Origin of the sequence: Hymenobacter citatus, assembly GCF_014333615.1 — a bacterium.
In the GTDB taxonomy this organism is placed as follows: Bacteria; Bacteroidota; Bacteroidia; order Cytophagales; family Hymenobacteraceae; genus Hymenobacter; species Hymenobacter citatus.
In genome coordinates this window covers 115,343-228,968 of record NZ_JACSCY010000005.1, presented here as the reverse complement: position 1 = coordinate 228,968, position 113,626 = coordinate 115,343, and the positions used below count along the sequence as shown (strand labels likewise).

The window sequence follows — 113,626 nt, the reverse complement described above, 5'->3', positions numbered from 1 at the left end:
TACATGGCAACTCGGTATACTGCTGCTAATCTGGGTTCTATCCTTAAGTGCACGGCCAGTAATTTTATTGAAAACAACTCTCTCCGTCTGGCCGGGGCGCTGGCTTACAACGCCATTTTCTCGCTGCCGCCGCTGTTACTTATTGTTATTACAGCGGCCGGCACATTTATGGAACAGGATGCCGTGACGGGTAAGCTGTTCACGCAAATTGATGGCTTGGTAGGGGCCAAGGCCGCTGCTACCATTCAAGAGTCCATTCTCACTTTCAACCAGCAGAAGCAAGGCGGCATTTCAGCCATTATCGGTATCGGTACGCTGATTTTTGCCGCGACTACGTTTTTCGTGACGTTGCAGGAAAGCATCAACAGTATCTGGAATGTGAAGGCCAAGCCCGATACCACCGCCGGCAGCGCCTGGAATTTCGTGCGCGACCGGCTTCTGTCGTTTGGCCTGATTCTGAGCGTAGCGCTGCTCTTGTTGATGTCATTCGTTATCAGTGCCTTGCTTACCTTTTTCACAGATTATTTGTCCCGTATTCTACCCGGCATTACCGTGGTTTTGATTAGGGTAATTGACTTTGTGGTGTCGTTGGGCGTAACCAGCTTACTGTTCGCCATGATCTACCGCTACCTGCCCGATGCCATCATCCGCTGGCGCGACGTGCGCATTGGTGCCCTGATTACGGGTACTCTATTTCTGCTAGGCAAGTATCTGATATCCTTTTATATATCCAATTTTGACCCAGGCTCGGCCTATGGGGCAGCTGGTTCCATCATCGTGCTGCTGGTTTGGATCTACTACTCTTCCCTTATTATTTTCTTCGGGGCCGAATTCACACAGGAATACGCCGCTGCCTACGGACAAGCCGTGCAACCCAAGCGCCACGCCGTGCGCGTCGAAACCCGCGAAGTGCCCTTCCACAAAACCGAAGCCAGCGTAGACAATGGCCGTCCGGAACCCGAGGGAAGCTGGCGGGAGAAGAAATAAATAGTAAAAGTCCGATTCTTAAGCTATAGTATTCGTGCAAATGTTTTGTTATAAGATAGTTAAGTAGATAAAAACAGGCTGGTGCCGGCTGTAGCTGAAGTCTGATTCAGTAGATGAAATTTGGTGGGCAAGAGGGTAAATAGAAAGCGAAACTGCTACGTTTGAGCACTGTCTTTTTCTATCCCTACCCTTATGTATGTACGTCTACTAACGGCCTGCCTGGCTGTTGCTGCCAGTTGGTGTTTTGCTGCTGTTGCCCATGCCCAACAACCAGCCGGAAGCGGGCGCGCTTACGTGCTTAGCCCGGTGGTAGGAGAGGTAATTGACTTGCAGGAAAAGGTGCGATTTGGGCTCTTTCCCTACTACTCAGCCGATTCCTTTCAGGAAGCGCGATTTCTGCAATACTTCAGCGCCGACAGCGCCAGTAGCTCCATTGTGCTACAGACCCTGATGCGGGATGGTACTACCAAAGTCCGTCGCTTCACGGATGCGGAGCTGGCCGAAAGTCGTCGTCAGATTGAAGGTCGCAGCCAGGAGTTGCGCGCGTACAGTCCGCGCGCAAGCAACGCAGTAGCAGGCGATTCTATCGGCGGAACCTATTCTGTGGAGCTGCGCTCGGGGACCAGCTTTGTGGGGGTGCTCCTATCCCGCAACGACATCGAGTTGGAATTCTCGACACCGGATATTGGTCGCGTTGCCATTCAGAAAGACAATATCCGCAGTATGCAGCTGCTTTCTGGACCGCAGCTGCGTAAAGGCTGGGAGCCGGTAGGCAATGGCACCCGTATGTTCTTTGCTCCCACGGCCCGCAACCTGCGCCGGGGCGAAGGCTACGTGCAGGATATCGACATTATTCTACTGGGCGTCAACTATGGCATCACCGATAATATCTCGGTGGGGGCGTTGGTGCCCGCCATTCCGGGGGTAGGGCTCAATGTGTTTGCTGTTACGCCGAAGGTGTCGGTGCCGGTCAGCGAGCGGTTTCATGTGGGCGGCGGGCTGCTCTATGCCTTCGCATTCGGGTCGGGCGGCGGTATTGCCTATGGTCTAGGTACCTACGGCACCGCCGATAACAATGCCACGCTCGGGCTGGGCTACCTGGTTGGTAGCGGAGATGTGGATGCATCGCCGGTGGTATTAGTGGGTGGCGCCACGCGTATTTCGCGCCGCTTCTCACTGCTAACCGAAACCTATATTGCCGACGGAGGGCTGGCTGGGCTGCTCGGCGCGCGGGTTTCGGCGGCGCGCGTGAGTGGTAGCCTGGGCTTTATATACGGTACCGGGCTGCCCGCTATCTACCCGGCCTACCTGGAGGTGGCCTACCGCTTTGGCCGGTGGCAGTAGGCCATTAGGTAACGCCAGGCTGGGCCATAACGGGTAGCGTGCGAGAAAGTGCGGCGGAGCATGCATATCTATGAGCAGAATTTTCTGAACTTCCGGCGCTGGCTGCTACGGCGTCTGTCTCAGATAAAGGCCAGCTAATTAATCCCTGTCACTATATTCATGAAAAAACGACTACTGCTATTGACGCTCTGGCTTGGCTTGGGAGCTGCCGCCCATGCGCAAAAGAAAACCACTGCCCCACTTACCGATCAAGATATTATAGCCTATTTGAGCGTCGACCTCTGCTAGCAGATGGAGCAGGAAAACGCCAAAAAGCCACTGGCGCAACTCACAAAAGAAGATGCGCAGCAATTGTTTGTGCGTCTGTTCACATCGAGCGTTACCAATAACCCTACCCTGCTCAACAAACTTGAGGGCATGGGTAGCGACGCCCGGGACTACGGAGAAAAACTAGGCAAACAGGTAGCCATAGTGCTCATACGCGACTGCCCGGCGGGCCAGGCCTTGCTAATGAAGCTGGGTGGGGACGAGGTAAGCCGGCAGCAGGCTGTGAGCGACAAAGAGGTGCAGGTGCTCCGGCCAATAGCAGCTGTAATGTGCCAGGACATGCAGCCTCGGATAGCAGAGATGAAAAAAATGTCTGCTGCTCAACGATTAGAGGTGTTAAGTCAGTTGTTCGAGAAGAACCTCAAGCCTCACGCTGCCGAGCTGAGTGAGCTTTACGGAGCAGATGTGTTCCTGGACTCGCAACGAATGAAGACCGTAGGAATCAAAATAGCGGCCCAGATGTCCTCGCAGTGCTCCGATGCGCTGATGCTTTTTGTGGACTTAGAGAAGATTGGGCAATAACGCTCCCTTGAAATACAACCGGCCCGCCCCTCGTGAGAAAGGCGGGCCGGTTTGCTACATGCCGGGGCTCCAATCAGGCAACCTCGGCCTTCTCCTTCACCGCCAGCTGTCCGCAGGCCGCGTCGATGTCTTTACCGCGTGAGCGGCGCACGTTGGTTTGCACGCCCCGGTCGGCCAGGTACTTGTGGAAAGCCACCAGCTTATCGTCGGCGGTGTTGATGTAGTCGGCGTTTTCGATAGGGTTATACTCAATCAGGTTCACCTTGCAGGGTAGCCACTTCGAAATCTGGAACAGCTCCTCAGCATCCTGCAGCGTGTCGTTGAAGCTCTCGAATACGATGTACTCGTAGGTGACTTTGCGGCCGGTTTTCTGGTGGTAGTACTGCAAGGCGTCCTTCAGCGCGGCCAGGGAGTTGGCCTCGTTGATGGGCATGATTTCGTTGCGCTTGGTGTCGTTGGGCGCGTGCAGCGAGAGGGCCAAGTTGGCCTTCACGTCGTCGTCGGCCAGCTTCTTAATCATCTTGGCAATGCCGGCCGTGCTGATGGTGATGCGGCGCGGGGCCATGTTCAGGCCGTCGGGGGCGGTGATGCGGCGCACGCTTTCCACCACGTTGGCGTAGTTCAGCAGCGGCTCGCCCATACCCATGTATACAATGTTGGTGAGCGGCGTGCCGTACTGCGCCTCGCACTGCTCGCGGATGCGCACTACCTGGTCGTAGATTTCGGCGGCATCTAAGTTGCGCTTGCGGTCCATGTAGCCGGTAGCGCAAAACTTGCACGTGAGCGAGCAGCCTACCTGCGAGGAAATGCAGGCCGTCATGCGTGTGTCGTGGGGGATGAGCACGCCTTCTACCACGTTGCCATCATACAGCCGGAACGCCGACTTGATGGTGCCGTCGTTGGAGAGCTGCTTGTTCTGCACCTGCACGCCATTAATGACGAAGTGCCGGGCCAGTAACTCACGGGTAGCCAGCGAGATATTGTTCATCTCTTCGAAGGAGCCGGCCGTGTTTTTCCACAACCACTCCGTCACCTGCTTGGCACGGAAGGGCTTTTCGCCGTGCTCGACCATGAAGGTTTTCAGGTCGTCGGCGGAGACTTTGCGAATGTCGCGCTTGGAAACTACGGGCAGCTCTATCATAACCGCAAAGATACAACATGCGCGGCGGTTGGGTTCCCGAAAATCTTCGACTTCTGTTAGGTTTTAGTTGTGTACGGGGTAGAGACACAACATTTTGTGTCTCGTCGTTGAACGACTCGCGGCCGCTCCATCCAAACAACCTCAGCAACGACGAGACACAAAATGTTGTGTCTCTACCCGGTGCGTACGTGCGTTCTGGCAACAGCTAGCCCGAATTTTATAACCACCTGCCTTGGCGTATTCCTCAAAATAACGCCTACCTTACCGACCTAAACTTTAGGGGTGTTCTGCTACGTGCGGGACTGAGAAATACCCTTGGAACCTGATCCAGGTAATGCTGGCGAAGGGAAAAGTGCAAGAAGCGGGTGCCCATTGGCTCCGCATGGGCGTGCGCCACCTAGAGTTTATTGTGTCTGATAGCCAACCAACTACCCGTTGCTTGTATGCTTCTCTATGTCAACAATAAGCCGCACGAAGCCCGCCTCCCTACCCCCACGCTGGCCGATACCCTCCTCGACTTGCAGCTCACGGAGCAGCGCGGCATTGCCGTGGCCGTGAACGACGCCGTAGTGCCCCGCACCGAGTGGATGCGCCACCAATTGCGTGCGCAAGACCGCATCACCGTTATCCGCGCCACGCAGGGCGGGTAACCCCACCCCCCCGACCCCCTCCCCTCCGGGAGAGGGGGAGCCAGGCGTCAGCGACAATTCAGTAATCCAAAAAACTCAATAAAAACTAGCTGCTCTAGTCGCCTGGCTCCCCCTCTCCCGGAGGGGAGGGGGCCGGGGGGTGGGGTCAATCAACGCCTATGAAAAAACAAGACCAAGCACCCCAGCAAACACTGGTGGAGCGTCAGCCGCTCACCGGCTCGCGCAAACTCTACGTTCCCGGCCAGCTCTACCCCAACATTCGGGTGGCCATGCGCGAAATCATTCTATCAGACACCAAGCGCCAGTTTGATTTCGTGCATCCTACGGAGCAGAACCCGCCCGTGACGGTGTACGACACCAGTGGCCCCTACACCGACCCCAACATCGAAATCGACCTGAAAAAGGGGCTGCCGCGCCTGCGCGAAGAGTGGGTTTTGGGTAGGGAAGACGTGGAAGCGCTGCCCGGCACCTCATCAGACTACGGGCAGCAGCGCGCCGCCGACCCCACGCTGGACCACCTGCGCTTTGAGCACATTCGGCCGCCATTGCGGGCCAAGGCGGGCCGCAACGTGTCGCAGATGCACTATGCCAAGCAGGGCATCATTACGCCCGAGATGGAGTACATCGCCATTCGGGAAAACCAGCGCATCGACCAGCTCGCCGCCGATGATGCGCTCCGGGTGCAGCACCCCGGCCACAGCTTTGGCGCTAACACGCCGCAGGGCCACATCACCCCGGAGTTTGTGCGCCAGGAGGTAGCGGCGGGTAGGGCCGTTATTCCGTGTAACATCAACCACCCGGAAAGCGAGCCGATGATTATCGGGCGCAACTTCCTGGTGAAAATCAACACGAATATTGGCAACTCAGCCGTAACGTCGAGCATTGAGGAAGAGGTGGATAAGGCCGTGTGGAGCTGCCGTTGGGGCGGCGATACGCTAATGGACCTGAGCACGGGCAAGAACATCCACGAAACGCGCGAGTGGATTATTCGCAACTGCCCGGTGCCGGTGGGTACGGTGCCTATTTACCAGGCCCTAGAAAAGGTGAACGGCAAGGCCGAGGACCTGACCTGGGAGCTGTTCCGCGATACGCTCATCGAGCAGGCCGAGCAAGGCGTGGACTACTTTACCATTCACGCCGGCGTGCGCCTACCATACATTCCAATGACGGCCAAACGCGTGACCGGCATTGTGTCGCGAGGTGGCTCCATTATGGCGAAGTGGTGCCTGGCCCATCACAAAGAGAGCTTCCTCTACACACACTTCGAGGAAATCTGCGAAATCATGAAGGCCTACGACGTGGCGTTTTCGCTGGGCGACGGTCTGCGTCCCGGCTCCATTGCCGATGCCAACGACGCGGCGCAGTTTGCCGAGCTGGAAACCCTGGGCGAGCTGACTAAAATTGCCTGGAAGCACGATGTGCAGGTGATGATAGAAGGTCCCGGCCACGTGCCCATGCACCTCATTAAGGAGAACATGGACAAGCAGTTGAAGGAGTGCCACGAGGCGCCATTCTACACGCTCGGCCCGCTCACGACGGACATTGCGCCCGGCTACGACCACATCACCTCGGCCATCGGGGCGGCCATGATTGGCTGGTTTGGTACGGCGATGCTCTGCTACGTGACGCCCAAAGAGCACCTGGGCCTACCCAACAAGCAGGACGTGAAAGACGGCGTGATTGCCTACAAGATTGCCGCCCACGCCGCCGACCTTGCCAAAGGCCACCCAGGAGCCCAATACCGCGACAATGCCCTGAGCAAAGCCCGCTTCGAGTTTCGCTGGGAAGACCAGTTTAACCTGAGCCTCGACCCCGACACCGCCCGCGCCTACCACGACGAAACCCTACCCGCCGACGGGGCCAAGGTAGCGCACTTCTGCTCGATGTGCGGCCCGCATTTCTGCTCCATGAAAATCACCCAGGAAGTGCGCGACTTTGCCGCCGCGCAGGATCTCACCGCTGCCGAAGCCCTAACCAAAGGGCTGATAGAGAAGTCGCGAGAGTTTGTGGAGAAGGGCAGCGAGATTTATCTGTAAAGAAGTTGAAAGAACGTCATGCTGAGCTTGTCGAAGCATCTCGCGTGCTGATGTTGGATACTATCTTTCATCAGCACGCGAGATGCTTCGACAAGCTCAGCATGACGTTCTAGAAAAAAGAAATGCCCTACCCGCCCCGCCCCTACGTCCTCAGCCTTGCCGGTTTCGACCCGAGCGCCGGCGCCGGCTTGCTGGCCGACTGCAAGACCTTTGAGCAGCGCGGCGTGTACGGCTTTGGCGTGTGCACGGCCCTCACGGTGCAGAGCGACGTGCAGTTTGAGCGCGTGCAATGGGTGCCGCTGGCCGACATTCGGGCGCAAGCCAAGCCGCTATTAGAACGCTTCGGGGTAGGGTGGGCGAAGATTGGACTGGTGGAGAACCTGACGAAGTTGCCGGAGCTGCTTGATTGGCTGCGGGCGCAAAGCCCAACTATTGGTGTGGTGTGGGACCCGGTGCTGAAGGCCAGCGCCGGCTATGACTTTCACACCGGTCCGGCGCCAGAACTGGTTCGACAGCTATGCACCGGCCTAGCCCTACTTACCCCCAACCAGCCCGAAATGCGGCGCCTGTGGCCGGCTGCGGCCACTGCCGAAGCTGCGGCCGCCACGGTGAGTGCCTATTGCCCAGTGCTGCTGAAAGGCGGCCACGCCGAGGGCTCTGAAGCGACCGATGTGCTGTATCAGAACGGGCAGGAGGTAGCACGCTTTACTACGCCGCGCCTACCCCACGGCGAGAAGCACGGCAGCGGCTGTGTGTTGTCGGCGGCTATTGTGGCGGGACTGGCGCGGGGCGAGTCGTTGGTGGAGGCCTGCCGGTCGGGCAAGGCGTACACGGCGCGGGTGCTGGCCAGCAATGAGTCGTTGCTGGGATATCATTTTCATAATCAAAACGATGCAAATCAGTAGCCTTCACTATATCATTACCACCCCCGAGCAAGCCGAGCGAGCCTGTCTTGGTGGCGTGCGCTGGGTGCAACTGCGCGTGAAGAACACGCCCTACCCTGCGTGGAAGCAACTGGCGCTGGATACGCAGGCCGTTTGCCGCCGCCACGGTGCCACGTTCATCCTCAACGACAACCCGCAACTGGCGCTAGAAATTGGCGCCGATGGTGTGCACCTGGGCAAGGAGGACACGCCGCCCGCCGAAGCCCGCGCCCTGCTTGGTCCGGAGTTCATCATCGGCGGCACGGCCAACACGTTTGCCGATATCGAAGGCTTGGTGACGGCTGGAGTCGACTACATTGGGTTGGGGCCGTTTCGGTTCACGACGACCAAGGAGAAGCTAAGCCCGATTTTGGGACTGGAAGGCTACGAAACGCTGCTGTCCCAGCACCGTGCTGCTGGCTTTACTACCCCCGTCATCGGCATTGGTGGCATTACGCTGGCCGATGTAGCGCCGCTGCTGGCGGTTGGGTTGCATGGCGTGGCCGTATCGGGGGCTATTACGGCGGCAGCTGATCCGGTAGCGGCGGCAGCGCAATTTGTTGAGCGTCTGCCGGTCTTGGCTTTGTGAAAGCCCATACACGCAACGACGGGCGCCTGCAAGGCGCCCCTACCTTATCTACCTTATGAAAACGCAACCCCTCCTCATAGCTGGGCGCACCTTCACTTCGCGCCTGTTCACCGGCACGGGCAAATTTAGCTCAACTGAATTGATGGAAGAGGCCCTGCTCGCCTCCGGCTCGGAGCTGGTGACGGTGGCGCTGAAGCGCGTAAACGTGGCCGACACGAACGACGACATCCTGCGTCACTTGGCGCACCCACAGTTCAATCTGCTGCCCAATACCTCGGGCGTGCGCACGGCCAAAGAGGCCGTCTTTGCCGCCCAGCTTGCCCGCGAAGCGCTGGAAACCGACTGGCTCAAGCTCGAAATTCACCCCGACCCCAAGTACCTGCTGCCCGACCCAGTGGAAACCCTACGTGCCGCCGAGGAACTGGTGAAGCTGGGCTTCGTGGTGCTACCCTACATCCACGCCGACCCCGTGCTGTGCAAGCGCTTGGAGGAGGTAGGCGTGGCGGCCGTGATGCCACTTGGCTCGCCCATTGGTTCCAATAAAGGATTGCTGACCAAGGAGTTCCTGGAAATCATCATCGGTCAGAGCAAGGTGCCAGTGGTGGTGGATGCCGGCATTGGGACGCCCTCGCATGCGGCGGCGGCGCTGGAAATGGGGGCTGATGCGGTGCTGGTAAATACCGCCATTGCCGTGGCCGGCCAGCCAGTGCAAATGGCCCATGCGTTCCGGATGGCCGTGGAAGCCGGCCGCCTAGCCTACGAAGCGCGACTGGCCCAGCCAGTGGCACACGCGGAGGCGAGTAGCCCGCTGACGGCGTTTTTGGATTAGTACTGTCTTATAAAGAACGTCATGCTGAGCTTGTCGAAGCATCTCGCGTGCTGATGTGAGATAGTAACCACCCTATGCAAAGGGAAATACTATCGGATTAAACACGCGAGATGCTTCGACAAGCTCAGCATGACGTTCTAAAAACCAACCGCTATGAGCTTCCGCTCCATCTTCGACGCCCACCACTGGGACAACGTCAAAGCTAGCATCTACGCCAAAACTGCCGCCGATGTAGAGCACGCCCTGGCCACGCCGCGCCGCACGCTGGAGGACTTTAAGGCGCTGATTTCGCCGGCCGCCGCGCCCTACCTGGAGCAGATGGCGGGGCTCAGTCAACAGCTCACGCGCAAGCGATTCGGCAACACGGTGCAGCTTTACGTGCCGCTGTATTTGAGCAACGAGTGCCAAAACATCTGTACTTACTGCGGCTTCAGCCTCGATAATAACATCCGGCGCCGCACGCTCAGCAGTGTGGAGATGGTGCAGGAAGCGCAGGTGCTGAAGGCGTGGGGCTACGAGCACGTGCTGCTGGTAACGGGCGAGGCCAACCAGACCGTGGGCGTCGATTACCTCGAAAAGGCCTTGCACACGCTGCGGCCGCACTTTGCCCATCTCTCCATGGAAGTGCAGCCGCTGGACCAGGAGGACTACGAGCGACTGATTCCGGCGGGGTTGAACACGGTGTTGGTGTACCAGGAAACCTACCATCAGCAGGACTACAAAAAGCATCATCCCAAGGGCAAGAAGTCGAATTTTTACTATCGTCTCGATACACCCGACCGCCTGGGTAGGGCCGGTATCCACAAGATGGGCTTGGGCGTGCTGTTTGGCCTGGAAGACTGGCGCACCGACAGCTTCTACACGGCCTTGCACCTCGACTACCTCGAACGCATATACTGGCAGACCAAGTACAGCCTTTCCTTCCCTCGGCTGCGCCCAGCCGAGGGACTATTGCAGCCGAAAGTGGAGATGAGCGACCGGGAATTGGTGCAACTTATCTGCGCCTACCGCCTGCTGAACGAGGAAGTGGAGCTGTCCATCTCGACCCGCGAAACGCCTACCTTCCGCGACAACATCATTCGCTTAGGCATCACCAGCATCAGCGCCGGCTCCAAGACCAACCCCGGCGGCTACGCGGTAGCGCCAGAGTCGTTGGAGCAGTTTGAAATCAGCGACGAGCGCACGCCCGAGGAAATTGCGGCTATGATTCGGCGACAGGGCTACGAGCCGGTGTGGAAAGATTGGGACGCGGCGCTGATGGCGTCTACCTCAGCTTTGTCATCCTGAGCCTGCGAAGGATCTTATCACGCTAGGACGAGTGGCGTACCAACGAATCGTTCAACTGGCATAAGGTCCTTCGCCGCCGCTTGATGCGCGGAATGCGCAGGATGATAGAAAAAGCTAACCCTGCCCCCCCCCAAACAAACCTTACCCCTCCGCGCTTACTACGCCATGCTCACCCCCGCCGAAACCCGCCGCTACGACCGTCACCTGCGCCTACCCGAAATTGGTCCTGAGGGCCAGCAGAAGCTGAAAGCTGCCCGCGTGCTGGTGGTAGGCTGCGGCGGCCTGGGCTGCCCGGTGTTGCAATACCTGGCCGCGGCCGGGGTAGGCACCCTCGGCCTGCTCGACCACGACACCGTAGACGAAACCAACCTGCAACGCCAGGTGCTCTACGCCACCGCCGACGTGGGTCGGCCCAAAGCCGAAGCCGCCGCCGAAAAGCTGCGGGCACAGAATCCGCTTGTGGCAATGCAGCCGTTGCGGGTGCGCCTGTCGGCCGCTAATGCGCTGGAAATCATGGCCGACTACGATGTGGTAGTCGATTGCACCGATAATTTCGCTACCCGCTATTTGGTGAATGATGCGTGCGTATTGCTGGGCAAACCATTGGTGTTTGGGGCCATCTTCAAATTCGAGGGGCAGGTATCGGTGTTTAACTACCAGGGCGGGCCTACCTACCGCTGCCTGTTTGCGCAGCCGCCCGGCCCCGGCGAGGCGCCGAGCTGCAACGAAATCGGGGTGCTGGGCGTGTTGCCAGGCATTATCGGCACGTTGCAGGCATCTGAGGCATTGAAAATTATTTTAGGGGTAGGGGAGGTGCTAAGCGGACGGCTGTTGGTGTTTGATGCGCTGTATATGCAGTTTCGCACCCTGCGCTTTCAGGCTGTGCCAGGCAACCAACAACTCACCGGCTTAGTCGATTACGATGTTTTCTGCGGCGACGCCCCCACCGACGCCGTTCCCGAAATCAGCGCCGACGAGCTGCGCGAAAAGCTACAGGCCCAAGAGCCACTACAGCTCCTGGACGTGCGCGAGCCGCACGAACACGCCGCCCGCCACATAGGAGGCCGCTTGATTCCGCTGGGCCAACTCGCTGCCGCCCTCCCTACCCTCGACCCTGCGGTACCCGTGGTGGTGCATTGCGCCAGCGGCAGACGCAGCCGCCAGGCCGCTGAGCTGCTGTTGGCTAATGGTTTTCAGCAGGTAGCCTCGCTGCATAACGGGTTGCAGGACTGGTAAATGGCTGCGTAGGCTCATCTACAGCAGGCGCCAGCCATGGCGCGGGGCTGTGCCCCGTGCCGACTATGCGCAGGCCTCCGGCCTGCTGTCGTCCGCGCCGTTAGGATTGCTCAAGCAAATTGTTCTAGTGGTGCAGGCCAGAGGCCTGCGCATAGTCGGCACGGGGCACAGCCCCGCGCCATCGTTGTGCATTAAAGTTCACGCCATAGCTGCCGAAACGCCGCCACCGGATCAGCGGCTTGCCACACGCTGCCCAGCACGGCGGCCCCGGCAAAACCCGCTGCTCGCACCTGCGCTACGTTGCCGGGCGTGATACCGCCCAGTGCTACTACTTGCGGCACATAATGCCGGCGCTGTTGCAGCCGCTGTAGCTGCTGCTGCACCTCCGTCAGCGCAAATGCCTGCCCGTAGCCCTGCTTGCTGATGCTGTCGAAAATCGGGCTCAGAAATACGTAATCGTAGCAGCGACGGTGTTGGCGCAACTCGATCAGGCTGTGCAGCGAGGTAGAAAGGGTGTGGCCTGGCTGCCGCAGGTGTGCCCGCGCCGCCCAGGTAGTTCGCGCCGCGGCTGGTAAGTGCAGCCCGCCTACTCGGTAATGCTGCGCCAACTCGTAGTGCCCGTGTAGCACCACCCGGCCATGATACTGGCGTGGCACGGCTTTTAAGTAGGCTTCTATTTTCGCGCTGGTAGCACCGGGTTTGCGCAGATGAAAGATCTGCAAACCAGCCTCAAACAAACGCTGTAGTGTGGGTAGCTCCGTGGCGGTAGTAGCGGGGGGCGAAACGAGCAGGAGCCGAAACGGGCGGTTGTTTTCTACCCCGCTCATTCGGCCAGACTAGCAAGACGCGTGACCACAGTTTCGGGCAGCGACCGGAGCTTGCGGGTGGTGTAGTCGAAGCAAAGCATACCGGTTTTGGCGCGGGCTATTTCGTTGCCGTCTTGGTTTTTCACCCAGTACACCACGTCGAAGCCGTATTTGTGCTGGTCGGTGGCGGCGAGTTGAATGTGCAGCGTGTCGCCATGAAATCCTTCGCCTTTATACTCCACGGCCACATCGGCCATAATGAAGCCCTGGCGCGTGGCGGGGTCGAACTCCGGCTGTCCCAGAAACTGCAAGAACTGCACCCGCGCTTCGTGCAGGAGGCTCAGCAGGGCGTCGTTGCCGAGGTGGGCGCCGTAGTTCAGGTCGGTGATGCGGATGGGTAGGGCAACCGTGAGCAGGTAGGTGTCGGGTAGGGCGACTTTGATACGGGGCATGCGCGTTGGTTTTTGATTACTTACGGATGGTTTTTGGTTATTTGTTCCGTTGAACCTGTCTAACTCGACCAGCGAGGGAATAACGTTCAGCCAAAAACCATCCGTAAGTAACCAAAACCCGATGCAAGTAGAAGTTCGCCCCACCGCCGACGGCTCCAGCACGCTCTACGTGCCGGCGCTGGACGAGCACTACCATTCCACCCACGGCGCCGTGCAGGAAGCCCAGCACGTGTACCTACAAGCAGCCCTGGAGCCCGCCCTGGCCGCCGCCACCGATACCGTGCGGGTGCTGGAAATCGGCTTCGGCACCGGTCTCAACGCCATCCTGACCCTGCAACGTAGCCTCACCGCCCCCGTGGCCCTGGCCTACGACACCATAGAAAAGCATCCCCTACCCCCCGCCGTAGTAGCCGACCTGCACCCCGAGCGCTACCTCCTGAATCCGGAACTGCTGGATAATTTCAATCAGCTACACGCGGCGGCCTGGGATGAAGCCGTGCCGTTACTTCCACACTTTCTGCTGCACAAACTCACCGGCGAGCTACAGCACACCGCCCTACCTGCCAACTACTACCAGGTCATCTACTTCGATGCTTTCGCGCCTGAAAAGCAGCCCGACATGTGGACCGACGCGGTATTTGCCCAGCTCTACGAAGCCGCCGCGCCGGGCGCCCTACTCACCAGCTACTGCGCCAAGGGCAGCTTTCGCCGCAGCCTGAAAGCAGCCGGGTGGCTGGTAGAAAAACTGCCAGGGCCAATAGGCAAGCGCGAGATGACGCGGGCGCGGAAGGAGTAAGTTGTTGGATTCAACATATAAGTAGTATCCTCAGATACCTAATCATCCCTACCCTATTTATCAACTTCAACAAACAGATTATGACTAAGATGATGCTTACTTTTCTCGTCCCGCTGTTGCTTCTTCAAAACGCTGAAATGATGCAGCCGATGACGCCGACAGAGCCGGTGCCGCAGGAATATATTGCCTTCGAGCAGGTGAAAATTAACGGTCGTCTTCCTCTAAAAAGCAAACGGACACAGCTTTTCAAGGAGTTGGGTCAGCCCGACAGCCTGGCTAAGCCCAATATAGATGATGTTTGTGTCTCTTTCTACGATAAGCCCTTCTCGTATGCTTACTTCAAAGGAAGTCAGGTTGAGCTATACGGCGATTTAGCTATGGTAGGAAATCTTGAGTTTGCGGGCAACTCTCGCCTCACGCTTACTACGCCTACTATCACACTTAGTAACAAAACGACGCTTGCGGAACTGGCCAAGCGCTTTCCCAAAGCAGTAGCCGCCAAAAGCGAAATGAACGTGCACCGGAAAGGCAAATACATGACCGTACACATTGCAACCGACAAAGCGACTGCCGAAGACTATTGGATCCTGTTTTTTAGAAATGGTAGGTTAGCGCGTATAGATTACTGGATGCCGTGCTGAGTGAGGTCTAGGATAGATAAGGTCCGTTCATTCTGCCCATATTGCAGAAGCTATGAGTCGTAAGTTTATTGAAGTCGAAGGCCCGAAATGGGTCGAGCAAGGTATTATTACCACAGAGCAGGAACAGCGGTTGCTGGCGTTGTATCCCGTTGATGATAAAGCCATTGGGTTGCTGCCGCTGCTGGGAAGCCTGCTGGTGCTGTTGAGCGCCTTGAGCCTGATTGCGGCCAACTGGCAGGAGCTGCCGCTGCTGGTGCGCTTCGGGATTTTGCTGGGGTCGGTGGCGGGGAGCTACGCGGCGGGCGAGTATTTCCGGCGGCGCGGCAACACGCAGCTGGGCATGGGCCTGGTGGGGCTGGGGCTGATTTTGTTTGGCACCAGCATCATCCTCACCAGCCAAATGTTCCAGCTCATCGGCTACGACGTGACGGGCCTGGTGGCCTGGGGCGTGGCCGGGGTAGGACTCACCTACCTCTACCGCTCGCGCCTGCTGTTTGTGATGACGGTGGCCATTGGTGGCATTGTGCAGGGCTACAACACCGAGGCGCTGGGCGCGTTCAGCTATGCCACGGCTGTTTTCATGGCCCTTGCGCTGGGCTATTACTGGTGGCGCTACCCCGATGCGCTGCTGGGTGCTGTGCTGGCTACCGGCCTGCTCTGGCAAGTGGGCTTGCTCATCGGCGTGCTGCACGTAAAAATTACCTGGTTTTTCGTGGCGACTATGCTGATTTACGCCTTTGGCGACTGGCAGGCCGACCGCCCAGCGGGACGGGCGTTGCAGGGGCCGCCGCTGGTAGCGGCGTTCCTGTTTATGCTGGGGCTGGCCATTTTCGGGGAGGCTGGCAGCTATACCGACCGCCTGAGGCCGCCCCTGCTGGCCTACCTGGCGGCGCTGGGGGTAGTGCTGGTCCTCTCACTGGTGGGCAAAAAAGCGCGGGGCCGCCTGGGCAGCGCTACCGACTGGCTGCTGCTGCTACCCGGTTTCTACCTGCCCGCCGGCCTGCCGTTGGCCGTGGCGGCGTTGGTGGTCCTTTACGCCTACACCGGCACGCTGCTCTGGCGCGCCCACCAGGAGCAAAACCCCGACCGCGTAACGCTGGGCACCGTCCTGTTCATCCTGACCACCGCCGTGGCCTACTTCAAGCTCACCTGGGGGTTCATGAACAAGTCGTTGTTTTTCCTGCTCGGGGGCATCTTGCTGCTGAGTCTGAGCTGGTATTTGCGCCGCCGGGCCGTGCAAACCGCCGCGCCGGACGCTTCCACCTCTAATCCGTAACTGTATGGCTGTTCTTCCTACCCCCGTCAATCGTCGGGTGTGGCTGGTGCTGCTGGTGGGCGCGCAGCTGCTGTTTATCGTGGCGGTGGCGGCGGCAGGCTACGCCACCACCGCCTACGGCCGCACGGTGCAGCTGCGCACGGCCCCCGTCAACCCCCGCGACCTGCTGGAGCGCGACCACCTGCGCCTCACCTACGGTATCACCTACCTGCCTCTCACGCTATGGCAGGAAACCAGCGAGCCGCGCCGCCGTCAGCCGGTATACGTGGCCCTGCGCGCCCAAGGAAGCTCCTACGCCGCCGTGCGCGTGTACGAGCAAGAGCCCAGCGCCCTACCCCCCGAGCAGGTGATCCTGCGCGGGTGGGTGGTAGGCAGCAGCCGACGCACCCTGCACCTGCGCTACGGTCTGGAGCGGTACTATGCGCCGGAAAATCAGGCCAAAGCCCTGAACAAAAAAGGACCGCACGCACTGCTGGTGCACGTGAGCATTGCCCCCTGGGGCCAGGCCCGCATTACGAAGGCGGAGGTGTTGTAGAGCTGTCAGCTACAGCCCATTCTGCTGCAACAGCGCCCGGTCGTTGCGGTCGAGGTCTACCAGAGCGTATTTCTTCTGACTGGTGATGTTCATCTCATCCAGCGCATCCACCAAGTTGCCGTAGGTCGATTCTTGCTCCGATTTGATGAGGACTACGGTGCCGGTTTGCCGATGCTGGAGGTCTAATAACACCTGCCGGAGGCCGTGGGCACTGTAGTCGGTGGTGTGGAGGATAGGGGCGGCGCTGGCTTCGTTCACGCCGTAGAAGTAGTGCACCTGGTTGTGCTTACACAAAATCAGCGTAAGCGCCTTGCTGGCAGGAGTATCCGTCTTCGGGCCTTCAACTGGCATCGCCAATTCCATCACAGTAGGTTTGCTGAACGTGCTGGTCAGCATGAAGAAGGTAAGCAGTAGAAACGCCAGGTCCACCATCGGCGTCATATCGAGGCGGAAGGCCATTTTCTTGGCGCGGGGCTTACCATGTTGAGCGGGGGCGGCTGGTTGGATGTCGGCCATGGATTAGAATAGTTGAGTGAGTAGATATTCAGCCAACGCTATGAATACATGCCGTATTGCCACTTATATAAATGATTTCATACAGTAATTTCATACTTGATTTTTCTATATCACCTTCTACTCAACTAATCATAGCTTCATGATTTCTCTATTCTACCGCGTTGGTATTGCGTTGCTTCTATCGACTATATTATTCAGCATTATATTCAGTTTTGAGGCACTATGGCAGAAGACACTCGATATTCAATTACACAACACTTACTTTGTTGTATCCACTTATCTTGGGCAAATTAGTTTTTTCGTTGTCTGTCTCTTAATAGTTTGTCTACTAGATATGATACGTCGGCGAGCCACTGGTAGCCGCTGGCTTCTTTTAGCAGTTGGAGTGTGTGCAGCCTTATTGGTGTTATTCACTACCGACGCTGCAATTCTAGTGGCCTCCATACAAAATGTCGGTTGGACTATCTATCCACCTTTGGAAGCATCTGCGCAGGGTATTGTGAGACCTCCTCTACCAGAGCCCTCACAAACTTGGGATTATCTAGTGCGCGCAGCACAAACCATCTTTCTGCTTATTACTATTTGGGCCAGCGTCGCTTTCGGCAAACTGCAAACAAGGCAGAAAGCATAGTTCGTTATTTAATTAAAACCACCACACCCGCTCCGGCGTGAGGCAGGCGTGCAGGGGCATGTCGCCGGGCCACACATCCGCAATCTGCGGCACCGGTGGCTCCAGACTCAGACCAATGCGCAGCGCATTGGGCCGGCACTCGGCCAGGAACCGGTCGTAGAAGCCTTTGCCGTAGCCTACCCGGTGCCCTTTCTGATCGAAGGCGAGAAGGGGTAGCAACACCGCATCGAAGGCATCCGGTGCTACCTCGGCAGCGCCTACCGGTTCGGGAATGCCCCAGCGGCTTTCTACCAGCTCCGTTTCGGGTGTAAGGTGGTAGTGGCGCAGCGTAATGCCATCGGCCTGCATGACCGGCACGGCTATTTGCATAGCTGGGTGCTCGGCCCACAGCCAGCGAATGATGGGCCACGTATCCGGCTCGTGCTGCCGGACGGCGGGCAGAAACGTGTGTACCCAGCGCCACTGCGCTACCTTAAAGTGCTGCTGTAGCTGCCCCAGTAGCGCCGCGCTACGGTGTGCTAGTTCGGCGGCAGGTAGGGCGCGGCGGGCAGCCAGGGCAGTACGGCGAAGTTCGGCCTTTGTCATTCTTACGAAGCTGTTTTTGAGTTCTATATGAACAGTAGAGACGCATACTTGCGTCTCATCGGCCGCGCCGGTGCACGAAATCATTCAACGATAAGGCGCAAGTATGCGTCTTTACCCCGTTCATATAGAACTCGGACAGCTTCTTACTCCTCCTCCAGCACCGTAAACTCCAGCGCCAGTGGTTCGAAGGCTTCCAACAGTTGGTCCAGAAACGCTGGGTTATTGATGTAGACACTCAGCACATTATCGGTGCGCTCCTGCATGCCACCGTCGGGGAAGAGCTTGTCTTTGAGGCCGCTGAGTTGCGAGTAGGACGTTTCGTGCCTGGCTTCGGCGGCTTTCGAGAGGCGCTTTTCCAGGCCCGCCACGCTGCCGGCTACTTTGCTGCCCTCGGCGGCTACGGCTTTCACCAGGGTGGGGTCGAGGCGCTCGGCCAGCGCTTTTATCTGCTCAAACGTCTCCTGTAGCGCCTGCTGCTGCTCGGCCAGGCTCACTTCTTCCTGCCCCAGGGCAGTGCCTACCTGCTTTTTTAGCTCGGGTAGGGGCTGAAAGATATCCGTAGCCGTGAGGCCCAGCTTGCGCAGCTTGCCCGCATTGGCCTTACTGATGTATAGCCCCGAGTTGCGCAGCAGCACAATCGGGTAGGGTACCTGGTACTCGGCAAATACCTGCTTCAGCTGAAACCAATACGCCACCTCCGCACCGCCGCCAATGTAGCACAGGTTGGGCAGCAGGATTTCCTGGTACAGCGGCCGCAGCACCACGTTGGGGCTGAACCGCTCAGGCTGCTGGCGGGCCAGGTTGAGTAGCTCTTCCTCACCGAAACAATCGTCAGTATTCAATACGGCCACGCAGCCGCGGGCTTCGTCGGCTTCCAGCCGCTCGCGTTTGCCCTTATCTGTTATATAAAAGAGGTTGAGCGGGCGCGAGTACACCTGCGGCGAGTAGCCAGTAGCTTCCAGATCGGCATCGGTGGACTGCACAGCGCGGTGCGAGGCTTGCGCCTGTATTTCCTTTTCTATCACCGGCACTAGCGCCTGCTTCAGCGCGGGCGTGTCGGCGTCCATACTGATTAGGCCTAACTCCCCAAATAGCGCGTGCGTGAGGCGGCGGGTGGCATCGGTGAGGGTAGTGGCCTGCTGGTAGGCCTCCCGGAAAAGCGCGGGCACGTCGGCGGGCAGCTGGTCGAGTAGCTGCTCCGACAGCCCTTCCAGGCCCAGGCGACCTACCGGACCACCGGTTTCAACAGCTTCCCACGCGTACCTTTTGCCAAACAGCTGAAAATGGTTGATTTCGGCGAAATCGTGGTCCTCTGTAGCCATCCAGTACACCGGCACGAAGTCGTATTGTGGGTACTGCTCCTTCAGCTGTCGGCTCAGCTTAACGGCCGTAATAATCTTGTAGATGAAATACAGTGGCCCAGTCATCAGGTTAAGCTGGTGGCCGGTGGTGATGGTGAAGGTGGTGTCTTTGGCCAGTAGGTCGATGTTGGCCTGCACCGCTGGGTGTATCGGCAGGCCCGTATATTGTGCCCGCAACGCCTCCACCAGCCGTTGCCGGGCTTCGGAAGGGTAGGCGGCTTGCTTTTCTTCTATCTGCGCCGCAAAATTCTCCATGGTTGGGAAGCGGTGGTAGAAAGGCGTTAGCGCTTCATGCTGGGCGAGATAATCCGTAATCAGCTTTGAGAAAGCGCCGGTATCGGCGTACGATAGAGTCGTGACGGGCATACAGAGAGGGGTCATTCGGCTATAACCAGCCAACCGCTATAAAGTAACTGGCAATTTTTTAGGCGCCGGCAACCAACCGCGCTCCAAGCAACCCTGAGTACCATCAGACGGCGCTAGTTAAACCGCCCAAAACCGCATTTCCAACGAAATACGCGTGGCATCGGCATTCAGATTCAACGCCCCACCGTGCAGGAGGTAGGGCGAAAATAGCAATACTTCGTCGGGGCCTGGGTTGGGCCGCACCAGCTCCAACGGCTCGTTGGCACCGTTTAGGGCGGGCACGCTGTAGGTAGTGCCGTTGTAAATGGCCCCACCCGACGTGCGCTCGGTGCGGCTCTCGGGCGCCAAGGTTAGGGAAGAATCCGTTGTACTACTCCCTACCAGGAAGTATTTTCGGCAGCTATCAGAAAGAACGCTACTATCTACCCGCCCGGCGGTGAGGTCGGTGTCGGTGGCAAGGAGTACCCGGTCGTCGGCTGGCTGACTGGCGCCCTCAATCTGGTACTCTACTTTCTGTTGCTGAATCCGGATATGCATACGTACTATTATAAACTGCCTTTTAGCTGGCTGAGTGGGCTGGTAAAAGTACTGAACTGCGTTGTACGGAATGGTTTTTACTGCCCAGCAAGAAAGCCCTGCTCCGGCAGACCGGAACAGGGCTTTCAGCATACTGTAGAGACGCATATTTGCGTCTCGTCGTTGAAGGCGTCAAAAATCGACCACACGGTGCGGACGACGAGACGCAAGTATGCGTCTCTACATCGACCCAACGAAATCTACACTAGCTCGCCGTACAGATCGAAGTCAGATGCCTCGTTGATTTTCACGGTAGCAAAGTCGCCTAGGCGCACGTGCGTGTCTTTGGTGGCGGGCACCAGCACCTCGTTATCTACCTCGGGCGAGTCGTACTGGGTGCGGCCCACGAAGTAGCCGCTCTCCTTACGGTCGAACAGCACCTTGTAGGTTTGCCCTACCTTCTGCTCGTTCAGCTCCAACGAAATGCCCTGTTGCAGCTCCATAATCTGGTCGGCGCGGTCCTGCTTCGTTTCGGCGGGCACGTTGTCATCCAAGGTATAGGCGTGGGTGCTTTCCTCGTGCGAGTACGTGAAGATGCCCAGGCGGTCGAACTTCGTATCGGCCACCCATTGGTACAGTTCCTCGAAATCCTGCTGCGTCTCGCCGGGGTGGCCGGCAATGAGGGTAGTGCGCAGGGCAATATCCGGCACGCGCTGGCGCATAGTATCTACCAGCTCTATAGTGCGGCGCTTGCTGATGCCGCGGCGCATGGTTTTCAGCATATTATCCGAAATATGCTGCAAGGGCATATCCAGGTATTTGCAAATGTTCTCGCGCTCGGCCATTACCGTCAGGGCCTCCATCGGGAACTGCGAGGGGTAGGCGTACTGCATCCGAATCCACTCGATGCCCTCCACGTCGGAGAGGTGGCGGAGCAGGTCGGGCAGCTTCCGCTCGCCGTAGGCTTGCAGACCGTAGTAGGTGAGGTCCTGCGCAATGAGAATCAGCTCTTTAGTGCCCATGCTAGCCAGGCGCTTAGCCTCGCGCACCAAGTCCTCAATAGAGCGGTCGGTGTGCTTGCCGCGCATTAGCGGGATGGCGCAAAACGAGCACGGCCGGTTGCAGCCCTCGGCAATCTTGAAGTAGGCGTAGTGCGAAGGCGTCGTAATCAGCCGCTCGCCTACCAGCTCGTGCTGGTAGTTGGCCTCCAGCTTTTTCATCAGCTGGGGCATTTCCAGGGTGCCGAAGTACGCGTCTACCTGCGGAATCTCGGTTTCCAGCTCGTCTTTGTAGCGCTGCGAGAGGCAGCCCATCACGTAGAGCTTATCCAGGCGGCCGGCTTCCTTCTCGTCGGCGTAGCGCAGAATCGTGTCAATGCTCTCCTGCTTGGCGTTATCGATAAAGCCGCAGGTGTTCACAATCACGATGTTGGCGTCGTTGGTCTCCGCCTCGTGCGTCACGTCGAACTGGTTGGCGCGCAGCTGCCCCATCAGCACCTCCGAATCCACTAGGTTCTTGGAGCAACCTAGGGTAATCACGTTGACCTTATTGGCTTTCTGGCCTCTTACTTTCATGCTTACTTATTATTGCGCTTTGTCATCCTGAGCGGAGCGAAGGACCTTTTCACGTTGCACAACTGGCGTAGCAACGACAATCGTTCAACGTGAGAAGGTCCTTCGCTCCGCTCAGGATGACAAATCGACTTTATTTCTTGCTAAACAGCGAGTTGACGTAAGTGTGCTTGTCAAAAAGCTGCAAATCCGTCATCTTCTCGCCTACCCCGATATAGCGCACCGGCACGTTCAGCTGGTCCGAAATACCAATGACCACCCCGCCCTTGGCCGTGCCGTCGAGCTTGGTGATGGCCAGGGCCGATACCTCAGTGGCTTTGGTGAACTCCTTGGCTTGCAGGAAGGCGTTCTGGCCGGTGCTGCCGTCGAGCACAAGCAGGACCTCGTGGGGCGCGTCGGGAATTACTTTCTGCATTACGCGCTTGATCTTGCTCAGCTCGTTCATTAGGTTCACCTTGTTGTGCAGGCGCCCGGCCGTGTCGATAATTACTACGTCGGCCTGCATATCCACGCCCTTCTTCACGGCGTCGTAGGCTACGGAGGCGGGGTCGGTGTTCATGCCGTGCGAAATCACCGGCACGCCTACCCGTTCCCCCCAGATGATAAGCTGGTCCACAGCCGCTGCCCGGAACGTATCGGCAGCGCCGAGTACTACCTTCTTGCCGGCGCTATGGAAACGGTGCGCCAGCTTGCCGATGGTTGTGGTTTTGCCTACCCCGTTCACGCCGACTACCATAATCACGTAGGGTTGGCCGGTGTTGTCGGGGCGGTCAAGGAGGGCCAGGGAGCCGGACTTGTTGTTGATTAGCAACCCGGCAATTTCCTCGCGCAGAATGCGGTCCAGGTCGCCGGTGCTCACATACTTGTCGCGGGCCACGCGCTTCTCGATGCGGTCAATCACCTTCACCGTCGTGTCGATGCCTACATCTGCGTGCACCAGCAGCGTTTCCAGGTCGTCGAGCACGGCTTCGTCCACGGTGCTTTTGCCCACCACGGCCTTGCTGAGCTGGTCGAAGAAGTTGGTCTTGGTCTTCTGCAACCCTTCATCCAGCGCCTGCTGTTGCTCTTTGCTCTCTTTATCCTTCTTGAAAAAGTCGAAAAGTCCCATGGGGGGTCTTGGGGTCTTAGGGTCTTGGGGTCTTGGAATAGGGTAGGGCTGACTGATGTACTGCGTTGCAGTCATGCGGTATGACGCGCAATACGCTTATCAGCAGAGAACCTAAGACCCCAAGATCCTAAGTCCCCAAGACCCTAACACGCAAAAAAGTCCCACGGTTGGCGGGACTTCTTCACGTTGGTTGGGTAGCCACGAATGGCGCCAAATTACTTGGTGCCCGAAGCCAGATACTCCTGCACTTTGTCCACCAGCACCATCTCTTCGCGGAAGGTATAGGCACCAGTTTTGGGGGATTTTACGGCGCGAATCACTTTCGCCCAGTCTTTACCGCCCGATACTTTCAGGGTTGCTACTACTTTCTTAGCCATTGCTCAGGTTATTTGATTTCCTTGTGAACGGTCATCTTCTTGAGCACGGGGTTGAACTTCTTCAGCTCGATGCGCTCAGGGGTATTCTTACGATTCTTCGTGGTAATGTAGCGCGAGGTGCCCGGCTGACCCGAGGTCTTGTGCTCGGTGCACTCCAGGATTACCTGCACCCGGTTTCCTTTTTTAGCCATCTCGACTGTTGTTTTTGGATTAAGGACTGCAAAGGTACTGGCTTTTCCGGAATTGTCAAACCCTCAGGCTATAAGAAATATAGCCTTTGTTTAATTCCGAGGTGGCCTACCCATTACAAGTCCCGCAGTCGGGCACCCGCAACAGGTACGTAGCAGCCGCTGATAAAGCTAGTAAACGATGAAGCCTTGCTCCTTGGCCTTCTTCAGCACCGACATGATGCCGTTCTTGTTGATCGTGCGGATAGTAGAAGCTGCTACTTTCAGCGTAACCCAGGCGTCCTGCTCCGGAATGTAGAAGCGCTTCTTTTGCAGGTTGGGGTAGAACTTACGCTTGGTCTTATTGTTGGCGTGCGAAACGTTGTTACCCACACGGGTACGCTTGCCGGTCAGATCACAAACTCGGGCCATGATATTGAGGAACTTAGAGGTTTCTATGTCAGAAAAAGGGACGCAAAGATCGGTATTTATCCGAGAAAAGCAAACCGGAGCGCTGAAAAATAGATGGTTAGCTATCAGAAGGTTCTGCTGAGTGAGACTTTTTCTCACGCCCGTAGCCCCAGGGGCAGTGCCGGCAGCGGCTTTTACAGCAAGTGCCACGCCGCCGGTGGTACTGTTCCGTAAACACCATCAGCCCTTCGGGCGTAAAATAGTAGTCGCCGGGCTGTAGGGGTAGGGGCGTAGTAGACATTGCGAAGACAAAGGTACGTTAGCTTACCGGCCCGAGGCCACATCTGCCCGCATTCGGCGTATCCTTGCTAGTTTGGGTGCCTACTTTAGGGCGACGTGGTCCGAGAGTAACCCGTTGTTTATTATACATGACTGCAACCGTACTATTTCGTGTGTCGCTGCTGCTTGGTTTGCTGACTGGCGTTGCTCCGGTAGCGCAGGCACAACAAAAGCCTGCCAACAATGCGCCATTGGCGGCCCACGCGCCTACCGACCAGCCGCTGGCCTTTGCCACTACCGACGCGGCCCGGCGCCTGCGTGAACTGGATATGCAGATTGCCAGCGCCGTGAAGCAAGCCCGTACTACCCTGCCCAGTGTAAAAAAACGCTTCCAAACCGGCCTACCTGAGGAGCAAGTACTTTTCCTGACTACGCGCCTCTATGACGCCGACGGCACCTTTGAACAAGTTTTCGTGCGGGTACGGACATGGTCGGGCACTACGGTGCAGGGTATCATCGCCAACGAGCTGCTCACCGTGCAGAGCTTCACCCAAGGCCAGCAAATTACTTTCCCCGAAAAAGCTGTGCTGGACTGGACCATCTCCCTGCCCGACGGCAGCGAGGAAGGAAACTTTGTGGGCAAGCTCTTGGACTCCCTACCCCGATAATGGACCAGGGCAAAGCCATTGCATTCCAAACTGCGTATGTTACTACCCACCTGATTGCTACCCATGACCACTACCTCCACTACCCGCAGCCAGGAGCTGATGCAGCTCGAAGATCAGTATGGTGCTCACAACTACCACCCGCTACCGGTGGTGCTCACGCGGGGCGAGGGTGCCCGGCTGTGGGACGTGGAGGGCAAGGAATACTACGATTTCCTCTCAGCCTACTCGGCGGTGAACCAGGGGCACTGTCACCCCCGCATCATCGGGGCCCTCACGGCGCAGGCCAAGCGCCTCACCCTCACGTCGCGGGCCTTCTTCAACGACCAGCTAGGCGAAGCAGAGCGGCAGCTATGCGAGCTGTTTGGGTACGACAAAGCGCTGCTGATGAATTCTGGTGCAGAGGCTGTAGAAACGGCCCTGAAACTAGCGCGCAAGTGGGGCTATGAGCAAAAAGGTATTGCTCCTAACGAGGCCGTTATCCTAGTAGCTGAGCACAACTTCCATGGCCGCACCACCGGCATCATCTCCTTCTCCACCGACCCCGACAGCACGGGTGGCTTCGGCCCCTACGTGCCCGGCTACCAGGTAGTGCCGTATGACGACTTGGATGCCCTGGCCGAAGCCGTGCAGAACCGCCACGTGTGTGCGTTTCTGGTCGAGCCTATTCAGGGGGAGGCCGGGGTAGTAGTGCCATCAGAAGGGTACCTGAAGAAAGCGTACGAGCTGTGTCACAAGCACAACGTGCTGTTCATTGCCGATGAAATCCAGACCGGACTGGGCCGTACGGGCAAGCTTTTGGCTACTTATTATGAAGACGTGCGCGCCGATGTGCTGGTGTTGGGCAAGGCGTTGAGCGGAGGCGTGCTACCCGTGTCGGCGGTGCTGGCCGATGATGCGGTGATGCTCACCATTCAGCCCGGCCAGCACGGCTCTACCTTTGGCGGCAACCCGCTGGCCTCGGTGGTGATGCGGGCAGCACTGGACGTGCTGCTCGACGAAAAACTCACTGAAAAAGCGGCTCAGTTGGGCGAAATATTTCGGGAACGGATGCGCCAGGTACAACAACAGCGTCCCAGGGTAGTAACGGAAGTACGAGGCAAAGGCCTGCTCAACGCCCTCGTGATACGGCCCGCTGCCGACGGCCGCACGGCCTGGGACGTGTGCGTGTCCTTGATGGAGCGCGGCGTGCTGGCCAAACCTACCCACGGCGACATCATCCGGTTTGCGCCGCCACTGGTGATTTCGGAGGCGCAGCTGCACGCTGCCTGCGATGTAATAGAAAGGGTGATTTTGGCGTTCTAATCAGGGGTTCTTTCGAGTGGCGCAGCCTGCGTATCTTTGCGCCGCCGTTGACGGTTTACTTACTTTATGATGAAGGCATTTCTATGGGGTTGCGGGTTGGTACCGGCGCTGCTGTTGGCGGGTTGCCAGAGCGAGCACAAAGTGCTGCTGCCGGAAACGACTGCCTACTCCCCACCGTGCCCATCTACCACCGATTCGGCTTTTGTTGCGCTATCTACTACCCCCGATAGTACAGCGCTGTTGAGTGTTGCGCTACCCTTTGTGGGCACGCGCAGCCGGCAGAAGCCTGCTGCTGCAAGAGCGCAGTTTCTGACCATAAGCCGCGCCTCGCGGGCTTTGCAATTGCCCCGACCGGCCGCCAAGTCAGAAGAAATCAGCCAAATCAGGCGGGCACACCGACAGCCGTTTCGCTTTCGGCAGCCGCAGGACGAGACCGAGGGCAATGCCTGGCTGGTGGCGCTGGGTGTAGTGCTGGTGGCTGCGGGCATTGTAGGTGGCCTGCTGATTGGCGGCGGCTTGGGTATTTTTGCAGGTATTGTGGTTGGCTTGTTGGGCTACTACTTCTTCATGCGCGGGTTGTTGGGGCCGCACGCCTGGCTGGAAACCATCCAGGAGCTGTTTCAGCTATAGGTATCTGGGTTTTGCGGAAGATAGCCTGAACTTTACAGGCAACGCGCTGTTATTTTGCCGTTGAATCATCCTCGCTTTCGCATGTCTATTATCCCCACGCACCGCCCGCGTCGCAACCGTAAGTCTCAGGTAATCCGCGATTTGGTGCAGGAAACCTCCCTGTCGGTACATGATTTTATTTACCCGCTGTTCATGATTGATGGGCAGAACAAGGAGGTAGAAGTGAAGTCGATGCCGGGTATTCACCGTTACTCACCCGACCGGATTATCGACGAAATTGGGCGCTGCGTGGAGCTGGGTATCAAGAGCTTTGCGCCGTTTCCGGGGCTGGAAGATTCCGTGAAGGACCGCCTGGCGCGTGAGTCGGCCAATCCCAACGGCCTGTACCTGCGCACCGTGGCCGACATCAAGCGGCAGTTTCCGGAGGTGGTCTTGATGACCGACGTGGCCATGGACCCCTACTCCTCGGACGGCCACGACGGCGTGGTAGACCCCGAGTCGGGCGAGATTCTCAACGATGCTACCCTGGAGGTGCTCGGCCAAATGGCCCTGGCCCAGGCCCGCGCCGGCGCCGACGTGATTGCGCCCTCCGACATGATGGACGGCCGCGTGGCCTGGATTCGGGACGTGCTGGACAAAAACGGGTTCAGCCACGTGAGCATCATGAGCTACACGGCTAAGTACGCTTCGGCTTTCTACGGCCCCTTCCGCGACGCGCTGGACTCGGCCCCCAAACGCGGCGACAAGAAAACCTACCAGATGAACCCTGCCAACCGTCGCGAAGCCCTGCGCGAGCTGGCCCTCGACGAGCAGGAAGGTGCCGATATGGTGATGGTGAAGCCTGCCCTCAGCTACCTCGACATCATCCGGGAAGTGCGCAATAACACCACCCTGCCCGTTACGGCCTACAACGTGTCGGGGGAGTATGCCGTGGTGAAAGCTGCCGCCCAACAAGGCTGGATTGATGGCGAAAAAACCATGATGGAAGTGCTGCTGAGCATCAAGCGCGCCGGCGCCGATGCCATCCTGACTTACTTCGCCAAGGAAGCCGCCGAAGTGTTGCGGCGAGGGTAGTTGATTGCATAAACGCTATGGCGGTCCGTCTACTCATCAGAAACGATGATTGGGCGGACTGTTTATTTTTGCCGTATGACGCTTCGCCTTGCTACCCCTACCGACATTCCCGCTATTCTCTCCCTCATCCGTCGGGTGGTGCCGCTGATGAATGCAGCCGGCAATTTTCAGTGGGAAGACTCCTACCCTAATGAAGCCGTATTTCAGCGCGACATTGCCCGGCAGCACCTATGGCTGGCAGAGTTGGATGGGCAGCTGGCCGGCATCGCCGCCCTCACCCACAACGACCAGGACGCCGAGTATGCCCAAGCCGACTGGGACGTGACCGAGCCCGCCCTCGTAACGCACCGCTTAGCCGTAGACCCGGCCGCGCAGGGTAGGGGCGTGGCCGCGGCGCTCCTGCAAAAAGCCGAGGAGCTGGCCCAGCAGCAAGGCTTGCGCGTACTGCGCGTAGACACCAACTCCGAAAACCAGGCCACCCAGCGTCTTTTCCCCAAACTGGGCTACCGTTTCGCCGGCGAAATCACGCTGGCGTTCCGGCCAGGACTGCGGTTTTTCTGCTATGAGAAGTGGGTAGGGTAGAACTACCCAGTAGGAGGCAGACCGTCCTTTGGACCAGCGGGAGAAGGGACGGTCTGCATTACTTTCCTTACTCCGGCAGCGCAAACTGCTGCAACGCCGTCAATTCCTTCTGAATCGTCTTTTCCCACTGGGCCTGCTTGGCAGCGATGGTGCTATTGGCCGTCTGGAGGCGGTATTGCTGGCGGCGCTTGGCCGCGGCGGCTGTCATCTGGGCGGCCGGGTCGGTTTTGGCTGAGGTGGGGGTAGGGGCGTCCGTGGGCGTGGCGGGCATCAGCTGGCGCAGCTTGCGGGCGTAAATTTCGGTGATGTCGAACAAGGTCTGCTGGAAGCGGAGCTGCTGCGCCACGTTGTGCGCCGGGTTAATGCTGGACTTGGAGCGTACCAGTCCGTTGCGTACGATGGTGCGCTTTTGCTTGGTGTAGAGGTTGGTACGCGTTTCGGTAGTGAGCTGAAACTCGGCCTTGCCGATGGTTTCTTTCTTCAGCTTCACGCCGAAATCCTGGGCCGTGAGGCGGTGCTTAGCGCTCCAGGGAATGACGTCGGGGGTAGTTTGGGCGAAGGCGGTAAGGCTGAGTAGGGAGAGTAGAAGGATATACAGTAGCTTCATGGGTAGGGAATAGGTGATACTGAAAAAACGTCTGTCATCCTGAGCCTGCGAAGGACTTTTTCACGCGTGAACGATTATCGTAACGACAATTCGCCCTACCCTGAAAAGGTCCTTCGACACTGGCTTGATGCGCCACATGCTCAGGATGACAAGAGGGTTCAACTAACCCACAAGTATAAGCACCCTCACTTACTAAACGGCCACCGCCGTTGCTGCCGGCTCCAGAGCAGAAACGCCACCGCGCCCAATGCCATCATGCCCAGCGCGGCCACTTGGAAATAAAGATTAAACCGAACCCCGCCCCACTCCACCGCCACCGGCGTGATGCCCACAAACACGAACAGCCACACGAGGATAACCAGGATGACGGGTAGGGGATACAGCGGCATCTTGAACGGCAGCGCCGCCGTGCCACGTCGACGCCGGAGCAACACCAGCCCCACCGCCTGGCCCACAAACTGCACCAGAATGCGCATGGCCAGAATGGCCGCAATCACCTCGCCCAGCCGAAACAACAAGCTGAACACAAAACCCACACCCCCCAGCAGCAGCAACGACACGTAGGGAAACTGCTTGGTAGGGTGCAGCTTGCCAAACACGGGCAAAAACTCGCCGTCGGCGGCCGCTGCGTAGGGAATGCGCGAGTAGCCCAGCAGCACCGCAAACAGCGAGGCAAACGCCACTAGCAGCACCATGGCCGTGGCTACGGTGGCAGCGGCCGGCCCGTACAGGCGCTCCACAAATACGCTCACGATAAACTGCGATTTGTCGCCGGCACCGCTTTGCCAGCTCTGCACTTCCTGCCACGGAATGACGGTGCCCACGCTCCAGTTCATCAGCAGGTACAGCCCCGCAATGCCCAGAATACTCAGAAAAATGCTGCGCGGAATCACTTTTTCCGGTTGTTTGATTTCGGCGCCCAAGTGGCATACGTTGTAGTAGCCGAGGTAGGAATAGATGGTATTGACGGCGGCGTGGCCCATAGCTCCCGAGAGCAGCAGCCCTGGCAAAGCCGGCATCCCACCCCCAGGTAGGATATCGACCGGGTGATGGGCGTGCGTGAGGCCGCCAAAAATCAGCCACCCCATCAGGGTCAATACGCCTACCCACAGCGCCACCCCCAGCTTGCCAATATCCTCGATGCGGCGGTAGAGCAGCGCAATAAGCAGCAGTACCACGCTGCCGGCCACCAGCTTGGGCTGCCACCACTCGGTGAGGGGCACGAGGTAGCCAAAATACTGGGCAAAGCCGATGGCACCCGAAGCCAGCACCAGCGGCGACTGAATAAGCGTTTGCCAGACGTACAGAAACGACATCAGCCTACCCCACTTTTGCTCGCCGTAGGCCAGCTTCAGGAAGCGGTAGCTACCGCCAGCCTCGGGGTAGGCCGCGCCCAACTCACTCCAAATCAGGCCATCTACAGCGGCTAGGCCAGCACCTACCAGCCACGCCAGCAAGAAGTTGGGGCCCATAAAGCCCATAACGAGCGGGAGGGTGACAAACGGCCCAATACCCACCATGTCTATCATATTAAGGGCGGTGGCCTGCACTAGGCCCAAGCGCCGCTGCAACGTAGGGACTAATGGGGTAGGGGAGTCTGGGTCGAGGTGAGCCATAAATAGTGGAAAGGGAGCGTGATGAGGGTAGAAAGCCGCGCCGCGCCGAAATGTTTGCCTAGTAGTGGATCTGCAGTGGCTGCGCCAACAACAGCAATTGGGCAGCAGGCATCTTTGCGCCGAAACCAACTCCTTTGCGGCACGTGCCCAAACCGCGCGTCTTAACCTTGCTCCGAGCCCCACCGTACAACCGAGTTACACATATCATCTACTATGGCCGGAAAATCATCCTCCAAGCTAGTTATTTACGGGGCTATTGGGGCCAATATTGCTATTGCCATTGCCAAGTTTGTGGCTACCTACTTCACGGGTAGCTCGGCTATGCTATCGGAAGGAATTCACTCACTGGTTGATAGCGGCAATGGGTTTTTGCTGCTCTACGGATTGCACCAAAGCCTGAAGCCCGCCTCCTTGGAATTTCCGTTTGGGCGCAGTAAAGAGTTGTATTTCTGGTCGTTAATTGTAGCCGTGCTGGTGTTTTCGGTAGGTGGCGGCATGTCGATTTATGAAGGCATTGAGCACCTGCGCGAGCCGGCCCCCATCACCGACCCTACCTGGAACTACTGGGTGCTGGGACTGGGTATCCTGTTCGAGGGCACGTCTTTCCTGATTGCCCTGCGCGAGTTCAACAGCAGCCGCGGGGTAGTGGGATTCTGGACGTCGTTGCGCCGCAGCAAAGACCCCTCCGTGTTTGCCATTCTGATGGAAGACTTCGCGGCGCTGATTGGCCTGGCCATTGCGCTACTGGGTGTGTACTTCGGGCACGCCCTCAACAATCCCTACCTCGACGGCGCGGCTTCCATCTGCATTGGGCTGTTGCTGGTGTGCGTGGCCGTGTTCCTGATCCGCGAAACCAAAGGCCTGCTCATTGGTGAAGGCGTAGACCGCGATACGCTCAACGACCTGCAACAGATTGCCCGTCAGCACGATGCCGTAGACCAGGTGCGGCCCCCACTCACTTCCTACCTTGGCCCCGAGGACGTTATCCTGGCCCTCGATGTGCAGTTCCGCCGCGACCTGAACGCCGTGGAAGTGGAGCAGGCCATCGACGATTTACAGGATGATATTCGGGAGAAATACCCGGAGTTCAAGCGCATTTTCATCGAAGCCAAGTCCCTCGGCCAAAAGCACCGCGCCACCGAAATCAGCGGCTCGTCGCAGTAAGTGGTGAGATGGTGAGTGGTGAAATAGTGAGTTTGATGTTCTGAATACGCCTCTGTGCAAGCTGCTCAGGTAGAACATCAAACTCACCATCTCACTATTTCACCATCTCACCACCAAACCCCTACCCTATGCCACACCACGACCACACCACGACCTCTCCTTTTCGCTCATTCTGGATGGCTGGCTATGAGTGCACCGACCAGCTGAACGCCTTCGGCAACCGGGTCGATTTCTTACCCCTCACGGGGCATTTGCAACTGATAGAGCAAGATTATCAGGACATTCAGCGCGAGTTTCATATCCAGACCGTGCGCGAAGGCATCCGCTGGAGCCAGATCGAGACCAAGCCCTACCATTATGACTGGAGCACCGTGCAAACCATGCTGGAAGTGGGCCAGCGCCTGGGCGTGCAGCAGATCTGGGACCTGTGCCACTTTGGCTACCCCGACGACCTGACGCCCCTGCACCCCATGTTTGCCCGACGCTTTGCCGCGCTGTGCCGGGCCTTTGTAGACTTCTACCGCCAGCAGCGCCCCGAGGGCGAGCTGATTGTGACGCCCATCAACGAGGTGAGCTTTATGTCGTGGCTGGGGGGCGATGTGCGCGGCACTTCGCCCTACTGCGTGGGGCAGGGCTGGGAGGTGAAGCGCGGGCTGATGCGTGCCTACATTGAAGGTGTGGTCGCCCTGCGTGAGGCCGACCCCGGCATTCGGATCTTGACCACCGAGCCGCTCATCAACGTGGTGCCGCGCCTGGGGGCGGGTAGGGCCGAGCGCCAGCGCTGCGTGGAGTTCACCAACAACCAGTTTCAGTCGGTGGATATGCTGGCCGGGCGCCTGTGTCCCGAGCTGGGCGGCCGCGAGGAGTACCTGGATATCCTGGGCTTCAACTTCTACTACGACAACCAGTGGCAGCTGGACCCGCACGAAACCATTGGCTGGGCCGATACGCCGGCCAACCCGCGCTGGACGCCCTTGCACAAGTTATTGCAAATGGCCCACCGCCGTTACGGCCGTCCCGTGGTGCTCACCGAAACCAGCCACCCCGGCATCGACCGGCCCAAGTGGTGGCACTACATTGGCCAGGAGTGTGCCCAGGCCCTGCAAGCGGGCGTGCCGCTGTGGGGCGTGTGTTGCTACCCCATCATCGACCGGCCCGACTGGGACTTCCTCGATAACTGGCACCGCTCGGGCCTGTGGGATGCCGAGCTGCGGCCCGATGGTCCGCCGCTTCGTATCTTAGATCGGCCTTCGGCCGAGGCGCTCCGGCAGGCACAGGCCACCGTGGCCAACGCCCGGCCCCGACGGCAGCCCAAACCGGTGCTTTCTTTTTCCTAACCTCCGAATTTGCTACCCACAGTGCCTCATTCGATTACCCCCGTTCCGCTTTCTACCCCACCCGCCCGCACACCCCACGCTGAGGTGCACTTCAGCCCCCACGACGACTGCGCGGGTGCCATCCAGCGCTTTATCGGACGCGCTGCCGAAACGCTGGACGTGTGCGTGTTCACGATTGCCGACGACCGGCTGACGGCGGCCCTGCTAGAGGCGCACCAGCGCGGCGTGCATGTGCGCATCCTCACTGACAACGATAAGCTGGAGGACTTAGGCTCCGACATCCGCCAGTTACATAAAGCCGGCATTAACGTGCACGTCGACCGCACCGAGAACCACATGCACCACAAGTTTGCCGTAGCCGACAACCAGTCGGTACTCACGGGCAGCTACAACTGGACGCGCTCGGCTGCCCACTACAACCAGGAAAACCTGCTCATCACCGACGACCCCGCCATCGTGCGTCCCTACGACCGCGAGTTTGAGCGCCTCTGGAGCAGCATGGCGCGGTTTGAGGGGTAGAGAAGTGGTGAAATGGTGAGTTTGTGAAATGGTGAGTTTTTCGTTCTGTCATCCTGAGCTTGCGAAGGACCTTATCACGTTGAACGACAGGCGTAACAACGACTCGCTTTCACGTTTATCGTTCTCACGTGATAAGGTCCTTCACAAGCTCAGGATGACAGAACGAAAAACTCACCATTTCACAAACTCACCATTTCACCACTTCCCCAATATGCCTGACGCCTACCTTCCTACCCCAATAGGCCTGCTAGCTTTGCGCGGCTCCAATGCGGGTCTGGCTGCGGTGACTTTTTTAGATGAGCCGCACGGCCAGGCGCCTACCCCCGCGGCAGATGTGCCCGAGTGCCTGCGTGAGGCACACCGCCAACTTATGGCCTACTTTGCGGGCGAGCTGCGGGAATTCAATCTGACGTATCATTTCGAGAAAGGCACTGATTTTCAACGGCAAGTGTGGGCGGCGCTGCTGGGGGTAGGCTACGGCCGTACGGCGTCCTACCTCGATTTGGCCCGGCAATTGGGCAACCCCGGCGCGGTGCGGGCCGTGGGCGCGGCCAATGGGCAAAACCCTTTAGGAATTGTGCTACCCTGCCACCGCATCATTGGGACCAATGGTCAGCTAACGGGCTATGCCGGCGGGCTGCACCGCAAGAAATGGCTGCTGCGCCACGAGCGGCCAACCGGGCAGGGCGAGCTGTTCTGAAGGAAGTAGCTCTTAGCTGCTGGCTATTGGCTGTTAGCTTTTTTGCCAACTTGCACCACTGCATACGCAAAGCAGCAGACGTTTACTTTTATCAACTGCTGCATGTGGCCGCCAGAACGAAAGCCTACAAGCGCCTACCCTTACCAGAACAGCAGCTAGCAGCCAACAGCTAGTAGCTATCAGCCAAGTATATGTCCACTGCCCTTCTCCAGACCCCCGAAAGTACCCACCGCGTTTACCTGCAAGATTGCGACATGCTGGGCCACCTCAACAACGCCCGCTACCTCGATTACTTCCTCAACGCCCGCGAAGACCACACCACCCAGCACTACGCCCTCAACCTGGGCCAACTAGCGCAGCAGCAAAATGCGGGCTGGGTTATCACCAAACACCACATCAGCTACCTGCGGCCGGCGCGCCACGGCGAGGTAGTGCGCATCCGCACCCAACTCATCCACTTCGACAACTCCAACCTGGTGGTAGAGATGCAGATGCTGCACGAAGATGGCCTGCGCCTAAAAGCCGTGCTGTGGTCGGAACTGGCCTTTGTGCGGGTAGACAGCGGCACACGCGCCGACCACGCCGATGCTCTGATGGACATGCTGGAGCAACTGGATGTGGAAGAGGTGAACTACGACCCCGATGGCTTTGATGAGCGTGTGCGCCAGCTGCGCAAGGAACTGAAGCAGCTGCGTCGCGAGGGTGAGGAGTGAGACCTACGTAGCATAGCGTTTTGCAAGTACTAGGGCAAAATTTTATGCTTAACCCCTTGGTATAGGATACGTTGAATAGATAACAAGTGCAGCTTACGGTTGCGCTACTCTGTTTCTATAACACCACCCAAAACGCACCACACACCATGAGTATTTTTGGCAGCGATAAATTGAAAGGTAAGAAAGTAGCCATTGTGGCTACCGATGGCTTCGAGCAGGTAGAACTGACTGAGCCCAAGAAGTTTCTGGAAGACGAAGGCGCTCAAGTAGACGTCATCTCCCTGAAAAGCGGCTCTATTAAGGGTTGGGATAAAACCGACTGGGGCAAGAAAGTAGACGTAGACAAAGTAATCGACGACGCGAAAGTGGCCGACTACGATGCCCTAGTGCTACCCGGTGGCCAAATCAACCCCGATAAGCTGCGCGTAGAGCAAAGCGTAGTGGATTTTGTGGGCGAGTTTGCCCGCTCCGGCAAAACCGTAGCCGCCATCTGCCACGGTCCCTGGACGCTGATTGAAACTGGCTTCGTAAGCGGCAAGCATATGACGAGCTACCCCAGCATCAAAACCGACCTGAAAAACGCCGGCGCCCAGTGGTCCGACGAAACGGTAGTAGTGGATGGTAACCTCATCACCAGCCGCAACCCCGATGATATTCCGAACTTCAATAAGAAGATTAAAGAAGCCTTGATAGGCGAAACGGTAGAAGCCTAACGTCCTACTATAGAAATACAAAGCCCCGGCTGCTCAGCAGCCGGGGCTTTGTATTTCCATCCTATGCCTAGCCTACCAGTTGTAGAAGCTGCGCCGCAAAGCGGTGGTAGATTAAATAAAGCCCGCTATCAAACAGCAGCAGAAAACCACCCTGTAGCCACAACGACCGGCCAAAGCCTAGTAGCCGGACTGGCTTCGGGTCGGTAGCGGCGCGGGCTTGTAGCCAGCTGCCAATGCACAGGTAAGCCACATCGAGGCCCAAGTTCAGCACCAACAGCTTCTCGAAGTTGAACTGCGCCGTGAGGCTATCGGCTAGGCTAAGGCTGCCTACCCCGTAAGGGTTGGCGCGCAGCAGCCCTGCCACGGCTAGCAACAGATTCACCACGTTCCAGCCCACATTCATCAAATGAAAATGATGCAGCACAGTGCGCGCATCGGTGCGGGCCACAAAGTAGCCACTCACTAACAGGTTCAGCAACGCCCAGCCGCCCAGCACGGCCATAGCCCGCTCGGCCAAAAGCTCGCGGGCTTGGTTGATGGCGGGTAGGGCTGCCGTAACCAAGAGTAGGGTAGAAGCCATGCGAGGTTGAAAAAAGCCCTAACAAAAAAGGAAGACGCCCGGCGCCTTCCTTTTTTGTTGGAGTTGAATGTGAGTTAGTTGGAAATCCCCAGGCCCAGATACACCTGGAAGGCTTGGTTGCGCACGTCGCCGCTGGGTACGTTAATTTGCCCAGCTGCGCCCGTAGTAGCATAGCCATCTTTCCGGATTTTAGCGAGTCCTAGGTCGTAGCGGCCACCTATGCGGGCCGGACCAACCCGGAACTCTATGCCGCCTACCACACCGTAGTCGAGCGAGTGGTAGCCGTAGTCGCTGATGCTCTGGTCGACGCCGGCGTTTTTCACTTTCGTGAGCAAGGCAACCTGCGGACCCACGTGCACGCTCACGTTATCAAGGAAATTATACGTCAGCAGTACGGGCAATTTCAGGTAGTCGAGGCGGTTGACACGTTGCTCCGTGGAGCCAGCCTGCGTTTGGTTGTAGCGGTAGCCCTGGCGCGAGTACAGCAACTCGGGCTGAATGGCCACTTTGCTGTTGAGGCCGAACTGGGCATACACACCGGCATGGAACGTGTTTAAGTTCTCGCGGGCCGGAATGCCACCTTTGTCGTCGCCGTGTACGTTGGTGAGGTTAAAACCACCCTTCACGCCAAAGCCATTGTTGCGCGAGTCGGAGCTGGAGCGGAAATAGTCTGTGGAGGACATGGCGCCCCCGGGCCGCACTTGCGCATGGGCCAGTGAAAGGGAGGCTGCAAATGCGGCCAATAGAAGCGTAATCTTTTTCATAAGGAGAAGGAAATCAAGCAGCGTAAATGACGGAAGTAGGTAGCGGCGAAAGCGCGGCTCGCATAACATCCGTAAGCGGCTATACTTCACTGTGGGTAGAAAGTTGCGTAGGCAGGCGGGTTGGTTAAAAAATACCAGTATAAATAGTTGTTGCTACGGTGCCGCATCGTATCTTAGCTGCTAATCCCGGCCGCCGCCAGCGGGCTTGCGGGGCGTTAGCTCAGTTGGTTCAGAGCGCTACCTTGACAGGGTAGAGGTCACTGGTTCGAGCCCAGTACGCCTCACGTAGGTCCGCAAAACATCGTGAGTGAGGCCGATCTGGAATCTGCCGACGGTTTCGCCAACGATGCAGTACCTGAATCACCCAAAAAGCCCGACCAACCGGCCGGGCTTCTTTGTGCACCGGCCGCTCATTCCTATTCTATGCTGCCTGTTGCTTGGGCGCCCTGCTACGCCCACCCGTTGCCCGAAAACCACCGGTTTCCCATGCTCAAATACGAGCTGCTACCCGCGCAGTTGCTGCGCGAAGGCATCATCACGGAAGCCGATTTGTTTGCACCCGCGCCGGCTGCCGCGGCGGATATCCTGCGCGTGCATACCGCAGATTACTATCACCGCCTCACCACGGGCCAGCTCACGCGGCAGGAAGAGCGGGCCACGGGCTTCCCGTGGAGCCCACAGCTGGTGCAGCGGGAAGTAACCATTTTGGAAGGTACGCTGGAGGCTGCCCGCCGCGCGTTGCAAACGGGGGTAGCCCTCAACATTGCCGGTGGCACCCACCATGCATTTGCTGATAGGGGCGAAGGGTTTTGCCTGTTCAACGACCAGGCGGCAGGCGCGGCCTACCTGCTGGCCCAGCCGAAGCTAGGGGTAGGCAAGGTGCTGATTGTGGACTTGGACGTACACCAGGGCAATGGGACGGCGCGCATTTTTGAGTACGAGCCGCGCGTGTTCACGTTCTCGATGCACGGCGCCCGCAACTACCCCGGCCGCAAAGAGCGCTCCGACCTCGACCTCCCCCTCCCCGACGGCACCACCGACGCCGAGTACCTCAAGCTGCTAGCCGATACCCTACCCCGTTTGCTGGATGAGGTACAACCGGACTTCGTATTCTACCAGGCCGGCGTCGATGTGCTGACCACTGATAAGCTGGGCTACTTGAGCCTCACCCGCGAAGGCTGCCGCCAGCGCGACCAGCTCGTGCTACGCCTCTGCCATCAGCACCGCCTACCCGTGGTGGTGTGCATGGGCGGTGGCTACTCTCCCCGCCTCGCCGACATCCTCGACGCCCATGTCAACACCTTTCGCACTGCCACGGAGATATGGGGGTAGTGGTGAGATGGTGAAATGGTGAAATGGTGAGTTGTCGTTCTGTATCAAGCGGCGCATCAGGCAAGTGTCGAAGGCCCTTCTCACGCGTGAACGACGAACGAGAAAACGAGCCGTTGGTACGATAGTCGTTCACGCGTGAGAAGGGCCTTCGCAAGCTCAGGATGACAGAACGACAACTCACCATCTCACCATTTCACTATCTCACCATCTCACCGTACAGCACCACTTGCCAGCGGAAAGCCCAGCACCAGCGCAACGCGTAGTGCTGGATACCGGCGGCGGCTAATAGGCGTTGCCAGTCTTGGCGAGTAAAGGCGCGGGCCACCGACAGCGGGGCATCGTGTTGCACGAGGTAGGAGCCGCCCAGCAGGCGCGTTAGCCAGTGGATGCTGTGGTAGGCCAGTGGGTGACGATGCAAATCGTTAATGACCACGGCTACGCGGGCCTGCTGATGCCATTGACGTAGCAGCGGCACCAGCTCTGCATCGGTGAAATGGTGGCAAAACAAGCTGCACGTGAGCACATCGAAGGGCTGGCGCTGAAATTCGGGAGAGAAGATGTCCTGCTGCTGAAAGCTGATTTCGGCGTAGGCGCGGGTCTTGTCGGCGGCATAGCCTAGCATGAAGGCATTGGCATCGATGCCAACCAACTCAATGGGTAGGGCCTGCCGCCGCGCCCAGCGGGCAATGTGTCGAAGCGTGTCGCCACCGCCGCTGCCCAGGTCGGCCAGGCGAAGCGGGCGGTTGGGCGGCCAATGCGGGCGCAGGGCGGCCAGTGCCGTCAGTACCGGGCGGTAGCCACCTAGCCACATGTTGATGGTTTCCAGCTCGTCGAGGTTCTGCCGCAGCGCGTCGGAGGCCAGTGTTACATCGTCCATCAACTCCGGCTGCGTAGACCGGCGGCTCAAATCAGGCATGCGGGGAAAGGTGAAGTGGTGAGTAGTGAAATGGTGAGATGGTGAATGGAAAAACGCCTGTCATCCTGAGCGTGCGAAGGACCTTATGGCAGTTGAACGACATGTATAGTAACGGTTTGTCCTCGCGTTCATCGTTCAACTGCCATAAGGTCCTTCGCACGCTCAGAATGACAGACGTTTTCCATTCACCATCTCACCATTTCACTACTCACCACTTCACCTCCATCAGCAGCGCTTCCAGTGTAAGCCCTGGTCCGAAGGCGAAGCTGAGGGCGGGCGCGCCGTTCTGGGCGGGCGTGAGGTTTTGCATCAACTCAGCCAAGACAAACAGCACCGTAGCCGACGACATATTGCCGTAGTCGCGCAGTACTTGGTAGGCAAAGCGGTTGTCGTGGTGCGTGAGGCCCAGAGCTTGCTCAATGGCTTCCAGGATGCGCCGCCCGCCCGGATGAATCGCAAACAGTTTGATATCACTCAGCCGAACCGGCAAACGGGCCAGCAACCCATCGGCCAGGTGCTGAATGCCCTGCTTGATCAGGCCTGGCACATAGGAAGAAAGCGTCATCTCGAAGCCAAAATCGTTGATGTGCCACGCCATATCGGCACGGCCGTCGGGTACCAGGTCGCAATGGAAGGCTTGCAGCGCCAGACTAGGGCCATGGGCAGCCGGTTGGGCCTGCACTAAAGCTGCCGCCGCGCCATCGCCAAACAAAGCATTGGATATCAGGTCATCATCATCACGACGCTTCTGGAAGTGTAGAGTGCACAACTCGGCGCACACCACCAGCACGCGGGCTTGCGCATCGGCTCGGCAAAAGGCGTCGGCCAGCTTCAGGCCATTAAAGGCAGCATAGCACCCCATAAAGTTGACGCATGTGCGCTGCACGTGCGGGCTCAGTCCCAACGCCTCTACCAGTTCAATATCCAGCCCCGGCGCATACATGCCTGTGCAGCTCACCGTTACCAGATGCGTGATGCTATGGGGTAGGGAGGCATCCTGCATCTGGGCCAGGCAGGACTGTACGGCGGCTACCGCCAGCGGCAGCGCGTGGGCGCGGTACTGCTCCATGCGTGGCCCTACCCGAGGGAATGGCTCCAGTTGCGGGGTATTGGGAAAGAAGGTGAAGTTGCCGTTTTCCTCGGCGTAGTCGGGTAATACGGAATAGCGCTGCCCAATGCCAGAAGCCCGATACAACGCCCGCAGGCGGCGGGTTTCTGCTTCGTCAAACGACAAAGCATCGGCCATGAAATGGGCAATCTGAGATTGAGGAATGCGGTGGGGAGGATTGGCTGTGCCAATAGCACACAAGTAGCTGGTCATTGCTGACAGTATACGCAATTTATTGGGTGGCAGCGCGAGGGTAGCATAATCATGTTCAGAAGGGTTGGCCGTGCGTGCGGGCCACCAGGGCCTGCACCGCGCTAGGCCAGTGGCGCAGCCCCCCTACCACCCAGTTGCTGAGGTGAGGTTGCCCAAACAGCCGCTGTACCAGGCGCCCTACCCGCAGGCGGGCGCCAAATTGCTGTTGCCAGCTGTAGGTATACGCCATTTCCAGCGCTGCCCTACTTATCTGGCCCTGCAAAAAGTGGTGGGCGTGCCCGGCCGCAAGGCAAGCGCCGTGCAGCGCCATGGCCATACCGTTGCCGCACAGTGGTGTAATTAGGCCGGCGGCGTCGCCGCACAGCAGCACGTGGTCTTCCACGCAGGACTTGGGTGCAAAGGAAATTTCATTGATGACCTCGGGCTGAGGGTAAAGCTGCTCGGCGCCGGTGAGAATGGCGCGCAGATGCGGATTACGCATGAGTACCTGCGCTTCCAGCTCGGCAATGGTGCCGTGGGCTTTCAGATTGCGGCGGGTAGTGAGGTAGCAGAAGCACAGCTTATCTTCCTCAATAGCCGAAAAGCCCGCGTAGCCATCGGCGAAGTTGTGCAGGGAAATCAGGTCGCGGGGGTGGCCGGGCAGGCGCAGGTGGTACTTCACGCCGAGGTAGGGCGAGCGTTGCTGAAAAAACGGCCGCTGCAGCTGGCGGTCCAGGTTAGCGCGCTTGCCATAAGTGCCCAACACCAAGCGGGCTGTCAGGGCCCGGCCATCGGCCAGGGTCAGGTGGTGCTGGTTGGCGGCAGCATCGTAGGCTACAGTAGTCACGGTTGCGCCCTGCTCCACCACCACGCCGCGCGCCTGCGCCAACTCGGCTAGGTACTGATCAAGCCGATAGCGACTCACCCCAAATCCACCTAATGCGAGTGGGGCCGAAAGCAGTGCGCCGTTTGGCGCACTCACCTGCAAACGGCTAATGGCGGCAGGCCCCAGGGGGGCGGGTGGTGCACCCAACCGGTGCAGGTAGGGCACCACTTCTTGGGAAACGTACTCGCCGCACACCTTATGAAATGGGTAGCGCTTGCGCTCTACCAGCGTCACACTGTAGCCGCGCTGCCGTAGGTCGAGGGCTGCCGCCAGACCAGCTAAACCACCACCGATAATGAGAACGTCCAAATGTTTTTATGGGCTAACGTGTTGAAAAGTAATCGGTAGCTAAGGTTATTTTCATAGATAAATTATATTTTGTTAAAATTGCCAAAATTGTCTCTCTACCTTTGTAAACCTAATAAAATACCAGCCGTTTAGAACCACAGACTGGCTGATAATACGTCCACTCTATTTCCCGTCTATGATGAAACGGTTACATTATTTACTCTTTATACTGATAACGGGCAGCGCTGGCCTTATTGGTAGCGCATTACCCACTTGCGCGGCGGCCCAGGTAGTAAGCACCCGCACGGGGTTTCCTAAGACCGCCTTGTCGGATGAGAAATCGGTGCTGGTGTATCCCAACCCCAGCACGGGTATTGTGCACCTCACTATCAACGGATTTGAAAACCGACGGGTGGAACTACGGGTGCTAAACGTCATTGGCTCGGTGGTGTACCGCGAACTGCTTACAGAACTGAGCGACCGTACCACCAAAACCTTGGACTTAAGCAAAATATCCAGCGGCCTGTATTACATTAAGCTGGAAGGCGAAAACGTGAGCGAGATGCGCAAGTTGGTGATTCGCTGAGGAACAATTGACAGTTGAATTGCTGCTATAAATTGATTTTTCGTAGGAATCAGCAATCAATAGCATCCAGCTACCCTGACAAAAAACAACGGGGGCTTCCTGAATAGGAAGCCCCCGTTGTTTTTCAAAATCCGAAAATTATTGACGGGCAGGTACAGTTTCCGGCCGCATCATTTCTTTCAAATTATTTACAGTGCTAAGGGCGAGTACGGCAGTTGCGACAATTAGACCCAGAAGAATTAACCAAGACATAAAAAGAGGATTAAAAGGAAAGAAAACCATTTGCTACCAGCAAATGGGTAGTGCTGTAAGATAAACAGCTTTCTAGTACTTCAACCCTAAAAAACACGTTTGAGTTGTAGTATAATTATGTGATTTTAAAAAATAAACCTTTTGTAGTCATTATTCAGCTCCAAACTCCTGCTCTAACTGCGCAATAACCAAGTCCGTTATCTGGCGCACCTGCTGCACCTGCTGCGTAGCGGCAGGCACTTCAGGAGGGGTTTGCTGGCAAGCTTCCAATTGGCGAATGACGGTATGAAGCGGCCGGATGTGCATACCATCTAGCGAGCTTTTGAGGTGATGCGCCGTAGAGCCCAGCAACTTCCAATTGCCCGCTTCCAAGTGTTCCTCCATCTCGCGCACGCACGGTGGGGTAGTGCGGATAAACAAATGCACCAAGCGCTTCACAAAGCCCTCGTTGCCGTGGGCCAGCCGGCGAATGCCGCTAAGGTCGTAGAGCGGAGCGCTGTCGGGAACTGGCTCTACTTCTTCCACCACTGGCACGGGCTGTTTTTGCAGCACTGCCGAAACGGTACGGAACAGATCCTCCTCGCGGAAGGGCTTCGAGAGGTAGGCATCGAGGCCGGCCGAACGGTAGCGTTCGGCCTCGTCGCGCAGGGCGTGGGCCGTGAGGGCCACAACGGGGGTAGCCGCCCGTTGCGCATCGGGGTGGCGCCGCAGTTGCCGGGTAGCTTCCACACCGTCCATGCCGGGCATCTGAATGTCCATCAGCACCACGTCGTAGGTGTTCTGCCAGAACAGCGTGAGTGCCTCCGAGCCAGAAGAGGCTGTATCTACGTGCATACCCCAGGTGCTCAGCAGTGTCTCCACCAGAAATTGATTGACAGCATTGTCTTCGGCCAGTAGCACACGACGTTTGCCCAATGTATGGTAGCGGGGCGCAGGTTCTGCGGCGGTGGTAGGCGGGGCCTCTTCGGCTGGCTGGAAGGGTAAGGTAAACAGAAAGGAGCTGCCTTCGCCCACCGTGCTTTCGGCCGAGAGCTGGCCGCCCAATAGCTCCACCAGCCCGCGCGAAATACTTAGGCCCAGGCCCGAGCCGCCGTACTCGCGGGCCGTCGACGACGACGCCTGCGTGAAAGGCTCAAACATATGCTCCAGCTGCTCGGCCGGAATGCCAATACCCGTATCGAGCACCGAAAACTGGAAGCGTGGCCTTTCGTGGGCGGCGCTCAGGCGGCGGCAGGCTAGCAGCACTCGCCCGTGCTCTGTAAATTTGACAGCGTTGCTGAGCAGATTGAGCAGTACCTGTCGCAGGCGGTAAGGGTCGCCCGTAACGAAGGTAGGCGTGGTTTCGGGGGGCAGCTCCAGCTCCAGCGACACGCCTTTTTCGGCGGCACGGGGCTGCACCATTTGCTGGCTGGCATACAGCACGTCGCGCAGGTCAAACGAAACCGACTCGAGCTGCAATTTGCCGGCATCGAGTTGGGCCATAGCCAGAATATCATTGATAACCACCAGCAATGCCTCGGCCGAATGTCGGATGTGGCCCAGGTATTGGTTTTGCTGCTCGTCGAGTGGGGTTTTGGCCAGCAGGTTGGCAATGCCCAGAATTCCGTTCATAGGCGTGCGAATCTCGTGGCTCATGTTGGCCAAAAACTCCTGCTTGGTGCGCGCCGTAGCCTCGGCGGCTTCTTTGGCTTCGCGCAATTCCTGCTGCGCACGCTTGATATCGGTAATGTCGGTGCTTACCCCTAACACCTGCAACATGCCATCGGCCAGCATGAAAGGCTGTTTCACAACGTGCAACCACCGGATAGAGCCGTCGGGATTTGTGAAAGTGTCCTCGTAGTCAACGGTTTGCTCTGTGCGCAGTACCGTTTGGTCATACGCGTGGTCCCGTTGCAGGTCGGCCGGGTCGGCGCGGAGAAGCTGGTAGGGCGTGCGTACAATCTCGGTGGTGCTGGAGCCGTAGAGCTGTGCCGTGGCCTGGTTGGCCAGCGTGTAGTTGCCGGCTTCGTTTTTCAGGTAGATGAGTGGCGTGATGGTATCAATCACCTGCCGGAACAAGCGGTTCTGCTCGGCCAGCCGGTAGTTAGCAAGGCGCCGCTGCTCGTCCGCAATTTTCCACTGCGTAATGTCCTCGGCCGTGCCCAGCATCAGGCGTGAACGACCGTCTTCATCACGCTCAAAAGGCGTATGACTACACCGGAACCACCGGGTAGAGCCATCCCGATGTAGGAAAGCAAGTTCAATAGTGTGTACTTCGCCATCTTCCGCCTTCTGAATCTGCACGTTGTGTTGCCGGAGTTTGGCAAGCTCGTTGGGTACAATCAGCCGCTGCGGTGTAGCAGTACCAAAGGCTATTAGCTCATCCGGCGTATAGCCCAGCGCCGTGACGGAGTAATGATTGACGTAGACGAACGATTGCTGCTGCACGTCAAACGTATAAATCAGGTTGGGTGCTAGGCTGGTAATGCGTTCTGTGAGCAAGCGGCTATGGCGCAGCTCTTCCTGTATCTGCCGGGCAACCGTAATGTCTTGCGCGCTGCCAATAAGCTGAATTGGCTCGCCGTTGGGCTGCCGGGTAAACGCTGCCAATTGTAGCCGCAACCAGCGCCATTCGCCGTCGCGGCGACGTATAGGGTATTCAAACACTAATGGCAGCTGTGTCGGAAACTGACCACCTTCGGGCCAGCGGCGGACAATTTCCTCTATTGTTTCAGGAGCCATCAGTTGATGAACGATGGCTGGTCCCATCGCCTTCAGCTCTGTCTCTGTGTAACCCAGCAACAGCTCTGTTTGTCGGTTGGAATACGTGAGGATGCCTTGCGTGAGGTCAAAGAGAAACACCATACTGGGCACCGTATCGTTGATGCGCGATACAAACAGCTGGCTGTGTAGCAATTCTGCTTCGGCCCGCCGCCGGTCGGTGATGTCCGTCAGATAGATAATGGCCGACTGCTCCTCCGGAAAAGGAACTATCTGCCAATGATAGAAATGGCCGCCCAAGCGCCGTTCCGTGGTCCGGATCTGATTTTGTTGCAGGGCCTGCTCTATTTCGCTGCGGACAAAATCGCGGGTTTCCGCTTCCACTGGCTTTTCCAGTATTTGTAACAGCGGCTCTGCTACCGGATTGGCGTATTGTGCCCTACCCACGCGGTCGAACCGGATAAAGGGATTGGGACTATGCTCGGAGAGCAGTGAGTACTGCCGGATTTTTTCCTGGGCCTGCTCGCGCTCCGTCACGTCTTCCAGGCTCCACAGGTGCAGCACCGTTTTGCCATCTTGCAATACCGGCAGGTATTCCTGCTGCAGGATCCGGCCGTTGCGCAGCCGCAGCAACTGCCCACTAATGCGACTTTGCTCAGCAATGGCTCGCTCGATGGTTGCTGATACCAGAGCGGGCTGCTGAAAACAACGAGCCAATACCCGACGCATTTGGTCGTGAGTGTAGCCTAAGTAGGTTTCGGGTGGCTGCCCAAGCCCTACCATATCGCAGAAACGCTGATTTACTAGTGCTACCTGCCTACCCTGGTTTTCGGCCAGGATAGCCGTACTCATCGTTTGCAGCAGAGTGCTCATCTGGCTGGCCGCCGCTAGCCCTTGCTGGGCCAACTGTGCACGTAGCTCCCGCAACTCGGCGGTAGTAGCCAATTGAGCCCGCGTCATCTGCCGCAGGCGCCGCTGCAGGTGGCGATACGCGATAGAACTCATAGGATAGGGTATATAGGGGCAAGTAGAGCAGCGAAACCAGGTATCAGTTAACCCGGATTTCGTTGTTTTGTATCATCCGATAGATAGTGGACTTACCAATTTGCAGTTTCGCTGCTACCTGCAAAATGTTTCCGTTGTGGTTGTCGAGGTAGCGCTGCACAATGGCCGCTGTCTGCGTCCGTAGCGACTCGTCGCCATCTGGCGTGCTGGCTTCCTGCGTGGTGCTGGCGTGCCGCAGCGACAGATCCTGTGGGTGAATAGTGTCGCCATCGGCCAATACAGCAGCTAGCTCTACCACCGCTTTCAGCTCGCGCACGTTGCCGGGAAAGGGGTAGCGCAGCAGCTTCTGCTGGGCGTCCGGCGACAGGCGACAATCGGCCATGTTGTTTTGGGAGCAGAAGGTTTGTAAGAACGACTGAGCCAGCAGCAACACGTCCTGGCCCCGGTCACGCAGAGGAGGGAGTAGAATAGGGAGGCCCAGCAAACGGTAGTAAAGGTCTTCCCGGAAGCGGCCCTGCTTCACTTCTTCCGTTAAGTCGCGGTGCGTGGCTACCATCAAGCGGGCATCGAAAGGAATCGGGGCGCTACCGCCTACCCGCATTACTTCCCGCTCTTGAAGTACGCGCAGGAGCTTGGCCTGTAAGTTCAGGTCCAGCTCGGCAATTTCATCCAGAAAGAGCGTACCCCGATGGGCTTCCTCAAACCGCCCAATGCGCCGGCTAACGGCTCCGGTGAAGGATCCTTTTTCGTGACCAAATAGCTCACTTTCAATAAGCTCTCGTGGAATAGCAGCCACGTTTACGGCTACGAAGGCACCATTGCGACGCTCGGAGCGAAAATGGATAGCCTTGGCAACTAGCTCCTTCCCGGTACCAGTCTCTCCGCTTAGAGATACAGTAATATTTGTACGGGCCGCTTTTTCAACCAAAGAAAATAATTGTTGCATTTGGGGGCTCTTTCCCAAAATAGCACGCTGCGGATCATATTTCTGTCCAATCTGCTCCCGCAGTCGTTCGTTTTCCCGGCGCAGGGCCAGTTGCTGATTTACGTTGCCAATGGTATTCCATAGCCGATCAGCCGTTTCCTCATCTTTTACAAGATAATCATATGCCCCCTGGCGCAATAAGCCAACAGCTGTGCGCACGTCCTCTTGTCCCGAAATGATAATGACAGCTACTTCCGGTAGTCGCTCCTTTATCTGACGCAGCACTACGTCGCCGGTACCATCAGGCAGGGTATAATCTAGCGTAATAAGGTCAGGCTTCTCGTTGAGGTTATCCAGACAGGACTGGGCGGTAGTAAAGCGCCGGACAATATATTCTGGATTCTGAGAGAGCTTATATTCAAGTAGTTCGCCATACCAAGCGTTGTCTTCGACAACGAATATGCGAAGAGTAGAAGATGCAATCATTGGGAAATGTAGCGGAGTAGCCGTGGTAAACAATGTATCACATAGAAACTATACGTAATGTACGGCTTCTGTGCGGAGTGTAGTCCATCCGGCTGGGTTTTCAGTAGCGCAAAGAGGAAAAGTAGGACGAACAGTGCGAGTATAAGTAGGGAAACCTACCTAGTCAAATTTTCTCATAATAGGATTTTGTTTCTCTATTCGGGACAATGGAATAAAATCTATATAATTGTATTATGCTTTAAATCAATGATTTATGCAATAATATAATTTAAAGGCAGCGAAATTGTACTATGATTTTATGAACGTGTTTATGGACTTTTCTAATCTTGATTATGAAACGCTTCGTCTACTTACCAACCTTTTTCCGCTCTCAGGTTGTGTTTTTGCTGATGCTGTGGCTAGGATGCACAGCAACAGTTGCCCAGAGTTCCGTCACGCGAGTTATCTACACCAAAGCGGGCACGGCAAAGGTAACGAAAGGCAACGCCACTGTTACAGCTCAGGTTAATGTGCTGGGACTTGGCCTTGGCATTCGCACAACTTCTCTCGTCTCAGGAGACGTGCTAAATGGCGGAAACGCGGCCGATGAAGGCACTGCTTCCTTCAACAGCTATGCATTATTGAAGACAAGTATTTTGCAATCAGATGTTGCTACCCTGCTCAATACGAGCGCATTATCTGTGGTAGGGCTAAACAGTGCGGTAGAATCAGCGCCTACCTCGGTGCGCGTGGATATGGCCGAGACAATTAAACGAGGCAACCGGGCAGGTGTGGTGATAAGCGGCGACAATTCGCTGCTGAATGTGTCGCTGCTAAATTCCGTATATGTGCAAACCTACCTGAACGAAACGCCCGTGCAGCGTATTCCCATTGCACAACTGGTAGGGGTTGAGTCGAGCCTGACCAGCTCTTTGCGCAACAACCTGCCCTTGTTCAACAACCGCTCTACCCGGGCCGGCTTCATTGCCAGCGGTGATTTCAACAAGATAGAGCTGGTAGCGGGCGGGCTAGTGAATCTGAGCTACGGCATACGCTTCTACTACGCCTTCGGCTTCGACGACCAGAACTCAACTATTCAGTACAAAGGCGCGCTGTCGAACAACGCCAGCCCCGTAGAAGGGCAGGAGTACAGCACCCAATCTCGTGGAGCCGACGGTCTGGTGTGCGTGAATGTGAATTCGAACATCGACAATCCGCAGAACGCCGCCAACACCGACCTTACTGACTTTGCCACGTTCCGAAACCTGCTGAGTGCAAGCGTGCTGAATTGCCCATCTACCCTGCGCGTGAAGCTGCGCAGTGCAGTGGGCCCCACTGACTACCGCGCAGGCTTCGTAGTCGGCAATGGCGGTCTGCTTGACCTGAACCTGTTCCAAAACGTACGCCTGAGCACCTACCTGAACGGTGCCTTACAGGAAAGCGCCTCTGGAGTCAACGCGCTACGGTTGAACGTACTGCCCGACAACCGCTATTTTCTGAGCTTCAAAACAACCAAGCCGTTCAACCAGGTAGAAATTCGCCTAAATGGGGCCCTAAATATCTTGGATAATCTGAACGTGTACTATGGTTTTGGTATCGAGGAAGCGGCCTTTAGCGACCCAGAGCCAGTGTTTTCTGACTTCGAAGACCCGGCCGATAAATTCCGGGCGGCTACTCTCACTCCCAACACCGATGGCGCCTTAACCGTAAGTGCCTGCGCATCAGTGCTTGGTAGTAGCTGCATGGGGTTTCAGGACCCCAGCTTTGCCGCCAAACGCAACCTGACCACTACTTATGCCCAGATCAAAGGCTCACTGGTAAACCTGAGTGTAAATCAGGGGCTGGCACTGGCCGTGAAGCTCAACGGCGCCAATAAGGTAGCAACCGGCAAGGCAGGCAAGGCAGGTAACCGTGCTGGGTTTGTGTTCGACTACACTGGCAACGGTGGCCTGATAAGCAACCTGTTGAGCGCGGGCGTTTTGTCGAACTTCACCATCACCACCTACCGCGAAGACAATAGCACTGCTAACAAGGGGAGTAACACTAGTGCAGTACCATCGTTGGTAGCAGTGGAGAGCGTATCAGGAGCCAATCTGGCGCAGGCTACCATCCTGGGCGGCAGTACGGGCCGGCAAGCCTTATCCTTCATAGCTACGCAGGATTTCGATTGGGTGGAGTTGACTACTACCAACACGGTGGGCAGTGTGCAGGATACGCGTATCTACTATGCTTTTGCCGAGGAGCTGCGGGGCTTCTTTCCCGAGAACCTCGTGAATCCTACCAACCCACTTCCCGTTGAGTTGGCCGCCTTTACGGTACGCGCCACAAGCCAGGGGGCTGAGCTGCACTGGAAAACAGCTTCGGAGAAAGACAACAGCCGGTTTGTAGTGGAACGAGCCGTGCAGCAAGGCTCCGAGGCCGTCTTCCAGGCTATCGGTCAGGTAGCTGGCTCGGGTACCACCACCACCGCCCAGCAGTACCGCTACCTGGATGCTACAGCCGCCGAACAAAGTACTGGCACGGTATACTACCGCTTGCGGCAGGTAGACACCAATGGCAACGAGTCGTTTTCGCCGGTAGTAGCCGCAACCTTTGAAGGGCAAACACTGGCTGTATCGCTCCAATTGGCTCCTAACCCCGCCGGCGCAGCCGAGATGGTGCGCGTGCTGATAGGGTCTGCGCGCGAAACCACCGGAAGGCAGCAACTAGTGGTATATGATGCACAAGGCCGGCAAGTGAATGCAGTAGTCGTAACGGACCGTACTACCCTGCTCCCAACGCAGAACCTAGGCCAGGGACTTTATCATGTGGTGCTGCTGAACGCTTCCGGCCAGCGCCTCACCAGCCAGCGCCTGATTATTGCAGGACGCTAAAGAGGTAGACTTTATAAACACAACGCCACTCCTTATTTATAAGGAGTGGCGTTGTGTTTATAAGAAAAGAAGTGGACTCAGTTTATTTCAAACCTACCGTATCGTCGCTTTCGCCCTCATGGCTATTCATGTAGGAACGGAAAGACAGCGCGACTTCGCTAGCTAGGGACGACGCCTGCGCCCGCACGCGCCGGTCGTTGTTGGTGCGGCTGTTGTTGCGGTCGGCGGCCAACTGCGCCACGTAGTCGTCGAGGGGTAGGGTAATAGCGGGCTGTTTGGCGTTGGGGACTACCTCAAAAGCGCCCACGTTGTAGTCATAGCCATTATCTGTGGCGCGAAACACAAACTCGAAGTGGACTGAGGTTTCGACAGGCTTGTTGTTATCAAGCGTTTTCACTTTACCAGTGCCGCGTAGCCGGAGAGTGCCCACGGCGGCATCGGCCTTCACATCCATTTTAGGAGTATACGCAAACTCTTTTTCGCTCCAGGCCAGCGCGTGTTGATACAAGGCCCGCCGCCCGGCACCGGTCGCTTGCACTTGCTCTCCGTACGCAACGGGGCTGGCAGACTGCGCAAAGGAGGATAATGAGAGAAGCAGCAAACTGCCTAGCAGGAAACCAAGAAACATGTTTTTCATGGAAAGAAGTGAAACGGAGGATTCGCAACAGGAGCGCAAACATACACCACTGATAACCCATGCGCACAACAGGCTATGTTATGAATATATCAAGAAGAGTGCCGGGTGCACGGGGTTGCTCCTTTTGTCTTTTGATAGCTCATGCTTTTTCCCACTCCGGCATTCCAAGCAGTTCGCTATGTCCATGCAGATTGAATAGGGAGCGGGAAGTGCTTTCTTAGTACCCTGTCAATTTTTACTTCATCGCCAGTCTATCCTAATCGGCACTGCGCAAAACAGTACTATTCTCTCTTATTACATTCTGGTCGCTATGCCTGTGGCTACCCGCAACCACCGTTTTTGAAACTGGCGAGTCAGCCGGGCCAACTGGGCGCATGCTGCATGCTAACCAGCTGTATGATAAGCTACTGAATCCGTCTTAGCTGAAAGGTCTGCTGTGTTGGGGTATAAAGCTGAAAGAATCGTTTCAGATCAACGGTAACAACGGTATGTGAGAGGCCGCTACAGAATGTGCTTGGGGCAATCTGTGTGTTTTTGCTTCTGACAAGCTATTAGCTGTTAGCTTTGTAGCTGACATCACGTAGCTGCTAACAACTAAAAAGACCATGAACAAGCTGCTTTCCCGCGTGCAGCGCGCCGATTCACTGCTCTGTGTCGGGCTCGACCCCATCGGTGATGATACCCAGGTAGGGCACCGGTTGCATGAGGTGATTGACCAAACTGCCGACTACGCGGCGGCTTTCAAACCCAATCTGGCGTTCTTTCTGAGCCGGGAAAACGGTGTGGCCCTGTTGCGCGACACCATTCAGCGTATCCCGCAAGACATTCCGGTGATTCTGGACGGCAAGTTCGGCGACATCTCCAACACCGCCGACCACTACGCCCGCTTTGCCTACGACGTGGTAGGTGCCGATGCCGTAACGGTGAACCCCTACATGGGCGACGACGCCATTGTGCCGTTTCTGCGCGAGGGTAAAATGGCCTTTGTGCTGGCCAAAACCAGCAACAAGCCTACCCATTCTCTGCAAGATCTGGCCCTCACGAGCGGTGGCGTCCTCAGCGACCAGGCCGCCCGCATCAGCTGCCAGCTGGATGAGGAGCACGGTGGGGTAGGGCTAGTAGTGGGCGCTACTCAACCCGAAGCCATGGCCCGCGTGCGCGAGCTGTGCCCTACCCAGTGGTTTCTGGTGCCCGGCGTGGGTGCCCAGGGCGGCGACCTAGCCGCTACCCTCCGCGCCGGCCTGCGCCCCGACGGCCTGGGCGTGCTTATCAACTCGTCGCGGGCCATCTGGCAGGCGGCCGATGCCGGCGCGGCTGCCCGGGAATTGAAGGAGCAGATTAACGAGCATAGAAGGGCCGCAGAACCTGCCGTGTCCCAGGATTAAAACCCCGGGCTAAGTAGTGTTGCGGCGTCTGTATGTTGTAGGGCTACAACCAAATTCGCTCCGTAGCCCAGGGTTTCAACCCTGGACGATAGGAGGAAACACCTTATATAAGTATCTCCCTTGACCACTTCCCTACCCTCCGAAACCCTGGAACAGCAACTAGTGCAAGAAGACGCACTATTGCGGGGACACTTCCGCTTGTCTTCCGGCTTGCATTCTGATACCTACGTGCAATGCGCCCGCTTCCTGCGCCGCCCCGATTTGGCCGGCCCCGCCGCTGCCGAGCTGGCGGCCCAGATCCGGGCCGCTGGGTTGCAGCCCGATACCGTGGTAGGCCCGGCCATGGGCGGCGTGGTGATTGGCTACGAGCTGGCCCGGCAGCTGGGCGTGCCCGGCATTTTCACGGAGCGCGATGCTGATGGGCAAATGACCCTGCGCCGCGGCTTCACCATAGAGCCCGGCGAGCGGATTATTATTGCCGAAGACGTAGTGACTACCGGCAAGAGCACCAACGAGGTAGCCCGCCTGCTCACGAGTATGGGAGCAGAAATTTTGGCCGTAGTCAGTTTAATTGACCGCACGAGTGGGAAAGCTGAGCTTTCTTTTCCGAACTTTGCATTGCTGCCGGTTACGGCAGCCACCTACGCACCCGATGATTGCCCGCTGTGTCGGGCAGGTATTCCGGTAGTGAAGCCCGGCAGTCGGCCGGACAAAGCGTTTTCTTAAACCTACCCTACGCTGGACGTAGGGCAAGGCATTTCCGGTGGCAGTTGGGTGCATCCTACTCTATAAAAGGGTAGGGGAGCCAGCGGCAGCGGAAAATAGCAAACCTTATTTCCTTCCTTTTGGAATCTATCCAACGAACCATTCAGCTGCGGCTCAAGCCTACCCGTCACGACGGCGAAGGTCAGCGGGTAGCCGAAGCAGCCCAGCGCCATCTGGGCCTGCGCACCGGGCGCGTGCAAAGCACTGCCCTCTACACCGTGCGCTACCCCCTCACCGACGAGCAGCTGCACAGCTTTGCCACGCGCTGCCTGCAAGACCCGGTGCTGCACGACGTGGCCCTGGACGAGTTCCGCCCCATCGACTCTATTTACAAGAGTTATATTCTGGTAGCCAAGCTGCCCGGCGTAACCGACGACGAAGGCATCTCGGCGCAAAATGCACTGGGCGACTTCCTCAACCAGCCCCTCGACACCCATACCCAGCACATCTTCAGCAAACGGCTCTACTTCCTGGAGCACGAGCTGCCCGCGCAGGACCTGCGCCGCCTGGCCGAGGAACTGCTGGGCAACAAGATGATCAACCGCTTTGAAACCGGCCCCCTCTCCGAGCTGCGCGACTACACCCCGCGCCCCGGCGGTGGGGCCGACGCCATTACGGAGCTGGTGCCGCTGGTAGGCCTCACGGACGAGGAGCTGGTGAAGCTGTCGAAGGACAATCTCTACGCCCTGAACCTGGAGGAAATGCGGGCCGTGCGCGACCATTACGCCACCATTGCGGCCGAGCGCGAAGACGCCGGCCTCCCCGCCGACCCCACCGACTGCGAGCTGGAAATCATTGCCCAAACGTGGTCGGAGCACTGCAAGCACAAGGAGTTTTCAGCCGTTATCAACTACAAGGATGCGGCCACCGGCGAGACCAAGCAGATCGACTCGCTGTTTAAAACCTACATCCGCAACGCCACCGCTGAGGTAGACCGCCAACTGCGCCAAAACGGCAACGACTGGCTGATTAAGGTATTCTCCGATAACGCCGGTGCCGTGCGCATCAACCCCGAGTCGTTGTTTGTGTGGAAGGTGGAGACGCACAACTCGCCGTCGGCCATCGACCCCTACGGCGGAGCCATTACAGGCATCCTGGGCAACAACCGCGACCCGCTGGCTACCGGCATTGGCGGCGCCCGGTTGCTGTTCAATACCAACGTGTTGTGTTTCGGAAATCCCGAGTTCAGCGGCGAGCTGCTGACCAACCAGCTGCACCCGCGCCGCATTTTTGAGGGCGTGCGCAAGGGCATTGAGGACGGCGGCAATAAGTCGGGCGTGCCTACCGTGAACGGCAGCATTGTGTTTGATGACCGCTACGCCGGCAAGCCGCTGGTGTACTGCGGCACCGGTGCCGTGATGCCCATGCAGCTGGCCGGCCAGGACTCGTGGGAAAAGAAAATCGACCCGCAGGACCGCATCATCATGGCCGGGGGTAGGGTAGGCAAGGACGGCATCCACGGTGCTACCTTCTCCAGCATCGAGCTGGACGAAACCTCGCCCGCCACGGCCGTGCAAATCGGCTCGCCCATCACCCAGAAGCTGGCGATGGACTTTCTAATTATCGCCACCCGGCGCGGCCTCATCAAGTGCAGCACCGACAACGGCGCGGGCGGCCTCTCGTCCAGCGTCGGCGAACTAGCAACCATTAGCGGCGGCGCGGTGGTGGAATTGGAAAAAGTGCCGCTGAAATATTCGGGCTTGCGGCCCTGGGAAATCTTTGTTTCGGAGTCGCAGGAGCGGTTTTCGCTGGCCGTAGAGCCGGCTAGGCTCGATGAGCTGTTGGCGCTGGGTAGGGAAATGGAAGTGGAGCTGACCGACATCGGCTACTTCACCGCCGACGGCTACCTCGACGTGCGCTTTGCTGGCGAGGCCGTGGCGAAGCTCGACATGCACTTCCTGCACGACGGCGTGCCGCGCAAGGTGCTGGAAGCCGAGCTGGCGCCCGTCGCCGCCCAGGAGCCTACCCTACCCGCCGAAACCGACTACACCGACACGCTGCGTCGCCTGCTGGGCTCGCTCAACATCTGCTCGCGCGAGTCCGTAATTCGGCAGTACGACCACGAGGTAAAAGGCCGCACGGTGGTGAAGCCCCTGATGGGCGCCACCGGCCAAGCTCCGCAGGATGCCGCCGTAGTGCGTTTCAACTTTGAGAGCTGGGAAGGCGTGGCCGTGAGCAACGGCATCCTACCCCGCTATGGCGACCTGGACGCCTACCAGATGTCGGCTGGCTCGTTTGACGAGGCTGTGCGCCAGATTATTGCCGTGGGCGGCAAGCTGCCCAACCTCACGCCCGGCGACGGCACGTTCTGGTCGGTGAACGACAACTTCTGCGTGCCCGACTCGGTGTACGACCCCGCCACCAACCCCGACGGCAAGCACAAGCTGGCCAAGTTGGTGCAGATGTGCGAAGCCCTGCGCGACGCCACGGCGGCCTACTGCATCCCGCTCACGAGCGGCAAGGACTCGATGAAAAACGACTTTAAGGCCGACGGCGTGAAGATTTCGGTGCCGCCCACGGTGCTGTACTCCATGACCGCCAAGATGGACGACGTGCGCCGCGCCATGACGTCGGATTTCAAGCAGCAAGACGATGTAGTGTATCTCATCGGCGAAACCTACGACGAGCTGGGCGGCTCCGAGTTCTACGCGCTGCACGGTGAACTGGGCGCCAACGTGCCCCAGGTGCGCTTCGACAAAGCCAAGGAGCTCTACACGCTGGTAGGCGAAGCCAACGACCAGCACCTCATTCAGTCCTGCCACGACCTGAGCGACGGCGGCCTGGCCGTAGCGCTGGCCGAGGCTACGTTCGGTTACGGCTTTGGGGCCGATGTGGAACTAACCGGTGAGCTAAGCCTGACGGCGCAGCTGTTCTCAGAGTCGCACTCGCGCTTTGTGGCCACGGTAGCGCCCGAGGATGTGGTAGCCTTTGAAGCGTTGCTGAAAGGCCGTGCTACCCGCCTTGGTACCGTAACCGGCAATGGCCGTCTCACGGTGCGCCACGCCGGCCAGGTGGTAGTTGACGCCGACGTAGCCGAGCTGCGCGACGTGTGGTCGAACGGCCCCGTGAACAAGGTAATCGGGCTGGACCTGGACGCCGTGCGCAACGCCAACGAGGGCTCAACCAGCGGATTAGGATAAGCACATGGAAGACAAGCCCCTCATGCCCGACCTAAACACGCCGCCCCACCAGCAGCGCGACGACACCCCGCCGCCCCAAACGGCGGACGGCAACTTTCTTGTGCCCGGCTTCAAGAGCGTAGACACCGGCCACGAAACCACCGAGCCTTTGAAAAGCCAGCAAGAACAAGCTGAAAACCAGAAACCGAAAACCCAAAACCAATTGGTTCAAGCCCTTATTCTAACGGGTTTCGGCATCAACTGCGAAGAGGAATTCGCGGCGGCCTACCGCCTAGCGGGTGCCGAGCCTACCATCGTGCACCTCAACCAGGTGCTGCACGGCGAGGTCAGTATTCACGATTTCGACATTCTGAACTTCCCCGGCGGCTTCTCGTTCGGCGACGACCTGGGCTCGGGCGTGGTGCTGGCCAACAAGCTGCGCTACCGCAAAAACGCCGAGGGCCGCACCCTGCTCGACGACATCCGGCAGTTTATTGCCGAGGGCAAGTTTGTGCTGGGCATCTGCAACGGCTTTCAGGTGCTGGTGAAGCTGGGCCTGTTACCTGACCTTGCCGGCAACGTAACGCCCGAAGTGACCCTAACGCACAACGCCTCCGGCCGTTATGAGGACCGTTGGGTACGCTTGAAGGTGAACCCTGCCGCCAACACGCCTTTCCTGAAAGGAATGGATACGCTGGAGGTACCCGTGCGCCACGGCGAGGGTCGCCTCATTATCTCAGATGAGGCAACGCGGGAGCACATCGTACAGCGCGGCCTCAACGTGCTAACGTACTGCGACGCCAGCGGCTGCGAGGTATCAGCCTACCCCCATAACCCCAATGGGGCCGACCTGAACTGCGCCGGCCTGACCGACACCACCGGCCAGGTATTTGGCCTGATGCCGCACCCCGAGGCCTACCTCTCGCTCTACAACCACCCGGAATGGACGCGGCGTAAGCGGCAGGACCCTACCCTTTCGGAAGAGGGCGACGGGCTGCGCATCTTCCGCAACATTGTGGAGCACGTGCAGCAACATGCGACCCAGCTGCACGTTGAAGCCGCTTCTGCCTCCTAATCACTACTGCAACCCGCCAGCGATTCGCGTCGGCTTTCTACCCGATATGAACACCCTCAATCACTTCGAAACTCCTCAGCTCGAACTGCTGCACCGCGGCAAAGTCCGCGACTCGCTACGTGCGCCCAACGGCGACCGGCTCATCATCGTGACGGACCGTCTGTCGGCGTTCGACTCGGTGCTGGAAACGCCTGTGGCCCACAAAGGCGCGGTGTTGAACGGCCTGGCCAATTTCTGGTTCGATAAGACCAAGGATATCATTCCCAACCACGTGATTGAGTTGGTAGACGCCAACGCCATGCTGGTGAAAGAGGCCGAGCCGATTCGGGTGGAAATGGTGGTGCGGGCTTACCTCACCGGCTCCATGTGGCGCGGCTACCAGGCCGGGCAGCGCACCTTCTCCGGCGTAACCGTGCCCGATGGCCTGAGCAAGCACCAGCAGTTCCCCGAGCCCATCGTGACACCAACCACCAAGGAAGAGTCGGACCGAGAAATCACGCCCGAGAACTTGGTGAGCGAGGGTTGGGTGAGCCAGGAGCTGTACGACCAGATGAAGGAGAAAGCCCTGGCCCTGTTCAAGGTAGGCTCCGATCTGTTGAAGGAGAAGGGTATCATCCTGGTAGACACCAAGTATGAATTCGGTTTGCTGAATGGCGAGCTGATTCTGATTGACGAAATCCACACGCCCGACTCGTCGCGCTTCTGGTCGGCCGAAGACTACGGCAAAAACCCGGAATCGGCGGAGCAGATGGACAAGGAGTACGTACGCCAGTGGCTGATTGCCAATAAGGTAGACGGCGCATACCCCCGCGCCCTCACGCCTGAGGTGTCGCAGGAAGCCACCCGCCGCTACCTCGACATTTACGAGCGCATCACCGGCCAGCCCCTACCCACCGCCACTGAGCAAACCGCCGGGGGCGACGTACATGCTCGCTTGGTAGGCAACCTGGTGCGTGCTGGTGTAATGAAAGACGCTTAAGGTGTTTCTAAATCTTTATAAATAAGTGTGTTGTGGTCAAGATGAGTAGCTGGAAAAGCACGCTGCGCCTCACTGAAATGGAAGGATTAGTAGCTGATGTGCAGCTGCCGAACTTTTTACAAACCAGTGCGCCCGTGCTTATTCATTTCAGCGAGTTTGACGACAGAGAGGAGCTTCTGCCACAGGAAGAAACTAGTGTGGACACCCTGTTACAGCAGTTGCCAAATCTGGCAAACACTGTTGCTGACACTGCTTTCAAGCACTACCAGTGGATATATAAAGAATACCGGCGTATATATGGGGAGCAACTAGAGATGCCTGTAGCTGCAAACTCTGTAGAGTTACGGTCTTTTTATCAGCTACGAACCATCTACCTGCCAGAAGAGGTAGAAAAAGGCCGTTTCGGCTTAGGCTTCTCTTGCGACTGGGAAAAAGAACACGATTTCGGGATGCAGTTTCGAAACTGGGAAATAGTAGAAGTAGGCGGCGATGCCGAGGCATTCTCATTTTACGATTAACGTCTGTCTCCTTCAATTCAATAACAGCACAATACTTTGAGCACCAGCAATCCTCATATAGTCATCCTCGGTTCCGGCGCCCGTGAGCACGCCCTGGCTTGGAAACTCCGCCAAGACGGTGCCACCGCACATGTGTTGCCGGGCAATCCTGGCATTCCCGGCTCAGTGCCTGCCATTGATGCGCTGGATTTTCCGGCCGTGCAGCAGTTTTGCCAGGAGCACAACGTAAAACTCATTGTGCCCGGCTCTGAGGCAACTTTGGCGGCAGGCGTGACGGATTTCTTTGCCGAAACCGACATCCGCGTATTCGGCCCTACCCGGCAGGCGGCGGCGCTGGAGTCGTCGAAGGTGTGGTCGAAGAACTTTATGCAGCGCCACGGCGTGGCTACTGGCCAGGCCTGGACGTTCCGCTCCGACCAAGTGACCGAAGCCTTAGCCAAGGCCGCCGAGCTGGAGGGTAGGGTAGTGGTGAAGTACGACGGCTTGGCTGCCGGCAAGGGCGTGTACGTGTGCTCGTCGCAGGAAGAAGTGAAGGCCGCCATTGACGAGCTGGTGGATTTGCACTCCGATTGGTTTAGCTTCTTGCTGGAAGAAAAGCTGGTTGGCCCGGAAATCAGTGTGATGGGCGCCACCGATGGCAACCGCATTCGGCTGCTCGCTACCTCGCAGGACCACAAGCAATTGCGCGCCGGCGACCAGGGCCCCAACACCGGCGGCATGGGTGCCTACTGCCCCGTACCCTTCGCCGACGACACCATAATGGCCGAGGTGCGCCGCGACATCATTGAGCCTACCATGCGGGGCTTGCAGGCGTCGCAGTTCGACTTCAAAGGCTTCATCTACTTCGGCATTATGCTCACGCCCAACGGGCCGAAGCTACTGGAATACAACACCCGCCTGGGCGACCCGGAGGCCGAAGTGCTGCTGCCCGCCATGCAAAGCAGCCTGCTCGACCTCATCACGGCCGCCCTCGACGGCGACCTGTCGCGCCACGACGTGTGGCAGCGCCCCGGCCACTACGCTGGCGTAGTGCTGGCTTCGGGCGGCTACCCCGCGCCCAAGTTCCCTACTGGTTTCCCCATCACGGGCCTCGACCAACTGGCACCCGAAACGCTGGTGTTCTTGGGTGGCGTGCAGGCCGGTGCCGAAGCGGGCCAGTTGGTAACGGGTGGCGGCCGGGTGCTGGTGGTAGTAGCGCACGGCAACGAACTAAACGATGCTGTGCAGCAAGCCTACGCCGAAATCGAGAAAATCAGCTTCCAGGATGCGTACTACCGCACCGACATCGGGCAGCGGCCCAGCCCCATTCTTACCCGCGTATACTAATGATAACCAACCTGCCACGGCTGGCGATTTTGCTTTCAGGTAGGGGCTCCAACATGGTGGCCCTGGTGGAGGCGGTGCAGCGTGGCGTATTGCAAGGCGTGACCGAGGTGGCCGTGGTCTTCAGCAACAAACCCGATGCGCCCGGCCTGACTACGGCCGCCGCACTGGGCTGCCCTACCGCCAGCCTAGCCCCTGAGGGTAGGAAGCGCGCCGAGTACGACGCGGCCGTGGTAGACGTGCTGCAAACCTACCAGCCCGACTACGTGGTGCTGGCCGGCTACATGCGTATCCTGTCGCCAGTATTCGTGCGGGCGTTTGCGGGGCGCATCGTCAACATTCACCCCGCCGATACGCATCAGCATCAAGGACTTCATGCCTACGAGTGGGCCTTCGAAAACCACCTGGCCGAAACTAAAATCACGGTGCATTTGGTTGATGAGGGTCTCGACACGGGCCCGATTTTGGCGCAGGCTCCCGTGGACCTGCGCGGCGCCGATACGCTGGCTGAAGTGGAGCGCCGCGGCCTGGCCGTGGAGCACCACTTATACGCGAATACTTTAGCGCAACTCATTCGCCAGGAGTTGCCTACCCCCTCCATTGCCGAGCGGTCGGCAACTCAACATTGACATTTGAATTATGTGCGGAATAGTAGGTTTTTACGGTCCCGATGACGTTGCGCACGATATCGTGTTCGGCCTCACCGCGTTGCAGCACCGCGGGCAGGACGCCGCCGGCATTGCCACCTTCGACGGCAACTTTCACCTGCACAAAGGCAACGGGTTGATTGCCGACGTGTTTCGGCCGAAGTTCCTGAAAAAGCTGACGGGCAACATCGGCATCGGGCACGCGCGCTACACCACGCAGGGCTCCAACGACTCGGAGCTGGCGCAGCCCTTCACCACCAGCTACCCCTTTGGGCTGTCGATGGTGCACAACGGCAACGTTATCAACTTCCGCGACGTGGCCAAGCGCCTGCACGAGAAGTACCATGTGCTGCCCAAAACCAGCAACGACCTGGAGCTGATTATGTACACCTTCGCCTCGGAGTTGCGCACCAAGGACCTCGACCACCTCTCCGTGGTTGACATCTTTGATGCCGTGGAAACGACGCAGGAGCTGGTGGAGGGCGCCTACGCCACCATCACCGTCATTGCCGGGTACGGGCTGCTGGCCTTCAACGACCCGCGCGGCATTCGGCCCCTGGTGTTTGGCCGCCGCGACACGCCCAACGGCCCGGTATACGCATTTGCTTCTGAATCAACCTGTTTTGACTATTTAGGCTTTGAGTTCATCAAGAACGTAGGGCCGGGTCAGGCCATCTTCATCGACCAGGATTTCAAGGTTCACTACAAGAACCCCTACCAGCAGCCCAAAAACTTCTGCGTATTCGAGCACATCTATTTCGCCCGCGAAGACTCCGTGATTCACGGTCGCTTGGTGGCACGGGAGCGGGTGCGCCTGGGCAAGCTGCTGGCGCGCCGCGTGAAAGAAGCCGGATTGCAGCCCGATATGGTAATTGATGTACCTTCCTCGGGCTACTTTGCGGCGTCGGGATTGGCCGAGGCCATTGGGGTGCCCTACCGCCGCGGGCTGGTGAAAAACAACCACATGGGCCGTTCCTTTATTGTGAGCAGCCAGGCGGGTAGGGAAGATGTGGTGAAGAAGAAGCTGAACCCGATTCGGGCCTTTGTGGAAGGCAAGAAGGTAGCCGTGGTGGACGACAGCATCGTGCGCGGCACCACCTCGCGGCGCATCGTGCGCATTCTACGCGAGGCGGGCGCCAAGGAGGTGTACTTCATCTCGTCGGCGCCGCCCATTATATCACCCTGCATCTACGGTATCGATATGGCCATGAGCACGGAGCTGATTGCGGCCAACCACACCGAACAGGAAATCTGCGACTACATCGAAGCCGACCGCGTGATTTACCAGTCGGTGGAAGATTTGAAAGAGCTGTTCTCCGTGGAAAAAGGCCACGGTGGTAGCTGCTTCGCCTGCTTCACCGGCAACTACCCCACCGGCGACGTGACGCGTTACCTACGTCACATCCAGGAGGAGCGCCAAAGCCACCGCAGCAAAAAGGATAAGGCACTGGCTACTACCTCGGTTAGCGCCAAAGCGCCAGCGCCCACAGAGCATTAATTGAGAAATAACTAAATGTCATCCTGAGCGGAGCGAAGGACCTTCTCACGCGAGAACGACTGACGTACCAACGACTCGTTCTCGCGTGAGAAGGTCCTTCGCTCCGCTCAGGATGACAAAAAATAAATAGCCTACCCCATGTCATCTTCCCAAAAACCTGCCGGCTACGACATCGACCTCGGCAACGAATGCTCCCGCAACGCCTACTCGTGGTCCAAGAAAACCTTTGCCAACCGCGCCGGCAAGCCCGGCGAGGCGGCCCAGGACCTGGACGGCGGCTTTGCCAACGAAATCCGCTTTGGTAATGCGCGGCTGGGTATTTCTTCCGATGGCATCGGGACCAAGATTGAGGTGGCCGAGCGGGTAGGAAAGTTCGACACGCTGGGCTACGACCTAGTGGCCATGACCGCCGACGACCTCATCGTGGGTGGCTTCGTGCCTACCAACCTCAGCAACATCATTGACGTGAATACGCTCGATTACGACGTGATTGACGAGATGATGCGCGGCCTGCACGACGCCTGCAACTTTGCCGGTGTGGCCATCACGGGCGGCGAAATTGCCGAGCTGGGCAACCGTATTGGCGGCTGGGCCGGCGCGCGCATGAACTTCAACTGGTGTTCTACGGCCATTGGTAGCCTGCATCCTAGCCTGGAGCGCCCCCTCAGCGGCGCGGGCGTACAGGCCGGGCAGGCCGTGGTGGCTATTCAGTCGCCCAGCTTCCGGTCCAACGGCTTCTCGCTGGCCCGCCGCACCCTGCAAAACCTGTTCGGCGACAACTGGCACTCGGCCCCCTACGATGGCACCGACGCTACCCCGCACGGCACCGCGGGCCACACCTGGGGCGAGGTGCTGCTGGCGCCCTCGCTCATCTACTCGCCCGGCGTGGCCAAGGTGCTCGACAAGGGCCTACCGCTCTACGCCGCGGCGCACATCACCGGCGGCGGCATTGCCGACAACTTCAAGCGCGTGCTCAAAAACGGGGTTGGGGCTGAACTCACGAACCTGTTTGAGCCGCTGCCCGCCATGCAAAAGCTCACGGAGCTGGCCGGCATCACCCCCGCCGACGCCTACCTCTACTGGAACATGGGCAACGGCATGCTCCTCGTAACCGACGAAGCCCAGGCCGAAGCCGTGGCCGAAAGCCTCCGCACCGATGGCTACCAGGCGCAAGTAGCCGGTCGCATCACCGCCGAAGCCGGTATTCGACTGAAAGTAGGCGCCGGTGAGCTAACGTACGTTTAGCCGTTACACGGCCAATAAGCTGATGCCGTAGCGTTTTAGGCTGCGCCGTCAGTCCTGGGTAGTATTTGTAAGGCCCCTATTGGAAGTCTCTCCTTCATTAGCGAAGAGGGCTCTCAATAGGGGCCTTTTATGTGTAGATAGCTTATTGAGTGGACAAACGATGACTAAAAATTGGTGAGAAGGGTAGGTGGTATGTAAAAAGAGTATTTATAAAAATTGACCCCAATTGGTGAGGGGTTATTTCATAAAAAGAGTAATTTTTTAAAAATAACACCCTAAAAATTAGTAGGGTATTGCTAATAATTCAAAAGGCTATTCTATATTGCCCTTATAATTACAACATGCCCCACTGTTGAGCTCGGTTGTGTAATGCACTGCTCAGCAAGTCTGCTCTATCTGTCCCTGCTACTTAGAGTACCTGGTGTTGCCGCCCAATAGCCAGGAGCATCCTTCAGAAGTATAGTACCTGTTTAGCGCTGCTTTGCAAAAGCAGTAGCCTACCTCCGCTTGCCCAAAAAGCCTAGGGCTTCCCGCGCTTTTGTCCATACGCGTACGCTTACTGCTTTCACTTCTATCCCCTCCTGATTATGTTGATGTTGACTACTGCCTTTCTGGCGGCAGCCCTTGCCACCGAGCCCGGCGACTCCGTGCAGAAAAAGCCCTTTGTATTTTCCGGCTCTGCCGATGGTTACTACCGCTACAACTTCAGCAACCCTCAGGAAAGCCCTTACAACAACCGCACAAGCTTCACCAACAGCCATAATTCCTTTGAATTAGGTATGATTTCGCTGAAGGCGGCGCACACAATAGGCAAGGTAGGGCTGGTGGCTGATGTGGGCTTTGGACGTCGGGCAGAGGAGTTTTCCTACAACGACGACAACACTCGGTTCGCTATCAAACAGTTATATGTGACGTACGCGCCCACCGAGAAGCTCAAGTTTACGGCGGGCAGCTGGGCCACGCACATCGGGTACGAGTCGGTAGACCCCTACCTGAACCGCAATTACAGCATGAGCTACATGTTCTCGTATGGGCCCTTCTTCCATACGGGCGTGAAGGCGGAAGTAAGCATGGGTGACAAAACCACGCTGATGGTAGGCATAGCCAACCCCACCGACTTCAAAAGTGCTAGTGCCATGCCCAAAATGGTGATTGGGCAGCTGGCCACCAGCTCCCACGACGACAAGCTGAAGGTGTACATCAACTACCAGGGAGGCAAAGCACTGGACGCGCTGCGGTTGCATCAGGAGGATATCGTGCTTAGCTATTTGATCAACAGCAAGTTGTCGTTTTCTTACAACGGCACCATGCAACAGCGCAAAAGCGTGGGCGAAGGCGGTAGCGACGAGTATCACACGTGGTGGGGCTCGGCCCTGTATGCTAACCTCGACCCCCAGCCCTGGCTGGGCTTCACGCTCCGGGCCGAGTACACCGGCGACAAAAACCGCCTGCTGGGCCTGAGCAAGAATCTGTTTGAAACCACGCTATCCTCCAACATCAGAATCGACAACCTGACCATCATCCCGGAAATTCGCCTGGATAGGAGCAGCAACGATGACAATAACAGCCTCTTCATGAACAAGGCCGGCAACGCCAAAAACGCTACTGTGAGCGGCCTGATAGCGGCCGTATACGCCTTCTAACGCGGCTGTTGGTCTAAAAAAGAAGCAACTACATTCTTGGTCTTACACATACCCTCCAACTACCTAACACCCTTTGCATGGAAACTTCCCTACCCTCTAAATCTGGTCGGAGCCCGTTGGGGCTGCTGCTGCTGGTCGCACTGGGGCTGATAGCAGCCTTCGTGCGCGTACCGCATCCGTCGGCTGAGGCCAACAGTGCCCTCAATACCGGCGACATTGCCTGGATGCTGACCGCTTCGGCCTTCGTACTGCTGATGACGCCGGGCTTGTCGTTTTTCTACGGCGGTATGGTGCGGCCTAAGAACCTGATTTCTACTATGCTGCAAAGCTTTGTAGCGCTGGGCGTCATCTCCATCGTGTGGTATTTCGTGGGCTTCTCGCTGGCCTACGGTGACTCCTGGAACGGCCTCATCGGCAACCCCATGACCTTCCTGCTGCTGCGCGATGTGGGCACGGCGCCTAACCCTACCCTATCGCCTACCATCCCGTTCATTCTGTTCTTCGCCTTTCAGCTGAAGTTTGCCATCATCACGCCGGCACTCATCACGGGTTCGTTTGCCGAGCGCGTGCGCTTCAAGAGCTACCTGGTATTTATGGTGCTGTTTTGCTTATTTATCTACTGCCCGCTGGCCCATTGGACCTGGCACCCCGAGGGCTTCCTGCGCAAGTGGGGCGTGCTCGATTTTGCGGGCGGCACGGTAGTACACATTTCGGCGGGGGTAGCGGCGCTGGTGGCCGCCATGGTACTGGGGCCACGCCGGGCGCATCGCCAAACCGCCTTCGTGACGCCTAACGTGCCTTATGTGCTCTTAGGTACCGGCTTGCTGTGGTTTGGGTGGTTTGGCTTCAATGCTGGTTCGGCACTGGGTTCCAATGAGTTGGCTTCGCTGTCGTTTGTGAATACCAACCTGGCTTCGGCCTCGGCCTTGGTAGCGTGGCTGCTGGTAGAGGTAGCGCGCGGTGGCAAGCCCACGGCCATGGGCGCCTGCATCGGCGCAGTAGTAGGCCTGGTAGGCATCACGCCCGCCGCCGGTTACGTTGATTACGGACAGAGCATTCTCATTGGCATTGTGGCTTCGCTGGTGAGTTTTGCCGCCGTGCACTGGAAAAACAGCCGCACCACCATCGACGATACCCTGGATGTATTCCCGTGCCACGGCTTGGGCGGCATTGTGGGGATGCTGCTCACGGGCGTGTTTGCCGCCAACGTAGGGCTGGTGAATGGTACCGCTACCGTGTTTGGCTACCACGTGCTGGGCTTGATTATCGTTATTGCCTACGTGGCGGTGCTGTCGTGGGTGTTGCTGAAGGTGACGGATGCACTGGTAGGGCTGCGGGTGAAGCAGGAAGAAGAAGAGCTGGGCCTCGACCTAAGCCAGCACGAAGAATCCACTTACCACGTAGACGAAGAGTACGAAAAGCTGTACCGCAAAGAGTTGGTATCGTAGCAGGTAGCTGCCGTCTGCGCAGGGTAGGCCCCAAAGCATCAGCGCCTGCTTCCCCGCATTGCTATGGGAAAGCAGGCGCTGATGCTGCATTGGCTACATAGTCGCTAAAAACGTACGCAATGCCCGATTTTCAGCACTGTTGGAACGCTTCCAAGCGCGCATTTAGCGTACAGCCAGGCCTTCAGGCTTGCGCTGCATGGTCGAGTTTAATTCTTGCAAAAAGGCCTGCAGGCGGGCATCCATTTTGGCGAGCTGCTTGCGCTGATGAGCGGTAGACTTGCTCAGAAGCAGCTCCTCGGCCGAAATATGAAGCGGGCCGGCGCTATGCTTGCCAGCGCGGGCAAAGTGCGGCTGGCTGTATACTACATCTTCCAGCTGGTAGCGGTAGCCGTTTTCCTGCGCTTGCAGCGAAAGCAAAAAGGAATACATTTCCTGCCCCTCGCGGAGTTGGACGTGGGTTTTAATGAAGCCAGCTTCTGCGCTGTTGGTGCGCGTGCTCAGGGTATAGTTCTGCTTGGCTTGCGTCAGCCAGTCTTGGGCCCTGGAATAAAGGTTTTCCTGCGAGGTAGCCGCTACTGGCACTGCGCCCTGGTATAGGGCCTGTTGGGTGGCCGGGTTGAGGCGCAGGGAAGGGGTACTCGTATATGTATCGGGTTGCTGAGCCATAGCTGTACTACCTAGTAGCAGCAGCAATGCAACGGGAATATATTTCATGGGGTGGGGTGGAATAAAGCGTGAAGTAAATAGCTTTATACGAAATACTTACTGCAAAAGGTATTGGAAGCATGCAGAAAGTACTAGCCCCGGTACGCAGAAGCCCGTTGGCTTTCTGCGTGCGAGAAAACCAACGGGCTCCTACCTGATAGCGACCTGCGGCGCCACGAACGGACCGCTAAGCTGCTCTAAAAAGAGTAATTCAGTGAGGCTTTGATGACCCGGTTCTGGGCCTGGAAGCTGTTGTTTTTATCCAAGGAAGACAGGCCGTAGTCGTAGCCGGCGCTCAAACCAAAACCGCTGTCGAACTGGTAGCCCAGGCCACCCACGGCGGCAAAGTCAACTGAGCGGAATTGGTTTTTGGTGTCGAAATCCTGTCGGAAGGCCGTGAAGCCTAGTGCCCCAGCGGCTACGCGCACCTTGCTGCTCACTAAAAACGACGCCTGCGGACCAGCGTAGAGGTAGAGGCCGCGCGTGAGGTAGGCTTTGGCTAGTACGGGTACATCCACATAAGCCGTGCGGGCAGTAGCCGTTACGTTGGCACTCAGCACTTCAAAACCGGGTACAGAAGCCGTGCCGCGTAACTGGGTACCCTTCTCAGAATACAGCACGCCAGGCTCGATGGCAAACCGCTCGCCTAGGGGTAGGGTAGCGTAGAGGCCGGCATGAAAACCAGTGCGGGTTTCACGAGTCACGGCGCCGTTGGTGTAGTCGGCTAGCGACATCACGCTTTGCACCGCGTCGCCGTGCCAGTCGGCTACGTTCACCCCGGCCCGAATGCCGAGTTGGACGCCGTTGGTAGTAGAAGCTGCTTTGGGAGCTGTATAGACTGGCCGCCTACCCAGGGTAGAATAGGTAGTAGGCCGGCGCACTTGCGCCTGAGTTGTTGAAATAGAAACCGTTAGGAAAAGGCAAGCCGCGGCCAGGCGGCCGAAAAGACGCTTCGTTTGCATGATAGTAGGGAACGGGAGTAGAACCAAAAGCCGGGCCGCGTGGTGTACACTAGCGGCGGGCTGTTGCGGTACTATTCAAAAAAACCGTGCCAAAGTGCAATGCTGATCTTGTCATCCTGAACGCAGTGAAGGACCTTATCACACATGAACGGGTCGCTGTGACGACTGTTGTTCATGTGTGATAAGGTCCTTCACTGCGTTCAGGATGACAGAAGAAAAGCTAGATAACTCGCTTCCTTACGGCCTTCTTCGTCGCTTTTTGCGGGGTGGCGGCGGGCTTAGCAGGCGTGGCGGCTTCTTTTCCCTGAAGACGCTCCTCAATAGTTTTCAGCAGGAAGTTGGCGTCGGACTTGTGCTGCTCGTCGGGGAATAGCTCTACGGCCAGCTGGGCCTGCTCTTTGGCTTTCTCAAACTGCTTCAGCTCCAGATACACAAAGGCCAGGTTGAGGCGGGCTTCGGGGTAGTTTTTGCGCAGCTCAATGGAGCGCAGAAACGGCGCCACGCTTTCCTGAAACATGCCCAGGCGCTGGTAGGAATAGCCCTGCGCGTAGTAAGAGCTGTAGTCGCCGTAGCCGTGCTCGTGGGCTACGTCGTAGTATTGAATAATCAGCGGAAACAGGTCGTCTTCTTCCTTGCTGGCCTCGGCGCAGTTGCATTGCTGCACGGCAAAGTAATAGTCGCCCAGGCCGCGGTCCAGCTTGTAATCGTTGGGGTAACGGATTTTCAACGCACGCAGGGCCCTACCCAGCGGAAACGTCGTCATGGTATAGGTGCTGTCCGGGCTGCGGAAGTTCTCCAGGTTGTCGGTCAGCTGCACGTCTTTGAACGCAAACCGCCGATACTGCGAGTGCCCTACGTTGTAGCGCAGCGCAATATCTTCTTTTTGCAGCACCACAGCCGGGCGCTCGTTGCGGGGGTCGTACTTTTGCAGCACTTGGAAGGCCGAAGCATACTTCCGCTCGCCCACCAGGGCATCGGCTTTTTGCAGGATGGCAATGTTGGTTTGGCCCTGCGCCGTTGCCGCCAGGAAGAAGCCGCCAGCTAATAGAAAGGCAGCAGTGATGCGTGAAGAGCCCAAAAAAATCATGATTTTTCCTGCGGAATAAAAAAATGCAAACAAGCGGTTTGCCTGCAAAATACGACGGTTTTGGCAGTGGGTGCAAACACACCAACGTAGCGGCCCGCCCAACGGATGTTTGGTTTTTAAAAAATGATTGCGCAGCTTTGGCCGTTGCCTTTCCTCAAATAGGCCAACGCACCTCGTACATGCTTCTTACTTCGGCCCCGGCTTTTTTTAGCTTTTACTTTACCTACTACGAGCAATCGTAGCAGCGAGGCCGCTTTGTAGGAACCCTACTCCTGAATCACACAAAAGCCTCCCACCCCGGAAGGCTTTTTTTTTAACCCATGCTCGTCAACGTTCCCGCTTTCACCTATTTCTTTTTTTACTTCTTCTACCCGAAGAAGCGGGCCCGCGTTTGCACTTGCTAAGCAGCACAACGAAGGGCCCTACCAAGGAGGCCCTTTTTTTACACCATTTCTCCACGTCGTATGCATCCGACTATTGCCATTCAGGGATTTGAAGGAAGTTTCCACCAGGTAGCGGCCCGGCGGTATTTTGGCCTCGACCACGCCATTGCTCCCTGCGCTACCTTCGGGCAGGTGGTGCGCCACGTGGCCGGCGGCACCACTACCTTCGGGCTGATGGCTATTGAAAACTCGTTGGCAGGCAGTATTTTACCTAACTACTCCTTGCTACAACGCCACGAGGTGCACGTGATTGGAGAAGTGTACCTGCACATCCGGCAGCACCTGATGGCCCTACCCGGCCAGCGCCTCGACGACCTGCATGAGGTGCACTCGCACCCCATGGCTCTGCTTCAGTGCGCCGACTACCTGGGTAGCCACGGCCACTGGCGCCTGGTAGAAACCGAGGATACGGCCCTGAGCGCCCAGCGCATCCGGGAGCACCAGCGGCCGGGCATTGCCGCCGTAGCAGGCGCGCTGGCCGCCGAGCTGTTTGATCTGGAAATCGTGGCGGCTGACATCCACGATGAACCGGCCAACTACACCCGCTTCCTGGTGCTGGAGCGCGGCGCGCCTGCCCCCGATGTGGTGCACCCCGACGCCGATAAAGTGTCGCTGTATTTCCACACCAACCACACCCAGGGTAGCCTGGCTGCCGTGCTGAGCCGCATTGCCGGCATGGGCCTGAACCTATCGAAGCTGCAATCGTGCCCCCGGCCGGGGCGCACTTGGCAGTACGGTTTTCATGCGGATGTGGAGTTGGCGTATGCCGGACAAATAGCTGATCTGTTGCGCGAGCTACGCCCCGTAACGGAGCACCTGGAGGTGCTGGGCGCCTACCGCCGCGATGTGCTGGAGGCTGTGCCAGCCCACGTAGTGAGCCAGGGAAACGTGCTTCAATAACCCTTTGTCATGAACGATCAGCAGATACAGATTACCACCGCCTCGCGCCTGGCCCACACGCAGGAGTACTACTTCTCCCGCAAGTTGCAGGAGATTGATGCCCTCAACAAAGCCGGTAAGCAAATCATCAACCTGGGCATTGGCAGCCCCGACATGCCGCCGCCGCCCGCCGTAGTAGCTGCCCTGGCCGATGATGCGGCCCTACCCAATGCCCACGGGTACCAGTCCTATAAGGGCCTTCCGGCGCTGCGCGAGGCCATGAGCGCATGGTACGCCCGCGCCTACGGCGTAACGCTGGACCCCAACAGTGAAGTGCTACCCCTGCTAGGTTCTAAGGAAGGCATTATGCACATCAGCATGGCGTTTCTGGAAGCCGGCGACGAGGTGCTGCTGCCCAACCCCGGCTACCCTACCTACCGCGCCGCCGCCGAATTAACCGGCGCTACCCTGCGCGAGTACGACCTGACCGCCGAAACCGGCTGGCTACCCAACCTGGCGGCCCTGGCCGCCACCGACCTGAGCCGCGTGAAGCTGATGTGGGTGAACTACCCCCACATGCCCACCGGTACCCACGCCACCGAAACCGAGCTGCAAGCACTGGTTGATTTCGCGCTGGCCCACAACATCTTATTGGTGCACGACAACCCGTATAGCTTCATTCTCAACGACAACCCCACCAGCCTACTATCCGTGCCCGGCGCCCGCGGGTGCGTGCTGGAGCTGAACTCCCTGAGCAAATCGCACAACATGGCGGGCTGGCGGGTAGGCATGCTGGCCGGCCGCGCCGATCTGCTCCAAGACGTGCTGCGCTTCAAGAGCAACATGGACTCGGGCATGTTCCGGCCGGTGCAGCAGGCGGCCGTAGTGGCGCTGGGGCTGGGTGAAGAGTGGTTTGCCGAGCTGAACGCCCACTACCGCGCCCGGCGCGAGCGGGTGTTTGCCCTGCTCGACCTGCTAGGCTGCACCTACAGCTGCGACCAAGTAGGCCTATTTGTGTGGGCCGCCGTGCCAGAGGGGTATGCCGACGGCTTTGCCGTGAGCGACCGGGTACTCTACGACGCCAACGTATTCATCACGCCCGGCGGCATCTTCGGTAGCAACGGCAACGGCTATATCCGCATCAGCCTGTGCCAGAAGGTAGAAGTGCTGGACGAGGCCATTCGGCGGGTAGAGGAAGCTCTTTGAACGTCATTTCGAACGGAGTGAGAAATCTCGCGTGCTCCTGGTAAATCTCAATCGTCAGGAAATTACTCACGAGCGAGATTTCTCCCGCTGGTCGAAATGACGTTTTGTAGAGTCAAAAACCAAACACAAACAACCAAAAACCAACATGATAGTCACGGTAGTAGGAGTAGGGCTGATTGGCGGTTCGCTGGTGCTGAGCATGAAGCAGCACGGCGTAGCCACGCACGTCATTGGGGTAGACCACAACCCTGCCCACCTGCGCGAGGCCGCCGCCCGCCACCTCATCGACGAGGGCACTACCGACCTGCAAGCCGCCGTGCGCCGCGCCGACCTGATTATCCTGGCCGTACCCATGGACGCGTTGCTGACTGTGCTGCCCGCGGTGCTCGATTTGGTAGAAAATCAAGTAGTTATCGACGTGGGATCCACCAAAAAGGCCCTGCTCGATGTAGTGCGTGAGCACCCCAAGCGCAGCCGCTTTGTAGCGGTGCACCCCATGGCGGGTACCGAGTTTTCGGGGCCGGAGGCGGCGGTGCCGGAGCTGTTCCGCGACAAAACCCTGGTACTCTGCGACGCCGAAGATAGTGCCGCCGACGCCGTGGCGCGGGTAGAGCAGGTGGCCGACGCCCTAGGCATGCGGCGCGTGTACCTGGGCGGCGCCGACCACGATATGCACGTGGCCTACGTGTCGCACATCTCGCATATCACGTCGTTTGCGCTGGCGCTCACGGTGTTAGAAAAAGAACGCGACGAGCAGCGTATCTTTGAGCTCGCCAGTACCGGTTTTTCCTCTACCGTGCGTCTGGCCAAAAGCTCCTCGGCTATGTGGGTGCCCATCTTCCGTCAAAACCGCGAAAACGTGCTCGACGTGCTCGATGAACACCTGCGCCAGCTCCAGCACATGCGCGACGTGCTGGCGCGGGAAGACTACTCCGCCTTCACCGACCTCATTCACCAAGCCAACCACATCAAACGCATTCTGAAATAACACTTTCCTGTCATCCTGAGCTTGCGAAGGACCTTATCACGCCAGAACAATACGGCTGGTAGTATCTATCGAACGCATAATCTTGCAGCCGTAATAAGGTCCTTCGCAAGCTCAGGATGACACAATCTCTCATACTATCTATGAACACTTCTCTCGAAACCCAGACACTGGGTGCGGCCGTGGCCGCCAAGAAACCACTGATCATCTCCGGACCGTGCTCGGCCGAAACCGAAGAACAGCTGATTGCCACCTGCACCCAGCTGGCTGCCACTGGTAAGGTAGACATGCTGCGCGCCGGTATCTGGAAGCCCCGCACCAAGCCGGGCCTGTTCGAGGGAATTGGCACCAAGGGCCTGCCCTGGCTGAAGAAAGCCCGCGAGCTGACCGGCCTACCCACCACCATTGAGGTGGCCACGGCCCGCCACGTAGAAGACGCCCTAACGTTCGACGTGGATGCCCTGTGGATTGGCGCTCGCACCACCGTAAACCCGTTCTCGGTGCAAGAAGTGGCCGATGCCCTGCGCGGTGTGGACGTGCCCGTGTTCATCAAGAATCCCATCAACCCCGACCTGGAACTGTGGACGGGCGCCGTGGAGCGTATTGCCAAGGCCGGTGTGAAGCAGATTGGTCTGATTCATAGAGGTTTCGCGGCGTACGGCAACACGCAGTACCGCAATGCGCCTATGTGGCACCTGGCCATTGAGATGAAGCGCCGGATGCCGGAGATGCACATGATCTGCGACCCGAGCCACATTTGCGGCAACCGCCACATGCTGGCCGAGGTGGCTCAAAAGTCCCTTGACCTGGACTACGACGGCCTGATTATCGAGTCGCACATTGACCCGGACAACGCCTGGAGCGATGCTAAGCAGCAGGTGACGCCCGAGCGCCTGGCCGAGCTGCTCGACGGCCTGCACTGGCGCCGCGAAACCACCGACAAGCAGGAGTTCCTGAGCGCTTTGGCCAAGCTGCGCGAGCAAATCAACCACATCGACGACGAGGTGTTGCAGCTGCTGGGCCAGCGCATGCAGATTGCCGAGCGCATTGGCGAGTACAAGCGCGACAACAACATCACCATCCTGCAAACCGCCCGCTGGAACGACATCCTGGACCGCGGCGTGCAGAAAGGCGCCAAGCTGGGCCTCACCGAAGACTTCATCCTGAAATACCTCGACGCCATTCACCTGGAGTCCATCAACCGCCAGAACAAGGTGATGAGCAAGAAGGTCGAGTAGGGTAGGCGGGCTGTTCCAAGCTCGGCTGTCATCCTGAACGCAGTGAAGGACCTTATCACGTGAGAACGACGAGCGTACTAACGACTCGTTCTTACGTGATAAGGTCCTTCACTGCGTTCAGGATGACAGAAGAAAGCAGAATGACCTCAGCATAAAAGAAACTTGCCCATGCTCAAAAATCCCCCGTACTTAGGCGCATGCTCTTTTACACCTTCATGAAGCCCGTGGTGCAGGTGGCGCTGCGCGTGTTTTTTCGGAAGCTTGAAATCCGACGCCGTAACCGCCTGCAAACCAACGGTCCGCTGCTGATTGCCAGCAACCACCCCAATACCCTGATGGACCCGCTGGTGGTAGCCGCCAACCGCCGCGAGCCGGTGTTCTTCCTGGCGAAAAGCACGTTTTTCAAGAATCCCATTCTGCGGGCCGTGATGGAGTCGGGCAACTGCATACCAGTGTACCGGCGGCAGGATACGGAGAGCGGAGCCGAAAAGCTGACGCCCGAGGAAATAACGGCCCGCAACGAAGCCGCTTTCAGCCGCAGCTACGACCACTTCGATAGGGGCGGCACGCTGATGATTTTTCCGGAGGGCACCAGCGTGAGCGAGCGGCGCCTGCGTCCGCTCAAAACCGGGGCGGCCCGCATTGCACTGGGCGCCGAGGCGCGGCGCGACTTCACGCTGGGTCTGCACATCCTACCCATCGGCATCAACTACTTCGACCCTACCCACTTTCGCTCCGATGTGCTGGTGAACCCGGCCCGCCTGATTCGAGTGGCCGACTATGCCGACGCCTACCGCCAGGACCCCGAAGCCGCCGCCGACGCGCTGACCGAGGAAATTCGCCAGCGCCTGGAAAAGCACTTGGTCATCACCCGCGACGCGTCGGAAGATGAGCTGGTGCTGAACATCGAGCGCACCTTTGGCGACCACCTCAACCCCGACGACGACCCCGACACGCTCTACGACAATTTCCAGTTGAGCCGTACGCTGTTGCAAGCCGTGGCCTATTTCGAGCAGCACGACCCGAACAGGCTGAACGAAGTGCGCGAAAAGCTGACCGCCTACCTTGCCCACCTGCGCCGCCTGCGCCTCACCGACGAAGCCCTGGAACCCCAGGAGCCCCGGTCGTCGCGCCTAAGCCGGACCGTGCGCACAACGGCCAAACTGGTGTTGGGCCTGCCGGTGTATCTGTATGGTGTGGTGAATAACTACGTGCCCTACATTCTACCCTCGGTGGTGGCCAAGCGCGCCACGAAGGATGTGGAGTTTGTGGCGCCACTACTACTGTCGGTGGGCATTATCACCTTTAGCGCCAGCTACGCGGCCCAAACGGCCCTGGTGCATCACTACACTAACGACTGGCGCTGGACGGCACTGTACTTCCTGAGCCTACCTATCACCGGCTTCTATGCCCTGAGCTACTGGAACAACCTAGAGGCCCGGCGATACCGCCTGCGGGCATCGCAGCTGTTTCGGCAGCAGCCAGCCGAAGGCGAAAGTCTGCTCCGGCAGCGGGCCGATATCCTGCGCCTGCTCAGCGAGGCCAGCCAGGAATATTTGGTGGGTAGACAAAAGTCAGCTACTAATGGCAAATAGCTTAATGCAACGGGCTATAGCTCCTAGCTATGGATAAGGGGTGAAGCCTACTATTTTATGCCTTTATCAATTCGTACGCGTGCGTGCACGATAGGTCTGTCGCTACTGCTCGCTCTACCAACAGCACCCGCCCGCCTGGAGCCAGCAAAGCGAGCAGCGGTATACTGCACTCCGTCGCATAGCCCGGCAACGCCCGCATACGAACGTGCAGTTTCCCCCTATCCGGCATGTTGTGCCGCGCTACGTATTGATTCGGGGGTACGATATTCTACCCGTCTACAATTCGCCTTATAACCGCGACATGGCCCGCTACTTTGGCGTCGATTCTGTGCGGGTAGACCCAACGGCCCGCGGCGCTGCTTTCTAGAGCAGCGTACGGATTTGCTTACCATCCGGCTTTGGCCCCAAGGCCCAGCGTGAGAATCTCCGGCAGACGCAGGCTTCTGTTGGTGAGGTGACTAACCAGGTGCAAATCGTTGGTGCTGAGGTTGGCGTAGAGCGTAGTACGGCCAGGACGCCACCCGCGCGGGTCGTAGTCGGGTTGGTAGGTGAGGCGCAGGCCGGCAAAGGCACCTAAGCGCACCTTAGGCGACCACCAATAGTAGCCCTTAGGGTAGCGACCGGCAGAGCGGTTGGTCAGGAAAAACTGTTTGCCGGTGGTGTAGGTGGCTTGTGCCCCCACCGAAAGCGGGCTCATGTGCCAGTTGCCGCGCCCCAGCTGCGGCGCAAAAGGCGTATAGGTGGTGCGCAGGGTGAACATGGTCATACCCCGGCCACCGAGGCTGCGGGGCACCCGGCCTACCAGCAGCTCCGGCTCTACCCGGCGGTTGGCTAGCCAGTAGCCACCGCCCACGGCTACCACTCCAATACCTCCGGCAAACTGCACCGTCAGAAAAAACGGGCCGGGTTGGTTGAGGTGGCGGTCGGGTAGTGAGGGCTGAGCCACTGCCACTGCCGGCAGCAGTAAACCAGCGAGCCAGCTGCTACGAGTGCGGAAGCGCGGCGCCATACGCTACGGTTTCGAGGTGAAAGTTTCGCTGACCCCACACAGAAAGCACGAGGTAGCGATGCTTCGCAAAGCTATAGGTGGTTAGGTAAGGCACCCCATCGTGGAAGGGCTGCCCGGCCGTGTAGCGGTGCACATGGCCTGCCAGATGCAGGGTTAGTTGCGGGCTCTGGCGCAGCAAGCGGGCGTAGGAGGACGTAAGGGTAGAGTCGAAGTCGGCATCTAGTGGGGGTACGTGGCACACCACCACCTGCCGGCGTGTGCCCGCTGTATCGGCCAGCTGCTGACGGAGCCACCCTACATCGGGCACGCGGCCGTTGAAGCCGTATTCCCGGCTGTTGGTATCCAAAAAGATAAAGCGCGTGCCGGCGTAGGTGAACGTATAGTTCAGCGGGCCAAACACCTGCTGATAAATCAGGCGGCCATTGCCTACCTGGTCGTGGTTGCCGATGACGGTGAGGTAGGGCACGCGTAGCCGTTGCAGACGGTGGTGTACCCAGCGCATCTCCCGCACCAGACCAAAATCAGAAATATCCCCGGCCACCACCACAAAGTCGATGTTGGGCTGCTGGTTCACGCTGGCAACCAGTTCCTCCGCCTCGTCATAAAACCGTTGCGAGTCGCCGATGAACACGAAGCGTACGGTGTCGTTGGAAGTCTTGGGTTGCTGCGCCAGGCGGGCTACATTCTGGGCCGTTAGGTGGCGCTCGGCGGCGGGTACGTGCGTTTGATTGGGGCTGTATTCCAGCAGTCCGCACGCGGCCAGGGTGGCACTAGCCAACAGGAGCACGGGGTAGAGCTTCAGAATACGTGGCGCTTTCACGGTAGTAAGCTACAACACTATGCTGGTCTTTTTCACAAATCCACCTTCACCCCCACGGCCAGCGTCAGGAGCTGACCCAAGCTGAGGCCCTGGCGATTGGGTAGGTAGCTCACCAAGTACAAGTCGTTGGTGCCCAGCTCGTAATACAAAGATGCCTCGCGCTTGCCGCCAGTAGTGCGGGGGAGGGCCAGCGCTATCCGGCTCCCCAGGAAAGCCCCGGCCCGTAGAGTAGGCGTCCACCAGTAATAGCCACGGTAGCCGTACTTATCGGCGCTGTTGCGGTTGATTTGGGCGGCGGGTGTATAGTTCACCAACCCGCCCACCGACAGCGGCAGCAACCGCCACCGCTCCGCCAGCCGCACCGAAAACGGCGAGTACGTAGCCTTAGCCGTGAAAATGGCAAAGGCCCTGTGCCCAGTGTAGCGCGCCGGCACGTAGCCCACCAGCACATCGGCATCGAAGCGGTGTGGGTGGCGGCCGGGGGTATAGCCCGCGCCGGCCGTTAGCATCCCAATGCCGCCGCCGGTTTGCAGTGTAGCATGATCGGGTACGTACCAGGGGCGCGGGGTAGGAGTGTCCGTAGATTGTGCCGTGGCCGACCAACTGTTTAACAACAGTCCCGCGAAAAGAGTAGCAAAGCGCTGCATACTAATACGATATCGTCTCAAGCTTGTATTGATGCCGGCCCCAAAGCGTGAGCAGCAGATAGTTGCGCTGCTCTATGCTGTAGCCGCTGATGTACGTCACGCGCCCCGGTACCGGCTGGCGCACGTAGAACTTGTCGTTGTGGCCGGTGAGGTGCACCACCAGGCGCGGTGCCTGCTCCAGCGCACGGGTATAAGCGGGCGTCACGGCCGCGTCGAAGTCACCGTCGTCGGGCGGTACGTGGGCCATAACTACCTGACGGCGCACGTCTGCCGTGTCGGCCAGCTGTTGCTGGAGCCAAGGCACGTCGGGCACGTGGCCGTTGAACTCGTACTCGCGGCCGTTGGTGTTCACCAGGATAAAGCGCGTGCCAGCGTAGGTGAAGGTGTAGTTCAGCGGGCCAAAGATTTTCTGGTACGCCTCGCGCCCGTTCTGGGCCAAGTCGTGGTTGCCGACCACGGTGAGGTAGGGGACTTTCAACTTCCTGAATTCGTCGTTCACCCAGCGCATCTCCCTGGCCAGGCCGAAGTCGGAAATATCGCCGCCTACCAGCACCATCGCCAGGCCGCGCTGCTGGTTGATGCTGGCTACCAGGGGCGGGACATCATCGTAGTAGCGCTGCGAGTCGGAGGTGAATACAAACCGGAGCGTATCACCACGGGTGGGCACGGGCTGGCGGGCCAGGGCTGCCAGGTTTTTCTGCGTCAGGTCGCGCTCCGAAGCCGGCGCATGCGTGTCGTTGGGGCTGAATTCGAGCAGGTCGCAGCTAGCGGCCACAGTCGTCAGAAAGGCGCCGAGCAATAGCCGGGTACTCAGCCAGGAAAAGAAAACATTAGTCATACGCAAAGCCAGTAGCCCGTGATAACAGCGGTTTTTCTATACCAGGAAGGGTAGGGTTCTGTTTTGACGCGAAGGGGAGGGGAGGCCCGGCCAAGCCTGGCAAGTAACGGACTAACGGAGTCGACTTACGTTAGCCAGCCCTTGCTAACGGCAATTTTCACTAGGGCCGCCGTGTTTTTGGCACCGGTTTTTTCCATGATGTTTTGGCGGTGTGTTTCCACCGTGCGCGGACTAGTAAAGAGCTTGTCGGCAATCTGGGCAGTAGTCAGGCCATCGGCTACCAGTTGTAAAATCTCGTGCTCGCGCGCCGAGAGGCCACTCGTGGGCTGAGGAGGTAGCTCCAGAACGCTCACCAGCACCTTCTCCAACATGGCCAACCCTAGCTCGGAGCAGAGGAAGCGTCGGCCAGCGGCAACAGCCTGCACGCCCACCACCAGCTCATCGTGGCCTGTGTTTTTGAGCACATAGCCCGAGGCGCCGGCCCCTAGCACTTGCCCAATAGACCGGGGGTGGTCTACCATCGAGAGAATCAACACCCGCACCTCTGGAAACTCTGCCTGTAGCCTTTGAGTGGTAGCCAGGCCATCGAGGCCCGGCATGTGCAGGTCCAACAGCACCACATCGCAGGGGGTAGTCGGTAGCTGGGCAAGCAGCTGTTCGCCGTTTTCGGCTTCGCCTACTACTTGCAGGTCAGGCTCTTGCTGCAGGAGGGCACGCAGGCCGTGGCGCAGTACGGCGTGGTCATCCACGAGGAAAAGACGAATCATGCGGTTGGCGTATCAGGGTAGGGAATGCGGATGCGCACGTACGCGCCGGCGGTAGGCGCAGAGCCCATTTGTAGCTGGCCCCGGAGCAGCGCTACCCGGTCGCGGATGGTGCGCAAACCCAGGCCGGGGCTATTGACTGAGGCCTCCGTAAAGCCCGGACCGTTGTCTTCAGCGCGTAGCAGCACCCAGCCGGGCATAGTTTCCAGCTCCAGGCTGGCCTCGGTAGCATGGTGGGCGTGTTTCACAATATTTTGCACCAGCTCCTGGGCCATGCGGTAAAGCGCCATTTGCAGCGCAGAGGGTAGGGGAGCAGAATCGGCGTCGAGCGCTACATGGCAGTGCAGGCGCAGGCGTGGGGTGCTCATCTTCTGGCAGATGTCGTTTAGGGCAGCCGCCAGTCCGAAATCTGCCAGAGCCAGCGGCACCAGCTCGTGCGAGAGGGCGCGGGTCTGACGGATGGCTTCTACCAGCAGCTGACTGGCCTCGCGGTGGGCAGTGGTCAGGGCGGGAGCGGTGCCCGGCGGCAGGGCGTGTAGGCGGTCGAGACGCAGCTTGGTAGCATACAAAACCTGACCAATGCCATTGTGCAGGCTCTCGGCCAAGCGTTTGCGCTCGGCCTCCTGGGCCGTCTGTACGGCCTCAAACAAGGCTTGCTGCTGCGTGAGCCGCAGGCGCAGGTTGTCGGCTTCGAGGCGTTGCAACTCGCTGATGTCCAAATCGACACCCAGTACCCGCACCGGCTGGCCGGTCTCGTTGCGGAGCACGACGGCCTTGGTGCGTATAGTCTTCACCTGTTCTGCCACGCGCAGGCGTAGGGTTTCCTCGAAGCTACCGCTGCCCGTAGTTAGGCGTTGTATGAGCTGCTCGGCGCGAGGTCGGTCTTCGTCTATCACCAAGTGCAAATAGATGGCGGGGCTGACGAGCTGCCCCAGTGGTATCCCAAACAGCTGATACATGCCATCCGACCACGTAAACTTGCCGCTCAACAGGTCGTAGTCCCAGCTGCCCAGCCCTGCTACCGCCTCGGCTTGCTCTAGCAGGTGCAGGTTTTTCAGGCGCTCCTGCTCAGCCTGCTTGCTGGCAGTAATATCAAGCGTAATGCTTACCACACTGTCGCCTAGCTGGTCAAACAAGCTCAAGAACCAGTGGTTAAAGCCCTCATACGGGTAGTAATACTCAAGCTGTTGCGGCTGACCGCTCGCCAAGGCACGCAACATGACTTCCCATACGCCATTTTTCCGTATGCCCGGATACAAGAGCTTCTGATGCTGACCCACTAAATCCGTACGGCCGGAGATGCGCTCCTGTGCCTTGTTGGCCAATGTAAAAACGAAGTCTTCGACGGTGTTATCTATTCCACGCACGGCCTGAAGCACAGCAATAATCATGGGGCTGGTGTCGAGTACCGACTGTAGCAGGTCGCGGCTTTCCTGCAACTGTTGGGTGCGCTCAATTACTTGCTGCTCCAGCTGTTGACGGTAATGTTCCTCGGCTTCGCGCAGTGCCATTTCCACTTGCTTCTGCTCCGAAGTATTGCTGAACAGCACTGCTACCCGGCGGTGGTTAGACGGCCCCAGGGCAAAGGCATACACATCAAACCAGCGCTCAAGCACAGACGAATACGACTCAAAATTGACCGTTTCGCCCGCGGCGGCTTGGGCGTAACGCTCGTACCAGATTTCTTCCAGGCCGGGTATCAGCTGGCGCGTCGTTTGGCTGAGTACGTCGGCGCGGGGTAGGCCGGTCAGACGCTCAAACTGGGGGTTCACCTCCAGCCACTGCCAATCCAGGGGCGTGCCAGCGGCCTCGTTGGCAGGCAGCACCTGGCCGATGCCGAAGCCCTGGTCCATCGTCTCAAAGAGGGTGCGGTACTTCGTTTCCGACACCAGTAGGGCCTCCTCGGCTTGCTTGCGGGCCGTGATGTCGTAGCTCACGACCAGTGCCGCCTCGGGCTGTCCGGCGGCATCCAGCAGCGACACCCCACGCGAAATGAACGTGCGGCCGTGGGCCGTATGCTCCAGCGCAAAGCCTTGCCCAGCTAGTGCCTGCCGGTAGTGGGCTTCGTACTGGGGTACTAGCTCGGGCGGCATGGCCTCGGCTACGGTGTGGCCTACGAGGTCGGCTGGATTAAGGCCAGACGCGTCGAGGGCTTCGCCGCCGGCCAACTGGTAGCGCAGGTCGTGACCCACCACAAAGGCGGCGGCCCCTGGCAGGTTTGTAATTAGCGCCCGCAGTCGCTGCTCGCTAGCGGTCAGGGCTTCTTCGGCACGGGCGTGCTCCAGCGCCGCCAAGGTACGCTCGGCCACTTCTTCAACCAGGTCAATTTCGCCCAGTGTCCAGCGGCGCGGGCGCGAGCTGATGGCGACCAGTGACCAGAGTGGTTTGTTTTCTTCACGCAACGTGGCCGCCACTATTGCCCGCAGGCCCAACTTTTCACTGTTACGCTTCTCGGCTTCCGACAGGCCTTGTCGTTCAAAATCGTCGTTTATAACAACGGTCTTTCTGAGTGTGGTCTTAAAGGCCTCGGGGTAGTCGGACAGCACGAAATAATCGGGTAGCGGTGCTACACTGTCGTTGCCGAGTTGATAATCGACGTCGGCGTAGTTTTCGTCTAAGCGATAGGTGGCAATGTAGCTACGGTCGAGCCGTAGTTGCTCGATGAGCAGGGCAAGCGCACGGTTGGCCACGGCATCTACGTTGGGCTCGGCGCGCAGCGCGTCGGAGAAGGTCAGCAGGAACTCCTGCCGCTGCTCGCGCTGCTTGCGCTCGGTGATGTCGTTGAACACAGCAGCCACAAACGGACTACCCGCGCCGCCCACGCGCGAATACTGGAGCGTAAACCAGCGGTTGGTATCGGCGTTGTAGCCCTCTAGCCGCTCTGGAGTACCGGTTTGCTGCACGTGGGTTAGGCTGCTCACCCAGTGCGGCTCGATGCGCGGAAAGACCTCGCTGGCCCGTTTGCCCACCACATTACCAAAGCCCGCGTGCTGCGCAAACGCTGCGTTGGCTTCGCGGTAGATGATGTCCGCTACCTGTCCTTGGTCGTCCAGCTCCAGCTCCATCACGCAAAAACCCTCGTCGATGGTTTCGAACAAGGTGCGGTAGCGGTCTAAAGCCTGTTGCGCCAGTTCGTCCTTCAGACGCAATAGTTCTTCTTGCGTTTGCTTGCGCTCGGTCACATCCACAACCGAAGCCACGAGGCCGTCGCCGAGCTTGGCGGCCAGTAGGTGAAACCAGTAGGTGATACCCTTAAGCGTGAGCTGTACTTCCGTATTCAGCGGGCGCCCGGTTTCAACTACCTCGCTGTACAGTCCAAACACGGTGGTATCCAGTATGCCTGGGTAGGCTTCTGGGTAGGCTTCTGGGTAGCGCTTGCCTTCCTCACTTTCGGTGGTGTATCGGCGCGCCTCCCGGTTTTGCAATCGAAAATCGAAGTCGATAATCTGACCCGCAGCGTCGCGCACGGCCTGGTGATAGGCAATGGGATTCAGGGAAACGTCGAACACCGTTTGGATGAGGTCCTTGCTTTCCTGCAGCTGTTGCTCGGCTTGCTTGCGCTCGGTGATATCGAGGGTGTTCATCACGAAGCCGTCGCCCATTCGCACCAGGGTTTGGTGAAACCACGCCCCAAACTGCTCATGCGCGTAGTACTGCTCGTGGTCGACGGGCACGCCGGTTTCGGTCACCTGCACAAATAACTCGAACAACCCTGTTTCCACTACTCCCGGGTTTTCGTGCAGCAGGCTTTTGCCGGTCATGAGCCCGCCGTACTGTTTCAGCCACACTTGGTTGGTGAGAACCCAGGTAAAATCGACAATTTTCCCACTGGCGTCGCGTACTGCTTGGAAGACCTGTACCACGTAGTGGGAGCTGTCCAGCGTGGCTTGCAACAGCTCTTTTGTCTCGCGCAGCTCCTGCTCGGCGCGTTTGCGCTCGGTGATGTTGTGGGTGGTGGTAGTCACGCCGTTGAACTGCTTCACAGTAGACTGGTGAAACCAGCCGTTGAACTGCTCGTGCACGTAGTGCCGCTCGCTCTGGTTGGGCACGCCCGTTTCGAGTACCTGCCGGAAGGTATCGAAGATGCCTTCCTCCACCACGCCGGGGTTTAGTTGAAGCAGGCGCTGGCCGATGACGTTGCCGTATTGCTGCTCGGCTGTGGCATTGTTGAGCACCCAGGCAAAGTCTATCACCGCCCCTTGCTCGTCGCGCACGGCCTCAAACACCTGCACCATGTCCAGGGAGCTGTCGATGGTGGCGCGCAGCAACTCGCGGCTGTCGTGTAGCGCCTGCTCCGCTTGCACCCGCTCGGTGATGTCCTGCACCAAGCCGCGCAGCTGCACGGCGTGGCCGGCTGCGTTGGCTCGCACTTCACCGTGCGCCTCGAGGGTGCGCCACGCGCCGTCGGCGCGCCGAATGCGGCGGCGGTAGGTGTAGGGCTGCCGGGTGCGCATGGCCTTGTCAAGCACTTGCTGCACTGTGATTACATCGTCGGGGTGTGAACGGGCATCAATAGATTCCAGCGAGGGTACAAACGACTGCGGCGGTTCCCCAAACAGTCGGTACATGCCATCGGAGAAATAAAAGTCGCCGGTGGCCAGGTCGGCATCGTAGGAGCCGGTGTGGGCCACGGCCTCCATATCCAGCAGCAACCGGCTGCTACGCTGCTGCGCTACTTCGGCCTGTTTGCGGGGCGTTATGTCTTCCCAGAACACCCACTGCTGCCCGGCCGGAGCGGGAACTGCTTTGAGGCTAAGCCACAACGCAGTTGGCGGCAGCCGCACTTCGTGGGGCACAGCTGCATCAGATGCCAGCACGTGTTGTATCGCCGTGCTCAGTATGGGCGGCAATGGGGCCTCGGCCAAGGGCTGGTTCAGCAATTCCTCGGGCGGGGTGCCGCACCAGTAGGCGGCCTGCTGGTTGATGTGCCGGATTACACCCGCCGCGTCGAGCATCAATACGCCCCAGGGCAGCGCATCGAGCAGTGCCGTGGCTGTGGCCAGAGCAGCCAGCGGCGAAGAGTCGGACGGGGCGGAATGCGGAAGATCCATACAGCGCAAACGGGTTAAAAAGGCCCGTAAGTCAAGTGTACGAAGATTTTTTTGACTACAGCGGTGGCCGCTACCGCAAGCAGAACCGTAGCCAGGGACGATGCCAGGAGCAGGGCATCGTCGAGGGTAGGCACCATATGCAACGGGTTTTCGGGGCCAGCCAATACCTGTTGCAGAATGCGCTCAATCGTGGTGGGTAACTGGCACAGGACCAGGCGCTGCTAGCAGGCCTGTGCCCCGTGAGTGGCCAGGGCCGTTTCGGCGGTGGTGGGCAGCAGTTCATGGCGGATAACCATCATGGCAGACATGCTTGTGCGAAGCAAGTGACACCCCGAGGATCTGTGCCGATAACTACTTTATAGCCCGCCTTTTTTCGTAAAATCACCCTGACGGAAATACGGACTTAACACGCGCCGGATCTGGGGTAGGCGGTAGCAACCACGCAACGGCCTACCCCGGCTACTCTACGCGTCTGCCAGGCCAGCCATTACCGTCTACTCATCCAGATATTGGTGCACAAACTTGATGGCCATAGAACCCTCGCCCACGGCCGAGGCTACGCGGGCCATGGCACCGGTGCGGGCATCGCCGGCCGCAAACACGCCGGGCACGCAGGTTTCGAGGAGGTAGGGCTCCCGATTGTGCTTCCAGGCCTGGGGGTAGCGCGGATCGGCCACTAGGTCGCGGCCGGTGAGCAAGAAGCCCTTGGGGTCGCAAATCACGCTGTCCTGCACCCACTCGGTGCTGGGCTTGGTACCGATGAAGATGAACAAGGCCTGCGCCTCGCGTGTCTCTACCTGGCCGTTGGTGTTGATGACAACTTCTTCCAGATGTCCGTCGCCGCGCACCTCCTGCACCTGCGTAAAAGACATAATGGTGATATTGGGCGTGTTGCCGATCTGCTCAATCAGGTAAGCCGACATGCTGGCAGCCAGCGACTCGCCCCGAATCAGGATATACACGTGGCGGGCGTAGGTAGCCAGGTACATAGCGGCCTGTCCCGCCGAGTTGCCGCCGCCCACAATGTACACGTCGCGCTGCTCGCAGGAGCGGGCCTCGGTGCGGGCGGCGCCGTAGTAGATGCCGGCCCCGTTGAGGCGGTCCATGCCGGGCACTTGCAGCTGGCGGTAGCTCACGCCGGTGGTCAGCACCACGGCGCGCGTTCGGATTTCGCTGCCGTCGGTGAGGGTCAGTACCTTATAATAGCCATCCTGCACGCACATTTCCTGTACCTCCTGCGGGGCCAGCAGCTCGGCGCCCAGGCGGGTGGCCTGCATCCAGGCGCGGTGCGTGAGTTCAGCGCCGCTCAGGCCCGTGGGGAAACCCAGATAGTTTTCGATGCGGGAGCTGGTACCGGCCTGTCCGCCGGGCGTCTGGCGCTCAATCACCAGCGTTTTCAGCCCTTCCGATGCCCCGTATACGGCGGCAGCCAGCCCGGCCGGGCCGGCGCCTACCACTACCACATCGTACAGCTCTTGTTCGGCCTTGGAAGCCAACCCGATCTTAGTGGCAATGGCTGCCCGTTCGGGCCGGGCCAGGGCCGAGCCGTCTTCAAAAATAACTACCGGTAAATCGGCCGCGGTGTACTCAGTGCCGGCCAGCAAAGCTTCCGCGTCGGCGTTATTCTCGTAGTCGAGCCATTGGTAGGGCACCATGTAGCCGGCCAGAAAGTCCTTCAGCTCGTGCGAAAGCGGCGACCATTGAAACCCAATCAGTCGCAGCCCCTCAAAGCGGGGGCGGTAGGTGGCCTGCCAGGCCGCCAGCAAGTCGCGCAGGCTGGGGTAGAGCAGCTCCTCGGGTGGGTCCCAGGGCTTAAGCAGGTAGTAGTCGAGGTGGGCGTTGTTGATGGCCCGAATGGCGGCGGTGGTATCGGCGTAGGCTGTGAGCAGCACGCGCTTGGTAGCAGGAAACAGCGCCCGCGCTTGTTCCAGCAGCTCTACTCCTTCCAGGCCCGGCATGCGCTGGTCGGCCAGGATGAGGGCCAACGGCTCCTGGCGCTGGTGCAGCTCCCGGATGATTTCCAGGGCCTCGTCGCCCGAGGAGGCGCGCAGAATGCGGTAGTCGCGCCGGAACTCCCGGCGCAGGTCGCGGTCCACGGCGCCCAGTACCTGCGGGTCGTCGTCCACGGCCAGGATGATTGGTTTTTTATCGGTAGCCATTAGGGTTGTGGGGTAGGGGCGGTTAGGGAGGTAGGGGCGCGTTGCACGCGCCCGTTGGTGTAGGGCAAACTAAAGGTAGGGGCGATTAATAGAATGTTCGAAATGACGTTCTAGCGTTCGTCATACGCCGGCAGCCAGGAGCAGAACTCGGTGTGGCCGGGCTTGGACGTGACCTCCAGCTTGCCGCCGTGGTTGGCAATAATACGCTGGGCAATATCGAGACCTAAACCAGAACCCGCACCGGCCTGCTTGGTAGAGAAAAACGGCTCGAAGATGCGCGGCAGCACGTCGGCCGGAATGCCGGGGCCATTGTCGATGACGCACACCTGCACAAACCCATTTTCCAGGCGCGTGCGCAGCGTAATTTCGCCGCCTTTGTCGGGTAGGGCATCGATGGCGTTATCGAGGAGGTTGGTCCAGACTTGGTTGAGGCTGCTGGCCTGCCCGCGCACCTTGGGCAGCTCGGGCGCAAACTCGCGCACTACCGTTATGTTTTTGTGGCGCAGGGGGTAGCTGAGAATGTTGAGCGTACTGCGCAGGCCGGCCGTCACGTCGAGGGGGGCGTAGTCGGTGCCGCGGTCCATGTGGGAGTAGGTTTTTACGTCCGTTACCAGCTGCGTGATGCGGCTACCCGCCTCCTGAATGTCGCGCAGCAGGCGCTGGGTGGTGAGGTGCCCTGCCAGCCAGGCAAAGGCTGCCGGGCGCGCTGCCACGGGTAGCTGTTCGGCCATAGCAGTCAGCTCAGGTACGGCCAGCTCGGCTTCCAACAGGCTGGCAGCTAGCGCGTAGCCATCGGGCACGCCCTGCTCCTCCAGCCAGTCCACCAGCTCGTCTTCCCGGTCGGCGCAGGCCAGCGCCGACATGGGCGCGGCGTTGCCGATGGGGGTGGCCGTAGCCAGAGCCGTGAGCTGAATGAGGGCGGCTGGGTCGAGGCAATGCTCGCCCAGGGCGCGCAGCAGGGTAGGCGCGGCGGCGGTTTGCTCGCTCAGGTTGGCGGCAGCGCGGGCAATGGCGGCGGCCGGATTATTCAGCTCGTGCGCGAGCCCCGCCGACAGCTTGCCCAGGGCGCGCAGCTTGTCGTCGCGCTCCTGCGAGCGGGCTTCCTCGCGCACCCGGTCGCTCATCATGCCCACCAGGCGCTGCACCAATTCGGGGCTCACGCTTTCCAGCGCGGCAAACTCGTCGCGGTGCAGGCGGTAAATGGTAGTGTCGCCCAGGGTTATGCCGTAGCCTTTGCCAGCTTGCAGGCGTGAGTAGGGTAGGAGCCCGGTTATCTGCCCCGCCGTAACCCGAAACTTAGGCTCGCGCTGCCCGTTCTGCACCGAAAAATACTGAATGCCACCACGTAGCACGGCCAGCATATAGTCGATGGGCGCGCCGGGCGTCATGGTTTCAGTACCGTTCGGGTATTCCCGAATTTCGCCGTGGGCGTGCAGCCAGTCGAGCACGTCGGTGGGCAGGTCGGCGAAGGCCGTAACGACTGTGAGGTCGGTGGTGGTAGGCGAAATAACAGACATACGGCAGTAGATAAGCCCAAGCGCCACCCGGTTTGGGAGGCATTCCACCAGCTACAACCCGCGCCGGTGGGGTAGGGTTTTGGTTTGCTAAAAAGCCGTTCTTTGCCAAACTTTTTAGCGGGTCCTACCAGTTATAGTAGTTCACATTCAGTTGTCAATGGCCAAGATCAAAACCCTTTATTTCTGCCAGAATTGCGGGGCGCAGTCCGTGAAATGGATTGGGCGCTGCCCCAGTTGCGGCGAGTGGAACACCTACGTGGAGGAAGTGGTGCAGAAGGAAGATACCAAAGTGGCCGGCTCCTGGAAGCCGCCTACCGCGGCGCCTACCCTCAGCAAAGTGGCCAAGCCCCGGCCCGTGAGCGAAATTCACTACGAAGAAGAAGCCCGCATTGCCACCCAGGACGGCGAGCTGAACCGGGTGCTGGGCGGCGGTATTGTGCCCGGCTCACTGGTGCTCATCGGTGGCGAGCCGGGTATCGGCAAAAGCACGCTGATGTTGCAGATTGCTATGTCGCTGCGGCGGCTGAAGGTGCTCTACGTGTCGGGTGAGGAAAGCGAGCAGCAGATCAAGATGCGCGCCGAGCGCCTGGGCGACCAGCATCCCGGCTGCTACATCCTCACGGAGACCAACACCCAGAACATCTTCAAGCAGATTGACCAGCTTCAGCCCAACATCCTTATCATTGACTCCATCCAGACCCTGCACTCGGGGCTGGTAGAGTCGGGGGCGGGCTCGGTGAGCCAGGTGCGCGAGTGCACCGCCGAGCTGCTGAAGTACGCCAAGGAAACCGGCGTGCCGGTGCTGCTCATCGGCCACATCACCAAAGACGGCAGCATTGCTGGCCCCAAAATTCTGGAGCACATGGTGGATACGGTGCTCCAGTTTGAGGGCGACCGACACCTGAGCTACCGCATACTGCGCACTACCAAAAACCGCTTTGGCTCTACCTCCGAGCTGGGCATCTACGAGATGCAGGGCGCGGGGCTGCGGCAGGTGAGCAACCCGTCGGAAATCCTGCTTTCCCAGCGCCATGGCGACGAGCTGAGCGGCATGGCCATTGGGGCTACCCTGGAGGGCAACCGCCCCCTGCTGGTGGAGGTGCAAGCCCTCGTGACGCCCGCCACCTACGGCACGCCCCAGCGCTCGGCTACTGGTTTCGACAGCAAGCGCCTGCAAATGCTGCTGGCGGTGCTGGAAAAGCGCTCCGGCCTGCGCCTGGGTCAGCACGACGTGTTCCTGAACATTGCCGGCGGCCTGCGCCTCGACGACCCCGCCCTGGACCTGGCCGTGTGCGCCGCTGTAGTCAGCTCCCTCAATGATATACCTATTCGGGGGGAGGTGTGCCTGGCTGCCGAGGTAGGACTAAGCGGTGAAATCAGGGCCGTGAGCCGATTGGATCAGCGCCTGGGTGAGGCCGAAAAGCTGGGATTTGCCGAAATGTACATTTCCCAGTTCAACGCCCGCGGCCTGGATCTGGCCCGCTACGGCATTCGGGTGCAGCCCGCCGGCCGCCTCGATGAGGTACTGAGCGGTCTGTTTGGGTAAACAAAATTGCGCGTAACCTATAAAGTAATGCCACGGCGTAGCAGCCGTGGCATTACTATTGTTGACAAGCAGCAACTGCGTCGCCAACGAAACGTATCGATGGTGCCGGGGTTACGAAAAAAGACTTCATTCGGATTGAATATCCTACATGGAAGTCTAGTATCTTCGATTAACTAATTGTCTTTTACCGCGAATGCCATTGTTTATATGGTCTATTCTATGACGTGGTAGGACAAAATCATGATGTTGATTTTTTAGTCTTCCGCCAGACTTCTCCGCCCGATGCTCTCCTTCCGCGTTTCTTCCTTCCTACCCCTACTTGTAGGGTGCTTGGCCTCCTTCTCCACTCAGGCCCAAGGTACCGTTGTTATCACAGGTAAAATCAGCGGGCGTACGGCTGACTCAGTAGCCGTGTCGCTACGCGAAAACCCGCTCGACGCTAAGGAGCAAATCACTTATGCGCCCGTCAGCGACAAAGGGGAGTTCCGGCTGGCGCTGAAAGTGAACGGTCCTATCCGCGCCGACCTAGTGTATAACGATGACGTGACAGACCTGTTTCTGGAGCCCGGCTACGCGCTTGACGTGCGTTTCAAAGGCAATGACCTAGCGTCTTCCGTCAAATACAAGGGTAAAGGTGCCGAGGCGAACAGCTATCTGTCGGAAGTGGATGCATCGTTTGTGGAAAACGATGGTTTTCAGGTGCTGCCCGATAACATCATGCTTTACGAAGCGCCTTTTCTGTCGTTTCTGGACTACCGCCGCAAGCAGGAAGAAAAGTTTATGGAGCGTGGCACCGAGGGGGTAGACATGTCGAAAGCCTTCCGCGACTACGCCAAGGCCACCATCACCTACAGCTACGCCAACGACCGACTCACCTTCCCCGATTTACGCGAGCAGGTAGTAAGCACCGAGGGCCGCCTGAAAATGTCGCCTACGTACTATGATTTCCTGAATGATAAGGCGCTGATTGAAAACCCCTCGGCTACGCAAAATGAGCTGTACCAAGAGTTTTTGCTCAACTACGTGCACTATCTGGCTACCGCCGACAAGCACCAGCGCACCGACCCCGATTTCTACCTGGTGTGCTACGACTTGGCCAAGCAGAAGCTGAGTGGTCCCGTAAAGCCCATCATCTTGGGGCGGGTGTTGCAGGAGTCGTTCCGGTTTGGGCACGTGAAGCAGTCGGCGGCCATGCTGGAAGATTTCCGGAAGATTGACAAAGACAATCAGTACTACCCCATCTTGGTACAGGACTTCAACTTGCACAAAACCTTCGCCATCGGCTCGCCGGCCCCCGATTTCCACCTGCGCACCGCCCAGGGTGATTCCGTTTCGCTGCGCGACTTTGCTGGCAAGCTGGTGTACGTCAACTTCTGGCGCACCACCAGTGGCCTCAGCCTGCGTGACTTACCCTACGCCGTGGAGCTGGCTAAAAAGTTTGAGGGTAAGGATATTGTGTTCCTGAATGTGGCGCTGGACGAAAACGAAGGTGCCTGGAAGCAATTGGTTATCAGCCGCAAACTGCCAGGTGTGCACGTGCGCGCCAATGGTGGCATGAAGGCCGCCATCGCCCGCGCCTACGGCGTGCAGGACGTGCCCACGTATATTCTGCTGGCCGAGGATGGCACCTTCCTCAATACCAAGCCCAAACGCCTGAGCAGCCGCGCCGCCGTCGATGAAATTAAAGAGTCGTTTGGGAAGGCCAGCACCTATTCCGGTATTATGCCAACAGGCTCGGGGGGGAAGTAGCCCCGCAAAACACAGGCTGCACTAGCTCACGTCATTAAAACTAACAGTGCCTTCTCGGGTTGAGAAGGCACTGTTAGTTTCTGCGCCTACCATCTGGCGGCGGTGCGGGCTGCTTTCAGCGGCTTTCCCGACCTTTACTTTTCGTATGACTTCACTGGTGCGCGATGCGCTGACACTGCTTTCCAAAACCACACCCCGCCGCGTGCTGAACACGGGGCAGGTGGTAGGAGGCTACGTACTCAGTAAACTCACAGGCAAAGCCCGGCACTGGGGGCTACCCATGGCCCTGTCGTTTGAGCCCACTACCAGCTGTAACCTGCGCTGCCCCGAGTGTCCCAGCGGCCTGCGCTCCTTCACGCGTCCTACCGGTATGTTGCCGGCCGAGCTGTTTCGGCGTACCATTGACGAGGTGGCTAGCCGCCTGTGGTACCTGATTTTCTACTTTCAGGGGGAGCCATATTTGCACCCCGAGTTTCTGGATCTGGTGCAGTATGCCGCCGCCAAAGGCATCTACACGGCCACCAGCACCAACGCCCACTACCTCAACGACAAAAACGCCCGCCGCACCGTGGAGTCGGGCCTCGACCGGCTTATCATTTCCCTCGATGGTACCACCCAGGAGGTGTACCAGCAGTACCGGGTAGGTGGTAAGCTGGACAAGGTATTGGAGGGCACCCGCAACGTGGTGCGGTGGCGCGAGGAGCTGAAATCGAGCACGCCGCGCATCGTGTTTCAGTTTTTGGTGGTGCGCCCCAATGAGCACCAGATCGAGGATGCCCGGCGCATGGCCCGCGAAATGGGCGTAGACGACGTGTGGTTTAAAACCGCCCAGATCTACGACTACCACAACGGCTCGCCCCTCATCCCAACCATCGATTACTACTCGCGCTACCAGAACAACGGCAACGGCACCTTCAGCCTGAAAAACCGCCTGCTGAACCACTGCTGGAAGATGTGGCACTCCTGCGTAATTACCTGGGACGGCCTAGTGGTACCTTGCTGCTTCGACAAAGACGCTGAATACCGCCTCGGCGACCTGAAAACGCAGACCTTCCGCCAGCTCTGGCAGGGCGAGAAGTACCGCCGGTTCCGGGCCTCCCTGCTCAAAGGCCGCGACCAGATAGAAATGTGCCGCAACTGCACCGAGGGCACCAAAGTATGGGGGTAGGGTAGGCGCCTACTTCGTGAAATCCAGATCGTAGGCCAGCACCGTGCGGACGCCGTGGTTGTACTCAAACACGGGCGTGTTGGTGCCGGGGGCGTCTTCCTCGTGCTGCGTGATTTGGTAGAGATACTGCACGTCCAGCCGAAAATTGTCGCTGAAACGGTAGCCTACCCCGCCCGCCAGACGATTTTGGTTGAACACGTTGTTCTGCACGTTGCGCCCGAAGCTTATAAAAAGTTCGTCGAAGGCCGTGAGGTAGGGCTCGTGGTTGTCGAGGGTAGGGCCGAGGAGCGGTAGTTGCAGGCTGAGCTGGTAGCGGATTCGGTTTTGAAACCACCAGCTTTCTATCGATTTTTCCACAAATTGAGCCTGCCAGCGCTGCTCCAGCCGCACGCGGTGCGTAAGCTCCAGCCGGCCCACCGCATCCTTCAGCGACACATCTTCATACAGCCGGTGCTCCGGTTCGCTCCGCCCGCTGGCGGCGGTAGGGTAGTCGCCGTAGGGGTAGGTGATGAGCAGCGTGTAGCCACCCGACACCTTCACCCGCTCAGAAAGCTGATAGATGCCACCCAAACGGGCCAGCAGCTGCTGCGGATCCGAGATAAGATGCACACGCCGGAGCTGCAACTCGCTGTGCAGCTGCCATTTCTTGCTGATCTGGTTGTCGCCGTTGTACACCAGCCAGCCAAGCGTGTTGTGGTCTGCAATGCGGTTGCGTTGGGTTTGCGCCCGGCTATGAGTGACAGTAAAACACAGCAGAAGCAGGAGCAGACAGGAGGGTAGGCGCACAGAGGAAGAAGGCGAAAAAACGAAAAGGAAATCAACCAAACGACTTACTAAGAACAACCCCAGCGGGATTCACGGCCCTACCAGGATAGGGTAATCCGCAATGCCCTGCATGCTAGTGTTGCCAGGTGCCAAAGCGCCCGGCGCGGTAATCCTGGTAGGCCTGCTGAATTTCCTGCTCCGTGTTCATTACAAACGGCCCATAGGCCACAATAGGCTCCTCGAAGGGTAGGGCGTGGCCCAGCAGCAGCACAGCGTCGGTCAGCGCCTCTATGTGCAGGTCGTCGCCGTCGTGGTTAAACTCCGTGAGGGTGCGGGCTTCCGTTTCCTGCCCGTTCACGCGTAGCTTGCCGCGGATGGTGTAGAAAAAGATGCTACGAGCAGCCGGAATAGTGAAGTCCAGTACGGCGCCGGCCTCCAGGTCAATAGTAGCCAGCTGAATATCGGCTAGCGGCTGCACCGCCCCGGCCTGGCCGGCCCAGGTGCCCGATACGGCGTGCAGGCGGGCCCGGCCATCGGCCAGCGTCACTTCCGGAATGTCAGCTTTCTGTAGGCCCTGATAGTGCGGTTGCACCATTTTGTGCCGGGCCGGCAAGTTCACCCAGAGCTGTAATATTTCCAGGTTGCCACCCGTTTGTTTGAAGTGGTCCGAAGATATTTCACTATGAATCAAACCGCTGCCGGCCGTCATCCACTGCACGCCCCCGGCCTCAATCACACTCTGGTGGCCGCTGCTATCTTGGTGCATGATATCGCCGGCCAAAATAAACGTCACCGTTTCGAAGCCCCGATGCGGGTGCGGCCCAAAGGGCAACCCCCCGTTGTGGGGTCGGTACACCTGCGGACCGTGGTGGTTCAGAAACAGAAACGGGTCGATGTGCTCTACGGCTGGTGTAGGCAGGGCCCTGTAGGTGGTAAGGTCGGCAATGGGGGCGCTAATGGCGCGGTGCTGGGCTTTAATCGTGCGCATGCTATAGTATTTGCTGTACTACCCACAGCCGTGGCAATATGTTTGTAAAGATGCCTCGCGCGTTATCCACACATCCGCCTCAATTTCAAGGGTAACTCTTGTCTCAAAAGGGTAGGGACTTCCTTTTTTCCTTGCTTATATTGTACCCGTTTTGTTTATAACATTCCATCCATGTCTGCTTCCCTCGACACAGTCAAACAATTTTTACAGCTAGCGGAGTCCTGCGTAACCGACCACGCTGCCTACGTGCCGGTGTTGCATCCGGAGGTAGAAGAGATTGAGTTTCCGAATCTGCACAACAAGCAAAGCGTGCGCCGCAACTTCAGCGGCATTATCGATGGCATCCGCGAGGGCCGCGAGCTGTTGAACCGGCAGGAGCTGGCCGGTTGGAACTTCGTAACCAGCAACGACAATACGGTGGTGGCGGAGATTCGCTGGCGCGGCGAGATGAGCATCCGCAACGAACGCGTGGTGCCGGGCCAAATATTGACGGGCCACCTTTGCCGGGTCTTTGAGCTGAAAGAAGGCCTGATTTTCCGGTTGCGCGACTATTACTGCTACGAGATGTTCTAAACCGCTACTTCATTACGGCTGCAATTAGCTAACGCAAGCTACTTGTCGAGGTGCAGAGGGTAGCGTAGCCTGCGCTGCTCAAAAGAGTCATTGGAACAGTTTCGTACCTTGTTCTGATGATGAATAAACCTTTACTGTCTTATCTGGCAGCGGCCGCTGTACTGGCTGGCTGCGCCAGCAGCCACTATACGGCCCCTGTAGGCGCTACCGCGTCGGCGGCCAAAGCCGCTGGCCCCGTACTGCCTGGTGTGGGCCTCGACGTGGCCGACCTGGATACCACCGTGTCGCCCTGCGAGGATTTCTTTCACTACTCCGGCGGCAACTGGCTGCGCAATAATCCCATTCCGGCCTATGCCTCCAGCTGGGGGCCGCGCAACCTGCTCGGCGACCGGACGCAGGCGCTGCTAAAGCAGATTCTGGAAGAGGCTGCCGCCAACACCCGTGCCCCCAAGGGCTCCAATCTGCAAAAGGTAGGCGACTACTATGCCTCCGGTATGGACTCGGTGGGGCTGGACCGCGCCGGGTTGCGGTACTTACAGCCCGAGCTGCGCCGCATCGACGCTATCATCAGCCGCGACGCACTGCGCCGGGAGCTAGCCCACCAGCAGGCACTGGGCACGGGCGCCTACTTCCGCGCCGGCGTCAGCCCCGACCGCAAGAACAGCTCGGTGTATGCCGTGAACCTGAGCCAGGGCGGCCTGAGCATGCCCGACCGCGACTACTACCTCAAAGACGACAGCCGTTCTACCACCGTGCGTGCTGCCTACGTGGAGTACTTGACGACGGTGTTTCAGTTGCTGGGCGAAGCACCTGCTACGGCCCGGCAACGGGCCGCCAACGTGCTGACGCTGGAAACCCGCCTGGCTCGCGCCAGCAAGAGCCGTGTGGAGCTACGCGACCCCTACGCCAACTACAATAAGATGTCGGTGGCGGAGTTCGACCGCGCCTACCCGGCCGTGGGCCTTGGCGACATGCTGAAACAAAATGGCCTGGGCGCCGCGCAGGAGGTGATTGTGGGCCAGCCGGCTTTCTTTCAGGAGCTGAACACGGTGCTGCAAACCACCCCGCTCATAGAGCAAAAGAATTACCTCACGTGGCAACTGGTTTCGTCTGTCACGTCGGCCCTGCCGCAGGCGTACTCAGATGCCGCCTTCCGGTTTCAGCAGGTGCAGAGCGGCACCAAGCAGCAGCCCACGCGCTGGAAGCGCATGCTGGCCGCCACCGATGGCACCCTGGGCGAGGCCTTTGGGCAGCTGTACGTAGACAAAGCCTTTTCGCCGGAGGCCAAGCAGAAGGCCTTGGATATGCTCGCCAACATCAAGGCCTCGATGGCTGAGCACATTCAGTCCAACACCTGGATGAGCAGCGCCACCAAGCAAGAAGCCCTGAAAAAGCTGAACGCCCTGCGCGTGAAAATCGGCTACCCCGATAAGTGGAAGGACTACTCGGCCCTGAACATCACCCGCGAGTCCTACCTGCAAAACGTGCTGGCCGCCCGGCAGTGGAACTACGCCCGCAACGTGGAGAAGTACGGCCAGCCCATCGACCGCACCGAGTGGGGCATGACGCCGCCTACCATCAACGCCTACTACAGCCCGGCCATGAACGAAATCGTGTTTCCGGCCGGCTACCTCCAACCGCCGTTCTTCGACCCTAAGGCCGACGATGCGGTGAACTACGGCGCCATCGGCGGCGTGATGGGCCACGAAATGACCCACGCCTTCGACGACCAGGGCCGCCAATACGACTCGGAGGGCAACCTGCGCGACTGGTGGACCAAGGCCGACGGCGAGGAGTTTACCAAGCGCGCCGCCGTGGTAGGCAACCAATACTCGGCCTTCTCACCCCTCGACTCGGTGTACGTGAACGGTAAGCTGACCATGGGCGAGAACCTGGCTGACTTCGCCGGCCTCACCATTGTGTACGATGCCCTGCAAAAGCAGCTTCAGCAGAAATATGGTAACCGGCCTCGCCCGCGCTACGACGGCTTCACACCCGAGCAGCGCTTTTTCCTGAGCTGGGCGCAGCTACGGCGCACCAACATCCGGCCCGAGGCCCTGCGCCAGCAAATCCTCACCGACCCGCACTCTCCCGGCCAGTACCGCACCATCGGGCCTCTCATGAATATGCCCCAGTTCTACGACGCCTTCGGCTGCCAGCCCGGCCAGAAGATGGTGCGGGCGACTGAAGACCGCGCCAAGATCTGGTAAGAAAACAACTATAATTGATTCAAAGAAACTGTGTGCGCAAGCCCACCGACAAAGGAGACGATACCCCGGGTAACTCCTTCCTTGTCGGTGGGCTTGCCAGTGTAAGAACGACCCATAAAGCACGGTTTTATTGCCACGTATAGGTTTTGTATACTAAGTATAGTAGCTCTTTTGGATGAGTAGGTAACCCATAGGGTATTATAGGGTAGGCAATAACGGCCCCATTTGTGATACCCTATACGGTAAGATTTCTTCCCTACCTCGAGCAGGCTGGATAGAAACCAAAGAAGAATGTATGCGACGAATAATTCTTTGCAAGAGAATTTTTCACCGAATACTTCTATTCGCTTCTCTGCCTACTAACATCCTTTCATGCTATGAGAAAAAATTACGTACTTTTTTTGCTAACGGCAGCCAGTCTAGGTGTAGCACCTGTGGCGCAGGCACAGTCGTTCACTAAATCCAATCAGTACCTATCGGTAGGAGCCAGCCTGAGCGCTTTCAACTACTTCGGCGACCTGACGCCTCGCGTGAGCTTTGCCAGCGTACGTATGGCGGCTGTGCGACCAGGTTTTGGCTTTCACGCTACGCACCGGCTAACCCCCTACGTGTCGGTGCGTGGCGCTTTGTCATTTGGGCGCATCGCCGGCTCCGATCAGCAGGCTGCTGGTAAGGAAGCTGCGTACCGCTACTACCGCAATCTGAATTTTACAAGCAGTATACAGGAGCTGTCGGTGGTGGGCATCTTCGATCTGGTGCCCAATCACAGCCAAGCGGTGAACCGTATGCCCATAGTGCCCTACGTGTTTGGGGGCGTAGCTGGCTTTCATTTCAACCCGAAAGGCACCGTGGATGGTGGCACCGTGCCAGCTGGTCTCAAACCGGGTGCCCAAGTGGAGTTGCAGCCGCTACGCACAGAGGGCCGATACTACCACCGTGCGCAGCTAGCTATTCCCTTCGGCGCTGGGGTGCGCCTGAAAGTGGCCAAGAGCGTTGATGTGGGTATAGAGCTAGGTTGGCGCAAAACCTTCACCGACTATTTAGATGACGTGAGCACCACCTACGTGAGCACGGCTGGGCTATCAACGCCTGCGGCTCGCTATTTTGGACATAGTATTACCCGGACTGATCAAGATACGCCTGCGCAAATGGATGTGCCGGGGGCCTTGCGTGGCAACAGCGCACAAAAAGATTGGTACATCACAACAGGTGTTTCTGTGAGTTACATTCTAAAAAGACAGATGAAAACCAATAAATTTAGATAGGTATATTGTTGATGAAGAGATGATTGTAAAATAATCATTAGTACTTATCTTAAATAGGATGCCGTTACCTCGTGAGGTAGCGGCATCTTTTTTTTGATGTGGTATATCCATTGTTACGAAATATTCGTAGTATTACGAAAGAATCGTATTGACTGATATGGAACGACTTACCCAACCCGAAGAAGAAGCTATGCAGGTGTTGTGGCAGCTGGATGGTGGCTTTGTGAAAGAAGTGCTAGAGCGCCTGCCCGAGCCCCAGCCGCCCTACACCACGCTGGCCTCTACTATCCGCAACCTGGAGCGCAAGGGCTACGTGCGCGCCGAAAAGCTGGGCAACTCGTACCGCTACGCCCCCCTGGTGCGCGATGAAGAGTATCGCCGCCGCTTCATGAGCAGCTTCGTGAGCGACTATTTCCGCAACTCTTATAAAGAGGTAGTGTCGTTTTTTGCGAAAGAGCAGAAAATCAGCGCCGACGAGTTGCAGGAGATTATCCGCATGATTGAGAACGGTAAACGCGACTAGCCATGCCCGCACTACTTTTGTATCTGCTGAAAGTGAACGGGGCGCTGCTGCTGTTCTACCTGGGCTACTGGCTGGTGCTGCGCCGCCTCACGTTCTACACACTCAACCGCTGGTATCTGCTGTTTGCGGTGGGGTTTTCGGCAGCCTACCCAGCGGTAGACGTCAGCGCGTGGCTGGCCCGGCCGGTGGCCGTTACCTCGCTGGCACTAGGCGACACCTGGACCTACCTACCCACTACCGCCACGCCTACTTTCACCTACTGGACGGCATTGGAATGGTGCTACTGGGTAGGGGTAGGGCTGCTGCTGCTGCGCCTGCTTATGCAGCTCATGGCGCTGCACCGCATCCGGCGCGTTTCGCAACCGGCGCAGTGGCACGGGCAGCGGTACCGCAGGGTAGGGGCGGCCATGAATCCGTTTTCGTTCGGGCGCACTATCTATCTCAACCCCGCCCAGCACGCCCCCGCCGAGCTGCCGGCCATCTTGCGCCACGAGCAGGTGCACGTGCGTCAGTGGCATACTCTGGATGTACTGGTAGCCCAGCTCGCGCAGGTCTTTTACTGGTTCAATCCAGGAGTGTGGCTGCTGCGCCGGGCGGTGCAGGAAAACCTGGAGTTCATCACCGACCGCGCCGTGCTGCGCGCCGGCCTGCTCGACGCCAAAGCCTACCAATACAGCCTGCTAAAGCTCAGTACGCTGGCGCCCAGCGCGGCCCTGGCCAATCATTTCACTTTCCTCACCCTTAAAAACCGCATTGCCATGATGAACAAGAAGCGTTCTGCTACTGCCTACCTGGGGTTGTATGCGTTGTTGGTGCCGGGGTTGGCACTATTTACCTTAGCTTGCTCGAAGCCGCAGGTAGAGCCAAGCACTGCTGCCCGTAATACTGATGTAGTTATCATTTCGCAGGAGGCGAAGGAGAACAGAGGGCTGAATTTACCTGATAATGCTATCTATTTTCTGGATGGTAAAGAAGGTGATAAATCGTTGATTGCCAACCTTGAACCAAAGGATATTTCTAGGATAGAAATATTTAAAAATGAATCGGCACAACAGCAATTTGGTATGGGCAAGGAAGGCGGCGTTATCGTCGTTACGACGAAAGCTAACCAAGATTCTGAAGCTATAAAGGCCTTTCAAAAGAAATATAACTTAGCTAATCCTAAGTCCACCCAAGACACTAGCGCAAAGGGCAGCAAGAGAGGAATAGGGTTTCGCACAAAGGACGGAAAGCTGTTACCAGATCCATTATATGTAGTCAACGGAACGCAGGTAACTAATGAGGAATTGGTTGAAATAGATCCTAGAACTATTGACCGGATGGAGGTATTGAAAGGAGAAGAAGCAGTGGCTTCATACGGCGCAAAAGGCCGCAACGGCGTAATAATCGTCACTACCAAAAAGAATTAGTAATCAAAAAACTAGCTGCACAAGCAGTCCTCATCATGAAAACCACCAAAACCATTACCGCAGGAATTGTAACACTGTTTCTGACTGTAGCCGGCCTGAGCAGCCACTCGGCGCAAGCCCAGGCTCCTAAACTGAGCGCAGTAAAACAAGGCCCACTGGCCCTCTATGTGGATGGCGTGCTCACCCCAGGAGAGGAGCTGAGCAGCACAAGCCCAACAGACATAGAGGTGATGAATGTCGTGAAAGATAAAGCCGTGCTAGCTACGCTCGATCCCGCAGCAGCAAGTGGCGCCATCATCGTGACTACCAAGAAAAATAAGGATTCGGAGGCGGTGAAGGCGTTCAACAAGAAGCATAACATCACCTATACGCCGCCAAGCCCGGAGGTGAAGAAAATAAACGACGCGGTAATGAGCGGTACGGGCCTGTCGGCCAGCGACCTGGGCGGCCGGCTGCTGCTGGTGAATGACAAGGAAGCCGCGCTGGAGCAGTCGAAAATAGCGCACGGCCAACTATCGTCCATCTATGTGCTAGACGCGGAGAAAGCCACCAAGCGCTACGGCGCGAAAGGCAAGAACGGCGCGGTGGTTATCACCACTAGATAGATGCTACCGGTAGGAAGCAAAAAAGCGCGGGGCTGTTGCCTCGCGCTTTTTTGTTGGTACGAAGAAAGGTAGCACGTGCTACTTCACTTTCACTTCGCCGTCGTCGGCATCTTTTTTTATTTTGTTGCCGTCGGCATCTTTGATTTTAATGTCGCCGTCTTCTTGTTTTTTGATTTTGCTGCCGTCGTCACCTTTAATAGTAGTGCCGGCGGGCATGTCTTCGGCGCGTTCCATGGCTGTTTTGTCTTGCGAGCAGGAAGCCAGCGACAACGTAGCACCGGCCAGAAGTAGGAGGAGGGTTTTCATATGAGTCGGGGAAGAGTGAGTGGTGTGTGAGGCCGGTGCACTGACGAGCCTACCCTGGCAGTACGCGGCGACGGCCGCAGAGTTGTAGACAAACTCAGCCGAAGGGAGCAGCAGATGGCACCGCGCATTTGGTAATCCCGCAATGGTGTCAGACCTTCGCCGGTGATGCGTATGGCTGGTCCTCCTGTTCTGTATTTCGAGAATGCCGCCGGGCGTTTGTTCGCCGATCCGCTGGGCTTTCTGCGAGCGATGTGGAGCAGCCAGCCGCGCGGCCCCGAAGACGCGCGTGGGCTCTTCACGCACATGACCGAGGCCCTGCAACACTACGGCTGGAGTCGAATTCTGATTAATCAGGTTGGCATGCGCCGCTTTACGCCCCAGGAGCAAGAGTGGGTAGCCAACGAGTGGCTGCCGCACGCCGTGCGCGAGGGCGGCTACCGTCACGGCGCCGTGCTGGTATCGCCAGACGTGATGACGCGGCTGGCTACGGCTTTCATCACCACCAAAATACAAGGCCTACCCCTGGTCTATCACTCTTTTGATGAGGAGGAAGTGGCCGTGAGCTGGCTGCTGCGGCAGGTGCAGTAGCAGGCTAGGGCAGGGGCGGCAGCCGGGCGCGCAATTCGGCTACGGTATACAATTCCAGCGTCAGGAGGGCTTCGTAGGGGTTACCGGGTAGGCCGAGCAGGTGGGCAAAGGCGGGCTCAGTCTTCATCCCCTGCTGCTTGAGCTGCTGCACGGCCTCCCGCCACGACTTCCCGCCGGCTTCCAGCACCCGGTGCTCTACCAGAAGGTGTCGCACCGCGTACTGTTGCCGCGAGGGGCACGCCTGCCCAAATACCTCCACCGCAAACGCCTGGTACTGGAAGCCGCAAACCACGGCCGGCAACTGCTGGCCCACGGTTTCGCGCAGCACGAAGCCGGGTAGGTCTGCATAGTGCAGACGCAGCAATTCCCGAAACGCTTGCTGCTGCTCGGGGTAAACTGCGCAAATGATATCCAGGTCGCTAGCTGGCGTAGCAATGCCCAGTGGGAGCGTGCCGGCCAGTACCGGGTCGAAGGCCCGTAGCGTGGGTATGATGCCCAGCGCTTGCAGTGTATGGTAGGCCTGTTGCTGGCGCGCATCACCAGCCAGAAGAGCGGCAAGGTCGGTGCAATCGGGCATGGGGTATCGTTGGGCGGCTTCCGTTATCTTGGCGCACAATTTCACTCTTACCTAGCTACCGTATGCCCACCGAGCCGCTTGCCGTTTTGCAGCATTATTTCGATTTAGTACAAGCGTTCAACGTAGATGCCGCTGCCTACGCGGAGGTGCTGCATCCCGAAGTAGAGCAGTTGGAGTACCCTAACGACCTCCATAAAGAGCCCGTGCGCCGCTCGTTTGAGGAAATTATAACAAATCTGCGCGTAGGCCGGGAGCTGCTGGTCGATCCTGATTTCAGCGTGCGCCACACCCATGTGGGCGCCATGGATACAATAGTAGTAGAGGGCAGGTGGGAGGCTACCCTCCTCCACGATGCGGGCCCAGTTGTGCGCGGGCAGCGCGTTGCCTCAGAACTATGCCTTATCTTCGAATTCAAAGACGGCAAAATCTACCGGCAACGGCGCTACCCGTGCTACGAGCCGCTGTAGCGGACTATTTGCCCAAGTCGCGTATCCAGATGTTGCGGAAGCTCAGCGGCTCGCTCTTATCGCCGTGCGACTGGAGCTTGATGGGCGAGGCGCCATGCGCTTTGCCCTCGTAGCTGGGCTTGCCAATGTACTGGGTGGGGCCGTCCAGCTCCACGTTGTCCTGCACCACCACGCCGTTGAACAGCACCGTCACGCGGGCGGGCGTTTGCAAAGTGCCGTCCGATTTAAAGGTAGGGGCGGTCCAGGCCACGTCGTAGGTTTGCCACTCGCCGGCTTTGCGGGCGGGGTTGGCCAGCGGAATTTTTTGCTTGTAGATGCTACCCGCCATGCCGTTCACGTACGTTTTGTTGTCGTACGAGTCCAGGATTTGCAGTTCGTAACCGGCGTCGCCCTTGCCGATAGAGGCCAGGAATAAGCCGCTGTTGCCGCGGGCCTGGCCCGTGCCGCTGATGTTGGCTGGCACGCGCCACTCCAGGTGCAGCTGGTAGTTGGTGAAGGTGCGCTTGGTTTCAATGTTGCCCTTGCTCTTGTCCACGGTCAGGATACCGCCGGCCACCTTCCAGTCGGCCATTTTGGAGCGGTCGTCCACCTTCACCCACTCTTGCAGGTTTTTGCCGTCAAACAGCATAATCGCATCCGATGGGGCTGCTACCATGGTCGTCGTTGTGCCAGGCGTTACCTTTTTGGGCACCGGCTCATACACTTCCGTGTCTTCGGGCTTGGCGTTTTGCTGGGCAAACGCCGACATAGAAAGACCAAGAAGGGCCGTAGCAAGCAAGGGAAATTTCATGGCAAGAGGGGTAGAAAGTAAAGTGAAAAGGGTGATGTAGGCTGCGCTATTGTTGGGTAGGGCAAGCGCATTATGTGCGGTGAAAACGTTTGGACAAGAGCAGCCGCAAAACGTTTAATGCACGCGCACAAGTTATTTGGCGAAAGACGTTTTGCAATTACACGTCGCAGAGCTGCACGGCCTGGCGCAAAGAGGCTAGCTTATCAGCTTTTTGCGGCATAAACTCCTGCGCCACGTAGCCCTTGAAACCAGTCTTGAGGATGGCGCGCATAATGGCCGGGTAGTACAGCTCCTGCTGCTCGTCTAGCTCGTGGCGGCCGGGCACGCCGGCCGTGTGGTAGTGGGCAATGTAGGGGTGAAACTCGTTGATAGTCCGAATTACGTCGCCCTCGTTGATTTGCATGTGGTAGATGTCGTAGAGCAGCTTGAAGTGCTCGGAGCCTAGCCGCTTAGCCAGGGCTGCGCCCCAGGCTGTGTGGTCGCACTGGTAGTCCTTGTGGTCGATTTTGCTGTTGAGCAACTCCATCACCAGCACCACTTTGTGCTTCTCGGCCAGCTTCACCAATGGCTGTAAGCCCTGCACGCAGTTGGCCAGCCCCGCCTCGTCCGACAGCCCCCGGCGGCTTCCGCTGAAGCAGATCAGGTTGGTATAGCCAGCGGCGGCCACCTTGGGTATCATCTCGCTGTACTGCTTTTGCAGACGGGCATGGTACTGCGGGTCGTTGAAACCTTCGGTCAGGCTGATTTCGGCGCCGTTGCACATGGGCGAATCCAGGCCGTATTTCTTCAGGGTAGGCCAGTCGGCGGGCCCTACCAGGTCGATGCCCTGGATGCCCATGGCCTTCGCCTCCTTGCAAAGCTGATCTACCGATAAATCGTTGAAACACCAGCGGCACACCGATTGGCGGATGTTGTTTTTGAGCGGCATGGTAGCAGAAGTGTTTTTATCGTCCGGGGCACACGCGCTGGCTACGCCGGCGGTACTCACGGCAGCAGTACTGGCCAGCAGGCCCTTCAAAGCAGCACGACGGTTCCAGAGGGTAGGCATGAGGTTGATTTGCTGATGATGGATGAGTTGAAAAAGAACCAGCTGTTGTCTTTTTTTCCATTGTCATCCTGAGCAGAGCGAAGGACCTTATCACGTTAGAACGAGTCGTCGTTACGCTTGTCGTGCCAACGTGATAAGGTCCTTCGCTCTGCTCAGGATGACAATGACATCAGAATGACAATGACAGCTGAAGCAAATTACTTGGCCTGCGCCATCGACGGGGCCGAGCCCAGCGCCACATCAGGCTCAGAGGTAGCAGCCTGGCGCCGCTCCCGGAACAGCAGCAAAAATAGCAGCAGCACCACGCCCGCAATACCGGCCGGAATCAGCCAGATCATGCGCCAGTTGTGCACATCGGCCGAGAGCTGGTAGGAGTCGAAGATGCGGCCCGAAAGCAGGGTGCCAATCAGCATCCCTACCCCGTAGGTAGCCAGGGTGATAAAGCCCTGCGCCGAGCTTTTGAACTGCTCGCCGGCGAGGTTGTCGGTGTAAATCTGACCCGTCACGAAGAAGAAATCGTAGCACACGCCGTGCAGCACAATGCCGGCAATCAGCATCCAATAGTTGGCGTCGGCGTTGCCGTAGGCGAAAAACACGTAGCGCAGCACCCACGCGCCCATGCCAATGGCCAGCATTTTCTTCACGCCCAGCTTGCTGAAAAACAGCGGAATAGCCAGCATAAACAGCAGCTCCGATACCTGCCCCAGGCTCTGCACGCCAGCCGCCGACTTCATCCCTACCTCGTTCAAAAACGGATTGGTGAAACCGTAGTAAAATGCCAGCGGAATGCAGATAGCAATGGAGGCCAAAAAGAAAATCAGGTAGGAGCGGTTCTTCAGCATGCCAATGGCATCCAGGCCCAGCAGGTCGCCCAGGGAGCTGCTTTGGCCTTTCTTCACGGGTGGGGTAGCGGGCAGCGTGAAGCTGAACACGCCCAGAATGGCCGCCGCTACGGCCGCCATCGTGAAGGTGGCTTGCAGGCCGTCGGTCTGCTCCCAGTTCAGCCAGCCAATGGTGAGGCCCGCCACAATCCAACCCAGCGTACCCAGCACCCGAATAGGGGCAAACTCCTTCTGCGGGTCCTGCATCTGCCGGAAACTGATGGAGTTTACCAGCGCCAGCGTGGGCATGTACAGAATCATGTAGGTGAGAATGCTGGGGTAGAAGCTACCAAAGTCGGGCGCCAGCGACGCCCGCCACAGCAGCACCGCACCCGCCAGGTGCAGCACGCCCAGAATCTTTTGCGCCGAGAAAAACCGGTCGGCAATGAGCCCAATGATGAAAGGCGCCACAATAGCCCCTACGGACTGCGTCAGGAAAGCTGTGCCCACCTGCAAGCCCGTGGCGTTGAGGTTTTTGAGCAGATACGTGCCCAGCGTCACAAACCACGCGCCCCAGATGAAAAACTCCAGGAACATCATGATGGACAGCTTCACTCGGATGGTAGCAGTCATAGGGGGTAGGCTGTTTGGGGTAGGGTAATCGGTAGGGTAATGGAACAGGATGCTAGACCGTCATGCTTGATCCGGCGTCTGCTTGTCGAAGCATCTCGCGTGCTGATGTGAGATACTATCGTCAGCACGCGAGATGCTTCGGCTCCGCTCAGCATGACGGGCGGCAATGTCTTACTTCAGGCTCAGGATATAGCGTACCATCGCCTCGGCGTCTTTCTCCGACAGGTTGGGGTGGGGCGTCATGGCAATCTGACCCCAATTGCCCGAACCGCCGCTGATGACTTTTTTAGCCAGCATCGTCACGTTGGCGTCCGTGTCGGGGTATTTCTCGGCTACGGCCTCGTAGGCCGGACCAATAATCTTTTCGTTGAGGCGGTGGCAGGTGGTGCAGTCGCTGTTTTCGATGAGCTTGGCCCCGGCTGCCACTGCGCCGCCCGCGGGCTCGGTGCCAATCTTGGTAACATCGGTATCCACCTGGGGCTGACGCGCTTCGGCGCTTACATCGGCGCCTTCCATGCTATCGGTATCCAGGGCGGGCGCGTCGTCGGCCAGCGTGTACTCGGGTTTTTCTTTGGCCGTGTCGGAGCCGGAGTTGCAGGCCAGCAGGGTAGTGCCGCAGAGCAGCAGCAGAAACATGTTTTTCATATAGGTGAGGAAGTGAAGGTTACAGTCCTAAAATGGTTTTGTTGAGGCTCTGGTCGATGCCAGAGGCTGCAAAATCGTCAAAAGCTTTGTCTGTCACACGAATAATGTGGTCCTGAATGAACGGAGCGCCTTCGCGGGCACCGTCTTCGGGGTGCTTTAGGGCGCATTCCCACTCCAGCACCGCCCAGCCGGGGAAGTCGTACTGCGTCAGTTTGCTGAAGATGGCGGTGAAATCCACCTGGCCGTCGCCCAGCGAGCGGAACCGCCCGGCCCGGTCTACCCAGCCTTGATAGCCGCCGTACACGCCCTGGCGGCCCGAGGGGTTAAACTCGGCATCCTTCACGTGAAACATCCTGATGCGCTCGTGGTAGATGTCGATGAACTCCAGGTAGTCCAGGCATTGCAGGATGAAGTGCGAGGGGTCGTAGAGCAGGCAGGCGCGCGGGTGGTTGTCTACCTGCGCCAGAAACTGCTCGAAGCTGATGCCGTCGTGGATGTCTTCGCCCGCGTGGGTTTCGTAGCACAAGTCTACCCCGTTCTCATCAAACACGTCCAGAATCGGGCGCCAGCGGCGACCCAGCTCCTCGAACCCGGTTTCTACCAGTCCAGCCGGCCGCTGGGGCCACGGGTACACATAGGGCCACAGCAGTGCCCCACTAAAGGTAGCGTGAGCCGTGAGACCGAGGTTTTTAGAAGCCTGAGCGGCGTATTTCAGCTGCTGCACGGCCCACTGCTGACGGGCGGCGGGGTTGCCGCGCACCTCAGTCGGCGCAAAGCCGTCGAATAGTTGGTCGTAGGCCGGGTGCACGGCCACCAGCTGGCCCTGCAAGTGCGTAGACAACTCCGTGATTTCCAGGCCGGCATCGGCCACCTTGCCCTTCAGCTCATCGGCGTAGGTCTGGCTTTCAGCGGCCAGCTTCAGGTCGATAAAGCGCGGGTCGAGGGTAGGCATCTGAATGCCTTTGTAGCCCAACTCACTGGCCCATTTGCAGATGCTTTCCAGGCTATTGAACGGCGCCTCGTCGCTGATAAACTGCGCCAGGAAGATGGCGGGTCCTTTGATGGTTTTCATAGTGCTTACCTGATTGCTAATAGGTTTTAGCTGTTATCAGAACGTCATTTCGACCAGCGGGAGAAATCTCGCTTGATAGTAATTACTACCACGCGAGATTTCTCCCGCTGGTCGAAATGACGTTCTGCCGTGTTCATACGCATGACATCAACTTACACCGTGAACTCAGTCCATTTCTGCTCCGATTTACCGGAGGCAATAACCGATTCGATGAAGGCCATGCCGCGCACGCCGTCTTCCACGCCGGGGTAGTCGGCGGCTTCGGGCGGGGCGGCGGGGCCACCCAGGTCGGCCATGAGTATAAGGGCGAAGTTACGGTAGAGGTTGGCGAAGGCTTCGAGGTAGCCCTCGGGGTGGCCCGCCGGAATGCGGCTGTTGTGCAGAGCGGCGGCACTGAGGTAGCCCGCGCCCGTCCTGCGGATTTCAGTGGGCTTGTCCAGCCACTTCACCAGCAGGGTGTTGTTGTCGGCTTGCTGCCAGTCGAGGCCGCCTTTTTCGCCGTAGAGACGCAAGCGCAGGTTGTTTTCCTCGCCGGCCGCTACCTGGGTAGCCACCAGCACACCGCTGGCGCCGTTGTTCATCTTCAATAGCACGGCCCCGTCATCGTCGAGCTGTCGGCCGGGTACTACCACGTTGATGTCGGCACACAACTGTGTGACTTCCAGATCACTCACGTACTCCAGCAGGTTGAAGGCGTGGGTGCCAATGTCGCCCATGGCGCCGGCCGCGCCGCTTCGGGTAGGGTCGGTGCGCCAGGCGGCTTGCTTGTTGGCTCCGCCTTCCTCGTAGGTGCTCAGCCAGCCCTGCGGATACTCAATATACACTTTGCGAATAGTGCCCAGTGCGCCAGCGGCCACCAGTTGCTTGGCTTCCTTCAGCATGGGGTAGCCGGTGTAGGTGTGGGTCAGGCAAAGGCGGCGGCCAGTAGTTTCCACTACTGTGCGCAACTCCTTGGCTTCGGCCAATGAAAAGGTCATGGGCTTGTCCAGAATCACGTCGAAACCATGTTCCAGAGCCATTTTGGCGGGCGCAAAGTGCACGTGGTTGGGCGTCACGATGCTGACCACCTGGATGCGCTCGGCCTCGGGCCGCTTCGCTTCCTGCTCCAGCATTTCCTGGTAGGAGCCATACACGCGGTCGGGGGCGAGGTTCAGTTCCTGGCCGGTGGCGCGGGAGGTATCGGGGTTGCTGCTGAAGGCGCCGGCTACCAGCTCATAGAGTCCATCGAGGGAAGCGGCGATGCGGTGCACGCCCCCAATGAAGGAGCCCTGCCCGCCGCCAATCATGCCCAGTCGTAATTTCATGCGTTAGGTGAAGTGGTGAGGTTGTGAAATAGTGAAATGGTGAGATGGTGAAATTGTGAGATGGTGAGTTTGACGTTTTATCCCTACGGCTTGCGTATGCTAGAACGTCAAACTCACCATCTCACAATTTCACCATCTCACCACTCAAAGTTAGGTAGCCCAGGCCCGGTCGCCTTTTTTGTAGGGCACGTTGCCATCGTACTTGCCGGGTACGGCTATGTAGCGCAGGGCTTGGGTAGCGCCCGGCTCGGAGGTGAAGAAGCCCAGCAAGGTCAGCTCCTTCATCATGCGGAAGTAGTGGTTAGGCTGCTCTTGCGTTTTGGTTTGGGCGTATTGCTTCTGCTCGGCATCCAGCGCGGTTAGGAACTCCTTGCGCTGAGCAGCATCGAGGCCCATGAAATCCTTCTGGTACTTCTGCTTGCTGGCGTCGTTGAGCTTGGTGATACCTTCCACGAAGACTTTTTGGTCTTCGGGCTTGTAGCAGTCACGCACCATCACGGCCATAAAGCCGCCCACGTTGGCCGCTTTGGCGCCGGGCGTTTTGGTGGCGGGCAAGATAGTTTCGCCTACCTCGTTCAGCAGCGTTACCTGGTTGGCATCCAGAACTTCTTCCGGTTTTTGGTCGGCTTTCTGCCCGGCCTTGGCGGTTTTCTTGGAGTTGTCGGTAGAGCAACCGGTTAGAAACAAGTCGCCGCCAATCACGGCGCCGCCCATCAGGAGGGCCACCCGGCCCAATGCATCTCTTCTATTCATTGCCGGTAGGAGTTAGATGTTCTGCTTTTTCAGTTCGCTTACGGCATGGTCTACGGCGCGGGCCGTAAGAGCCAGGTAGGTGAGCGAGGGGTTCACACAAGAGGCCGAGGTCATGGCGGCGCCGTCGGTCACATACACGTTGGGGGCGTCCCATACTTGGTTGTGGGCGTTGAGTACCGAGGTTTTGGGGTCGCGGCCCATGCGTGCCGTGCCCATCTCGTGAATGCCGCCGCCCAGCACCGAGCTGTTGTTGTAGGTGTTCACGTTTTTGAGGCCGGCTTTTTCCAGCATCTCCTTGGCGTCCTCCATCATATCCACGCGCATCTTCTTCTCATTCTCGCGAATGACGGCGTCCATCACCAGCACGGGTAGGCCCCAGGCGTCCTTCTCAGTTTTGGAGAGGTAGGTGCGGTTGTCGTGGTAGGGGAGGGTTTCGCCGAAGCCGGTGATGCCCATGGTCCACGTGCCGGGTTCCGTCAGGGCGTCTTTGTAGTCGCCGCCGATGCTCATTTCGGCCACGTCGCGGCTCCAGCCCTCGCGGCTGGCGCTGCCCTGGTAGCCAAAGCCGCGCAGGTAGTCGCGCTTGTCGCCGAACAGATTGCGGTAGCGGGGCACATAGATGCCGTTGGCGCGGCGGCCAAACACATATTTATCCTCGTAGCCGGGCATTTCGCCGTGGGCGCCGGCCCGGAAGTGGTGGTCCATCAGGTTGTGGCCCAGCTCGCCGCTGCTGCTACCCAGGCCATCGGGCCACACGTCGGTGGCCGAGTTCATCAGCACCCAGGCCGAGTTCAGCGCCGAGGCATTCACGAAGATAACCTTGGCGAAGTACTCGTAGGTTTGGTTGGTTTCGGCGTCCAGCACCTCCACGCCCTTGGCCCGCTTGGTGTCCTTGTCGTAGAGGATTTTGGTGACGATGGAAAACGGCCGCAGCGTGAGGTTGCCCGTTGCCATAGCCGCCGGCAGCGTGGCCGACTGCGTGCTGAAATACGCCCCAAACGGGCACCCCAGCCAGCATTTGTTGCGGTACTGGCAGTTCACGCGGTTGTTGTGGGGCTTGGTGATGTTGGCCGTGCGGCCAATAATCATGTCGCGGTCCTTGAAGTGCTTTTTGATGCGGGCCGCTACGTCCTTTTCCACAATATTCATCTCCATAGGCGGCATAAAGTCGCCGTCGGGTAGCTGGGCCAGACCGTCGCGGTTGCCGCTGATACCGGCAAACTTCTCGGCGTGGCTGTACCAGGGCGCCAGGTCTTTGTAGCGAATGGGCCAGTCCACGGCAATGCCTTCCTTGGCGTTGGCCTCAAAGTCGAAGTCGCTGTGGCGGTAGCTCTGGCGGCCCCACATCAGGGAGCGGCCACCCACGTGGTAGCCCCGGAACCAGTCGAAGGGCTTGGCCTCCACGTAGGGGCTTTTCTTCTCGTTGGTCCAGTAAGAGAGGTTGGTTTCGTTCAGGGTATAGTCCCGGCTCAGTACGGGGTAGTCCTCAATCATCTGCTGGGTTTTGCCGCCGCGGTGCGGAAATTCCCAGGGCGCTTTGTTGGCATTCACATAGTCCTTGATATGTTCTATGTTGCGGCCACGCTCCAGCATAATGGTTTTCAAGCCTTTCTCGGTCAGCTCTTTGGCAGCCATGCCGCCCGATATACCGGAGCCGATTACAATTGCATCATAGGTATTCTGTGCCATATAAGAGGGGTGGGTAGTTGTCAGTGAGTAGTTGCTAGTTGTTAGTGAGTGGTTGTCAGTTGTCAGGGAGTGGTGGTTTGTCATTCGTCTATATATCTGACTGACAACCAACTGCAACTCCCTGACAACTGACAACTACTCACTGACAACTAAGACTTATACCAATGTGCGCTTGATGTAAGAAACGCTCTGCTTGATGCTGTCGAAGGGCGAGCCAGGCGTCTGGTCCTGCTCCACGAAGAAGTACTGCATGCCGGCCAGCTTTTTCTGCGCGAAAATGCGCTTGAAGTCGATGCTGCCGTTGCCTACCTCCGTGAAGTTGCGCTGGGGCGTTTTGTCCATGTCCTTCACGTGCCAGAGCGGGAAGCGGCCGGGGTGCTGCTTGAACAGCTCCACCGGGTCTCTGCCCGCCTTGGTGGCCCAGTACAGGTCCAGCTCCATCTTCACCAGGTCCTTGTCGGTGGCTAGCAGCAGGTCGTAGGGCAGCTGACCGTTTTGGGTCTGAAACTCGAAGTCGTGGTTGTGGTAGCAGAGCTGAATACCAGCTTTCTTGCATTGCTCGCCGGCCTTGTTCAGGTAGTCGGCTACTTTCTGATAATGGTCCCGCTCACTGTCCATCAGGTAGGCGCACACCATGTATTTCACTCCTACCTGGGCGGCGTCGTCTATGGCCTTGTCCCAGCCGTGCAGAATGGTGCCTTGGGTGGGTTGGTCGTTGTTCATGGCCTCGCCCAACACGTAGTGGCTGCTGGGCATAATCAGCCCGTTTTGCTTCAATACCTTGGTAAACTCGGCGGGCGTCATGCCGTAGAATTTCTGGCTGCCAGTGTAGGTAGCGCCTTCTACCGAGTTGTAGCCCAGGGCTGCTACTTTGGCCAGGGTACCGGCGGGGTCCTGCTGCATAGCTTCGCGCACCGTATACAGTTGCAGACCAATGTAGGATTTGTCGGCGGCCAGCACGGAGGGCGAGGCACAAGCCGCTACCGATAGCAGGGCGGCAGATTTCAAAAAAGATCTTCTGGTGGTCATGCAAGAGAGTTGGTAGGGTAGGAAATTCAGCGCTGGTACGCTGGTGCAAATCAGGGTGGGAGAGCAGGATACATCCTGTGCAAAAAGGCCTCAAATGCTACAAGCGGGGAGCTATTCTTCCCCAATGTATTCTTCTTTTTGGCAGGAAGCCAAG

Annotated in this window: 104 protein-coding genes, 1 tRNA gene and 1 riboswitch; of the genes, 58 read left to right on the top strand and 47 right to left on the bottom strand. The window is 58.4% G+C overall.

Features of this window, described 5'->3' with window-relative positions; translation table 11 throughout:
- The first annotated feature begins 3 nt into the window (after positions 1-3).
- From H8B15_RS09120 to H8B15_RS09110, 3 genes are all read left to right on the top strand, one after another.
- Complete coding sequence (locus tag H8B15_RS09120; protein ID WP_187319366.1) at positions 4-987, top strand: YihY/virulence factor BrkB family protein; 984 nt, start codon at positions 4-6, stop codon at positions 985-987.
- A gap of 192 nt (positions 988-1,179) precedes the next feature.
- Complete coding sequence (locus H8B15_RS09115) at positions 1,180-2,331, top strand: hypothetical protein (protein ID WP_187319365.1); 1,152 nt, start codon at positions 1,180-1,182, stop codon at positions 2,329-2,331.
- A 291-nt stretch (positions 2,332-2,622) separates the two neighbouring features.
- Positions 2,623-3,180 (top strand): hypothetical protein, encoded by a 558-nt coding sequence (locus H8B15_RS09110; RefSeq protein ID WP_187319364.1) that lies wholly within the window; start codon positions 2,623-2,625, stop codon positions 3,178-3,180.
- A gap of 73 nt (positions 3,181-3,253) precedes the next feature.
- Here the strand turns inward: H8B15_RS09110 and rlmN are convergent, their stop codons facing one another.
- Entirely contained in the window at positions 3,254-4,321 is a 1,068-nt protein-coding gene (gene rlmN, locus H8B15_RS09105) for a dual-specificity RNA methyltransferase RlmN (protein ID WP_187319363.1), read from the bottom strand.
- Between the two features lie 268 nt (positions 4,322-4,589).
- Positions 4,590-4,687: riboswitch (TPP riboswitch) on the top strand.
- Positions 4,688-4,764: 77 nt separating this feature from the next.
- Here rlmN and thiS point away from each other — a divergent pair.
- From thiS to moeB, 7 genes are all read left to right on the top strand, one after another.
- Entirely contained in the window at positions 4,765-4,971 is a 207-nt protein-coding gene (gene thiS, locus H8B15_RS09100; RefSeq protein WP_187319362.1) for a sulfur carrier protein ThiS, read from the top strand.
- A gap of 158 nt (positions 4,972-5,129) precedes the next feature.
- On the top strand, positions 5,130-7,007 hold the full coding sequence (thiC, locus tag H8B15_RS09095; RefSeq protein WP_187319361.1) for a phosphomethylpyrimidine synthase ThiC: 1,878 nt from the start codon (positions 5,130-5,132) through the stop codon (positions 7,005-7,007).
- Between the two features lie 122 nt (positions 7,008-7,129).
- Positions 7,130-7,912, top strand: coding sequence for a hydroxymethylpyrimidine/phosphomethylpyrimidine kinase (locus H8B15_RS09090; RefSeq protein WP_187319360.1), 783 nt, complete (start codon positions 7,130-7,132; stop codon positions 7,910-7,912).
- Positions 7,899-8,519 (top strand): thiamine phosphate synthase, encoded by a 621-nt coding sequence (locus H8B15_RS09085; RefSeq protein WP_187319359.1) that lies wholly within the window; start codon positions 7,899-7,901, stop codon positions 8,517-8,519. The genes H8B15_RS09090 and H8B15_RS09085 overlap by 14 nt, the downstream gene beginning before the upstream one ends.
- 55 nt (positions 8,520-8,574) lie before the next feature.
- Complete coding sequence (locus H8B15_RS09080) at positions 8,575-9,348, top strand: thiazole synthase (protein WP_187319358.1); 774 nt, start codon at positions 8,575-8,577, stop codon at positions 9,346-9,348.
- A 153-nt stretch (positions 9,349-9,501) separates the two neighbouring features.
- Entirely contained in the window at positions 9,502-10,635 is a 1,134-nt protein-coding gene (thiH, locus tag H8B15_RS09075; protein ID WP_187319357.1) for a 2-iminoacetate synthase ThiH, read from the top strand.
- A 165-nt stretch (positions 10,636-10,800) separates the two neighbouring features.
- Positions 10,801-11,871, top strand: coding sequence for a molybdopterin-synthase adenylyltransferase MoeB (gene moeB, locus H8B15_RS09070; protein ID WP_187319356.1), 1,071 nt, complete (start codon positions 10,801-10,803; stop codon positions 11,869-11,871).
- Positions 11,872-12,062: 191 nt separating this feature from the next.
- On the opposite strand, the gene H8B15_RS09065 is transcribed toward moeB, so the two are convergent.
- Both H8B15_RS09065 and H8B15_RS09060 read right to left on the bottom strand, forming a co-directional pair.
- Positions 12,063-12,698, bottom strand: coding sequence for a thiamine phosphate synthase (locus tag H8B15_RS09065; RefSeq protein WP_187319355.1), 636 nt, complete (start codon positions 12,696-12,698; stop codon positions 12,063-12,065).
- Positions 12,695-13,129: a thioesterase family protein gene (locus H8B15_RS09060; RefSeq protein ID WP_187319354.1), complete on the bottom strand. Its 435-nt coding sequence runs from the start codon at positions 13,127-13,129 to the stop codon at positions 12,695-12,697. The genes H8B15_RS09065 and H8B15_RS09060 overlap by 4 nt, the downstream gene beginning before the upstream one ends.
- Before the next feature lie 121 nt (positions 13,130-13,250).
- Here H8B15_RS09060 and mnmC2 point away from each other — a divergent pair, with 121 nt between their 5' ends.
- The 4 genes from mnmC2 to H8B15_RS09040 all read left to right on the top strand — a co-directional run bounded on the left by mnmC2 (position 13,251) and on the right by H8B15_RS09040 (position 16,377).
- Positions 13,251-13,925, top strand: coding sequence for a tRNA (5-methylaminomethyl-2-thiouridine)(34)-methyltransferase MnmC2 (mnmC2, locus tag H8B15_RS09055; RefSeq protein ID WP_187319353.1), 675 nt, complete (start codon positions 13,251-13,253; stop codon positions 13,923-13,925).
- Positions 13,926-14,014: 89 nt separating this feature from the next.
- The gene (locus H8B15_RS09050) at positions 14,015-14,566 is read left to right on the top strand and encodes a hypothetical protein (protein WP_187319352.1); all 552 of its coding nucleotides are present in this window, start codon (positions 14,015-14,017) and stop codon (positions 14,564-14,566) included.
- Between the two features lie 52 nt (positions 14,567-14,618).
- A complete protein-coding gene (locus H8B15_RS09045) occupies positions 14,619-15,842 on the top strand; it encodes a DUF2157 domain-containing protein (RefSeq protein ID WP_187319351.1) in 1,224 nt (407 codons plus the stop codon).
- Positions 15,843-15,846: 4 nt separating this feature from the next.
- Positions 15,847-16,377 carry a GDYXXLXY domain-containing protein gene (locus H8B15_RS09040; RefSeq protein ID WP_187319350.1) on the top strand — a complete coding sequence of 177 codons (531 nt, stop codon included), beginning with the start codon at positions 15,847-15,849 and terminating at the stop codon, positions 16,375-16,377.
- Positions 16,378-16,386: 9 nt separating this feature from the next.
- Here the strand turns inward: H8B15_RS09040 and H8B15_RS09035 are convergent, their stop codons facing one another.
- From H8B15_RS09035 to H8B15_RS08990, 10 genes are all read right to left on the bottom strand, one after another.
- Positions 16,387-16,893 carry an ExbD/TolR family protein gene (locus H8B15_RS09035; protein ID WP_187319349.1) on the bottom strand — a complete coding sequence of 169 codons (507 nt, stop codon included), beginning with the start codon at positions 16,891-16,893 and terminating at the stop codon, positions 16,387-16,389.
- Positions 16,894-17,536: 643 nt separating this feature from the next.
- Positions 17,537-18,109 (bottom strand): 5-formyltetrahydrofolate cyclo-ligase, encoded by a 573-nt coding sequence (locus H8B15_RS09030; protein WP_187319348.1) that lies wholly within the window; start codon positions 18,107-18,109, stop codon positions 17,537-17,539.
- A gap of 143 nt (positions 18,110-18,252) precedes the next feature.
- A complete protein-coding gene (gene bshC, locus H8B15_RS09025) occupies positions 18,253-19,836 on the bottom strand; it encodes a bacillithiol biosynthesis cysteine-adding enzyme BshC (protein ID WP_187319347.1) in 1,584 nt (527 codons plus the stop codon).
- A gap of 117 nt (positions 19,837-19,953) precedes the next feature.
- Positions 19,954-20,373: a hypothetical protein gene (locus H8B15_RS09020; RefSeq protein ID WP_187319346.1), complete on the bottom strand. Its 420-nt coding sequence runs from the start codon at positions 20,371-20,373 to the stop codon at positions 19,954-19,956.
- A 239-nt stretch (positions 20,374-20,612) separates the two neighbouring features.
- A complete protein-coding gene (rimO, locus tag H8B15_RS09015) occupies positions 20,613-21,926 on the bottom strand; it encodes a 30S ribosomal protein S12 methylthiotransferase RimO (protein WP_187319345.1) in 1,314 nt (437 codons plus the stop codon).
- A 130-nt stretch (positions 21,927-22,056) separates the two neighbouring features.
- Complete coding sequence (ftsY, locus tag H8B15_RS09010; RefSeq protein WP_187319344.1) at positions 22,057-23,031, bottom strand: signal recognition particle-docking protein FtsY; 975 nt, start codon at positions 23,029-23,031, stop codon at positions 22,057-22,059.
- 215 nt (positions 23,032-23,246) lie between these two features.
- The gene (locus tag H8B15_RS09005) at positions 23,247-23,408 is read right to left on the bottom strand and encodes a DUF4295 domain-containing protein (protein ID WP_185281705.1); all 162 of its coding nucleotides are present in this window, start codon (positions 23,406-23,408) and stop codon (positions 23,247-23,249) included.
- 8 nt (positions 23,409-23,416) lie between these two features.
- Positions 23,417-23,599 carry a 50S ribosomal protein L33 gene (gene rpmG / locus H8B15_RS09000; RefSeq protein ID WP_185281704.1) on the bottom strand — a complete coding sequence of 61 codons (183 nt, stop codon included), beginning with the start codon at positions 23,597-23,599 and terminating at the stop codon, positions 23,417-23,419.
- Between the two features lie 168 nt (positions 23,600-23,767).
- Positions 23,768-24,007 carry a 50S ribosomal protein L28 gene (gene rpmB / locus H8B15_RS08995; protein ID WP_110976335.1) on the bottom strand — a complete coding sequence of 80 codons (240 nt, stop codon included), beginning with the start codon at positions 24,005-24,007 and terminating at the stop codon, positions 23,768-23,770.
- 97 nt (positions 24,008-24,104) lie between these two features.
- On the bottom strand, positions 24,105-24,287 hold the full coding sequence (locus H8B15_RS08990) for a C1orf53 family protein (RefSeq protein ID WP_187319343.1): 183 nt from the start codon (positions 24,285-24,287) through the stop codon (positions 24,105-24,107).
- Between the two features lie 127 nt (positions 24,288-24,414).
- Here H8B15_RS08990 and H8B15_RS08985 point away from each other — a divergent pair, with 127 nt between their 5' ends.
- The 5 genes from H8B15_RS08985 to H8B15_RS08965 all read left to right on the top strand — a co-directional run bounded on the left by H8B15_RS08985 (position 24,415) and on the right by H8B15_RS08965 (position 28,521).
- On the top strand, positions 24,415-24,933 hold the full coding sequence (locus H8B15_RS08985) for a DUF2314 domain-containing protein (protein WP_187319342.1): 519 nt from the start codon (positions 24,415-24,417) through the stop codon (positions 24,931-24,933).
- Between the two features lie 63 nt (positions 24,934-24,996).
- On the top strand, positions 24,997-26,235 hold the full coding sequence (rocD, locus tag H8B15_RS08980) for an ornithine--oxo-acid transaminase (protein ID WP_187319341.1): 1,239 nt from the start codon (positions 24,997-24,999) through the stop codon (positions 26,233-26,235).
- 66 nt (positions 26,236-26,301) lie between these two features.
- Positions 26,302-26,865: a hypothetical protein gene (locus H8B15_RS08975; protein WP_187319340.1), complete on the top strand. Its 564-nt coding sequence runs from the start codon at positions 26,302-26,304 to the stop codon at positions 26,863-26,865.
- Positions 26,866-26,946: 81 nt separating this feature from the next.
- Positions 26,947-27,939 carry a porphobilinogen synthase gene (hemB, locus tag H8B15_RS08970; RefSeq protein WP_187319339.1) on the top strand — a complete coding sequence of 331 codons (993 nt, stop codon included), beginning with the start codon at positions 26,947-26,949 and terminating at the stop codon, positions 27,937-27,939.
- Positions 27,940-28,014: 75 nt separating this feature from the next.
- The gene (locus tag H8B15_RS08965) at positions 28,015-28,521 is read left to right on the top strand and encodes a GNAT family N-acetyltransferase (RefSeq protein ID WP_187319338.1); all 507 of its coding nucleotides are present in this window, start codon (positions 28,015-28,017) and stop codon (positions 28,519-28,521) included.
- Positions 28,522-28,588: 67 nt separating this feature from the next.
- Here the strand turns inward: H8B15_RS08965 and H8B15_RS08960 are convergent, their stop codons facing one another.
- Together H8B15_RS08960 and H8B15_RS08955 are read right to left on the bottom strand one after the other, a co-directional pair.
- Entirely contained in the window at positions 28,589-29,128 is a 540-nt protein-coding gene (locus H8B15_RS08960) for a hypothetical protein (protein ID WP_187319337.1), read from the bottom strand.
- Between the two features lie 185 nt (positions 29,129-29,313).
- The gene (locus H8B15_RS08955) at positions 29,314-30,744 is read right to left on the bottom strand and encodes an APC family permease (protein ID WP_187319336.1); all 1,431 of its coding nucleotides are present in this window, start codon (positions 30,742-30,744) and stop codon (positions 29,314-29,316) included.
- Between the two features lie 213 nt (positions 30,745-30,957).
- Between H8B15_RS08955 and H8B15_RS08950 the strand changes: the two genes are divergently transcribed.
- From H8B15_RS08950 to H8B15_RS08925, 6 genes are all read left to right on the top strand, one after another.
- A complete protein-coding gene (locus tag H8B15_RS08950) occupies positions 30,958-31,908 on the top strand; it encodes a cation diffusion facilitator family transporter (protein WP_187319335.1) in 951 nt (316 codons plus the stop codon).
- 128 nt (positions 31,909-32,036) lie between these two features.
- Positions 32,037-33,245 (top strand): amine oxidase, encoded by a 1,209-nt coding sequence (locus tag H8B15_RS08945; RefSeq protein ID WP_187319334.1) that lies wholly within the window; start codon positions 32,037-32,039, stop codon positions 33,243-33,245.
- 21 nt (positions 33,246-33,266) lie between these two features.
- Positions 33,267-33,764: a phospholipase D-like domain-containing protein gene (locus H8B15_RS08940; protein ID WP_187319333.1), complete on the top strand. Its 498-nt coding sequence runs from the start codon at positions 33,267-33,269 to the stop codon at positions 33,762-33,764.
- Positions 33,765-33,975: 211 nt separating this feature from the next.
- Complete coding sequence (locus tag H8B15_RS08935) at positions 33,976-34,464, top strand: methylated-DNA--[protein]-cysteine S-methyltransferase (RefSeq protein WP_187319332.1); 489 nt, start codon at positions 33,976-33,978, stop codon at positions 34,462-34,464.
- Between the two features lie 191 nt (positions 34,465-34,655).
- Positions 34,656-35,177, top strand: coding sequence for an acyl-CoA thioesterase (locus H8B15_RS08930; protein WP_187319331.1), 522 nt, complete (start codon positions 34,656-34,658; stop codon positions 35,175-35,177).
- Positions 35,178-35,323: 146 nt separating this feature from the next.
- Positions 35,324-35,890, top strand: a complete 567-nt coding sequence (locus tag H8B15_RS08925) for a type 1 glutamine amidotransferase domain-containing protein (protein ID WP_187319330.1) — start codon at positions 35,324-35,326, stop codon at positions 35,888-35,890.
- Between the two features lie 67 nt (positions 35,891-35,957).
- Here the strand turns inward: H8B15_RS08925 and H8B15_RS08920 are convergent, their stop codons facing one another.
- Both H8B15_RS08920 and H8B15_RS08915 read right to left on the bottom strand, forming a co-directional pair.
- Positions 35,958-36,470, bottom strand: coding sequence for a DUF6992 family protein (locus H8B15_RS08920; RefSeq protein WP_187319329.1), 513 nt, complete (start codon positions 36,468-36,470; stop codon positions 35,958-35,960).
- A 74-nt stretch (positions 36,471-36,544) separates the two neighbouring features.
- Positions 36,545-37,234, bottom strand: coding sequence for a porin family protein (locus H8B15_RS08915; RefSeq protein WP_187319328.1), 690 nt, complete (start codon positions 37,232-37,234; stop codon positions 36,545-36,547).
- Between the two features lie 209 nt (positions 37,235-37,443).
- On the opposite strand from H8B15_RS08915, the gene H8B15_RS08910 reads away from it, so the two are divergent.
- Both H8B15_RS08910 and H8B15_RS08905 read left to right on the top strand, forming a co-directional pair.
- Positions 37,444-37,518, top strand: a tRNA-Val gene (locus tag H8B15_RS08910).
- A 139-nt stretch (positions 37,519-37,657) separates the two neighbouring features.
- Positions 37,658-38,566: a histone deacetylase family protein gene (locus tag H8B15_RS08905; RefSeq protein WP_187319327.1), complete on the top strand. Its 909-nt coding sequence runs from the start codon at positions 37,658-37,660 to the stop codon at positions 38,564-38,566.
- A 196-nt stretch (positions 38,567-38,762) separates the two neighbouring features.
- Here H8B15_RS08905 and H8B15_RS08900 read toward each other — a convergent pair whose 3' ends face one another.
- The 3 genes from H8B15_RS08900 to H8B15_RS08890 all read right to left on the bottom strand — a co-directional run bounded on the left by H8B15_RS08900 (position 38,763) and on the right by H8B15_RS08890 (position 41,977).
- Positions 38,763-39,482 (bottom strand): methyltransferase domain-containing protein, encoded by a 720-nt coding sequence (locus H8B15_RS08900; RefSeq protein ID WP_187319326.1) that lies wholly within the window; start codon positions 39,480-39,482, stop codon positions 38,763-38,765.
- 208 nt (positions 39,483-39,690) lie between these two features.
- Positions 39,691-40,803 carry a type III polyketide synthase gene (locus H8B15_RS08895; RefSeq protein WP_187319325.1) on the bottom strand — a complete coding sequence of 371 codons (1,113 nt, stop codon included), beginning with the start codon at positions 40,801-40,803 and terminating at the stop codon, positions 39,691-39,693.
- A 55-nt stretch (positions 40,804-40,858) separates the two neighbouring features.
- On the bottom strand, positions 40,859-41,977 hold the full coding sequence (locus H8B15_RS08890) for an NAD(P)/FAD-dependent oxidoreductase (RefSeq protein ID WP_187319324.1): 1,119 nt from the start codon (positions 41,975-41,977) through the stop codon (positions 40,859-40,861).
- A 175-nt stretch (positions 41,978-42,152) separates the two neighbouring features.
- Between H8B15_RS08890 and H8B15_RS08885 the strand changes: the two genes are divergently transcribed.
- Complete coding sequence (locus H8B15_RS08885) at positions 42,153-42,542, top strand: T9SS type A sorting domain-containing protein (protein WP_187319323.1); 390 nt, start codon at positions 42,153-42,155, stop codon at positions 42,540-42,542.
- A gap of 402 nt (positions 42,543-42,944) precedes the next feature.
- Here H8B15_RS08885 and H8B15_RS08880 read toward each other — a convergent pair whose 3' ends face one another.
- The gene (locus tag H8B15_RS08880; protein WP_187319322.1) at positions 42,945-46,499 is read right to left on the bottom strand and encodes a PAS domain-containing hybrid sensor histidine kinase/response regulator; all 3,555 of its coding nucleotides are present in this window, start codon (positions 46,497-46,499) and stop codon (positions 42,945-42,947) included.
- A 43-nt stretch (positions 46,500-46,542) separates the two neighbouring features.
- Positions 46,543-47,910 (bottom strand): sigma-54-dependent transcriptional regulator, encoded by a 1,368-nt coding sequence (locus H8B15_RS08875; protein WP_187319321.1) that lies wholly within the window; start codon positions 47,908-47,910, stop codon positions 46,543-46,545.
- A gap of 635 nt (positions 47,911-48,545) precedes the next feature.
- Between H8B15_RS08875 and H8B15_RS08870 the strand changes: the two genes are divergently transcribed.
- Entirely contained in the window at positions 48,546-50,762 is a 2,217-nt protein-coding gene (locus H8B15_RS08870; protein ID WP_187319320.1) for a T9SS type A sorting domain-containing protein, read from the top strand.
- Between the two features lie 82 nt (positions 50,763-50,844).
- On the opposite strand, the gene H8B15_RS08865 is transcribed toward H8B15_RS08870, so the two are convergent.
- Positions 50,845-51,399 (bottom strand): DUF4468 domain-containing protein, encoded by a 555-nt coding sequence (locus H8B15_RS08865; protein WP_187319319.1) that lies wholly within the window; start codon positions 51,397-51,399, stop codon positions 50,845-50,847.
- A gap of 605 nt (positions 51,400-52,004) precedes the next feature.
- On the opposite strand from H8B15_RS08865, the gene pyrF reads away from it, so the two are divergent.
- From pyrF to H8B15_RS08805, 12 genes are all read left to right on the top strand, one after another.
- Positions 52,005-52,784, top strand: a complete 780-nt coding sequence (gene pyrF / locus H8B15_RS08860) for an orotidine-5'-phosphate decarboxylase (RefSeq protein WP_187319318.1) — start codon at positions 52,005-52,007, stop codon at positions 52,782-52,784.
- A 120-nt stretch (positions 52,785-52,904) separates the two neighbouring features.
- Positions 52,905-53,510, top strand: a complete 606-nt coding sequence (pyrE, locus tag H8B15_RS08855; protein WP_187319317.1) for an orotate phosphoribosyltransferase — start codon at positions 52,905-52,907, stop codon at positions 53,508-53,510.
- A 119-nt stretch (positions 53,511-53,629) separates the two neighbouring features.
- Positions 53,630-56,689, top strand: a complete 3,060-nt coding sequence (locus tag H8B15_RS08850) for a phosphoribosylformylglycinamidine synthase subunit PurL (RefSeq protein WP_187319316.1) — start codon at positions 53,630-53,632, stop codon at positions 56,687-56,689.
- A gap of 4 nt (positions 56,690-56,693) precedes the next feature.
- Positions 56,694-57,743, top strand: coding sequence for a phosphoribosylformylglycinamidine synthase subunit PurQ (locus H8B15_RS08845; RefSeq protein WP_216859115.1), 1,050 nt, complete (start codon positions 56,694-56,696; stop codon positions 57,741-57,743).
- Between the two features lie 46 nt (positions 57,744-57,789).
- Complete coding sequence (locus H8B15_RS08840; protein WP_187319315.1) at positions 57,790-58,722, top strand: phosphoribosylaminoimidazolesuccinocarboxamide synthase; 933 nt, start codon at positions 57,790-57,792, stop codon at positions 58,720-58,722.
- A 41-nt stretch (positions 58,723-58,763) separates the two neighbouring features.
- Positions 58,764-59,240 (top strand): DUF6985 domain-containing protein, encoded by a 477-nt coding sequence (locus tag H8B15_RS08835; protein ID WP_187319314.1) that lies wholly within the window; start codon positions 58,764-58,766, stop codon positions 59,238-59,240.
- A gap of 36 nt (positions 59,241-59,276) precedes the next feature.
- On the top strand, positions 59,277-60,566 hold the full coding sequence (gene purD, locus H8B15_RS08830) for a phosphoribosylamine--glycine ligase (protein WP_216859114.1): 1,290 nt from the start codon (positions 59,277-59,279) through the stop codon (positions 60,564-60,566).
- Positions 60,566-61,192, top strand: a complete 627-nt coding sequence (purN, locus tag H8B15_RS08825; RefSeq protein ID WP_187319313.1) for a phosphoribosylglycinamide formyltransferase — start codon at positions 60,566-60,568, stop codon at positions 61,190-61,192. The genes purD and purN overlap by 1 nt, the downstream gene beginning before the upstream one ends.
- A 10-nt stretch (positions 61,193-61,202) precedes the next feature.
- The gene (gene purF, locus H8B15_RS08820; RefSeq protein ID WP_187319312.1) at positions 61,203-62,708 is read left to right on the top strand and encodes an amidophosphoribosyltransferase; all 1,506 of its coding nucleotides are present in this window, start codon (positions 61,203-61,205) and stop codon (positions 62,706-62,708) included.
- Between the two features lie 138 nt (positions 62,709-62,846).
- A complete protein-coding gene (locus H8B15_RS08815; protein WP_187319311.1) occupies positions 62,847-63,953 on the top strand; it encodes an AIR synthase-related protein in 1,107 nt (368 codons plus the stop codon).
- 593 nt (positions 63,954-64,546) lie between these two features.
- Positions 64,547-65,596: an outer membrane beta-barrel protein gene (locus tag H8B15_RS08810; protein WP_187319310.1), complete on the top strand. Its 1,050-nt coding sequence runs from the start codon at positions 64,547-64,549 to the stop codon at positions 65,594-65,596.
- Positions 65,597-65,673: 77 nt separating this feature from the next.
- Complete coding sequence (locus H8B15_RS08805; protein WP_187319309.1) at positions 65,674-67,044, top strand: ammonium transporter; 1,371 nt, start codon at positions 65,674-65,676, stop codon at positions 67,042-67,044.
- Positions 67,045-67,206: 162 nt separating this feature from the next.
- Here the strand turns inward: H8B15_RS08805 and H8B15_RS08800 are convergent, their stop codons facing one another.
- The 3 genes from H8B15_RS08800 to H8B15_RS08790 form a co-directional block, all read right to left on the bottom strand.
- Positions 67,207-67,758: a DUF4468 domain-containing protein gene (locus H8B15_RS08800; RefSeq protein WP_187319308.1), complete on the bottom strand. Its 552-nt coding sequence runs from the start codon at positions 67,756-67,758 to the stop codon at positions 67,207-67,209.
- Positions 67,759-67,946: 188 nt separating this feature from the next.
- Positions 67,947-68,711 carry a porin family protein gene (locus H8B15_RS08795; RefSeq protein ID WP_187319307.1) on the bottom strand — a complete coding sequence of 255 codons (765 nt, stop codon included), beginning with the start codon at positions 68,709-68,711 and terminating at the stop codon, positions 67,947-67,949.
- A 220-nt stretch (positions 68,712-68,931) separates the two neighbouring features.
- Positions 68,932-69,789, bottom strand: coding sequence for a tetratricopeptide repeat protein (locus tag H8B15_RS08790; protein ID WP_187319306.1), 858 nt, complete (start codon positions 69,787-69,789; stop codon positions 68,932-68,934).
- A 473-nt stretch (positions 69,790-70,262) separates the two neighbouring features.
- Between H8B15_RS08790 and H8B15_RS08785 the strand changes: the two genes are divergently transcribed.
- The 6 genes from H8B15_RS08785 to H8B15_RS08760 all read left to right on the top strand — a co-directional run bounded on the left by H8B15_RS08785 (position 70,263) and on the right by H8B15_RS08760 (position 76,511).
- Positions 70,263-71,141, top strand: a complete 879-nt coding sequence (locus H8B15_RS08785; protein ID WP_187319305.1) for a prephenate dehydratase — start codon at positions 70,263-70,265, stop codon at positions 71,139-71,141.
- Positions 71,142-71,150: 9 nt separating this feature from the next.
- Complete coding sequence (locus H8B15_RS08780; RefSeq protein WP_187319304.1) at positions 71,151-72,326, top strand: pyridoxal phosphate-dependent aminotransferase; 1,176 nt, start codon at positions 71,151-71,153, stop codon at positions 72,324-72,326.
- Between the two features lie 145 nt (positions 72,327-72,471).
- Complete coding sequence (locus tag H8B15_RS08775) at positions 72,472-73,314, top strand: prephenate dehydrogenase (RefSeq protein WP_187319303.1); 843 nt, start codon at positions 72,472-72,474, stop codon at positions 73,312-73,314.
- Between the two features lie 140 nt (positions 73,315-73,454).
- Positions 73,455-74,549, top strand: a complete 1,095-nt coding sequence (locus H8B15_RS08770) for a chorismate mutase (RefSeq protein ID WP_187319302.1) — start codon at positions 73,455-73,457, stop codon at positions 74,547-74,549.
- A gap of 197 nt (positions 74,550-74,746) precedes the next feature.
- On the top strand, positions 74,747-76,144 hold the full coding sequence (locus H8B15_RS08765) for a lysophospholipid acyltransferase family protein (RefSeq protein ID WP_187319301.1): 1,398 nt from the start codon (positions 74,747-74,749) through the stop codon (positions 76,142-76,144).
- A gap of 205 nt (positions 76,145-76,349) precedes the next feature.
- A complete protein-coding gene (locus H8B15_RS08760; protein ID WP_187319300.1) occupies positions 76,350-76,511 on the top strand; it encodes a hypothetical protein in 162 nt (53 codons plus the stop codon).
- Positions 76,512-76,529: 18 nt separating this feature from the next.
- Here the strand turns inward: H8B15_RS08760 and H8B15_RS08755 are convergent, their stop codons facing one another.
- The 8 genes from H8B15_RS08755 to H8B15_RS08720 all read right to left on the bottom strand — a co-directional run bounded on the left by H8B15_RS08755 (position 76,530) and on the right by H8B15_RS08720 (position 88,949).
- Complete coding sequence (locus H8B15_RS08755) at positions 76,530-77,153, bottom strand: hypothetical protein (protein ID WP_187319299.1); 624 nt, start codon at positions 77,151-77,153, stop codon at positions 76,530-76,532.
- On the bottom strand, positions 77,128-77,973 hold the full coding sequence (locus H8B15_RS08750) for a metallophosphoesterase (protein ID WP_187319298.1): 846 nt from the start codon (positions 77,971-77,973) through the stop codon (positions 77,128-77,130). Before H8B15_RS08750 ends, H8B15_RS08755 begins: the two co-directional genes overlap by 26 nt.
- A 32-nt stretch (positions 77,974-78,005) precedes the next feature.
- On the bottom strand, positions 78,006-78,620 hold the full coding sequence (locus H8B15_RS08745; protein ID WP_187319297.1) for a hypothetical protein: 615 nt from the start codon (positions 78,618-78,620) through the stop codon (positions 78,006-78,008).
- Position 78,621: 1 nt separating this feature from the next.
- Positions 78,622-79,458, bottom strand: a complete 837-nt coding sequence (locus tag H8B15_RS08740) for a metallophosphoesterase family protein (RefSeq protein WP_187319296.1) — start codon at positions 79,456-79,458, stop codon at positions 78,622-78,624.
- Between the two features lie 125 nt (positions 79,459-79,583).
- Positions 79,584-80,225 carry a response regulator gene (locus tag H8B15_RS08735; protein ID WP_187319295.1) on the bottom strand — a complete coding sequence of 214 codons (642 nt, stop codon included), beginning with the start codon at positions 80,223-80,225 and terminating at the stop codon, positions 79,584-79,586.
- A complete protein-coding gene (locus H8B15_RS08730) occupies positions 80,222-85,273 on the bottom strand; it encodes a PAS domain S-box protein (protein ID WP_187319294.1) in 5,052 nt (1,683 codons plus the stop codon). The genes H8B15_RS08735 and H8B15_RS08730 overlap by 4 nt, the downstream gene beginning before the upstream one ends.
- Positions 85,274-85,767: 494 nt before the next feature.
- A complete protein-coding gene (locus H8B15_RS08725; RefSeq protein WP_187319293.1) occupies positions 85,768-87,432 on the bottom strand; it encodes an NAD(P)/FAD-dependent oxidoreductase in 1,665 nt (554 codons plus the stop codon).
- 110 nt (positions 87,433-87,542) lie between these two features.
- Positions 87,543-88,949 (bottom strand): ATP-binding protein, encoded by a 1,407-nt coding sequence (locus tag H8B15_RS08720; protein ID WP_187319292.1) that lies wholly within the window; start codon positions 88,947-88,949, stop codon positions 87,543-87,545.
- Between the two features lie 157 nt (positions 88,950-89,106).
- Between H8B15_RS08720 and radA the strand changes: the two genes are divergently transcribed.
- The 3 genes from radA (at position 89,107) to H8B15_RS08705 (ending at position 93,412) form a co-directional block, all read left to right on the top strand.
- On the top strand, positions 89,107-90,495 hold the full coding sequence (radA, locus tag H8B15_RS08715) for a DNA repair protein RadA (protein WP_187319291.1): 1,389 nt from the start codon (positions 89,107-89,109) through the stop codon (positions 90,493-90,495).
- Positions 90,496-90,777: 282 nt separating this feature from the next.
- Positions 90,778-92,244, top strand: coding sequence for a TlpA family protein disulfide reductase (locus H8B15_RS08710; protein WP_187319290.1), 1,467 nt, complete (start codon positions 90,778-90,780; stop codon positions 92,242-92,244).
- A gap of 145 nt (positions 92,245-92,389) precedes the next feature.
- Positions 92,390-93,412: an SPASM domain-containing protein gene (locus H8B15_RS08705; protein WP_187319289.1), complete on the top strand. Its 1,023-nt coding sequence runs from the start codon at positions 92,390-92,392 to the stop codon at positions 93,410-93,412.
- A gap of 9 nt (positions 93,413-93,421) precedes the next feature.
- Here the strand turns inward: H8B15_RS08705 and H8B15_RS08700 are convergent, their stop codons facing one another.
- Positions 93,422-94,198: a DUF2490 domain-containing protein gene (locus H8B15_RS08700; RefSeq protein ID WP_343069144.1), complete on the bottom strand. Its 777-nt coding sequence runs from the start codon at positions 94,196-94,198 to the stop codon at positions 93,422-93,424.
- A 112-nt stretch (positions 94,199-94,310) separates the two neighbouring features.
- Positions 94,311-95,165 carry a pirin family protein gene (locus tag H8B15_RS08695; protein ID WP_187319288.1) on the bottom strand — a complete coding sequence of 285 codons (855 nt, stop codon included), beginning with the start codon at positions 95,163-95,165 and terminating at the stop codon, positions 94,311-94,313.
- A 171-nt stretch (positions 95,166-95,336) separates the two neighbouring features.
- Here H8B15_RS08695 and H8B15_RS08690 point away from each other — a divergent pair, with 171 nt between their 5' ends.
- The 6 genes from H8B15_RS08690 to H8B15_RS08665 all read left to right on the top strand — a co-directional run bounded on the left by H8B15_RS08690 (position 95,337) and on the right by H8B15_RS08665 (position 101,750).
- On the top strand, positions 95,337-95,738 hold the full coding sequence (locus H8B15_RS08690) for a nuclear transport factor 2 family protein (RefSeq protein ID WP_187319287.1): 402 nt from the start codon (positions 95,337-95,339) through the stop codon (positions 95,736-95,738).
- Between the two features lie 116 nt (positions 95,739-95,854).
- Complete coding sequence (locus H8B15_RS08685; RefSeq protein ID WP_187319286.1) at positions 95,855-97,948, top strand: M13 family metallopeptidase; 2,094 nt, start codon at positions 95,855-95,857, stop codon at positions 97,946-97,948.
- A gap of 377 nt (positions 97,949-98,325) precedes the next feature.
- Positions 98,326-99,213 carry a DUF6089 family protein gene (locus H8B15_RS08680; RefSeq protein WP_187319285.1) on the top strand — a complete coding sequence of 296 codons (888 nt, stop codon included), beginning with the start codon at positions 98,326-98,328 and terminating at the stop codon, positions 99,211-99,213.
- Between the two features lie 157 nt (positions 99,214-99,370).
- Positions 99,371-99,736: a BlaI/MecI/CopY family transcriptional regulator gene (locus H8B15_RS08675; RefSeq protein ID WP_187319284.1), complete on the top strand. Its 366-nt coding sequence runs from the start codon at positions 99,371-99,373 to the stop codon at positions 99,734-99,736.
- A 2-nt stretch (positions 99,737-99,738) separates the two neighbouring features.
- Positions 99,739-101,145: a M56 family metallopeptidase gene (locus H8B15_RS08670; protein ID WP_187319283.1), complete on the top strand. Its 1,407-nt coding sequence runs from the start codon at positions 99,739-99,741 to the stop codon at positions 101,143-101,145.
- Between the two features lie 35 nt (positions 101,146-101,180).
- Positions 101,181-101,750 (top strand): hypothetical protein, encoded by a 570-nt coding sequence (locus H8B15_RS08665; protein WP_187319282.1) that lies wholly within the window; start codon positions 101,181-101,183, stop codon positions 101,748-101,750.
- Positions 101,751-101,828: 78 nt separating this feature from the next.
- On the opposite strand, the gene H8B15_RS08660 is transcribed toward H8B15_RS08665, so the two are convergent.
- A complete protein-coding gene (locus tag H8B15_RS08660) occupies positions 101,829-102,056 on the bottom strand; it encodes a hypothetical protein (RefSeq protein ID WP_187319281.1) in 228 nt (75 codons plus the stop codon).
- A 171-nt stretch (positions 102,057-102,227) separates the two neighbouring features.
- Here H8B15_RS08660 and H8B15_RS08655 point away from each other — a divergent pair, with 171 nt between their 5' ends.
- The gene (locus H8B15_RS08655) at positions 102,228-102,644 is read left to right on the top strand and encodes a SpoIIAA family protein (protein WP_187319280.1); all 417 of its coding nucleotides are present in this window, start codon (positions 102,228-102,230) and stop codon (positions 102,642-102,644) included.
- A gap of 4 nt (positions 102,645-102,648) precedes the next feature.
- Here H8B15_RS08655 and H8B15_RS08650 read toward each other — a convergent pair whose 3' ends face one another.
- Entirely contained in the window at positions 102,649-103,221 is a 573-nt protein-coding gene (locus tag H8B15_RS08650) for a DUF4269 domain-containing protein (RefSeq protein ID WP_187319279.1), read from the bottom strand.
- A 62-nt stretch (positions 103,222-103,283) separates the two neighbouring features.
- Here H8B15_RS08650 and H8B15_RS08645 point away from each other — a divergent pair, with 62 nt between their 5' ends.
- Positions 103,284-103,688 (top strand): nuclear transport factor 2 family protein, encoded by a 405-nt coding sequence (locus tag H8B15_RS08645; RefSeq protein WP_187319278.1) that lies wholly within the window; start codon positions 103,284-103,286, stop codon positions 103,686-103,688.
- 4 nt (positions 103,689-103,692) lie between these two features.
- Here H8B15_RS08645 and H8B15_RS08640 read toward each other — a convergent pair whose 3' ends face one another.
- From H8B15_RS08640 to H8B15_RS08600, 9 genes are all read right to left on the bottom strand, one after another.
- On the bottom strand, positions 103,693-104,478 hold the full coding sequence (locus H8B15_RS08640; protein ID WP_187319277.1) for a 3-keto-disaccharide hydrolase: 786 nt from the start codon (positions 104,476-104,478) through the stop codon (positions 103,693-103,695).
- Between the two features lie 157 nt (positions 104,479-104,635).
- Positions 104,636-105,526 carry a hydroxypyruvate isomerase family protein gene (locus H8B15_RS08635; protein ID WP_187319276.1) on the bottom strand — a complete coding sequence of 297 codons (891 nt, stop codon included), beginning with the start codon at positions 105,524-105,526 and terminating at the stop codon, positions 104,636-104,638.
- A gap of 197 nt (positions 105,527-105,723) precedes the next feature.
- A complete protein-coding gene (locus H8B15_RS08630) occupies positions 105,724-106,980 on the bottom strand; it encodes a nucleoside permease (RefSeq protein ID WP_187319275.1) in 1,257 nt (418 codons plus the stop codon).
- A 171-nt stretch (positions 106,981-107,151) separates the two neighbouring features.
- Positions 107,152-107,625, bottom strand: coding sequence for a c-type cytochrome (locus H8B15_RS08625; protein ID WP_216859112.1), 474 nt, complete (start codon positions 107,623-107,625; stop codon positions 107,152-107,154).
- 19 nt (positions 107,626-107,644) lie between these two features.
- Positions 107,645-108,697, bottom strand: coding sequence for a sugar phosphate isomerase/epimerase family protein (locus H8B15_RS08620; protein ID WP_187319274.1), 1,053 nt, complete (start codon positions 108,695-108,697; stop codon positions 107,645-107,647).
- A gap of 152 nt (positions 108,698-108,849) precedes the next feature.
- Entirely contained in the window at positions 108,850-110,001 is a 1,152-nt protein-coding gene (locus H8B15_RS08615) for a Gfo/Idh/MocA family protein (protein WP_216859111.1), read from the bottom strand.
- Positions 110,002-110,151: 150 nt separating this feature from the next.
- Positions 110,152-110,754 (bottom strand): gluconate 2-dehydrogenase subunit 3 family protein, encoded by a 603-nt coding sequence (locus H8B15_RS08610; protein ID WP_187319273.1) that lies wholly within the window; start codon positions 110,752-110,754, stop codon positions 110,152-110,154.
- A gap of 12 nt (positions 110,755-110,766) precedes the next feature.
- Entirely contained in the window at positions 110,767-112,443 is a 1,677-nt protein-coding gene (locus H8B15_RS08605) for a GMC oxidoreductase (protein WP_187319272.1), read from the bottom strand.
- A 156-nt stretch (positions 112,444-112,599) separates the two neighbouring features.
- Positions 112,600-113,472, bottom strand: coding sequence for a sugar phosphate isomerase/epimerase family protein (locus H8B15_RS08600; protein ID WP_187319271.1), 873 nt, complete (start codon positions 113,470-113,472; stop codon positions 112,600-112,602).
- Positions 113,473-113,626: the final 154 nt, after the last annotated feature.

What these genes read in the sequence shown, in the direction of transcription:
- H8B15_RS09120 (WP_187319366.1), top strand. Translation starts at nt 4, where the DNA reads ATGGCAACTCGGTATACTGCTGCTAATCTGGGTTCTATCCTTAAGTGC.
- H8B15_RS09115 (WP_187319365.1), top strand. Translation starts at nt 1,180, where the DNA reads ATGTATGTACGTCTACTAACGGCCTGCCTGGCTGTTGCTGCCAGTTGG.
- H8B15_RS09110 (WP_187319364.1), top strand. Translation starts at nt 2,623, where the DNA reads ATGGAGCAGGAAAACGCCAAAAAGCCACTGGCGCAACTCACAAAAGAA.
- rlmN (WP_187319363.1), bottom strand. Translation starts at nt 4,321, where the DNA reads ATGATAGAGCTGCCCGTAGTTTCCAAGCGCGACATTCGCAAAGTCTCC.
- thiS (WP_187319362.1), top strand. Translation starts at nt 4,765, where the DNA reads ATGCTTCTCTATGTCAACAATAAGCCGCACGAAGCCCGCCTCCCTACC.
- thiC (WP_187319361.1), top strand. Translation starts at nt 5,130, where the DNA reads ATGAAAAAACAAGACCAAGCACCCCAGCAAACACTGGTGGAGCGTCAG.
- H8B15_RS09090 (WP_187319360.1), top strand. Translation starts at nt 7,130, where the DNA reads ATGCCCTACCCGCCCCGCCCCTACGTCCTCAGCCTTGCCGGTTTCGAC.
- H8B15_RS09085 (WP_187319359.1), top strand. Translation starts at nt 7,899, where the DNA reads ATGCAAATCAGTAGCCTTCACTATATCATTACCACCCCCGAGCAAGCC.
- H8B15_RS09080 (WP_187319358.1), top strand. Translation starts at nt 8,575, where the DNA reads ATGAAAACGCAACCCCTCCTCATAGCTGGGCGCACCTTCACTTCGCGC.
- thiH (WP_187319357.1), top strand. Translation starts at nt 9,502, where the DNA reads ATGAGCTTCCGCTCCATCTTCGACGCCCACCACTGGGACAACGTCAAA.
- moeB (WP_187319356.1), top strand. Translation starts at nt 10,801, where the DNA reads ATGCTCACCCCCGCCGAAACCCGCCGCTACGACCGTCACCTGCGCCTA.
- H8B15_RS09065 (WP_187319355.1), bottom strand. Translation starts at nt 12,698, where the DNA reads ATGAGCGGGGTAGAAAACAACCGCCCGTTTCGGCTCCTGCTCGTTTCG.
- H8B15_RS09060 (WP_187319354.1), bottom strand. Translation starts at nt 13,129, where the DNA reads ATGCCCCGTATCAAAGTCGCCCTACCCGACACCTACCTGCTCACGGTT.
- mnmC2 (WP_187319353.1), top strand. Translation starts at nt 13,251, where the DNA reads ATGCAAGTAGAAGTTCGCCCCACCGCCGACGGCTCCAGCACGCTCTAC.
- H8B15_RS09050 (WP_187319352.1), top strand. Translation starts at nt 14,015, where the DNA reads ATGATGCTTACTTTTCTCGTCCCGCTGTTGCTTCTTCAAAACGCTGAA.
- H8B15_RS09045 (WP_187319351.1), top strand. Translation starts at nt 14,619, where the DNA reads ATGAGTCGTAAGTTTATTGAAGTCGAAGGCCCGAAATGGGTCGAGCAA.
- H8B15_RS09040 (WP_187319350.1), top strand. Translation starts at nt 15,847, where the DNA reads ATGGCTGTTCTTCCTACCCCCGTCAATCGTCGGGTGTGGCTGGTGCTG.
- H8B15_RS09035 (WP_187319349.1), bottom strand. Translation starts at nt 16,893, where the DNA reads ATGGCCGACATCCAACCAGCCGCCCCCGCTCAACATGGTAAGCCCCGC.
- H8B15_RS09030 (WP_187319348.1), bottom strand. Translation starts at nt 18,109, where the DNA reads ATGACAAAGGCCGAACTTCGCCGTACTGCCCTGGCTGCCCGCCGCGCC.
- bshC (WP_187319347.1), bottom strand. Translation starts at nt 19,836, where the DNA reads ATGCCCGTCACGACTCTATCGTACGCCGATACCGGCGCTTTCTCAAAG.
- H8B15_RS09020 (WP_187319346.1), bottom strand. Translation starts at nt 20,373, where the DNA reads ATGCATATCCGGATTCAGCAACAGAAAGTAGAGTACCAGATTGAGGGC.
- rimO (WP_187319345.1), bottom strand. Translation starts at nt 21,926, where the DNA reads ATGAAAGTAAGAGGCCAGAAAGCCAATAAGGTCAACGTGATTACCCTA.
- ftsY (WP_187319344.1), bottom strand. Translation starts at nt 23,031, where the DNA reads ATGGGACTTTTCGACTTTTTCAAGAAGGATAAAGAGAGCAAAGAGCAA.
- H8B15_RS09005 (WP_185281705.1), bottom strand. Translation starts at nt 23,408, where the DNA reads ATGGCTAAGAAAGTAGTAGCAACCCTGAAAGTATCGGGCGGTAAAGAC.
- rpmG (WP_185281704.1), bottom strand. Translation starts at nt 23,599, where the DNA reads ATGGCTAAAAAAGGAAACCGGGTGCAGGTAATCCTGGAGTGCACCGAG.
- rpmB (WP_110976335.1), bottom strand. Translation starts at nt 24,007, where the DNA reads ATGGCCCGAGTTTGTGATCTGACCGGCAAGCGTACCCGTGTGGGTAAC.
- H8B15_RS08990 (WP_187319343.1), bottom strand. Translation starts at nt 24,287, where the DNA reads ATGTCTACTACGCCCCTACCCCTACAGCCCGGCGACTACTATTTTACG.
- H8B15_RS08985 (WP_187319342.1), top strand. Translation starts at nt 24,415, where the DNA reads ATGACTGCAACCGTACTATTTCGTGTGTCGCTGCTGCTTGGTTTGCTG.
- rocD (WP_187319341.1), top strand. Translation starts at nt 24,997, where the DNA reads ATGACCACTACCTCCACTACCCGCAGCCAGGAGCTGATGCAGCTCGAA.
- H8B15_RS08975 (WP_187319340.1), top strand. Translation starts at nt 26,302, where the DNA reads ATGATGAAGGCATTTCTATGGGGTTGCGGGTTGGTACCGGCGCTGCTG.
- hemB (WP_187319339.1), top strand. Translation starts at nt 26,947, where the DNA reads ATGTCTATTATCCCCACGCACCGCCCGCGTCGCAACCGTAAGTCTCAG.
- H8B15_RS08965 (WP_187319338.1), top strand. Translation starts at nt 28,015, where the DNA reads ATGACGCTTCGCCTTGCTACCCCTACCGACATTCCCGCTATTCTCTCC.
- H8B15_RS08960 (WP_187319337.1), bottom strand. Translation starts at nt 29,128, where the DNA reads ATGAAGCTACTGTATATCCTTCTACTCTCCCTACTCAGCCTTACCGCC.
- H8B15_RS08955 (WP_187319336.1), bottom strand. Translation starts at nt 30,744, where the DNA reads ATGGCTCACCTCGACCCAGACTCCCCTACCCCATTAGTCCCTACGTTG.
- H8B15_RS08950 (WP_187319335.1), top strand. Translation starts at nt 30,958, where the DNA reads ATGGCCGGAAAATCATCCTCCAAGCTAGTTATTTACGGGGCTATTGGG.
- H8B15_RS08945 (WP_187319334.1), top strand. Translation starts at nt 32,037, where the DNA reads ATGCCACACCACGACCACACCACGACCTCTCCTTTTCGCTCATTCTGG.
- H8B15_RS08935 (WP_187319332.1), top strand. Translation starts at nt 33,976, where the DNA reads ATGCCTGACGCCTACCTTCCTACCCCAATAGGCCTGCTAGCTTTGCGC.
- H8B15_RS08930 (WP_187319331.1), top strand. Translation starts at nt 34,656, where the DNA reads ATGTCCACTGCCCTTCTCCAGACCCCCGAAAGTACCCACCGCGTTTAC.
- H8B15_RS08925 (WP_187319330.1), top strand. Translation starts at nt 35,324, where the DNA reads ATGAGTATTTTTGGCAGCGATAAATTGAAAGGTAAGAAAGTAGCCATT.
- H8B15_RS08920 (WP_187319329.1), bottom strand. Translation starts at nt 36,470, where the DNA reads ATGGCTTCTACCCTACTCTTGGTTACGGCAGCCCTACCCGCCATCAAC.
- H8B15_RS08915 (WP_187319328.1), bottom strand. Translation starts at nt 37,234, where the DNA reads ATGAAAAAGATTACGCTTCTATTGGCCGCATTTGCAGCCTCCCTTTCA.
- H8B15_RS08905 (WP_187319327.1), top strand. Translation starts at nt 37,658, where the DNA reads ATGCTGCCTGTTGCTTGGGCGCCCTGCTACGCCCACCCGTTGCCCGAA.
- H8B15_RS08900 (WP_187319326.1), bottom strand. Translation starts at nt 39,482, where the DNA reads ATGCCTGATTTGAGCCGCCGGTCTACGCAGCCGGAGTTGATGGACGAT.
- H8B15_RS08895 (WP_187319325.1), bottom strand. Translation starts at nt 40,803, where the DNA reads ATGACCAGCTACTTGTGTGCTATTGGCACAGCCAATCCTCCCCACCGC.
- H8B15_RS08885 (WP_187319323.1), top strand. Translation starts at nt 42,153, where the DNA reads ATGATGAAACGGTTACATTATTTACTCTTTATACTGATAACGGGCAGC.
- H8B15_RS08880 (WP_187319322.1), bottom strand. Translation starts at nt 46,499, where the DNA reads ATGAGTTCTATCGCGTATCGCCACCTGCAGCGGCGCCTGCGGCAGATG.
- H8B15_RS08875 (WP_187319321.1), bottom strand. Translation starts at nt 47,910, where the DNA reads ATGATTGCATCTTCTACTCTTCGCATATTCGTTGTCGAAGACAACGCT.
- H8B15_RS08865 (WP_187319319.1), bottom strand. Translation starts at nt 51,399, where the DNA reads ATGAAAAACATGTTTCTTGGTTTCCTGCTAGGCAGTTTGCTGCTTCTC.
- pyrF (WP_187319318.1), top strand. Translation starts at nt 52,005, where the DNA reads ATGAACAAGCTGCTTTCCCGCGTGCAGCGCGCCGATTCACTGCTCTGT.
- H8B15_RS08845 (WP_216859115.1), top strand. Translation starts at nt 56,694, where the DNA reads ATGGAAGACAAGCCCCTCATGCCCGACCTAAACACGCCGCCCCACCAG.
- H8B15_RS08840 (WP_187319315.1), top strand. Translation starts at nt 57,790, where the DNA reads ATGAACACCCTCAATCACTTCGAAACTCCTCAGCTCGAACTGCTGCAC.
- H8B15_RS08835 (WP_187319314.1), top strand. Translation starts at nt 58,764, where the DNA reads ATGAGTAGCTGGAAAAGCACGCTGCGCCTCACTGAAATGGAAGGATTA.
- purN (WP_187319313.1), top strand. Translation starts at nt 60,566, where the DNA reads ATGATAACCAACCTGCCACGGCTGGCGATTTTGCTTTCAGGTAGGGGC.
- purF (WP_187319312.1), top strand. Translation starts at nt 61,203, where the DNA reads ATGTGCGGAATAGTAGGTTTTTACGGTCCCGATGACGTTGCGCACGAT.
- H8B15_RS08815 (WP_187319311.1), top strand. Translation starts at nt 62,847, where the DNA reads ATGTCATCTTCCCAAAAACCTGCCGGCTACGACATCGACCTCGGCAAC.
- H8B15_RS08810 (WP_187319310.1), top strand. Translation starts at nt 64,547, where the DNA reads ATGTTGACTACTGCCTTTCTGGCGGCAGCCCTTGCCACCGAGCCCGGC.
- H8B15_RS08805 (WP_187319309.1), top strand. Translation starts at nt 65,674, where the DNA reads ATGGAAACTTCCCTACCCTCTAAATCTGGTCGGAGCCCGTTGGGGCTG.
- H8B15_RS08800 (WP_187319308.1), bottom strand. Translation starts at nt 67,758, where the DNA reads ATGAAATATATTCCCGTTGCATTGCTGCTGCTACTAGGTAGTACAGCT.
- H8B15_RS08795 (WP_187319307.1), bottom strand. Translation starts at nt 68,711, where the DNA reads ATGCAAACGAAGCGTCTTTTCGGCCGCCTGGCCGCGGCTTGCCTTTTC.
- H8B15_RS08785 (WP_187319305.1), top strand. Translation starts at nt 70,263, where the DNA reads ATGCATCCGACTATTGCCATTCAGGGATTTGAAGGAAGTTTCCACCAG.
- H8B15_RS08780 (WP_187319304.1), top strand. Translation starts at nt 71,151, where the DNA reads ATGAACGATCAGCAGATACAGATTACCACCGCCTCGCGCCTGGCCCAC.
- H8B15_RS08775 (WP_187319303.1), top strand. Translation starts at nt 72,472, where the DNA reads ATGATAGTCACGGTAGTAGGAGTAGGGCTGATTGGCGGTTCGCTGGTG.
- H8B15_RS08770 (WP_187319302.1), top strand. Translation starts at nt 73,455, where the DNA reads ATGAACACTTCTCTCGAAACCCAGACACTGGGTGCGGCCGTGGCCGCC.
- H8B15_RS08765 (WP_187319301.1), top strand. Translation starts at nt 74,747, where the DNA reads ATGCTCTTTTACACCTTCATGAAGCCCGTGGTGCAGGTGGCGCTGCGC.
- H8B15_RS08755 (WP_187319299.1), bottom strand. Translation starts at nt 77,153, where the DNA reads ATGGCGCCGCGCTTCCGCACTCGTAGCAGCTGGCTCGCTGGTTTACTG.
- H8B15_RS08745 (WP_187319297.1), bottom strand. Translation starts at nt 78,620, where the DNA reads ATGCAGCGCTTTGCTACTCTTTTCGCGGGACTGTTGTTAAACAGTTGG.
- H8B15_RS08740 (WP_187319296.1), bottom strand. Translation starts at nt 79,458, where the DNA reads ATGACTAATGTTTTCTTTTCCTGGCTGAGTACCCGGCTATTGCTCGGC.
- H8B15_RS08735 (WP_187319295.1), bottom strand. Translation starts at nt 80,225, where the DNA reads ATGATTCGTCTTTTCCTCGTGGATGACCACGCCGTACTGCGCCACGGC.
- H8B15_RS08730 (WP_187319294.1), bottom strand. Translation starts at nt 85,273, where the DNA reads ATGGATCTTCCGCATTCCGCCCCGTCCGACTCTTCGCCGCTGGCTGCT.
- H8B15_RS08725 (WP_187319293.1), bottom strand. Translation starts at nt 87,432, where the DNA reads ATGGCTACCGATAAAAAACCAATCATCCTGGCCGTGGACGACGACCCG.
- H8B15_RS08720 (WP_187319292.1), bottom strand. Translation starts at nt 88,949, where the DNA reads ATGTCTGTTATTTCGCCTACCACCACCGACCTCACAGTCGTTACGGCC.
- radA (WP_187319291.1), top strand. Translation starts at nt 89,107, where the DNA reads ATGGCCAAGATCAAAACCCTTTATTTCTGCCAGAATTGCGGGGCGCAG.
- H8B15_RS08710 (WP_187319290.1), top strand. Translation starts at nt 90,778, where the DNA reads ATGCTCTCCTTCCGCGTTTCTTCCTTCCTACCCCTACTTGTAGGGTGC.
- H8B15_RS08705 (WP_187319289.1), top strand. Translation starts at nt 92,390, where the DNA reads ATGACTTCACTGGTGCGCGATGCGCTGACACTGCTTTCCAAAACCACA.
- H8B15_RS08695 (WP_187319288.1), bottom strand. Translation starts at nt 95,165, where the DNA reads ATGCGCACGATTAAAGCCCAGCACCGCGCCATTAGCGCCCCCATTGCC.
- H8B15_RS08690 (WP_187319287.1), top strand. Translation starts at nt 95,337, where the DNA reads ATGTCTGCTTCCCTCGACACAGTCAAACAATTTTTACAGCTAGCGGAG.
- H8B15_RS08685 (WP_187319286.1), top strand. Translation starts at nt 95,855, where the DNA reads ATGATGAATAAACCTTTACTGTCTTATCTGGCAGCGGCCGCTGTACTG.
- H8B15_RS08680 (WP_187319285.1), top strand. Translation starts at nt 98,326, where the DNA reads ATGAGAAAAAATTACGTACTTTTTTTGCTAACGGCAGCCAGTCTAGGT.
- H8B15_RS08675 (WP_187319284.1), top strand. Translation starts at nt 99,371, where the DNA reads ATGGAACGACTTACCCAACCCGAAGAAGAAGCTATGCAGGTGTTGTGG.
- H8B15_RS08670 (WP_187319283.1), top strand. Translation starts at nt 99,739, where the DNA reads ATGCCCGCACTACTTTTGTATCTGCTGAAAGTGAACGGGGCGCTGCTG.
- H8B15_RS08665 (WP_187319282.1), top strand. Translation starts at nt 101,181, where the DNA reads ATGAAAACCACCAAAACCATTACCGCAGGAATTGTAACACTGTTTCTG.
- H8B15_RS08660 (WP_187319281.1), bottom strand. Translation starts at nt 102,056, where the DNA reads ATGAAAACCCTCCTCCTACTTCTGGCCGGTGCTACGTTGTCGCTGGCT.
- H8B15_RS08655 (WP_187319280.1), top strand. Translation starts at nt 102,228, where the DNA reads ATGGCTGGTCCTCCTGTTCTGTATTTCGAGAATGCCGCCGGGCGTTTG.
- H8B15_RS08650 (WP_187319279.1), bottom strand. Translation starts at nt 103,221, where the DNA reads ATGCCCGATTGCACCGACCTTGCCGCTCTTCTGGCTGGTGATGCGCGC.
- H8B15_RS08645 (WP_187319278.1), top strand. Translation starts at nt 103,284, where the DNA reads ATGCCCACCGAGCCGCTTGCCGTTTTGCAGCATTATTTCGATTTAGTA.
- H8B15_RS08640 (WP_187319277.1), bottom strand. Translation starts at nt 104,478, where the DNA reads ATGAAATTTCCCTTGCTTGCTACGGCCCTTCTTGGTCTTTCTATGTCG.
- H8B15_RS08635 (WP_187319276.1), bottom strand. Translation starts at nt 105,526, where the DNA reads ATGCCTACCCTCTGGAACCGTCGTGCTGCTTTGAAGGGCCTGCTGGCC.
- H8B15_RS08630 (WP_187319275.1), bottom strand. Translation starts at nt 106,980, where the DNA reads ATGACTGCTACCATCCGAGTGAAGCTGTCCATCATGATGTTCCTGGAG.
- H8B15_RS08625 (WP_216859112.1), bottom strand. Translation starts at nt 107,625, where the DNA reads ATGAAAAACATGTTTCTGCTGCTGCTCTGCGGCACTACCCTGCTGGCC.
- H8B15_RS08620 (WP_187319274.1), bottom strand. Translation starts at nt 108,697, where the DNA reads ATGAAAACCATCAAAGGACCCGCCATCTTCCTGGCGCAGTTTATCAGC.
- H8B15_RS08615 (WP_216859111.1), bottom strand. Translation starts at nt 110,001, where the DNA reads ATGAAATTACGACTGGGCATGATTGGCGGCGGGCAGGGCTCCTTCATT.
- H8B15_RS08610 (WP_187319273.1), bottom strand. Translation starts at nt 110,754, where the DNA reads ATGAATAGAAGAGATGCATTGGGCCGGGTGGCCCTCCTGATGGGCGGC.
- H8B15_RS08605 (WP_187319272.1), bottom strand. Translation starts at nt 112,443, where the DNA reads ATGGCACAGAATACCTATGATGCAATTGTAATCGGCTCCGGTATATCG.
- H8B15_RS08600 (WP_187319271.1), bottom strand. Translation starts at nt 113,472, where the DNA reads ATGACCACCAGAAGATCTTTTTTGAAATCTGCCGCCCTGCTATCGGTA.